Annotated in this window: 109 protein-coding genes and 1 pseudogene (2 of these 110 only partly in view); 55 read left to right on the plus strand and 55 right to left on the minus strand. The window is 68.8% G+C overall.

The window, feature by feature from the left end:
• The 4 genes from BLU81_RS03785 to BLU81_RS03800 form a co-directional block, all read left to right on the plus strand.
• On the plus strand, positions 1–33 hold the 3' end of the coding sequence (locus tag BLU81_RS03785; protein WP_092541626.1) for an ROK family transcriptional regulator. The gene continues 1,035 nt to the left of window position 1, outside the view; the window shows 33 of its 1,068 coding nt (coding positions 1,036–1,068); its start codon lies beyond the left edge, outside the window; its stop codon occupies positions 31–33.
• Positions 34–56: 23 nt separating this feature from the next.
• A complete protein-coding gene (locus BLU81_RS03790; protein WP_092556560.1) occupies positions 57–1,118 on the plus strand; it encodes an SIS domain-containing protein in 1,062 nt (353 codons plus the stop codon).
• Between the two features lie 25 nt (positions 1,119–1,143).
• Positions 1,144–1,554 (plus strand): NUDIX hydrolase, encoded by a 411-nt coding sequence (locus BLU81_RS03795; RefSeq protein WP_092541628.1) that lies wholly within the window; start codon positions 1,144–1,146, stop codon positions 1,552–1,554.
• A 248-nt stretch (positions 1,555–1,802) separates the two neighbouring features.
• The gene (locus tag BLU81_RS03800; protein WP_157751195.1) at positions 1,803–2,399 is read left to right on the plus strand and encodes a hypothetical protein; all 597 of its coding nucleotides are present in this window, start codon (positions 1,803–1,805) and stop codon (positions 2,397–2,399) included.
• A 68-nt stretch (positions 2,400–2,467) separates the two neighbouring features.
• On the opposite strand, the gene BLU81_RS03805 is transcribed toward BLU81_RS03800, so the two are convergent.
• Entirely contained in the window at positions 2,468–5,500 is a 3,033-nt protein-coding gene (locus tag BLU81_RS03805; RefSeq protein WP_157751197.1) for a S8 family peptidase, read from the minus strand.
• A 173-nt stretch (positions 5,501–5,673) separates the two neighbouring features.
• Here BLU81_RS03805 and BLU81_RS03810 point away from each other — a divergent pair, with 173 nt between their 5' ends.
• Positions 5,674–6,171, plus strand: a complete 498-nt coding sequence (locus tag BLU81_RS03810; protein WP_092541635.1) for a hypothetical protein — start codon at positions 5,674–5,676, stop codon at positions 6,169–6,171.
• Positions 6,172–6,327: 156 nt separating this feature from the next.
• The gene (locus BLU81_RS03815) at positions 6,328–7,302 is read left to right on the plus strand and encodes a pectinesterase family protein (protein WP_092556562.1); all 975 of its coding nucleotides are present in this window, start codon (positions 6,328–6,330) and stop codon (positions 7,300–7,302) included.
• 16 nt (positions 7,303–7,318) lie between these two features.
• Here the strand turns inward: BLU81_RS03815 and BLU81_RS03820 are convergent, their stop codons facing one another.
• The 3 genes from BLU81_RS03820 to BLU81_RS03830 are packed head-to-tail and all read right to left on the minus strand — an operon-like array spanning position 7,319 to position 9,185.
• Positions 7,319–7,750 (minus strand): hypothetical protein, encoded by a 432-nt coding sequence (locus BLU81_RS03820; protein ID WP_157751199.1) that lies wholly within the window; start codon positions 7,748–7,750, stop codon positions 7,319–7,321.
• A gap of 50 nt (positions 7,751–7,800) precedes the next feature.
• Complete coding sequence (locus BLU81_RS03825) at positions 7,801–8,187, minus strand: hypothetical protein (RefSeq protein ID WP_157751201.1); 387 nt, start codon at positions 8,185–8,187, stop codon at positions 7,801–7,803.
• 11 nt (positions 8,188–8,198) lie between these two features.
• Positions 8,199–9,185, minus strand: a complete 987-nt coding sequence (locus tag BLU81_RS03830) for an NAD(P)H-dependent flavin oxidoreductase (protein ID WP_092541641.1) — start codon at positions 9,183–9,185, stop codon at positions 8,199–8,201.
• Positions 9,186–9,282: 97 nt separating this feature from the next.
• Between BLU81_RS03830 and BLU81_RS03835 the strand changes: the two genes are divergently transcribed.
• Genes BLU81_RS03835 through BLU81_RS03850 form a run of 4 tightly spaced genes read left to right on the plus strand, consistent with a single transcriptional unit; the run spans position 9,283 to position 11,589 of the window.
• Positions 9,283–10,188 carry an AraC-like ligand-binding domain-containing protein gene (locus BLU81_RS03835; RefSeq protein WP_172890488.1) on the plus strand — a complete coding sequence of 302 codons (906 nt, stop codon included), beginning with the start codon at positions 9,283–9,285 and terminating at the stop codon, positions 10,186–10,188.
• 15 nt (positions 10,189–10,203) lie between these two features.
• Positions 10,204–10,677 carry a phage tail protein gene (locus BLU81_RS03840; RefSeq protein ID WP_092541645.1) on the plus strand — a complete coding sequence of 158 codons (474 nt, stop codon included), beginning with the start codon at positions 10,204–10,206 and terminating at the stop codon, positions 10,675–10,677.
• Positions 10,678–10,684: 7 nt separating this feature from the next.
• Entirely contained in the window at positions 10,685–11,248 is a 564-nt protein-coding gene (locus BLU81_RS03845; protein ID WP_157751203.1) for an SUKH-4 family immunity protein, read from the plus strand.
• Between the two features lie 17 nt (positions 11,249–11,265).
• Complete coding sequence (locus BLU81_RS03850; RefSeq protein ID WP_172890489.1) at positions 11,266–11,589, plus strand: L-rhamnose mutarotase; 324 nt, start codon at positions 11,266–11,268, stop codon at positions 11,587–11,589.
• Here BLU81_RS03850 and BLU81_RS03855 read toward each other — a convergent pair.
• The 3 genes from BLU81_RS03855 to BLU81_RS03870 all read right to left on the minus strand — a co-directional run bounded on the left by BLU81_RS03855 (position 11,579) and on the right by BLU81_RS03870 (position 16,144).
• Positions 11,579–12,775, minus strand: a complete 1,197-nt coding sequence (locus tag BLU81_RS03855; RefSeq protein WP_092541649.1) for an ISAs1 family transposase — start codon at positions 12,773–12,775, stop codon at positions 11,579–11,581. The two genes, BLU81_RS03850 and BLU81_RS03855, sit on opposite strands and share 11 nt — an antisense overlap.
• Before the next feature lie 168 nt (positions 12,776–12,943).
• Positions 12,944–14,746, minus strand: coding sequence for a carbohydrate-binding module family 20 domain-containing protein (locus BLU81_RS03860; RefSeq protein ID WP_092541651.1), 1,803 nt, complete (start codon positions 14,744–14,746; stop codon positions 12,944–12,946).
• 516 nt (positions 14,747–15,262) lie between these two features.
• A complete protein-coding gene (locus tag BLU81_RS03870) occupies positions 15,263–16,144 on the minus strand; it encodes a helix-turn-helix transcriptional regulator (RefSeq protein WP_331717478.1) in 882 nt (293 codons plus the stop codon).
• A 115-nt stretch (positions 16,145–16,259) separates the two neighbouring features.
• On the opposite strand from BLU81_RS03870, the gene BLU81_RS03875 reads away from it, so the two are divergent.
• The 4 genes from BLU81_RS03875 (at position 16,260) to BLU81_RS03890 (ending at position 19,440) form a co-directional block, all read left to right on the plus strand.
• Complete coding sequence (locus tag BLU81_RS03875; RefSeq protein ID WP_092541657.1) at positions 16,260–16,793, plus strand: YbhB/YbcL family Raf kinase inhibitor-like protein; 534 nt, start codon at positions 16,260–16,262, stop codon at positions 16,791–16,793.
• An 11-nt stretch (positions 16,794–16,804) separates the two neighbouring features.
• Positions 16,805–17,776 (plus strand): hypothetical protein, encoded by a 972-nt coding sequence (locus BLU81_RS03880; RefSeq protein WP_092541659.1) that lies wholly within the window; start codon positions 16,805–16,807, stop codon positions 17,774–17,776.
• Positions 17,777–18,043: 267 nt separating this feature from the next.
• On the plus strand, positions 18,044–18,502 hold the full coding sequence (locus BLU81_RS03885) for a hypothetical protein (protein ID WP_157751205.1): 459 nt from the start codon (positions 18,044–18,046) through the stop codon (positions 18,500–18,502).
• A complete protein-coding gene (locus BLU81_RS03890; RefSeq protein ID WP_092541663.1) occupies positions 18,499–19,440 on the plus strand; it encodes a glycoside hydrolase family 26 protein in 942 nt (313 codons plus the stop codon). Before BLU81_RS03885 ends, BLU81_RS03890 begins: the two co-directional genes overlap by 4 nt.
• On the opposite strand, the gene BLU81_RS03895 is transcribed toward BLU81_RS03890, so the two are convergent.
• Together BLU81_RS03895 and BLU81_RS03900 are read right to left on the minus strand one after the other, a co-directional pair.
• Entirely contained in the window at positions 19,401–20,114 is a 714-nt protein-coding gene (locus BLU81_RS03895) for an HAD family hydrolase (protein ID WP_092541665.1), read from the minus strand. The two genes, BLU81_RS03890 and BLU81_RS03895, sit on opposite strands and share 40 nt — an antisense overlap.
• Before the next feature lie 50 nt (positions 20,115–20,164).
• The gene (locus BLU81_RS03900) at positions 20,165–21,025 is read right to left on the minus strand and encodes an aldo/keto reductase family oxidoreductase (RefSeq protein ID WP_092541667.1); all 861 of its coding nucleotides are present in this window, start codon (positions 21,023–21,025) and stop codon (positions 20,165–20,167) included.
• Between the two features lie 82 nt (positions 21,026–21,107).
• Between BLU81_RS03900 and BLU81_RS03905 the strand changes: the two genes are divergently transcribed.
• The gene (locus tag BLU81_RS03905; RefSeq protein ID WP_092541669.1) at positions 21,108–21,530 is read left to right on the plus strand and encodes a winged helix-turn-helix transcriptional regulator; all 423 of its coding nucleotides are present in this window, start codon (positions 21,108–21,110) and stop codon (positions 21,528–21,530) included.
• Between the two features lie 7 nt (positions 21,531–21,537).
• Positions 21,538–22,086 carry a nucleotidyltransferase family protein gene (locus BLU81_RS03910; protein WP_231954117.1) on the plus strand — a complete coding sequence of 183 codons (549 nt, stop codon included), beginning with the start codon at positions 21,538–21,540 and terminating at the stop codon, positions 22,084–22,086.
• A gap of 64 nt (positions 22,087–22,150) precedes the next feature.
• Here BLU81_RS03910 and BLU81_RS03915 read toward each other — a convergent pair whose 3' ends face one another.
• Positions 22,151–22,594, minus strand: coding sequence for a GNAT family N-acetyltransferase (locus tag BLU81_RS03915; RefSeq protein WP_092541673.1), 444 nt, complete (start codon positions 22,592–22,594; stop codon positions 22,151–22,153).
• A 39-nt stretch (positions 22,595–22,633) separates the two neighbouring features.
• Positions 22,634–23,167 (minus strand): hypothetical protein, encoded by a 534-nt coding sequence (locus BLU81_RS03920; protein ID WP_092541675.1) that lies wholly within the window; start codon positions 23,165–23,167, stop codon positions 22,634–22,636.
• Between the two features lie 31 nt (positions 23,168–23,198).
• Between BLU81_RS03920 and BLU81_RS03925 the strand changes: the two genes are divergently transcribed.
• From BLU81_RS03925 to BLU81_RS03935, 3 genes are read left to right on the plus strand one after another with little or no spacing between them, the layout of a single operon-like run.
• Complete coding sequence (locus BLU81_RS03925; protein WP_157751207.1) at positions 23,199–23,624, plus strand: hypothetical protein; 426 nt, start codon at positions 23,199–23,201, stop codon at positions 23,622–23,624.
• Positions 23,621–24,124, plus strand: a complete 504-nt coding sequence (locus BLU81_RS03930) for a hypothetical protein (RefSeq protein ID WP_157751209.1) — start codon at positions 23,621–23,623, stop codon at positions 24,122–24,124. The genes BLU81_RS03925 and BLU81_RS03930 overlap by 4 nt, the downstream gene beginning before the upstream one ends.
• A gap of 40 nt (positions 24,125–24,164) precedes the next feature.
• A complete protein-coding gene (locus tag BLU81_RS03935) occupies positions 24,165–24,542 on the plus strand; it encodes a VOC family protein (RefSeq protein ID WP_092541681.1) in 378 nt (125 codons plus the stop codon).
• Between the two features lie 10 nt (positions 24,543–24,552).
• Here the strand turns inward: BLU81_RS03935 and BLU81_RS03940 are convergent, their stop codons facing one another.
• Positions 24,553–25,203: an SMI1/KNR4 family protein gene (locus BLU81_RS03940; RefSeq protein WP_092541683.1), complete on the minus strand. Its 651-nt coding sequence runs from the start codon at positions 25,201–25,203 to the stop codon at positions 24,553–24,555.
• 68 nt (positions 25,204–25,271) lie between these two features.
• Here BLU81_RS03940 and BLU81_RS03945 point away from each other — a divergent pair, with 68 nt between their 5' ends.
• Both BLU81_RS03945 and BLU81_RS03950 read left to right on the plus strand, forming a co-directional pair.
• Positions 25,272–26,429, plus strand: coding sequence for a serine hydrolase domain-containing protein (locus BLU81_RS03945; RefSeq protein WP_092541685.1), 1,158 nt, complete (start codon positions 25,272–25,274; stop codon positions 26,427–26,429).
• Complete coding sequence (locus BLU81_RS03950) at positions 26,429–27,523, plus strand: hypothetical protein (protein WP_092541687.1); 1,095 nt, start codon at positions 26,429–26,431, stop codon at positions 27,521–27,523. The genes BLU81_RS03945 and BLU81_RS03950 overlap by 1 nt, the downstream gene beginning before the upstream one ends.
• A gap of 27 nt (positions 27,524–27,550) precedes the next feature.
• Here BLU81_RS03950 and BLU81_RS03955 read toward each other — a convergent pair whose 3' ends face one another.
• The 4 genes from BLU81_RS03955 to BLU81_RS03970 all read right to left on the minus strand — a co-directional run bounded on the left by BLU81_RS03955 (position 27,551) and on the right by BLU81_RS03970 (position 31,591).
• Complete coding sequence (locus BLU81_RS03955; RefSeq protein WP_092541689.1) at positions 27,551–28,210, minus strand: response regulator; 660 nt, start codon at positions 28,208–28,210, stop codon at positions 27,551–27,553.
• Complete coding sequence (locus BLU81_RS03960) at positions 28,207–29,358, minus strand: sensor histidine kinase (RefSeq protein ID WP_092541691.1); 1,152 nt, start codon at positions 29,356–29,358, stop codon at positions 28,207–28,209. The genes BLU81_RS03955 and BLU81_RS03960 overlap by 4 nt, the downstream gene beginning before the upstream one ends.
• A gap of 22 nt (positions 29,359–29,380) precedes the next feature.
• Complete coding sequence (locus tag BLU81_RS03965) at positions 29,381–30,526, minus strand: alpha/beta hydrolase family protein (RefSeq protein ID WP_092541693.1); 1,146 nt, start codon at positions 30,524–30,526, stop codon at positions 29,381–29,383.
• Positions 30,527–30,610: 84 nt separating this feature from the next.
• A complete protein-coding gene (locus BLU81_RS03970; RefSeq protein ID WP_092541695.1) occupies positions 30,611–31,591 on the minus strand; it encodes a hypothetical protein in 981 nt (326 codons plus the stop codon).
• Between the two features lie 47 nt (positions 31,592–31,638).
• Between BLU81_RS03970 and BLU81_RS03975 the strand changes: the two genes are divergently transcribed.
• Entirely contained in the window at positions 31,639–32,733 is a 1,095-nt protein-coding gene (locus BLU81_RS03975) for an outer membrane protein assembly factor BamB family protein (RefSeq protein WP_157751211.1), read from the plus strand.
• Positions 32,734–32,841: 108 nt separating this feature from the next.
• Positions 32,842–34,425 carry a methyl-accepting chemotaxis protein gene (locus BLU81_RS03980; RefSeq protein ID WP_269460985.1) on the plus strand — a complete coding sequence of 528 codons (1,584 nt, stop codon included), beginning with the start codon at positions 32,842–32,844 and terminating at the stop codon, positions 34,423–34,425.
• A gap of 6 nt (positions 34,426–34,431) precedes the next feature.
• On the opposite strand, the gene BLU81_RS03985 is transcribed toward BLU81_RS03980, so the two are convergent.
• Positions 34,432–35,031, minus strand: a complete 600-nt coding sequence (locus tag BLU81_RS03985; RefSeq protein ID WP_092541701.1) for a mycothiol-dependent nitroreductase Rv2466c family protein — start codon at positions 35,029–35,031, stop codon at positions 34,432–34,434.
• Between the two features lie 69 nt (positions 35,032–35,100).
• On the opposite strand from BLU81_RS03985, the gene pdxR reads away from it, so the two are divergent.
• The 3 genes from pdxR to manD are packed head-to-tail and all read left to right on the plus strand — an operon-like array spanning position 35,101 to position 39,014.
• Positions 35,101–36,525 carry a MocR-like pyridoxine biosynthesis transcription factor PdxR gene (gene pdxR / locus BLU81_RS03990; RefSeq protein ID WP_092541703.1) on the plus strand — a complete coding sequence of 475 codons (1,425 nt, stop codon included), beginning with the start codon at positions 35,101–35,103 and terminating at the stop codon, positions 36,523–36,525.
• 58 nt (positions 36,526–36,583) lie between these two features.
• Positions 36,584–37,801, plus strand: coding sequence for an MFS transporter (locus BLU81_RS03995; RefSeq protein ID WP_231954120.1), 1,218 nt, complete (start codon positions 36,584–36,586; stop codon positions 37,799–37,801).
• A gap of 4 nt (positions 37,802–37,805) precedes the next feature.
• Positions 37,806–39,014: a D-mannonate dehydratase ManD gene (manD, locus tag BLU81_RS04000; protein ID WP_092541707.1), complete on the plus strand. Its 1,209-nt coding sequence runs from the start codon at positions 37,806–37,808 to the stop codon at positions 39,012–39,014.
• Positions 39,015–39,017: 3 nt separating this feature from the next.
• Here the strand turns inward: manD and BLU81_RS04005 are convergent, their stop codons facing one another.
• Positions 39,018–39,329, minus strand: a complete 312-nt coding sequence (locus tag BLU81_RS04005) for a hypothetical protein (protein WP_092541709.1) — start codon at positions 39,327–39,329, stop codon at positions 39,018–39,020.
• 314 nt (positions 39,330–39,643) lie between these two features.
• On the opposite strand from BLU81_RS04005, the gene BLU81_RS04010 reads away from it, so the two are divergent.
• Complete coding sequence (locus BLU81_RS04010; RefSeq protein WP_092541711.1) at positions 39,644–40,285, plus strand: DUF4360 domain-containing protein; 642 nt, start codon at positions 39,644–39,646, stop codon at positions 40,283–40,285.
• 17 nt (positions 40,286–40,302) lie between these two features.
• On the opposite strand, the gene BLU81_RS04015 is transcribed toward BLU81_RS04010, so the two are convergent.
• Positions 40,303–41,556 (minus strand): enoyl-CoA hydratase/isomerase family protein, encoded by a 1,254-nt coding sequence (locus tag BLU81_RS04015; RefSeq protein ID WP_092541713.1) that lies wholly within the window; start codon positions 41,554–41,556, stop codon positions 40,303–40,305.
• A 51-nt stretch (positions 41,557–41,607) separates the two neighbouring features.
• On the opposite strand from BLU81_RS04015, the gene BLU81_RS04020 reads away from it, so the two are divergent.
• The gene (locus BLU81_RS04020) at positions 41,608–41,943 is read left to right on the plus strand and encodes an ArsR/SmtB family transcription factor (protein ID WP_092541715.1); all 336 of its coding nucleotides are present in this window, start codon (positions 41,608–41,610) and stop codon (positions 41,941–41,943) included.
• Here BLU81_RS04020 and BLU81_RS04025 read toward each other — a convergent pair.
• On the minus strand, positions 41,892–42,470 hold the full coding sequence (locus BLU81_RS04025; protein ID WP_092541717.1) for a type 1 periplasmic-binding domain-containing protein: 579 nt from the start codon (positions 42,468–42,470) through the stop codon (positions 41,892–41,894). The two genes, BLU81_RS04020 and BLU81_RS04025, sit on opposite strands and share 52 nt — an antisense overlap.
• A 139-nt stretch (positions 42,471–42,609) precedes the next feature.
• Here BLU81_RS04025 and BLU81_RS04030 point away from each other — a divergent pair, with 139 nt between their 5' ends.
• From BLU81_RS04030 to BLU81_RS04050, 5 genes are all read left to right on the plus strand, one after another.
• Positions 42,610–54,147 (plus strand): LamG-like jellyroll fold domain-containing protein, encoded by an 11,538-nt coding sequence (locus BLU81_RS04030; RefSeq protein WP_172890491.1) that lies wholly within the window; start codon positions 42,610–42,612, stop codon positions 54,145–54,147.
• A 21-nt stretch (positions 54,148–54,168) separates the two neighbouring features.
• Positions 54,169–54,600 carry a DUF4259 domain-containing protein gene (locus tag BLU81_RS04035; protein WP_092541721.1) on the plus strand — a complete coding sequence of 144 codons (432 nt, stop codon included), beginning with the start codon at positions 54,169–54,171 and terminating at the stop codon, positions 54,598–54,600.
• Between the two features lie 260 nt (positions 54,601–54,860).
• On the plus strand, positions 54,861–55,583 hold the full coding sequence (locus BLU81_RS04040; RefSeq protein WP_092541723.1) for a lysophospholipid acyltransferase family protein: 723 nt from the start codon (positions 54,861–54,863) through the stop codon (positions 55,581–55,583).
• 230 nt (positions 55,584–55,813) lie between these two features.
• Positions 55,814–56,269, plus strand: a complete 456-nt coding sequence (locus BLU81_RS04045) for a hypothetical protein (protein WP_157751213.1) — start codon at positions 55,814–55,816, stop codon at positions 56,267–56,269.
• Between the two features lie 65 nt (positions 56,270–56,334).
• Positions 56,335–56,925, plus strand: coding sequence for a hypothetical protein (locus BLU81_RS04050; RefSeq protein WP_092541727.1), 591 nt, complete (start codon positions 56,335–56,337; stop codon positions 56,923–56,925).
• Positions 56,926–56,995: 70 nt separating this feature from the next.
• Here BLU81_RS04050 and BLU81_RS04055 read toward each other — a convergent pair whose 3' ends face one another.
• From BLU81_RS04055 to BLU81_RS04095, 9 genes are all read right to left on the minus strand, one after another.
• Positions 56,996–59,089, minus strand: a complete 2,094-nt coding sequence (locus BLU81_RS04055; RefSeq protein WP_092541729.1) for a diguanylate cyclase domain-containing protein — start codon at positions 59,087–59,089, stop codon at positions 56,996–56,998.
• Positions 59,090–59,130: 41 nt separating this feature from the next.
• Entirely contained in the window at positions 59,131–59,634 is a 504-nt protein-coding gene (locus BLU81_RS04060; protein ID WP_231954123.1) for a MarR family winged helix-turn-helix transcriptional regulator, read from the minus strand.
• Between the two features lie 25 nt (positions 59,635–59,659).
• On the minus strand, positions 59,660–60,127 hold the full coding sequence (locus tag BLU81_RS04065) for a deaminase (protein ID WP_092541731.1): 468 nt from the start codon (positions 60,125–60,127) through the stop codon (positions 59,660–59,662).
• Positions 60,128–60,228: 101 nt separating this feature from the next.
• Positions 60,229–60,798, minus strand: coding sequence for a nitroreductase family protein (locus BLU81_RS04070; protein WP_092541733.1), 570 nt, complete (start codon positions 60,796–60,798; stop codon positions 60,229–60,231).
• 27 nt (positions 60,799–60,825) lie between these two features.
• The gene (locus BLU81_RS04075) at positions 60,826–61,458 is read right to left on the minus strand and encodes a GTP cyclohydrolase II (protein WP_092541735.1); all 633 of its coding nucleotides are present in this window, start codon (positions 61,456–61,458) and stop codon (positions 60,826–60,828) included.
• A 124-nt stretch (positions 61,459–61,582) separates the two neighbouring features.
• Positions 61,583–63,148: a serine/threonine protein kinase gene (locus BLU81_RS04080; protein ID WP_092556568.1), complete on the minus strand. Its 1,566-nt coding sequence runs from the start codon at positions 63,146–63,148 to the stop codon at positions 61,583–61,585.
• 84 nt (positions 63,149–63,232) lie between these two features.
• Positions 63,233–63,820: a VHL beta domain-containing protein gene (locus BLU81_RS04085; RefSeq protein WP_092541737.1), complete on the minus strand. Its 588-nt coding sequence runs from the start codon at positions 63,818–63,820 to the stop codon at positions 63,233–63,235.
• 42 nt (positions 63,821–63,862) lie between these two features.
• A complete protein-coding gene (locus tag BLU81_RS04090; protein ID WP_092541738.1) occupies positions 63,863–64,108 on the minus strand; it encodes a hypothetical protein in 246 nt (81 codons plus the stop codon).
• A 71-nt stretch (positions 64,109–64,179) separates the two neighbouring features.
• Positions 64,180–65,085, minus strand: coding sequence for a saccharopine dehydrogenase family protein (locus BLU81_RS04095; RefSeq protein ID WP_092541739.1), 906 nt, complete (start codon positions 65,083–65,085; stop codon positions 64,180–64,182).
• 71 nt (positions 65,086–65,156) lie between these two features.
• Between BLU81_RS04095 and BLU81_RS04100 the strand changes: the two genes are divergently transcribed.
• The 4 genes from BLU81_RS04100 to BLU81_RS04115 all read left to right on the plus strand — a co-directional run bounded on the left by BLU81_RS04100 (position 65,157) and on the right by BLU81_RS04115 (position 69,323).
• Positions 65,157–66,095, plus strand: a complete 939-nt coding sequence (locus tag BLU81_RS04100) for a helix-turn-helix domain-containing protein (protein WP_092541740.1) — start codon at positions 65,157–65,159, stop codon at positions 66,093–66,095.
• Positions 66,096–66,107: 12 nt separating this feature from the next.
• Positions 66,108–67,250: a lycopene cyclase family protein gene (locus BLU81_RS04105; protein WP_092541741.1), complete on the plus strand. Its 1,143-nt coding sequence runs from the start codon at positions 66,108–66,110 to the stop codon at positions 67,248–67,250.
• 63 nt (positions 67,251–67,313) lie between these two features.
• A complete protein-coding gene (locus BLU81_RS04110) occupies positions 67,314–68,372 on the plus strand; it encodes a DUF2855 family protein (RefSeq protein WP_092541743.1) in 1,059 nt (352 codons plus the stop codon).
• A 9-nt stretch (positions 68,373–68,381) separates the two neighbouring features.
• Positions 68,382–69,323, plus strand: coding sequence for a hypothetical protein (locus BLU81_RS04115; RefSeq protein WP_092541745.1), 942 nt, complete (start codon positions 68,382–68,384; stop codon positions 69,321–69,323).
• Between the two features lie 3 nt (positions 69,324–69,326).
• Here the strand turns inward: BLU81_RS04115 and BLU81_RS04120 are convergent, their stop codons facing one another.
• The 7 genes from BLU81_RS04120 to BLU81_RS04150 form a co-directional block, all read right to left on the minus strand.
• Positions 69,327–70,160 carry a carbohydrate ABC transporter permease gene (locus tag BLU81_RS04120; protein WP_092541747.1) on the minus strand — a complete coding sequence of 278 codons (834 nt, stop codon included), beginning with the start codon at positions 70,158–70,160 and terminating at the stop codon, positions 69,327–69,329.
• A gap of 3 nt (positions 70,161–70,163) precedes the next feature.
• Complete coding sequence (locus BLU81_RS04125) at positions 70,164–71,078, minus strand: carbohydrate ABC transporter permease (RefSeq protein ID WP_231954127.1); 915 nt, start codon at positions 71,076–71,078, stop codon at positions 70,164–70,166.
• Between the two features lie 2 nt (positions 71,079–71,080).
• Positions 71,081–72,370, minus strand: coding sequence for an ABC transporter substrate-binding protein (locus BLU81_RS04130; protein ID WP_092541751.1), 1,290 nt, complete (start codon positions 72,368–72,370; stop codon positions 71,081–71,083).
• Between the two features lie 236 nt (positions 72,371–72,606).
• Complete coding sequence (locus BLU81_RS04135; protein ID WP_092541753.1) at positions 72,607–73,980, minus strand: endo-1,4-beta-xylanase; 1,374 nt, start codon at positions 73,978–73,980, stop codon at positions 72,607–72,609.
• Between the two features lie 28 nt (positions 73,981–74,008).
• Entirely contained in the window at positions 74,009–75,634 is a 1,626-nt protein-coding gene (locus BLU81_RS04140; protein ID WP_092556570.1) for a glycoside hydrolase family 43 protein, read from the minus strand.
• A gap of 68 nt (positions 75,635–75,702) precedes the next feature.
• The gene (locus tag BLU81_RS04145) at positions 75,703–76,710 is read right to left on the minus strand and encodes a glycoside hydrolase family 11 protein (RefSeq protein ID WP_092541755.1); all 1,008 of its coding nucleotides are present in this window, start codon (positions 76,708–76,710) and stop codon (positions 75,703–75,705) included.
• Positions 76,711–76,923: 213 nt separating this feature from the next.
• On the minus strand, positions 76,924–77,718 hold the full coding sequence (locus BLU81_RS04150) for an SDR family NAD(P)-dependent oxidoreductase (RefSeq protein WP_197686113.1): 795 nt from the start codon (positions 77,716–77,718) through the stop codon (positions 76,924–76,926).
• 48 nt (positions 77,719–77,766) lie between these two features.
• On the opposite strand from BLU81_RS04150, the gene BLU81_RS04155 reads away from it, so the two are divergent.
• Both BLU81_RS04155 and BLU81_RS04160 read left to right on the plus strand, forming a co-directional pair.
• Positions 77,767–78,159, plus strand: a complete 393-nt coding sequence (locus BLU81_RS04155) for a winged helix-turn-helix transcriptional regulator (RefSeq protein WP_092541759.1) — start codon at positions 77,767–77,769, stop codon at positions 78,157–78,159.
• Between the two features lie 86 nt (positions 78,160–78,245).
• Positions 78,246–80,339 carry a GDSL-type esterase/lipase family protein gene (locus tag BLU81_RS04160; protein ID WP_092541761.1) on the plus strand — a complete coding sequence of 698 codons (2,094 nt, stop codon included), beginning with the start codon at positions 78,246–78,248 and terminating at the stop codon, positions 80,337–80,339.
• On the opposite strand, the gene BLU81_RS04165 is transcribed toward BLU81_RS04160, so the two are convergent.
• From BLU81_RS04165 to BLU81_RS04180, 4 genes are all read right to left on the minus strand, one after another.
• Positions 80,331–81,341: a ketopantoate reductase family protein gene (locus BLU81_RS04165; RefSeq protein WP_092541763.1), complete on the minus strand. Its 1,011-nt coding sequence runs from the start codon at positions 81,339–81,341 to the stop codon at positions 80,331–80,333. The two genes, BLU81_RS04160 and BLU81_RS04165, sit on opposite strands and share 9 nt — an antisense overlap.
• Positions 81,335–81,907 (minus strand): TetR/AcrR family transcriptional regulator, encoded by a 573-nt coding sequence (locus BLU81_RS04170; protein ID WP_092541765.1) that lies wholly within the window; start codon positions 81,905–81,907, stop codon positions 81,335–81,337. Before BLU81_RS04170 ends, BLU81_RS04165 begins: the two co-directional genes overlap by 7 nt.
• 1,148 nt (positions 81,908–83,055) lie before the next feature.
• Positions 83,056–83,508 (minus strand): hypothetical protein, encoded by a 453-nt coding sequence (locus BLU81_RS49440; RefSeq protein ID WP_197686114.1) that lies wholly within the window; start codon positions 83,506–83,508, stop codon positions 83,056–83,058.
• A 279-nt stretch (positions 83,509–83,787) separates the two neighbouring features.
• Entirely contained in the window at positions 83,788–84,636 is an 849-nt protein-coding gene (locus tag BLU81_RS04180; protein ID WP_092541769.1) for a hypothetical protein, read from the minus strand.
• A gap of 288 nt (positions 84,637–84,924) precedes the next feature.
• Here BLU81_RS04180 and trxA point away from each other — a divergent pair, with 288 nt between their 5' ends.
• Positions 84,925–85,461, plus strand: a complete 537-nt coding sequence (gene trxA, locus BLU81_RS04185) for a thioredoxin (protein ID WP_231954129.1) — start codon at positions 84,925–84,927, stop codon at positions 85,459–85,461.
• Between the two features lie 38 nt (positions 85,462–85,499).
• Here trxA and BLU81_RS04190 read toward each other — a convergent pair whose 3' ends face one another.
• The 5 genes from BLU81_RS04190 to BLU81_RS04210 form a co-directional block, all read right to left on the minus strand.
• Complete coding sequence (locus BLU81_RS04190; RefSeq protein WP_092541771.1) at positions 85,500–86,012, minus strand: flavin reductase family protein; 513 nt, start codon at positions 86,010–86,012, stop codon at positions 85,500–85,502.
• The gene (locus tag BLU81_RS04195; RefSeq protein WP_092541773.1) at positions 86,009–87,154 is read right to left on the minus strand and encodes an LLM class flavin-dependent oxidoreductase; all 1,146 of its coding nucleotides are present in this window, start codon (positions 87,152–87,154) and stop codon (positions 86,009–86,011) included. Before BLU81_RS04195 ends, BLU81_RS04190 begins: the two co-directional genes overlap by 4 nt.
• Before the next feature lie 98 nt (positions 87,155–87,252).
• Positions 87,253–88,149 (minus strand): LysR family transcriptional regulator, encoded by an 897-nt coding sequence (locus BLU81_RS04200; protein ID WP_231954136.1) that lies wholly within the window; start codon positions 88,147–88,149, stop codon positions 87,253–87,255.
• A 28-nt stretch (positions 88,150–88,177) separates the two neighbouring features.
• Positions 88,178–89,695, minus strand: coding sequence for a PP2C family protein-serine/threonine phosphatase (locus tag BLU81_RS04205; protein ID WP_092541775.1), 1,518 nt, complete (start codon positions 89,693–89,695; stop codon positions 88,178–88,180).
• A 135-nt stretch (positions 89,696–89,830) separates the two neighbouring features.
• Positions 89,831–91,282 carry a cellulase family glycosylhydrolase gene (locus BLU81_RS04210; protein WP_092541776.1) on the minus strand — a complete coding sequence of 484 codons (1,452 nt, stop codon included), beginning with the start codon at positions 91,280–91,282 and terminating at the stop codon, positions 89,831–89,833.
• A 179-nt stretch (positions 91,283–91,461) separates the two neighbouring features.
• Here BLU81_RS04210 and BLU81_RS04215 point away from each other — a divergent pair, with 179 nt between their 5' ends.
• Both BLU81_RS04215 and BLU81_RS04220 read left to right on the plus strand, forming a co-directional pair.
• Positions 91,462–92,388 carry an NADP-dependent oxidoreductase gene (locus BLU81_RS04215; RefSeq protein WP_092541778.1) on the plus strand — a complete coding sequence of 309 codons (927 nt, stop codon included), beginning with the start codon at positions 91,462–91,464 and terminating at the stop codon, positions 92,386–92,388.
• 14 nt (positions 92,389–92,402) lie between these two features.
• Positions 92,403–92,909 carry a MarR family winged helix-turn-helix transcriptional regulator gene (locus BLU81_RS04220; RefSeq protein ID WP_231954138.1) on the plus strand — a complete coding sequence of 169 codons (507 nt, stop codon included), beginning with the start codon at positions 92,403–92,405 and terminating at the stop codon, positions 92,907–92,909.
• Between the two features lie 298 nt (positions 92,910–93,207).
• Here BLU81_RS04220 and BLU81_RS50240 read toward each other — a convergent pair whose 3' ends face one another.
• The gene (locus tag BLU81_RS50240; protein WP_092541780.1) at positions 93,208–93,408 is read right to left on the minus strand and encodes a hypothetical protein; all 201 of its coding nucleotides are present in this window, start codon (positions 93,406–93,408) and stop codon (positions 93,208–93,210) included.
• A gap of 116 nt (positions 93,409–93,524) precedes the next feature.
• Here BLU81_RS50240 and BLU81_RS04230 point away from each other — a divergent pair.
• A pseudogene (locus BLU81_RS04230) lies at positions 93,525–93,838 on the plus strand (SDR family NAD(P)-dependent oxidoreductase).
• Between the two features lie 13 nt (positions 93,839–93,851).
• Here the strand turns inward: BLU81_RS04230 and BLU81_RS04235 are convergent.
• Positions 93,852–95,426 (minus strand): serine/threonine protein kinase, encoded by a 1,575-nt coding sequence (locus BLU81_RS04235; RefSeq protein ID WP_092541782.1) that lies wholly within the window; start codon positions 95,424–95,426, stop codon positions 93,852–93,854.
• A gap of 162 nt (positions 95,427–95,588) precedes the next feature.
• Between BLU81_RS04235 and BLU81_RS04240 the strand changes: the two genes are divergently transcribed.
• Entirely contained in the window at positions 95,589–95,978 is a 390-nt protein-coding gene (locus BLU81_RS04240; RefSeq protein WP_092541784.1) for a hypothetical protein, read from the plus strand.
• A 2-nt stretch (positions 95,979–95,980) separates the two neighbouring features.
• On the opposite strand, the gene BLU81_RS04245 is transcribed toward BLU81_RS04240, so the two are convergent.
• Positions 95,981–96,232, minus strand: coding sequence for a type B 50S ribosomal protein L31 (locus BLU81_RS04245; RefSeq protein WP_092541786.1), 252 nt, complete (start codon positions 96,230–96,232; stop codon positions 95,981–95,983).
• A 51-nt stretch (positions 96,233–96,283) separates the two neighbouring features.
• A complete protein-coding gene (locus tag BLU81_RS04250) occupies positions 96,284–97,519 on the minus strand; it encodes a CobW family GTP-binding protein (RefSeq protein WP_092541788.1) in 1,236 nt (411 codons plus the stop codon).
• Positions 97,520–97,563: 44 nt separating this feature from the next.
• On the opposite strand from BLU81_RS04250, the gene rpmB reads away from it, so the two are divergent.
• From rpmB to BLU81_RS51405, 4 genes are all read left to right on the plus strand, one after another.
• Entirely contained in the window at positions 97,564–97,797 is a 234-nt protein-coding gene (gene rpmB / locus BLU81_RS04255) for a 50S ribosomal protein L28 (protein ID WP_092541790.1), read from the plus strand.
• Positions 97,797–97,964 carry a 50S ribosomal protein L33 gene (rpmG, locus tag BLU81_RS04260; protein ID WP_092541792.1) on the plus strand — a complete coding sequence of 56 codons (168 nt, stop codon included), beginning with the start codon at positions 97,797–97,799 and terminating at the stop codon, positions 97,962–97,964. The genes rpmB and rpmG overlap by 1 nt, the downstream gene beginning before the upstream one ends.
• Positions 97,964–98,269, plus strand: coding sequence for a 30S ribosomal protein S14 (gene rpsN, locus BLU81_RS04265; RefSeq protein WP_092541794.1), 306 nt, complete (start codon positions 97,964–97,966; stop codon positions 98,267–98,269). The genes rpmG and rpsN overlap by 1 nt, the downstream gene beginning before the upstream one ends.
• A gap of 251 nt (positions 98,270–98,520) precedes the next feature.
• A complete protein-coding gene (locus BLU81_RS51405) occupies positions 98,521–98,655 on the plus strand; it encodes a hypothetical protein (protein ID WP_269460986.1) in 135 nt (44 codons plus the stop codon).
• Between the two features lie 258 nt (positions 98,656–98,913).
• On the opposite strand, the gene BLU81_RS04270 is transcribed toward BLU81_RS51405, so the two are convergent.
• Positions 98,914–99,498, minus strand: a complete 585-nt coding sequence (locus BLU81_RS04270; protein WP_092541796.1) for an O-methyltransferase — start codon at positions 99,496–99,498, stop codon at positions 98,914–98,916.
• Positions 99,499–99,830: 332 nt separating this feature from the next.
• Here BLU81_RS04270 and BLU81_RS04275 point away from each other — a divergent pair, with 332 nt between their 5' ends.
• The gene (locus BLU81_RS04275; protein WP_157751215.1) at positions 99,831–100,193 is read left to right on the plus strand and encodes a hypothetical protein; all 363 of its coding nucleotides are present in this window, start codon (positions 99,831–99,833) and stop codon (positions 100,191–100,193) included.
• Between the two features lie 159 nt (positions 100,194–100,352).
• On the plus strand, positions 100,353–101,219 hold the full coding sequence (locus tag BLU81_RS04280; protein ID WP_092541800.1) for a PP2C family protein-serine/threonine phosphatase: 867 nt from the start codon (positions 100,353–100,355) through the stop codon (positions 101,217–101,219).
• Here the strand turns inward: BLU81_RS04280 and BLU81_RS04285 are convergent.
• Positions 101,203–101,463 carry a DUF3817 domain-containing protein gene (locus BLU81_RS04285; protein WP_092541802.1) on the minus strand — a complete coding sequence of 87 codons (261 nt, stop codon included), beginning with the start codon at positions 101,461–101,463 and terminating at the stop codon, positions 101,203–101,205. The two genes, BLU81_RS04280 and BLU81_RS04285, sit on opposite strands and share 17 nt — an antisense overlap.
• 2 nt (positions 101,464–101,465) lie before the next feature.
• Positions 101,466–101,891 (minus strand): hypothetical protein, encoded by a 426-nt coding sequence (locus BLU81_RS04290; RefSeq protein WP_092541804.1) that lies wholly within the window; start codon positions 101,889–101,891, stop codon positions 101,466–101,468.
• A gap of 95 nt (positions 101,892–101,986) precedes the next feature.
• Here BLU81_RS04290 and BLU81_RS04295 point away from each other — a divergent pair, with 95 nt between their 5' ends.
• The 5 genes from BLU81_RS04295 (at position 101,987) to BLU81_RS04315 (ending at position 107,949) form a co-directional block, all read left to right on the plus strand.
• Positions 101,987–102,937 (plus strand): GlxA family transcriptional regulator, encoded by a 951-nt coding sequence (locus BLU81_RS04295; RefSeq protein WP_092541806.1) that lies wholly within the window; start codon positions 101,987–101,989, stop codon positions 102,935–102,937.
• Positions 102,934–104,292 carry a glycoside hydrolase family 43 protein gene (locus tag BLU81_RS04300; RefSeq protein ID WP_092541808.1) on the plus strand — a complete coding sequence of 453 codons (1,359 nt, stop codon included), beginning with the start codon at positions 102,934–102,936 and terminating at the stop codon, positions 104,290–104,292. Before BLU81_RS04295 ends, BLU81_RS04300 begins: the two co-directional genes overlap by 4 nt.
• A 72-nt stretch (positions 104,293–104,364) precedes the next feature.
• On the plus strand, positions 104,365–106,398 hold the full coding sequence (locus BLU81_RS04305; RefSeq protein ID WP_092541810.1) for a serine/threonine protein kinase: 2,034 nt from the start codon (positions 104,365–104,367) through the stop codon (positions 106,396–106,398).
• 99 nt (positions 106,399–106,497) lie between these two features.
• The gene (locus BLU81_RS04310; RefSeq protein WP_231954141.1) at positions 106,498–106,791 is read left to right on the plus strand and encodes a hypothetical protein; all 294 of its coding nucleotides are present in this window, start codon (positions 106,498–106,500) and stop codon (positions 106,789–106,791) included.
• A gap of 12 nt (positions 106,792–106,803) precedes the next feature.
• Complete coding sequence (locus BLU81_RS04315; RefSeq protein WP_197686115.1) at positions 106,804–107,949, plus strand: DUF6745 domain-containing protein; 1,146 nt, start codon at positions 106,804–106,806, stop codon at positions 107,947–107,949.
• A gap of 137 nt (positions 107,950–108,086) precedes the next feature.
• On the opposite strand, the gene BLU81_RS50245 is transcribed toward BLU81_RS04315, so the two are convergent.
• From BLU81_RS50245 to BLU81_RS04335, 3 genes are all read right to left on the minus strand, one after another.
• Positions 108,087–109,304 carry a DUF3800 domain-containing protein gene (locus tag BLU81_RS50245; RefSeq protein WP_231954144.1) on the minus strand — a complete coding sequence of 406 codons (1,218 nt, stop codon included), beginning with the start codon at positions 109,302–109,304 and terminating at the stop codon, positions 108,087–108,089.
• Positions 109,305–110,631: 1,327 nt separating this feature from the next.
• Positions 110,632–111,705, minus strand: coding sequence for an STM4011 family radical SAM protein (locus tag BLU81_RS04330; RefSeq protein WP_231954146.1), 1,074 nt, complete (start codon positions 111,703–111,705; stop codon positions 110,632–110,634).
• A protein-coding gene (locus BLU81_RS04335) for an STM4012 family radical SAM protein (RefSeq protein WP_092541818.1) crosses the window boundary here: on the minus strand, positions 111,702–112,502 show its 3' portion. Its footprint extends 504 nt past the window's final position; the window shows 801 of its 1,305 coding nt (coding positions 505–1,305); the start codon falls outside the window, past its right edge — the gene reads right to left on this strand; its stop codon occupies positions 111,702–111,704. The genes BLU81_RS04330 and BLU81_RS04335 overlap by 4 nt, the downstream gene beginning before the upstream one ends.

Genomic DNA, 112,502 nt, shown 5'->3' on the forward strand with positions numbered 1-112,502 from the left:
GCCCGCTACGGAGTCCCCGGCCTGACCGCCTGACCAAGCCCGGTAGCGTGCTGATCATGAGTAGCTTCACCCGCGCGGAGATCGAACAGCAGCCGGCCATGTGGCGGGCCACCCGTGACGTGGTGGCCGACCGGCGGATCGAAATCGGTCCCGGCACGCGGGTGGTGCTGACCGGGGCCGGGACCTCGGCGTACGCCGGTGAACTGCTCGCCCCGGAACTGAGCCGCATCCTCGTACGCCCGATCGAGGCCATCGCGACCACCGACATCGTCGCGGACCCCGCGACGGTGACCATCGGTGACCGCCCGTTGTTGCTGGTGTCCTTCGCCCGCAGCGGCAACAGCCCCGAATCGCTCGCCGCCGTCGCGCTCGCCCCACACGCCCGCCACCTGATCATCACCTGCAACGCCGACGGCGAACTGGCCCGCCGCTACCGGGCTGCCGACAACGCCGACGTGATCGTGCTGCCGCCGGAGACCAACGACCGCGGTTTCGCCATGACCTCGTCGTTCACCAGCATGATCCTGGCCGCCTACCTGCTGCTCGCCGGCTCCTCTCCGACCGCCGTCGACGACCTCGCCGCCTCCGCGGAGTCGGTGCTCGCCGCGGCCGGCACCATCACCGAAGCGGTCACCGCGCTCCGCCCCGACCGTATCGTCTACCTCGGATCGGGCGGTCTGAAAGGGCTCGCGCACGAGGCCGCCCTGAAATGTCTCGAACTCACCGCCGGTGACATCCCGGCCCTGGGGGAGTCCACGCTCGCGTTCCGGCACGGCCCCAAATCGGTGCTGACCCCGCAGACGCTCGCGATCGTCTTCGCCTCCGGCGACGCCTACCGGCGTGCTTACGACCTCGATCTGGTACGGGAACTCACGGTCACGCTGGGTCCCGAACGAGTGATCGTGATCAGCTCCACCCCGCCGGAAGCCGCCGCCACCCACTGGCCGGTCCCGCGCCCCGACGGCCTCCCCGACGTCCTGTGGGCACTGGCCGCGGTGATCCCGGCCCAGCTCACCGCCTTGACATGCTCGCTGAACCTCGGCCACACCCCCGACAACCCGTTCCCCGGCGGCGAGGTCAACCGGGTGGTCCAGGGAGTCACCATCCACCCGTTCTGAGACACGCCGTGGCACCATCGTCGCCATGGCAACGTATGAGGTCGCGGTGATTCTCCTCGTCGATTCCTCGGGTGCGGTGCTGATGCAGCACCGCGACGACCGGACACCGGTCTCACCGAATCAGTGGGGCCTGCCGGGCGGCCACGTCGAGCCCGGCGAGACCCCGGAACAGGCGGCACACCGCGAGCTGCTGGAGGAGTCCGGCCTGACGGTGCCCGAGCTGCGCGAGTTCTGGAGCGGCCCGCGCCCGTACGAGCCCGGTTTCCCGCACACCGTCACCGTCCACGCCTTCCACGGCACCACCGACGCCCGGCAGCAGGATGTGGTCCTCGGCGAGGGCCGCGCGATGGTCTTCGTCCCCCGCGACGAGGTCCTCGATCGCGATCTCGGCGTGACAGCGGCCGCCATCCTGCCGCTCCACCTCGGCAACGCCTAGGAGGGCCGATGACCTACCCTCCGCCGCCCGGACAGCCGTTCTACCCGCCGCCTGTCGACCCGTATGACTCGCCGCCCGAGGCCATGCCGCCCCATGGTCAGCCCGTCCCGAGTTACCTTCCGCCGACTCAAATGCAGCCGACTCAAATGCAGCCGTTTCATATGCAGCCGGCCCAGATGCATCCGAGTCAGATGCAGCCGAATCATGGGCGGCCCGGCAGTCCTCAGCCGCGTAACGAGTCGCGGACCGTGGCGATCACCCTGGTCTCGGCGGCGATCGCGCTGACTCTCGTGATCGGTGGTGGCATCGTCTTCTACCTGGTGGGAGCGAAATTCGGGAGCACCGCACAAGGCGGGACGGTGAGTGCCGGCCCGAGCGGGACGGTGGAGGCCGAGATCAGCATCAGCGAGCCGGACACGCTCAACGGCAACGCCAAGATCGAAGCTGCGGAGCTGGCCTCGCTGACCACGGATCTGGAGAAGGAACTGGAAGGCTATCCGGGCGCGGCGAACGCGTTCGGGGCCGTCTACGGTTCTCTGGCCGACAAGAAGATGATCGCGGCTCTCGCGGCCGAGGTCGACATCGACGATCCGCAGCGGATGCTCGACACGGTGTTCCAATCGTTCAGCGGGAGTAACCAGCTCACCGGGGTCTCGCCGGCCAGCACCGGATCACTCGGTGGAGTGGCGCAGTGCGGCGGCACCGTCATCAGCGGATCGGACGTGGCGATCTGCGGGTGGGCCGATGAGGGCAGCGTCGGCATGTTCCTGTTCTTCTACGAGACCGTGGTGGACGTGAAGGGCGACTTCCCCGACATGCGAGCGGAGATCGAGACGAAGAGCTGACCGGCACGAAGCCGCCCCGAGGGACGGCTCCGCGCCGTGAAGTGCCGTGAAGTGCCGTGCCGCGCGGATCAGGCCGGGGACAGTGCCCGGATCAGGGTCTCGGTGACTGTGGTGGACGGGCCCTTCGCGGTCACCCGCAGCGAGACGTGACCGGTTCTGGTCACGGCCGCCTGGTACGTGCCGTCGGTGTTGCGGACGACCGTGGTCTGCTGCCAGGTCACGCCGTCGTCGGTGGAGACGTCGAGCCGCACCGACCGGGTGCCGGACGGTGCCGTCAGGAGCACTCCGGAGCCGGCCGGGACGATGCGGACGGTGCCGAGGGTGGGCACCGCGGCCGGGTCGGTGAAGGTCCAGTCGACAGTGGTCGCCGTGGACGTGGCGAACGCCTCCGGACGGGTCTGCTCCAGGCGCAGCCGGTAGGACGCGGGGGAGCGCGTCACCCGGAAGTCTGCCTCGCCGCCGATGCCGGACTGCGCCACCTGCTCGCCGTTGCGGAACAGGGTGGTGCTCGCGGGGACATTTCCGGTCGTACCGGCGTGCCCGTCGCTGTCGCAGTTCATCGCCACCCGGATCCGGAGCCGATCCTCGACCCAGGTGTTGCCCGCATCGGTCAGGCACGGCGCGATCACCGGATTGTTGTACGCGGCGGTGTAGCGCTTGCCGGGCTCGTACCGCCGCGGCTCTCCGACCGTCTGAACGTCCTCGTAGTTCCCCTCCTCACGCCACTCGTAAATGTTCGTGCTCCACCGGACGCCACCTGAGGTGCTGAAGTAGCGGGTCGTGGACGGATCGGTGCTCAGCGGGGCGAACGTCAGCGGAACTCCGGGAACGTGGACCCCGGCGGACAGGTAGTACGAACTGTCGGTGGCCTGCCGGCGCATCGCACCGGTCTCGACCGCGAGGTCCCGGGCACTGACGGTACCGGCGAAACCGGTCGGCACCCGGCCCTTGACCGGCCACGCCAGGTGGTAGACGCCGGATGCGGAGGTGTACGCCAGCCGGACCACCGAGAGCAGGGCGTCGCCGTCCGGACCGAGCTGGGCGCTGTTCAGCACACCGCCGTAACTGTTGACCCCGTACGAGGCCCAGCCGTTCGGGGTTCGTACGCCGAAAGCGAGGGAACCGGCCTCGAACCCGGCGGCCGCGTCGGGAACCGTGGCCGTCACCGGCTTCGCGTTGCGCGTGTCGACGGTGACATCGGTCGTCGTGGTGACCGCCAGCGACGGTTGTGCGATAGCGGTGCTGTGCCAGGTGCCGTCCTCGGCTTGCCGGAAATACTGGGTGATGATCGCGTACCGGCCGGTGGGCACCCGCAGTGACAGGTCCGCCGCCCACGGATAGTCGTAGACGGTGTCGTGCTGATACGGCGTGTCCAGACCGATGACCTGGGTGTAGTGGTCTGCGGTCGGCTGCCCGTCAAAACCCACGATGTGCAGGTCGAGGTCGGCTTTCGCGGTCTCCCGGACCACTCCGACCGGAGTCGTGACGACCTGTCCACCGGCGGTGGCGGTGAGCCGCCCGCTGTGGGCGCCACCGGTCAGCGTGGCCGCGACGGTGACCCGCGCGGTCGCGGAACCACCGGCCGGCACCGTCAGCGTGGAGGCGTTCACTGTGAACGGCGCGGTCGCCCGCAGAGATACGGTCAGCGGTTCGCTGCCGAAGTTACGGTAGGTGACGTCCTTGGCGAGTTGGTCGCCCAGGCTCAGGCTCGGCGGGTCGGCCAGCAGGGTGGTGTGCACCGCGCGGGCCACGTCGACACGGCCGGCGCCCTGAGCGAACACACCGAGGCCGTCGGCTGGCCGGGCCGCACCCATCAGAGCCGCCTTGAGCTGGTCGGGAGTCCACTCGGGATGCTTCTGGGCGAGGATGGCGGCGCTTCCGGCGACGTGCGGTGAGGCGTACGACGTGCCGTTGCCGGCGTCGTACGCCTCACTGCCGACGTCACTGCTCAGCGCGTGCACGATGTCGACACCCGGACCGGTGATCTCCGGTTTCACGGCGTCACCGTCCAGGCCCGGGCCACGGCTGGAGAACGGCGCGAGCCGGTCGTCACGGTCGACGGCACCGACGCTGAGCGCGGACGCGGCGTCAGCGGGCGAGGCGACGACGTAATCGTCACCGTTGTTCGGATCGTTGCCGTTGTTGCCCTCGTTGCCGGCGGCGACCACGAACAACGTGCCGTACCGGTCGGTCAGCTCCTCGACCGCGGTCTCCAGCGGATCGTTGCCCGGCGTGTTCGGGAAGCCGAGGCTCATGTTGACGACCTTGGCGTGCTGGGTGCCGGCGGTCCACTCCATCGCGGCGATCACCGCGGACTCGGTGACGTCCCAGTCGCCGACCTTCGCCGAGACCAGCCGCACACCCGGCGCGACACCACGGTAGCGGCCTTCGGAGGCGGCCCCGGTGCCGGCCAGGATCGAGGCGACCGCGGTGCCGTGCCCCATCAGGTCGTGCACGTCCGTGCTGGTCGGGACGCCGGTGGAGAAGTCGGTCTGCGCGGCGACGATGGGCGCCAGGTCCGGGTGGGTGGCGTCGACACCGGAGTCGATGACACCGACGGTCACCCCCGCGCCGGTCAGGCCCTCCTGCCAGGCGAGCGTGGCGCCGATCTGCTGGACGCCGTCGGCGGCGGTGAACCTCCCCTTGGCGTCGAGCCAGACCTTGCCCCGGTCGGCCCACGACTGCCAAACCCGGGCAAGATCTTTTTTGGGCGTACGTACGGCGACAGCACTGATGCTGGGCAGACTCCGCACCCGGGCACCGCTCGGCACCGCACCACCGCTGGTGATCAGCGGCAGGTCGGCGCGCCGGTCGTCATAACCGGCCGCGATCAACCCGGTCACGTCGAACAGCCGCTCGTCGAGCCGCCCGGCCCGCAACAGCGGCAGCGCGTCGGCCGGAACGACCCGGGTCCGGCCGCCGACGGTACTGGTCGCGGTGGGAATCCCGGCCCGCCCGGGCCCCGGAGTGACCCGGACGGCCCCGCCGTTGAGGGTGACCCGGTCACCGGTGATCAGCGTGACGGTCCGCGCCGTCTCCCCGCTGGTGACGGTGGCCGCGACGGCCGGGGCGCTGGCCCCCGACAGCACCAGCCCCAGCACGCCGACCGTCGCTAGTGATCTTCTTCGTAATGTGGACACACCCAGAGAGATGAATCCCGGTCGCCTTTTGTGCACACCGCCGGTGCTGAGATCCGGCTGTGCGTGATTCAGCTCGTCCACAGTGCATCCGTTGCAGGATCCCGGCAACGCACAGTCACCACCGGAGGAGCCTCATGGACGTCGGAATCCCGGAGTCACCGTCGCGCTGGGCACTCGGGGCCGCGTACGCCGTACCGCTCTGCGTCCTGCCGTCGGCGATCTGGCGCCTGTACGCCGCGACCGAAGAGGGTTCGGACACCTCCTGGTACCTGGTGTTCCTCTCCGTGCTGTCGATGGCGCTGGCCCTGTTGACGCTCGGACTGGTGCACGATTGGGGGCAGCGGGTTCCGCATTGGGTGCCCCGGTTCGGCGGGACTCCGATCCCGGCCCGCCCGGTCGTGTTCGCCGCGGTGATCGGTGGCTCGTTGCTGGTCGCCCTCTGCGTGTACGTCATCGTGAACCAGACGTTCCACCTCGTGGGCCGTGCCTGGGTCGGCATCGGCCATGAGGAACCCACCCGCGAGGCCCCCGGCTGGGACGTGATGCGGTACTACCTTCCGCTCGTCGCCTGGGGCCCTCTCGTCATCGCGGTGGCCGCCGACTACCGGCGCCGCGTCGTTTTGAGGTGCTGAGCCCGGTGCGAGATGTTCGTACCCGGGCGGGATCACCGTTTTTCCGGGAAGTTTCCGGAGTGTGAAAGACGGCTGCAGGCGAGGCTGGTGATCGATTAATGTCGATTAGCTTGGGTTGCTCGTCCTCGTTTCGGCAGCTAAGGAGTGGTGTTGCGGATGTTGCGAAGAATGATCCATGGGCTGGGTGCCCTGGTCGTGGTGCCGGCCATCCTGGTCGGGGTCGCCGGTACGGCCTCGGAAGCCGCCACCACGCTGACCGTCGCGTCCGACGGCACGGCCACCTACCGGACCGTGCAGGCGGCCGTGAACGCGGTTCCGGCGAACAACGCCAGCCGGGTCACGATCACCATCAAGGCCGGTACCTACCGGGAGAGCGTGATCATCCCGTCGAACAAGCCCTACATCACCCTGGAAGGGCTCGGCTCCAGCGCCGCCGCCACGGTGATCGTCAACAACAAGCCCGCCTCGACCGCCGGCACCACCGGGTCGGCCACGGTCTACGTGCAGGCCAAGGAGTTCTACGGCAAGAACCTGACGTTCAGCAACGACTACGACGAGGCCGCCAACGGCTCGTCGCAGGCTCTCGCGCTGGCGCTCTACGGCGACCGGGCCCGCCTGGGCAACGTGCGGGTCATCGCCGACCAGGACACCCTGCTGATCTACAACAGCGCCCGGGCGTACGTCTGGAGTTCGTACATCGAAGGCACCGTGGACTTCATCTACGGCAACGGCAGCGCGGTGTTCTACGCCTGCCAGATCTACGAGAAGCGCAGCACCGGCGGCTACCTGACCGCGGCCAACACCCCGGCCACCCAGACGTACGGCTTCCTGATCTACAAGTCGACGATCACCGGCGCGACCAGCAACGTCACCTACCTCGGCCGCCCGTGGGGTGCCGCCGGCCAGGTCACCGTCCGCGAGTCGAGCCTGAGTGCCACCATCAAGATCGCCCAGCCGTGGACCGACATGTCCGGCAACGCGTGGCAGAACGCCCGCTTCTACGAGTACAAGAACACCGGAGCCGGCGCGACGATCAACAGCAACCGCGCACAGCTGACGGACGCACAGGCGGCCAGTTACACCCCGCAGAAGTACCTGGCCGGCACCGACGGCTGGAACCCGGCCGGCTGACCGCCGGCGCTAGAGGTCAGTCGCTGGGCGCCGGGGCGACTGACCTCGCACTGCGCCGGTCGCGGAGCGTTCGGAGACCCCGGCCGGCCCCGGCGGCCAGCAGAAAGAGGAGCCCCATCAGTGCGGCGTAGTGGAATCCGAAGTAGACGATGCCGGGTTCCGCGCCGGTGCCGTGCCACTGGAGGAACACGGCGACCGGCAACGCCACCTGGGGTGACAGCGCCGCTTCGAGAATCCGGCCGACGTCACCCGGCTCGAGGTAGGCGGCTATCCCGACCGGAAGGAACACCAGGAAACCGGCCATCCACAGGTCGAAGTCCACCGACGCGGCGGATACCACCTCGCCGGTCGCGTCGTAGGTCTCGCCGCTCCCGGTCAGGACCGCCAGCGCAGCCAGTCCACCGGAACACACCAGAACACCCCACACCGGGGCTGACATGGATCTCATCCGGCCTCCCGCCAACCGTCGACCCCATGGTGGACAGTCGGCGCAAGGGTTCACGGCTCGTGAGCGGGATTGATCACCTGCAGTTCCGCCGCGTCGGCGGCTCGTAGCCAGGCTTCCACCAGGCGGGCCGCCTGTTCGATGGCCGGTGGGGACTCGACCAGGCTCACCACGAGTTCCTCCCGGGGCAGGTCGCTGAACTCCTCCGGGTACCGGGTGACCCATGAGGCCAGCACCACTCCCGGGTCTGAGGGGGCCGGGGCGTGCCGGATGACGCGCAGGGCGCGGTGGGAGTCCGGGGAGCGGGCGCTCAGGACGGGATTGCCCGGCTCGTCACCGTCGGTGCGGGGCGGCCAGGGAACCACGGTCCACGGAGTCCACCCCGGCACCGCACCCGACCGTGCCGTGAACCAGTCCCGCCAGCGTTGTTCCTCGGACACGAAGCGGGACGCTACCACCGGCCGCAGCGGGTCAGCATCGCCTCCGCCTCCGCGGTCATGTCGGCGATGACCGTGCCGGCCGCCTTGACCGCGTCGATCAGGCCGACGCCCTGGCCGGCCAGCAACGGCATCTCCTCCAGGTCGCCGGTGGTGGCGTCACGCATCGGGACCAGGTTCGTGTAGCGCAGCAGTTCGATCTCCTGACCGCCCAGTACGGTGTGGCCGATCACCGGGCGGTCGCCGCCACCGTTCGGGTGCTCCTCGATCACCCGGTTGCGCAGCACCCGCATCGGGTTGAAGTCCGGGGTCTCCGGGCCGAACAGTGCGGTGAGAACCGTGTCCGTGGCTTTGACCAGGCGATCCTTGTAACCGTCGTGAGCGCCTGACTCGTCGGTGGCGACCAGCCGCGTGCCGATCCAGACGCCGTCGGCCCCCAGCATCAGGGCGGCGGCCAGCCCGCGCCCGTCGGCGATCCCGCCGGAGGCCAGCACCAGAGCCGGGGCGACCGCGTCCACCACCAGTGGCACCAGCGCGAACGTCGGCAGCGTGCCGAAGTTGTGCCCGCCCGCTTCGAGACCCTGCGCCACGATCACGTCGATACCGTCACCGGCCGCCCGCCGAGCATCCGGCACCGAACCGACCTGCTCGAACACGCGCACCCCGGCGTCGTGCAACCGGTCGATCCATCGCCGGGACGGATGCCCCCAGTGGAACGAGGCCGCCGGTACGCCCGCCTCGCACACCACGTCGATCAGCTCGTCGGTGCTGAACGGGGTGAGCATGTTGACGTGGAACGGGCCGTCGGTGCCGGAGCGGATGGCGCCGATCGTGGCGGCCACCGCCGGTGGTGGCATCAGCCCCACGCCGAGTGATCCCATCGCCCCAGCGTTACTCACCGCCACGGCCAGTTCCGGGTTCATCCCCACGAACGCCATTCCGGCCTGCACGATCGGGGTCCGCAAGCCGTACTCGTCCGTCAATCTGGTCTTGATCTGCATGTCTCGACGGTGTCGGATCCTGGTCGCAGGGGTGTCGCCACGCGTGCGGGCGGAGTTGCATGGCGTGCGGAAGTCCGGCACCGGACAGGAGGCCGCCATGCCGCAGACCTGGTCCACCCGGGACGTCCCGGCAACAGCGCAGTTCAGCCACTGGCGCGAGTTGATCTGCCAGGCGTTCCTCGCGCTGACCCCGGAGTCGGACCTGCGCGACGGGTTCGCCGGCAGCGTCACCCAGTGGCCGCTCGGCGCACTCTCCATCGCCCGGATCGTCTCGCAGCGTCAACGGGTCGACCGCACCGAGCGCGACCTGGCGGCCGGATCCCCGCCGGGCTACTACGCCAACCTGCAGCTCGCCGGAGTGAGCACGATGCGCCAGTCCGGCCGGGTCACCACGCTGCGGCCGGGTGACGTCGCCGTCGTCGACACCACCGAACCGTTCACGTTCGAGTTCGGCGGCGACTTCCGTCAGTTGTCGTTCTTCATTCCCGGACCGCTGCTGCGCGCGCAGGTCACCGGCCGGATCGCCACCGCCACCCGGATTCCCACCACCGCCGGGGCCGGAGCGGCGTTGCGGCATCTGCTGACCGCGCTGCCCACCGGCACTCCGCGGCTGGCCCCGCACGCTGCCGGCCTGCTCGCGGTGGCCCTGTCCGAGTCGCCGGCGGTGTCGGCGCGGCGGGCGCCGCACAGTCACGCCCGCGCGGTCGCGGACATCGAAGAACATCTCACCGACGACGATCTCTCACCGTCGGCGACGGCCCGGCGACTGGAGATCTCGGTACGTTCGGTGCACGCCCTGTTCGCCGGGCGTGAGCTTACGTACAGCGCCACGGTGCGCCGTCTGCGACTGGAACGCGCCGCCCGTGACCTGTGTGATCCGGCTCGCGCGCACCTGCGGGTGGCCGATGTCGCGGCGGATGCCGGGTTCGCCGACACGGCCGGTTTCCATCGAGCGTTCCGGCGGCAGTTCGGCCGGACTCCCGCTCAACTTCGCCGTGGTTAGGCGTACCGTCGCAATATGCCCTATGTCGTTGACTTTGCGACGGTTTCGACGGTCGGTCTGGAGTCGTCACCCGTCGCGGACGCCCTGGCCGGCCTGCGGGCGAACGAGGCCCGCTATTTCAAGAACAAATACGGTCACGTCTTCACCACCGAGCCCGCCGCCGACGTCCGGTCGACAGTCGACCGGGTGCACGGCATTCTCGAATCGGAACGCGGCCTGGTCATCGCGTCCGAGCCGCTGGAGGCGACCGAATTCCAGGTCGAGAACATCAAAATGGCGTACGTGTTCTACCGGAGCGGCCTGTCCATCAACGTGATGTACCCGATCGACGACGGCGGAAAACGCGCGGTCGGCTTCAAACTCTCCGACGGCATGGAGGTCCCCGAGGAACTGGGCGCGTTCAAGTTCGCCCGCCAGAAATCCAAACTGGCCGGAACCATCCGCGGCTCCTATTTCGTCATCAAGAAGGAGCACGACGAGATGGCATGATGCCCAGGTGTCGATTCGTGCTCAGGTGGTGACCGGGTTCCCGCGGGACGGCGACCGGCCCTCGTTCGGAGAACTGGAAGCCTGGGCCGGAAAAGGCCGGGTGCGGCGGGCGGCCGCATCCGAGGTGGCGAACTGGCGGCTGTCGGAGGCGGACCGGGCGGCGCTCACCGAAAGCGGGGTGCCGCTGTTCGACGAGCTGGTCCACGGTGAATCGTTTCGGGCGATGCCGGGGATGTACCGGCTCGCCTACTACGAAGGCACTTATGTGAACTGGGACTACGGGGTGCTGCCGGGCAGTGGCGAGGTTCGGCGGTGGGAGCGGGACGGCACCTCGCAATTCGTGAACTCGTCCGTGGTTCTCTGGCTGTGTTCGCTGCAGATGGTCGGCGGCTGGTTCACGCGATCCACCGCCATTCACCACTGGGACGAGAACGGCGAGACCGAGGATCAGGCGCGGGCGGAGATCGACGACCTGCTCGGCCGGATCGGAGTCGCCGATCCGGCCGCCATCGGCGACGGCAGTCACGAGACGCATTTCTGGCCGGCCGTGCTCGACCGGTGGATGTACTGAGACGACGGGAGCGGATCGTGGAACGGCATGGGCAGGTCGTTGATGTGCGGGCGGAGAAGCGGGACGAATACGTGCGGTTGCACGCTGCGGTCTGGCCGGCCGTCGAGGAGACGTTGACGCGGTGCAACGTGCGGAACTATTCGATTTTTCTGGTGGAGAAAACGCTTTTCGCCTACTACGAGTACGTGGGGGACGACCACGACGCGGACATGGCGCGGATCGCCGCTGATCCGGTCACGCGGGAATGGTGGAAGCTGACCGATCCGTGCCAGGAGCCCTGGGGCGGCGAAACGCCGGCCGGCGAGGGCCCCTGGCACGGTCGTTTCAACATCATCTGGTGAGACCGAGGATGGTGAATGGCCTGGTCATGTCGCGGTTGGCCCAGCGGGTGGCTTCGGTGATGTCGGTGCGGCCTGCCAGGCGTAGGGCGTTGATGGCGAGGTTGCGTAGCGATGCGAGGACGCGGGGTCCGGAGCGGGTGCGGACGTGGGAGTGGTCCTCGCGGTAGCAGGTGTCCCTGATGAAGTGCAGGGTTTCGATGGCCCAGTGGCCGCGGTTGAACGCGGCCAGTTCGGCGGGTCCGGCTTGGTCGGCGGGGTGGCTGGTGACGCCGAGTTGTGCGGCTGCGGACTGTTTGCCGTTGCTGTGGGTGACGTAGCGTTCGATCAGCCAGACCTGTTTGACGTGCGGGAACGGCAGGCCGGGTGGAGTGGGTAGGACCCGGATGGTGCGGCGGGTGGTGCGGCCGTGCCCGGTGTCAGTGCTCTCGTGGCCGATCGGAGTGTCGGTCCAGGGCAGGGCGTCGAGGGCGTCGAACAGGGCGTGCCGGTTCTCTTTGACCGGTAGGACGAAGTGGCCACCCTGCTGGTGGATGAGTTCGGCGGTGGCTTTGACGGTGTGCAGGGCGTCGGCGGTGACCGTGACGTCGCGTAGGTCGAGAGACTCGAGCAGGGCACGGGCGGTGGCCGGTTCGCGGGTCTTGGCGCCGTCGGTCGGCGCTTGGGCGATGACGACGGCCGCTGATCCCTGGTGCGGTGGGCCGGCCAGAGCGGACAGCAGGTGCAGTTGTTCACCGTCGATGTCGACGGCGCCGCGGACGGTCTTGCCGTCCAGGCGCACCTGGATCGGGGTGTCGGTGCTGGTGGCGGTCTGCTGGGTGGTGGTCCACTCGGCGATCACCGCGTCCAGGACATCGGTGTCGGTGTCGGTGCAGACCCGCCAGAGTGTCGAGCGTGATGGCCGCCCTGCCGGGCGGGCTTCGGCCCGCGTGTACAGGCCGTCGAGGATGTGGCAGGGCACGTCGGCGACCCAGCCGCTCATCGCGCTGTAGCCCTTCAAACCGGCTACCGTGGCCGCCGCGACCAGCGCGAGCACGACCGCGACCGGATGATCACGGCCCTGGTCCGAACGGCCGTCAGAAACGGCGAGGAACAACTCCAGCAGACCGTGACACGAAGGCGTGAACGAGGCCTCGCCGACGGTCGCCGACGATGCTGGATCGGTGGTGGGGATGACAGACTGCGGCACGACGAAGCTCCGTTTGAACCAGTTCCGTGGAAAGACCTGGTCTCAACGGAGCTTCGTCCATATCCGACACGCTGAAGCCGCCACCATCACTCACCGCAACTATCGATCTTGAAACGGCCGTGGGGCCCCTGGCGGGAGGCTAACGAGGTGTGGCACCTCGACTGACGGCTATCGCCACGTGTCGGTGAGTGTCAGCGTGCACGCGCTGCCGGTGTTCACCGTGCGGTTCTCGCCGGATTCCCAACTGATCGTGGTGCCGTTCTTCTTCACGTACTTGTACTGCACCGTCGTGTTCGCCGGCAGGCTGACCGCGCCTTTCCACACCGGGTAGGAAGCCGACGACAACGCGACGCCACCGGACGTGGACCAGTTGCTCAGGGCGCTCTGGTCGCCGAGGACGAAGACGTTCTCGCCCCATGCGGTGGTGACTTCGGCGTCGAACTGGACCGCGACGGTCGTACAGGCGCCGCTGTCTTTTCTGCTGTTGACGTCGATGGCGACGGCACTGCCGGCCGGAATGGTGACCGGCGCCTTTCCGCCGGTGACGGTGACCGTGGTGGCGCAGTCGGTGACGCGGTCGCAGTAGACGCCGTCGGTCAGGCCGGTGGGGTAGGTGGCGGTGGACGCGCTGCCGGAGGCGTTGATGCCGGCCCAGCCGAGGGTGCCGCGGCGGAAACCGATCACGTTCTTCGCGGTGGCGGTGAAATCGGCGACGGTGGTCGCGGCTTTCACCGTGTTGCGCCAGGCGACCAGACCTTTGATACCGGTCGACTGGGTCAGGCACTGCCAGGCGCCGGTGCCGCAGACGGTGTCGCTCACCATTCCGGTGGCGTCGGCCGGTGGTGATTGGCCGGTGTTGTCGTCGGAGAAGGTGAAACCGTCGTAGAGGAACGGCTTTCCTTGCGGGTACGCCAGCAGAAAGTAATTGGCGAGGGTGTAGGTGACGCCGTCCTGATAGCGCAGGGTGCTCTTGTCGCGTTCGGTGTCGTGATTGGCGACCATGGCCGCGGTTTTCGCGCTCGGCAGGTCGAGGCTCCAGCCGGGAATGCCACCGAGTTCGTTCAGGGTGCCGTCGGTGAAATGGTTGTGCAGCGCGTCGGCGTAGGAGAAGCCGAGCACGTCGCCGTTGGCGGTGAACGCGGACGGCGCCAGGGTTCCGGTGCCGCCGGCCGTCACTTCCTGGGCGATGTACGGAGCCTTGCCCTCGGCGGTGGTGGTGTTCAGCCCGGCCACGATCGCGGCGAAGTCGGCCTGGGCGATGTGTTTGGCGGCGTCCACCCGGAACCCGTCGACACCCAGTCCGACCAGGTCGTTGAGGTACCCGGTGATCTTCCCGCGTACCGCGCCGCTTTCGGTCTTGAGGTCGGACAGACCGGACAGCTCGCAGTTCTGGACCTCGGCGCGGTCGTTCCAGCTGTCGATCTGGCCGTCCTCGTCGTTGCAGGTCCCGTCACCGGCGTGGTGGAAGTCGGCAGTGGTGTACGGGACGGCCGGGTAGCCGAAGCCCTTCGGGTCGAAGGTGCTGCCGGCGTACCCGCTGGTGTGGGTGTTGTTGCTGCCCGCGGTGTGGTTGACGACCGCGTCGACGTAGACGCGGACACCGGCGTCGTGGCAGCTCTGCACCATGCCGGCGAACTGCTCCCGGTTGCCGAGGCGGCTGTCGATCCGGTACGAGACCGGCTGGTACACCTCCCACCAGGGGTGCGCGCCGACCGGGCTGGTGGGCAGGCTGACCGACTCCTGGGGCGGGGCGACCTGCACGGCGCCGTACCCGGCCGGGCCGAGCTGCCCGGTGCACGCCGCGGCGACGGAACGCCAGTTCCAGGACCACAGGTTCGCGGTGACGTCGCTGTCGTTGAGGCGTACGGCGGCGTCGGCCTGCTGGGTGAGCACGATCGCGGTGGCGCCACCGGCGGCCATCAGTACGACGGTGCTGACCCGGGTCACGGCTACTCGCAGTCTTCGGTTCATCAGTCTCGCGGCTCCCGGTCGAGTGACGTGAATACCCGGGTGAGGCTGCCTGGCCAGCTCTTTCGCGTCAACGGTGGTGGTGCGGCCGGGCAGGGGACCGGACGGCCAATGCTGTACGCAGCGTCATCGCAAGATCGACTCACTGCCAGAATTTGTCGGATAAGCCGGATTCGTTCAGTGGTAAACATCTCTTACAGTCGGTCCCGGTCGGTGGACAGGCCCAGAGCTATTGCGTTCTCGCGGCGCGGGGTGTTTGAACAGGGATTTCGTGGGGTGGGTGGCCTCTGTGGAAGCGGGTGAAGCGGGTGAAGTCTCCAAGGTGATCATGGAGTTCTCGACGTTTCAAGATGGGGTGCAGGGTGGTGGCTCGGTCGAGCAGTTTATTGCCGATCGCGTTGTCGCTGACGCCGGCGGCGGGTGGCCCAGGACCTTGCCGGCCATGGCGGAGCCCAGGACGGGCGCTGGCCCTGTCGTTCGCGGCGGACAACGACGTGCGCACCTCAACGCCCAGTCGTTTTAGTTCACCGCTCGCAGCTTGGTCTGCTGGAAGATGAGCGAGCGCAGCGTCTCCTCGGCGTGCGCGTCCGCCGGGGTGATGACGGAAAGGCGTTGTTCGGAACCGTCCTGGACGGCCAGCACGTCGTAGCGCAAGGTCATGACGCCCACGGCCGGGTGCAGGACGCGTTTGGTGCCGTTCGTGCGTTCCTGCACGGTCTGATCGTCCCACCAGGCCGCGAAGTCACTGCTCGTGCGGCGCAGGTCGGCGACCAGACTCAGGAGGCGCGGGTCGTCCGGATGTCGGGCCAGGTTGGCGCGCAGGTTGCCGACGTGCTCGCGGGCGATCCGATCCCAGTCCAGCTGGAAGTCGCGGGCGCCGGGGTCGAGGAACAGTGGTTCCGCCGTGTTCGTCCCCACCGCGAAGCCGGGACCGAACAGGGCCACCGCCGCCGCGTTGTGCGCGAGCACATCGAACCGGAAGTCAAGGATCCAGGCCGGAGTCGCCGGCATGCTCCGCAGCAGCGTCCGCAACGACTGACTCGCCGGCGCCGGCACATGCCGGGCAGGCGGGGCCTCGCCCCGCGCGATCAGGTGCAGATGGTGACGTTCCGCTTCGGACAGCTTCAGCGCCTGAGCCAACGCGTCCAGCACAGCCGCGCCGGGTATGCCGACACGGCCCTGCTCGAGGCGGATGTACCAGTCGATGCTGACAGCGGCGAGCTGCGCGACCTCCTGGCGCCGCAGCCCCGGCGTGCGGCGTTGACCCAGCTTTGGCAAGCCCACCTCCTCCGGTCGTACGCGCTCTCGCATCGCTCGCAGGAAAGCTGATAGTTCGGGCCGGTTTGCAGCTCGGGGAGCGGGCATGATCCCAGCTTGCGGCACCGCGTCGCCACACGTCATCGGTTGAAGGTGGCACCCCGGGCACCAGGATGCTGAAGATCTCCCTGCCCGTTGTCGCAGATCGCAGTCTTTCAGGTGTCCGCAGCACACCACTCGCTCCGCTTGGAGAACCACCATGAACCCGTTTGCCCGTCTCCCCGAAGTGTCCAGCTTCGAGCTGAAGAGCTCCGCGGCCGCAGACAACGAGGCTCTGCCGCTGGCCCAGCACTCCGGCGCCTTCGGCATCCCCGGCGGCCAGGACATCTCCCCCGACCTGACCTGGTCCGGCGCACCCGAGGGCACCAAGAGCTTCGCGGTGACCGTCTTCGACGCCGACGCGCCGTCGATGTCCGGCTTCTGGCACTGGGCCGTCTTCAATCTCCCCGCCACCGTGACCACCCTGCCCGCCGGGGCCGGTGACGCCGTCGGTTCGGGGCTGCCGCAGGGCGCGATCCAGCTGCCCAACGATGCACGCCTGCCGCAGTACATCGGCGCGGCACCGCCCGCCGGACACGGCGAGCACCGCTACTTCATCACCGTGCACGCCCTCGACGTCGAGGACCTCGGAGTGCCCGCCGAGGGCACCCCGGCGTACCTGAACTTCACCATGGCCAGCCACATCCTCGGTCGCGCCACCATCGTGGCCACCGCCGAGACCCCCGCTTCCTGAACGAGGACACCATGACCTTCCGAACCCTCCGGGGCACCGCTGTCGCCATCGCTGCCGGTGTCCTGTTCGCCGGCCCTGCGCAGGCCGCGTCGATGCCGATCTCGAAGCCCACGGTCACGGCCCACTTCGACCTGACCGCCGGCCAGACGCCGGAGAACATCGCCCTGGACCGCAACGGCAGCGTCGACGTCACCTTCGCCCTCAGCCACCAGATCGCCCGCATCTCGGCCACCGGCCGGACCACGGTGCTGGCCACCCTCCCCGCGCCCGCCGACGCGAGCGCCGTGGCCCCCGTCATCGGTTTCTCACTGGTGACCGGGCTGGTGCGCGATGGCAACCGCTTCTACGTCGCCTACGCCACCGGCAGCAAGGCCGAAACCGGCATTTGGACCTTCACCGAGGACAACCGGATTCCCGTCAAATTGGCTGACCTGCCGGCCGACGGCGCCCCCAACGGCCTGACGATCAACCCCGCCACCGGCATCCTGTACGCCACCGACCCGGTCAAGGGCGCGGTCTACAGCGTGCCCACCCGGGGCCGCCAGCGCGGGTACGCAACCGTCCTGAGCAGCGCCGCCGTCCTGCGCCCGGTCACCTACCTCGGCGTCAACGGCGCCAAGGTCCGCGGCGAGCACCTGTACGTGACGAACCTTGACAAGGGCACCATCCTGCGTACCACCCTCACCGGCAGGAAGGCGGGCACGTTCGAGACCGTCGCGACCGGTCTGACCGGCATCGACGACTTCACCTTCACCGGCAACGGCACCCAGCTGCTGGCCGCGATCAACCCGGCGAACAAGGTCGTCCTGGTCACCCCGGCCAGGGGCCGAGCCGCGAAAGTCACGACCGTGCTGACCGCAACCGACGGTCTGTCCAACCCCACCTCGGTCGCCGTCCGCGGACACCAGGCGTACGTGACCAGCGCCGCCTACTCGACGCTGAACGACCCCAACCTGCTGACCTCCCGAATCGCCAACCACTGATCGCGAAGGCCGGCCCGGGAACCGGGCCGGCCTCAGCACCCCGAGGAGGTAATGCAATGAGAACCAACTGGAACGCGGCGGCCGGCTGGTGACCCTGGACGCTCCCGACGCCACGTCGGAGGCCTTGCTGACGGTGCTCGCCCGGTGGCGTTGAAGCCGTCGGTCGTGCGGATTCCGGCCGATCAGCCGTCCCGGTCGTGCGCCGACCGCACGTAGAGTGCCCGGGTGATATCGGAAATGTCTGGCCAGAAGGGTCGGCTCAACACGATGGCTGCGGTTTTCGGGTTGCAGCTTGCGGTTGCCGGGCTGCTTCTGGTCCTGGTTCTGGTGGACGTGATCGGCGGGCTGCGCTTCCGGCCGCTACTCGGTGACGAGTGGGCGGCCGTCCAGTTCGTGACCGGCGGGTCGAAGCTGGGCTTCGCCGTATTGCTGGCGGTGGCCGCGTTCGGTCTGCGGCGTGGCAGCCGGATCGCTTACGGGCTGAGTCTGGCCGGACTGGGAGTTGCTTTGCTCGGTGTATCGCTGTCCGTATTCGGGTTCGGCAGCACATATCAGTCGTTCTCCTTCTTCTCGTACGCGAACGACTCCGGCGGCTCGGCCGAACAGTTCGTTTCCTGGATGTCGCTGTCGGGCACGGTGAGTGGCGTTGCGGGTCTCCTCGCACTGATCCTCGCCACGGCGGCCTTCGGGTTGCTCGTGGCCGGGAGAGCGGCGGTCGCCCGATGAGCGGGCTGGATCGGCGGCAGGTGCTGGGGATGCTGTCGCTGGCCGTACCGGCGATCGGTCTTGCTCCGGAGGCCGCGCAAGCGGCTGTCAAATGGGGTGGGCCGGTGCCGTTCCGGCCGGGGAAAGCGATGCTCGGGTCCTATCTCTCACTGCGCGGGCGGACGTTCACCGAGAGTCTGGCGTTACGCCGTAAACAGCTCGGGCGGGAACAGCGGATCATCAACCGCTACTACCCGTGGTCGGGGTATGCGCCGGTCAGCGAGCCGGAAGTGCCGTCGGACGCGGTGCTGATGGTGTCCTGGCACGGCACCACCTACCAGCGGATAACCAGCGGGAAATCCGATAAGAACATCGCTCTGATGGCCACCCGGCTGGCCGGCATGAAACGGCCGATCATGCTGCGCTGGGGCTGGGAGATGAACGGGAACTGGTTCGACTGGGACGGCACCCACAACGGCAAGAAGCCCGCCGGGTACGTCAAGTCGTGGCGGCGCATGCACCGGATCTTCCGGGAGAACGGTGCCACCAATGTCGCCTGGGTGTGGGGACCGAATTGGAATTCCGGCCCGGACGTGGCGTGGAACAAGTTCCAGCGTTACTACCCGGGGGATTCCTACGTCGATTGGGTGGGCGTCTCCGGCTACAACTTCTCGAAGGAGTCACCGAAGACGCTGTTCACCCCGATCGTGTCGGCCTACGGCAAACGTAAACCGATCGTGCTGGCCGAGACCGCCGCCATCAGCCACGGCCGGAACAGCAAAGCGCCATGGATCAAAAAGCTCTCCGCGTACGTGGCGGCGACGCCGTCGATCGGTGCGGTGGTCTGGTTCGACACCGACAATCAGAAAGGCACGTCCCGCGACTTCCGCCCGGACAGTGACGCCGAAGCCCTGGCCGCTTACCGGTCGATGGTGCGCAGAACCCGGTTCTCCGGCTGAGCCGTGGCCAGCAGCGCCGGAAGCTCCGCCATGTCGGCGAACGTGTAGGTGGCCCCGGCGTCCAGCATCACCTGCGGCGCCTGGTGAGCCGGGCTGTCCGCCGGGCAGTACCCGAACACCGTGGCCCCGGCGGCCACCCCGGCCCGGACACCGGTCGGGGTGTCCTCGACGACCGCGGCCCGAGCCGGGTCGATGCCGAGAGCAGCCGCCGCGGCCAGGTAGACGTCCGGGGCGGGCTTGCTGCGCGGCGTCTCCATGCCGCTGAAGATCTTCCCGGCGAACACGTCGTCGAGCCCGACCTTGGTGAGCTGCAACTCGATCTTGGGACGGTCGGCGCCGCTCGCGCAGGCCAGCATCCCACCGGTGAGCCCGTCGATCGCCCGGACCGCGGCGACGGCACCCGGAATCGGCAGCAGATCGCGGGTGAGCGCCACGTTGCGGCGGGCACGGAACTCGGCGATCCACTCGTCGGTCACGGTGAACCCGGTGTGCGACGCGATCAGGGCGCTCTCGTCCTTCACCGCCCGCCCGACGAACAGCCGGAAACAGTCCTCCACCGACACCTGCCAGCCCAGTTCGAGCAGCATCTCCCGGAGCACAGTGTTGGTGATGCGCTCGGAGTCGACGAGGACCCCGTCACAATCGAAGAGCACGGCGTCGTACGTATCCAGCATGCCGGTGACCCTAACCAGAGGCCAGGTCACCGGCCATGACCGGGCGCACATCACCCCCTGATCTTGTCCAGTTCGGCGAGGTCGTCCGGGGCCAGTGCCAGGCCCGCACCGGCGATGTTCGCGTGCAGATGCGCCGATGACTTGGTGCCCGGGATCAGCAGGATGTTCGGCGACCGCCGCAACAGCCAGGCCAGCGCGACCGACATCGGCGTCGACTCCAGCCGTGCGGCCACCGCGTCCAGGGCCGACGACTGCAACGGGCTGAACCCGCCCAGCGGGAAGAACGGCACATAGGCGATGTCGTCGGCGGCGAGTTCGTCGATCAGGGTGTCGTCGGAGCGGTGCGCCAGGTTGTACATGTTCTGCACGCACACGATCGGTGCAATCGCCCGGGCCTCGGCCACCTGCTCGGCGGTCGCGTTACTCACCCCGAGATGCCGGATCAGCCCTTGCCGCTGCAGTTCCACGAGTGTCCCGAACGCCTCGGCAACCGGCTCCGCTCGCGGCCCTTCCGCGTTCCCGAGCCGCAGGTTGACCAGGTCGAGGACGTCCAGCCCGAGCCGGTCCAGGTTCTCCCGCACCTGCCGGCGCAGGCTCTCCGGATCCCGGGCGGTCGGCCAGCCACCCTGCGCGTCGCGGTTCGCGCCGACTTTGGTGACGATCCGGAGATTCTGCTGGTACGGGTACAGAGCCTCCCGAATGAGCTGGTTGGTGACGTACGGCCCGTACGCGTCCGAGGTGTCGATGTGTGTGATGCCCGACTCGACGACGTCGCGGAGCACAGCGAGCGCCCCGTCGTGGTCGGCGGGTGGCCCCATCACCCAGGGGCCGGCGAGCTGCATGGCCCCGTAACCGAACCGCGTGACGTCGAGATCGCCCAACGTCCAGGTGCCACCAGGAAGAGAAGTCATGGCTTTACTATCGGCAGGTAACTTCCTGCTGGGAAGTAGGCACCTCGGAGTGCGTAAGATACTCACCGGAAAGTGAGCGGACATGGCGACCATCTCGGCGGCACAGAAGAAAGCCCAGGCCAAGGCGGAGTACGACGCCTTCCTGGCCGTCTGCCCCAGCCGCAAACTGCTCGAACGGGTCTCCGGCAAGTGGGTGACCCTGATCCTGGCCGCTCTCGGCAGTGGCCCCGATTGCACCGGTTCGCCACGCCCGATGCGCTACTCCGAACTGTCCCGCCTGCTGGCCGGAGTGAGCCAGAAGATGCTGACCCAGACGCTGCGCGCCTTGGAACGAGACGGCCTGATCACCCGGACGGTGACCCCGACGGTTCCGTCCACGGTCCATTACGAACTCACCGACCTGGGCCTCTCCCTGCACCAGACGATGCGAACCCTGAAGCGCTGGGCCGAAATTCACATGGACGAGGTCCTCACCAGCCGAGCCACCCACGACAGCCGGCCCTGAGATGGTCATGAGCGCACGGTTCGTGGTGAACGTGATCTCGTCGGATCCGCAAGCGATGAGAACCCTGCGGGCAGCTGCCCGCCTCGGACTACCGGACTGGTGGATCGGCGCCGGTTTCGTCCGCAACCGCGTCTGGGATGCGATCAGCGGCCTACCGGGCCGGCCGGAGCGGGACGTCGATGTCGCCTACTTCGCCCCGGCGAACCCGGACCCGGCCGAGGACGTCCGCTTCGAAGCCCAGGCCGAGACGCTCCTGCCCGGGGTGCCGTGGGAGATCCGCAATCAGGCCCGCATGCACCTGCACAACGGCGTCGACCCCTACACCTCCACCCGGGACGCGATCTCCCGCTGGCCCGAAACGGCGACGTGCATCGCGGTGACGTTACGGAACGACTCCGTGCACCTGATGACCTGCCACGGCATCGCCGACCTGGTGGACATGGTGGTCCGCCCGTCCCCGGCCTTCGACAACCCGGCGGGCCGAGCCAAGGTGCAGAGCCGCGTCGACGCCAAGGGCTGGACCAGCCGTTGGCCCCGCCTGCGCCTCGAACTTTGACGCGTGCAGTTGGTTGCGGAATGTGCCAGAGCGGTCCCGGCATGCTCATTCTCGACGCGGGGGTCTACTCCGTGACGGTTTTGATGAAGCGGGCTGAGGACGCGCAGATGTCCTCGTACCCCAGCTGTTTGTAGAAATTGTGGGTTCGCTCCCGGTAGCGGGAGCTCGTGATCTCCAGCTTCACGCATCCCGCGGCGCGGGCCTGGTCCTCGAACGCCGCGACCAGCGACTGGCCCACTCCGCGGCTGCGGTAACGCTCGTCGACGACCAGCGCGGCCAGCCGTCCGGCCTTTCCGGTCACTTCCAGCATCGGCGAGAAGTGCAGCGCTGCGACGCCGACGAGTTCGCCGTCGTCGTCGGCCCCGATGAGCTGACTGGCCGGATCGTCCAGCCAGTAGTCCAGTCGCTCGTGCACTGTGGCCTCGTCGGTCGGGTACCCCAACTGCGCCAGCAGCCCGGCAAGCTGAGCCGCGTCCTCCCGCCGAACCGCCCTGAGTTTTAGCTCCATAACGGACATGCTGCCAGGCGCCTGCCACCTGGCGGGCCGTCAGACGTCGACTATCCGGTTGTCCTCGGTGAACGCGGTGACGGCGTATCGCAGCCGCGCCAGAAAATGTTCGATCGAGTCGGCGACCCGCACGAAATCCCCGTCCAAGGACGCGCCGATCGACCGGTGCACAGCGCCTCCCCAGTCCACGACGAACTGATCGCCACCACCCGTGGAACCGACCGGCAGACCGTGCGTGTCATCGGCGCCGGGTACGAATACGTAGCCGATCTCGTCACGGAGCGCCAGCGCGCTCGACGCACGATGAATGAACAGGCCGTTGCCGACATCCGGCAGGCTGACCGCCGCGACGATCCGATAGAAGTCGGCCATCGGCGGCACCGTCAGCGGGTCGAGGCCGTACCGCTCGGCGTCGGCACGGTCGTCCGCGGTGGCCCACCGCACCTCGTTGACTCCGGCCGGGTAGCCGAAATCGGACTCGAACGTCGCCACCATGCCACCGGCGGCAGCGTCGATGTCGGTCGCCCATTGCCGTACCCAGCCATCCCACTGCTCCCCAACACCGCCCGCCATGGGCGAAGAATAGGCGTTCTAGACTCCGCCGATGACTGTGGTCTGGTCCGCGACCGAACTGGGATCCCGCCGATTCTCACCCGCCCCGAAACGGTCGGATCTGGCGGACTTGGAGGACCGTTTTCGCCGGCTGCGCAACCGCCGGATCCGCGGCTACATCGAGGTGGCGATCCCGGATGTCGAGGACCTACGGCTGAACATCGGTTTTCGCGGCGAGTACGCGGTCATCCACATGATCGTCACGGCGCCGCTTCCGCAGTCCTGCGTTCTCATCGGAGACGGCAGCGTCCCCGCTGACGCCTACGTCGAGGTGCCGATCATCGATGAGCTGACCCGGTTCGACGGCGACGTCGTGCTGAACACCTATCGCGCCTGGAACCTGATCCGTACCTTCATCAGCACTGGTCGTCCCGACGATCTCGGGGACTGGCGATGCCGTGCGACGATCAGCCGTTGACCAGAGAAGCCATCGATGGGTTCGGTATCGCCGCCCGGGTGCTGGCCGGGGGTGGCAGTGTTGCTCTCGGCCTCTACCTGGGCGGCATGAACAACACCGCGTACGAGGCGGACTGGCGGGTCTCGGTGTTCTCCGCGGTGGTGATCGTCGGTGGTGTGCTCCTGATCGCGCTGGCTCGGCGAGGTCTTCGGACGAGCAGGGCAGGGCGGATCTCCGGTACGGCGGCTGGTGCCGTGGGAGTGCTGGCCGGCATGGTGACCCCGATCCAAGAGACCTGTTGCGACGCCGTCTGGGTCGTCAGTTTGGGACTTCCGCTGCCGTGGACCATCGGTCACGGTGACACCTGGACACAGGCCTTCCAGGACTCCTGGCACGGCACCTGGGACCCGGTGTCCGCGTTCTCGAACGTGCTCTTCTGGGCATACGCGGGGATGATCGTCGCGGTCGTGGTCGATCTCCTCCGCCGCCGAAGCGACATCGATCGAGTCGGCGCGAGTTAGCGGAACGGCGCGCGCTCGGGAGCGCCTAGGATCTGGGGTCATGGTCTCGTTCATTCGGAATGTCTCGTTCGACTGCGCTCACCCCTACTCGTTGGCGCAGTTCTGGGGTGAGGTGATCGGCCAGCCGCTCGATGCGGAGTTCGCTCCCGGTGACGCTGATGTCGTCCTCGAACCGGCGAGCGGGCCGCGGCTCTACTTCCAGGCTGTTCCCGAAGGCAAGACCGTGAAGAACCGGGTACACGTCTGCCTGCAGCCCGGTGACCGGGACCGCGACGCTGAGGTGGATCGCGTTCTGGCACTGGGCGCGACGATCTCCGAGGACCATCGCAAGTCGGACGGTGCGGGCTGGGTGGTTCTGCTCGACCCGGCCGGTAACGAATTCTGCCTGACGCTCTCAGCGGAGGAACGCCGATCCTGAGCGGAATCGTTCAGGATTCCGGCCACCAGCCTTGAGGAAACCACCAATCGCCCACCGTGGTCTTGACTCGTTCCGGCCGAGAACCGGGATTCGAGCTGAGGAGGACGTCGCTCGTCTCCGCCCACATGGCCGCCAGACTGGGCCACAGCGGTCCGCTCCACCCGCCGTAGGCGCCTTGACGCATCACGCACCCTTGCAACGGGCCCGGTCGGTAATCGACGAAGTAGACACGATTCTCGTACGCGAACGCGAACCAGGCGGGCAAGTGGACCAGTACTCCTTCTCCGCTCTGGTCCGGTGAACCCGCGGGTTCGTTCATCAGTTCCGCCACTGTCGCGTCGTACTCCCGGATCGGCACCGACGTCTGCGGACCGGTGGCGAGTTGTCGTGTCTCGTGCAGATGGGCGACCGCGAATTCGGTGTTCATCGCCCAAAGGCCGGGCGGCACGATCTGCGCGTACGACATCGACCCGGGCCGCATTCCGTTGGCTCCACGCCACCACGCGATCAGGTCGCCGGGCAGGTCGACGCCGTGGGCCTGTTCCACTCGCTGCAGGTCCGCGGCGGTTGCGGGTGGCGCCAGCGTGGCGTGGACGTGGGGAACGTGCTGGTGCAGCCAGTCGTCGATCAGCGTCCAGGAGTCCGCGACACTTCGGGTCACGTCCGGTGATGTTACGAGGCTGTGCAGTCCGGGCCGGCCGTTTCCCGGGCGGCTGATAGTTTCGGGCGATGACGGGGTTCTCGGCGAAGCGGCTGTCCAGGACGCGTGGGCTGATGGAGAAGCACGTCGCTGACGGGCTCGTGCCGGGGATGGTGGCGGTGCTCGCCCGGCACGGTCAGGTGCACGTCGAGACGGTGGGGGCGCTGGCCTTCGACGGGGCCGGGATCGCCGCTGACACGATCTTCCGGCTGGGGTCGACGTCGAAACCGATCGTCGCCGCCTGTGTGATGACCCTGGTCGAGGACTTCACGCTGCGGCTGGACGACCCGGTCGACGAACTGCTGCCGGAGCTGGCCGGGATGCGGGTGCTGCGGGACCCGGACGGGCCGCTCGGTGACACCGTTCCGGCGGTGCGGGCGATCACGGTGCGGGACCTGCTGACGTACACGATGGGCACCGGAATGGTCCCGGCGGAACCGGGCACGATCCCGATCGCGGATGCCCTGGACACGATCGACGGGTCGTCGGCGGACGGGTGGTTGCGCGGGCTCGGGGAGTTGCCGCTGGTGCATCAGCCGGGGGAGCGCTGGATGTATGACACCGCCGCCACCGTCACCGGCGTGCTCGTCGCGCGCGCGACCGGCATGTCTTTCGGCGAGGCTCTGCGTGAGCGGCTTCTCGGCCCGCTCGGCATGACCGACACCGGCTTCAGCGTCGACCCCAACAAGATCAACCGCCTTGCGGTGGCGTACGCCCACCGAACGCCGACCGTCGACGACGGCCCCACCGGCCCAGTCGACCGCCCGCCCGTGTTCGAGCGGGGTGGCGGTGGCATCGTGTCCACCCCGAACGACTTCCTCACGTTCACGTCGATGCTGCTCAACGGTGGTGTGCATCGGGGCGAGCGGGTGCTGTCCCGCCCGTCGGTGACGCTGATGACCACCGACCAGTTGACGCCGCGGCAGCGAGAGATCTCCGGGTTCTGGCCGGGCTACTTCGCGGACATCGGCTGGGGTTTCGGGCTGTCGGTCCGCACCCGCCGTACCCAGCTCGGCCCGTCGGTGGGCAGTTACGGCTGGCCCGGCTACTACGGCACCGGCTGGTGGAACGACCCGTCCGAGGACCTGACCGCGTTCGTCTTCATGCAGCGAGCCCACCTCGGTGATCAAGGGCTGCCGATGTGGGCCGATCTGTGGAACAGCGTCTACCAGGCCCTGGACGACTGATGGAGATCATCTCGCTGACCGGTCCGGACAGTCACCGGCTGAAGAGGGAGCCCGGCGTCGGGAGTTGTTCGCTGGGCGGCCCGGACACCGATCTCCAGGTCGCCCCCGGCGACACGATCAACTGGAGCGCCTTCGACCCGTACTCCACCCCGGCCGGGTCGCACTGGCCGCGCTGGATCACCTACGAGGGCGACGACACCGGCTGGGCCGCCTGGTCGCAGCACCGGCCGATCGAGGGTCTCACCTGGTCACCGCAGAGCGCGCAGGACCTGGACGCGAGTCGGGCCGACATCCACTCGCTGAGCGTCCGGGTGCGCCGGGCCCCACTGCGCCTGGTACTGCCGCCCGGCCACAACTTCTTCGCCGGCGGCGATCTCATCCTGTTCACGCCGGTGCTCGCGCCGGGTGCGCAGTGCCCGACAGTCGGTTTCAGCCCGACCACGACGTTGCCGATCATGCCCGCCCTGGCGAGAGCCGCTTCGGTGTCGGTGTCGGTCCAGCCGCTGCGGAAGCCGTTCGACTGCGCGAGCCTGCTCCAATTCACCGAGCTGCGCCACCTCCAGTTGTCCGGCAGTATGACCAACCTGGAAGCGCTGGCCGAGTTGCGCGGGCTGACCGGGCTGCATTTGAGATTCGTACCGGAAATGGCTGGTCTTCCGTCTTTGAACGCCTGGCCCGAACTGTTGCAACTGATCGCCTGGAACGTCGACGACCGAGAGGGAAAGCGGCTGCGTACGGAATTGCGCCGGGCCGTCCACGAAGGCTGGGAATATTCGTCGGTCTCCAAGTCGCGCAGCGCCGAATGGTTCGCCACCGAATACCGGCTGCCGTTCTCGGCGTGGCCGCCGAAGTCCGCCCGCGCGGCGGTGAAAGCGTTCCGCGCCGCGGAGAAGGCGGTCGGCACGGCCACCACCGAGTTCACGGTCGAGACCGCCGTGCGCGGTTTTGTCGCCGCGATCAACCGCCTGCCCCGCATCGAGACCACCGAACGCGAGGACGCGCAGGCCGCAGTCGCCCTGCTGGCCACGGACACCCCGCTGGGCGACCTCCGCAAGCCCGCCGACGATTGGTTCGAGACGACCCGGGATTTCTGAACTCAGGACGACAGGAGCGGGAGAAACTCAGGACGGCAGGAGCAGGAGACCGGAGCGGTAGGCCCAGATGACCGTCTGGACCCGGTCGCGGGCGCCGATCTTGGTCATCGCACGGCTCAGGTGGCTCTTCACCGTGCTCACCTCGACCACCAGTTCGGTGGCGATCTCCGCGTTGGACAGACCGTGGGCCAGTAACCGGACGATCTCCGCTTCGCGTGCGGTGAGCAGGTCCGGTCCGGGGCCCGCGGGTGGCGCGGTTCGGCGGCGGCGGGCGAACTCGACGATCACCCGCCGGGTGACGGTGTGATCGACCATGCCCTCACCGGCGGCCAGCCGGCGGATCGCGTCCAGCAGGGTGTCCACGTCAGCGTCCTTGAGCAGGAAGCCACTCGCACCGGCTTCGAGCGCGCCGAAGACGTATTCGTCCAGCTCGTAGGTGGTCAGGACCAGCACCGCGGGCGCCGGATCGAGGGTCTCGACGATGTCGCGGGTCGCGGTCAAACCGTCGCCGCCGGGCATCCGGACGTCCATGCAGACCACGTCGGGCCGCAGCAGACGGGCCATCCGGACGGCTTCCGGGCCGTCGGCGGCCTCGCCGACCACGGTGATGTCGCCGGCCAACTCGATCAGCGACCGGAACCCGGCACGCAGCATCGCCTGATCATCCGCGAGCAGCACGGTGATCATGAGCGGTGCGGGACGGTCAACCGGACCCGCCAGCCGCCTTCGGGGGTGGGTCCGGCGTTGAACGAGCCGCCCACCAGCGAGGCCCGCTCCCGCATGCCGAGCAGGCCGAAGCCTCGACGGCCACGGTCCCGGCGGGCGGGCACGCGGGGTGCCGGTCCGTTGTGGATCTCCATCTTGGTCTCCGGCTCCCGATAGGTGAGGGTGATCGTCACCGGGGCTCCGGGCGCGTGGTCGCGCGCGTTGCTCAGCGCCTCCTGTGCCACCCGGTAAAGGGCCAGTTCCACGGCCGGTTCCGGTACGCCAGGCGAGCCGTCGACCGTGAGCACGGCCTCGCTCCCGGACACCAGCCGGTCGATCATCGCAAGTCCGCTGCCGTCCGGCAGATCAGGGTCCGCGCCGGCACCGTCGCGCAGCGCGCCGACGATCAGCCGCAGGTTGTGCAGCGTGTTCCGGCCTTCCTCGCGGATCGCGGCCGCGTGTCGGCGGGCCGCTGCCGGGTCGCGGTCCAGCAGCCGTTCGACCAGGGTGGCCTGCACGATCAGTGAGGTGAGGTGGTGGGCCGCGACGTCGTGCAGTTCGCGGGCGGTGCGGGCGCGTTCCGCGGTCAGTACCGCCTCGGTCCGGGCCCGGTGCGCTTCGGCGTCGGCGTCGGCTCGTGCTTCGACGACCTCGGAGTACCGGCGTCGCATGGCGAGGTGCGAGCCGAGCAGTGCCGCGCCCACGTAGAACAGCAGTGACAGCAGCAGGTGCAGCACGACCTGGGTCAGCTCCAGCGCCGGGTTCCGCAGCGGGACCGTGCTGACCGCGTACCCGCCGATCTCCAGAATCGCGGTGAGCACCGCGAGCGTGACGGCGGTGCGCGCGGCCAGCAGGGTGCCGCAGGTGTAGACCACGATGCTGGGCCCGACACCGCGCAGTCCGGTGCCGGGCGGGACGGTGGCGGCGATCGCGATCTGGAGCACCAGCATCAGTGCCAGGCACCACACCGGACTGACCCGGCGCAGACAGATCAGCGCCGTCTGCGCCGTGAGCAGCGCCAGCACCACCGGGCCCAGGGCGCTGTTCTGGCCGGCGAGCGCGAGCACCGCCAGGGTGAACGGCACGGCGGCCACGGCCAGCGCGCCGTCCTGGATCAGCTTGGTCCGCATCTGGTGCCCCCCAGAAGAGTGATCAGCGGTGTGCGGCCAGCCAGGTGGTGATGTCGCGCAGTACCGCGGGGTCGGGGCTGCCTGGTGCCGGCAGGTACTTCGGCGTGACGTTCATCAGGTGACCGACGCCGGGGTAGGTGATCAGCGTATGGTCCCGGTTCCCGGCGGTGGCGAGGGCGGCATCGGTGACGATCGCGCCGCGTACGACGGTCTGGGTGTCGGTCCGGCCGTTCAGCAGCAGCACCGGGCCGTTGTATCTCGGCAGGTCCTGAGCCGGTGTCGGGAAGCGGACGAGGTCGGTGAGGTAGTCGGCGAAGCCCTCGGGCATGCCCGGCAGGTTCGGGTAGCTGTCGAACCCGACGGCCGTGCGGAGGAACGACTCGATCTCGGTGTCGATGGCCAGCACCCCGTCGCTGTTCGCGTCGATGGCGGGATCGGTCAGGACGGCCCGGAACTGCTCCGCCACCGCTTCCGGCTGTCCGATCAGGCCGTCGGAGGACTCGGCCGGGGTGAGGCGGCCGTCGCCGTCGAAGTCGAACTCCTCGTGCAGTTGTCCCAGCGTACGGCCGACGACCTGGTAGTAGAGGATCGAACGGGGAGTGCCGCCGACCACGCCCATCGCGACGACCCCGGCCGGCTTGGTGATGCCGTGGCCGCGCGGGTCGGCGACCAGGTTTCCGGCGACCTGGGTGCCCTCACTGTGGCCGAGCAGGAACACCTTCGCCGGGTCGATCCGCTTCGCGGCGCCGGCGAACCGGATCACAGCGGCCGCGTCCCGCACCGTCTGCTCGTAGCGTTTGCCGAAGTTCAGGAACGCGGGATTGTCGCTCAGTACCGGGCCGATACCGATCACGCCGCGTTTGTTGAACCGCAGCACCGCGAAGCCGCTCTTGTTCACCGCCTGGGCGACCGTTTTGAAGGTGGCCGCGCCCGGGGCGATCGTCTGGTCCATGTCGTTGCGGCCGCTGCCGTGCAACAGCACCACCACCGGCAAACGGCCCTTCGCGCTCTTCGGATAACTCAGTTCACCGGTGGCGGACCAGCCGCCGTCCATCGGGATCGTCACGGACTCGCGGACGATTCTCTCCGCTGCCTGAGCACCGGCCAGTGGCGTCAGTCCGATGGTGAGGGTGGCGGCGGTCAGTGCGGCTGCTGTCTTGCGTCTCATGTCTGAAGAGCCTGCCGCCGGAGCGGGGGTGGGCACATCCGGCGGAGGCGGGAAGTCCGTCCTCCTACTTGCGACGGAGGCGGGTCACCGCGCGACGGACATGGCGGCGTGACGCGGGCGGGACCGCTGGGCCTTCCACAGTGTGTTGAACATGGTCAGCGGCTTCGGCGGGTCCAGTTTGGCCGCCGTGTGCCGGTCGACGGTGCGTTCGTCGAGGGGGAAGTCGCGGCGGGAGCCGATCCGGTCGACGTCGCCGGTGTTCTTGCCCTGCTGGTTCCACCAGATCCAGCCGAGCAGACTCCACTGACGGGACCAGCCGGGGACGCCGGTGTGCCAGCCGGACATCTCGGTGTGCACCCCCTTGATCCAGGCCGCCCGGGCCGAGCCGTCGCGGTCGTCGGGCATGCCGATCAGGCCCAGTTCGGGGAGGATGCGGGGGCGGGCGTCGGACGGGCTGTGCTCGTAGGCTTTCACCCAGCGCAGGAAGTCGGCGGGTTTCGGCAGGCGTGACGGGGCCATCACCTCGTGGCTGGTGCCGGCGGGGACGTAACAGTCGACGCCGAAGAAGTCACCCGTACCCGGATCGTATGTCCGGTATTGGAAGTCGCCCTTATCCTTGTTCTCGGTCCAGGTCTTGGTCAGGACGGGGCCGCAGCGGACTCGGGTGCGGATCCGGCGGGGCAGAGTGTCGATCATGTCGAGGAACCGGCCGAAGTTGACTTTGAACTCGGCGGGGCCGCCGGGCAGGTCGCCTTCGGGTTCGTGCCGGTCGGTGAGGTAGAGCCGTTCGATCCAGGCGGGCATGTCCGCCAGTTGCCGCCGGACGTGTTCGAGGCCGCCGGGCCGGCCGTCGACCTTGGTGCTGAGAAACGGGACGGCCGAGTGGCGCCGGCAGTACTCCAGGCGGCTGTCGGACCAGTCCGGCAACACCCGCAGCGGGTCGCCGTCGACGGTGACGCGGACCGGGAAGATCCGCATGATGTCGTTCCCGGCGAACAGCGGCTCGTAGAACTCCAGGTCCTCCGCCGCGATGGACGCGCCGATCAGCACGTGTACCGCCTCCACCCTGTCATCATCACCTTGTGTACAAAACTATGCTAATCGCCACGATAATGGGCATTGCGCCACCGCCTGCCTCGTGGGGTCACGACGGCTACGGTCCGGGAAACACCCGCTACAACCCGGCCGAGACCGTGATCAACGCGGGCTCCGTCAACCGGCTGAAACTCCGCTGGACCGTGACACCCGCGCCGGGCCGGCCCGGCTGCCAGCCCGCCCCGGACGCGCCCCGAGCCGTCGGCGACCGCGTCTACCTGCTGGAAGCGGGCGGGGTCGCGGCGTACCAGGCGGCCACCGGCAAGCGGCTGTGGCGCAACACCGGCTTCAGCCAGATCACCGCCGGGCCGATCGTCGCCGGTGGCCTCGTCCTCGTCGCCACCACCAGCTGCGAATCCGCCAGCGACTACGACGGTTCCCTGGTCGCCCTCGACGCCGCCACCGGAGCCCAGCGCTGGCGCCGGACCGCCGCCTGGACGATCGACACCGCGGTCACCGACGCCGGGACCGTCGCCACCTCCGGCGCATGCGGCACCTGCGACGACGCCCGGCACGGGGCCACCGCCTACCGCCTCGAGGACGGCATCCCGCTCTGGACCCACAGCAACGAGGTACTAGCAGGTCCGGTCTCGGCCGGCGGCACGATCCTGCTGCGCCGCACCGCCGGGCGCCCCGGCACGTGGGCCGGGCGGATCACCACCGGCAAGCCGGTCTGGGGCACCGATCTCACGCCTACCGCGGTCGCCGCGAACCCGGACGGCACCCAGTTCTACCTGCGGAGCGACACCGGTCTCGCCGCCCACGCGGCCACCGACGGCCGCCGGCTCTGGCTCGTGCCCAAGGAAGCCGGTGACCTGGCCGCCGACGGCCGCCGCGTCTACGTGGCCTCGGCCGGGCGGGTCAACACCTACCACGCGGCGACCGGCCGGTTGCTCTGGACCCGGGCCCTCGCCGCCCCGCGCGCGCCGGTCCGGGCCGGCGGACTGCTCTACGTCCTGACCGGCGGCGGAAACCTGACGATCCTTTCACCCGGCGACGGTACGGTGATCAGCTCCCGGACGGCGTACAGCGCTCTCGAAGCCCATGTCGTCCCGGCCGGTGGCCGCCTTCTCACCACACAGCAGAAGACGATCCGGTCGTACGCCCCCTGAACGGTCGCGCCGGAAATGGCAGTGTTTTCTTGCCGGAACGGCTGTATTCGCCGCCAGATCTTCCGAAGTAGCTCTGGGGAGCAGAACGCTACGTCAGGAGTCGGTGTGATGGGATGGCTGCGCGATCAACGGGTCGGCACGAAGATACTTTCGGCAGTGCTGGTCGTCGCCTTCCTCGGCGCGGGTGTGTCGTCGTTCTCGGTGGTCAAGATGGCGGACCTGAACGCGAGCACCGACACGATATATGCCGGTTCGCTGGAGATGGAGATGATCGCTGAGGTTCGCAACGCTTTCAACCGGATTCGCATTGATTCGCTCAATCACTTCATTACCAACGACGCCAAACTCCAGGCGGAGGCGGAGGAAGCGATCACCGCTGATACGAAGGTGATCTCCGATGCCGAGAGCCGTTACAAAACTTATGATCTCGGGTCTAGGGCTGCCGCCCTCGCCGAGTTCGACGCTGCGCTCGCGGAGTACCTCACACTTCTCAACGACACGCTGCTGCCGCTGAGCCGGGAGGAGAAGGACGCTCAGGTCGCCAAGATCCGGGTCGAGCAGGTCGAACCGCTGGTGGCCACGGCCCGCGCAGCCTTGGAAGAGCTGTCCCTACAGACGATCGCCGAGTCCAAGAAGGAGAACGACGCGGCGACCACCGTCTACGAGGACGCCCGCACGCTGGTCATCTCGCTGATCGTCGCCGGCATGGTGCTCGGGGTGCTCGCCGCGATGGGCATCGCCCGTCTCATCACCAGGCCCCTGGCCCGTTGCGTGGAGGTGCTGACCTCGATCCGGGACGGCGATCTGACCGTCCGGACCGAACTGCACGGCAAGGACGAGGTCGGCGTGCTGGCCGAGGCCCTGGACCAGTCGACCGCGGCGATGGCCGGCATGGTGCGCCAGGTCGCCGACAACGCCCACCATGTCGCCGCCGCCTCCGAGGAGCTGTCGTCGGTGTCGGTGCAGATGTCGTCGGCTGCCGAGGAGACGTCGGCGCAGGCCGGCACGGTGTCGGACGCGGCCGGCATCGTGTCGCAGAACGTGCAGACGGTGGCCGCCGGTGCCGACGAGATGGGTGTGGCGATCCGGGAGATCGCGAACAGTGCCACCCAGGCGGCGGCCGTGTCGACCCAGGCCGCGCAGACCGCCGAACGCACCACCGGCATCGTGGCGAAGCTCGGCCAGTCGTCCGCTGAGATCACCAGCGTGGTCCAGACGATCACCAGCATCGCCGAGCAGACCAACCTGCTCGCCCTGAACGCGACCATCGAAGCGGCCCGCGCCGGGGAGATGGGCAAGGGGTTCGCCGTGGTGGCCTCCGAGGTCAAGGACCTGGCCCAGGAGACCGCCCGCGCCACCGACGACATCACCAAGCGGATCAGCTCGATCCAGGCGGAGACCGAGGAGGCGGTGCTCGCGATCGGTGACATCACCGAGGTCATCGCCCGGATCAACGACTACGCCGCCACCATCGCGGCCGCGGTAGAGGAGCAGACGGCCACCACCAACGAGATGGCCCGCAACGTCTCCGAGGCGTCGTCCAGCGCCGGGGACATCGCCGGCAACATCTCCGGGGTGGCGGAGGCCGCGAACGCCACGGCGACCGGCGCGACCGAGACCCAGGCGACCGCGCAGGAGCTGGCCCGGATGGCCGAGGAACTCCACCAGACGATCTCGGTCTACCGGGTGTGACGCCTGTCAATCGAACGACAACTTGTCGGTACGGGTTCGCTTGAGCTCGAAGAAGCCCGGAAAACCGGCCAGCTCGCGGGCGGCGTCGAAGAGTCGTACCGCCCGTTCGGCCCGGGGGATGCTGGACAGCACCGGGCCGAAGAAGGCAACCCCGTCGATGTGGATGGTGGGGGTGCCGACGTCCTCGCCGACCGGGTCCATGCCCTCGTGGTGGCTGGCGCGCAGTGCCGCGTCGTGGTCGGTGCTGCCGGCCGCCGCCGCCAGCGAGGCGGGCAGCCCGGTTTCGGCGAGGGCTTCGGCGATCACCGCGTCGAAGTCCTTGTTCCCCTGGTTGTGGATGCGGGTGCCGAGGGCGGTGTAGAGGCCGCCGAGCACGGAGTCGCCGTGCTCGCGGGCGGCGGCGGTGACCACCCGGGCCGGGCCGAGGGACCGGTCGACCAGGTCCCGGTACCACTCGGGCAGCTCACGGCCCTCGTTGAGGACGAACAGGCTCATCGGCCGGAACCGCAGGTCCAGGTCCCGCAGCCGGTCGACCTCGAGGATCCAGCGGGAGGTGATCCAGGCGAAGGGGCATGCGGCGTCGAAATAGAGGTCCACCCGTGTCATGGTTCGAGCCTAGGGCTAGATTGGCACCGTCCCAGTGCCAATCAGACGTGAAATGAACGGGCCAATCCGGTGAGTTTCCACGTGCATCTGGAGGGGTCCGCCGATCTCTCCGCTCAGGTCTACCGGCAGTTGCGGACCGCGATCCTGGACGGCCGGCTCCGGCCCGGTGAGCGCCTGCCACCCACCCGTGAGCTGGCCCGCAGTGCGGCGGTGTCCCGCAACACCGTGGCCACGGCGTACGACCGGCTGCTCGCCGAAGGCTTCGTCACCGCCCGGGTGGGCTCCGGCACCTTCGTCGCCGACCTCACCGGCGGCACCCGGCCACCGAACCGGGCCCCCGGCGGCACTCTGCGGCCCCGCCGGATCTGGCAGGAACTGCCGCCACCCGGCCCGTCCGGTCCCGCCCCCGAGTTCGACCTGCGAGCCGGCACTCCCGATCCGGCGCTGTTCCCGCTGCCGGTCTGGCGCCGCCTGGTCACCCGGGAACTGCGGACCGGCACGATCGCGGCGGCCAGTCGCGCCGGCCCGGCCGGTGACCCGCGGCTGCGCGCGGCGGTGGCCCGCTGGCTCGGGGTGTCCCGCTCGGTCGCGGCCGGCACCGACGACGTGCTCATCACCAACGGCGCCCAGCAGGCCCTCGACCTGATCGCCCGGGTGCTGCTGGAACCCGGCGACGTGGTCGCCGTCGAAGAACCCGGTTACCCGATGGCCCACCGGCTGTTCCGCTCGCACGGCGCCCGCCCGGCCGGTGTCCCGGTGGACGCGCAGGGTCTGATCGTCGACGCGCTGCCGCCGGCCGCCCGGCTGGTCTACACCACACCGTCGCACCAGTTCCCGACCGGCGTGACGATGTCACCGGCGCGCCGCCGGGAGTTGCTGGCCTGGGCCGGCCGCCACGGCGCGGCGATCGTCGAGGACGACTACGACAGCGAGTTCCGCTTCGGCAACCGGCCCCTGGAACCGTTGCAGAGCCTCGATGCCGACGGCCGGGTCCTCTACGTCGGCTCGTTCTGCAAGACCATGCTGCCGTCGTTGCGCCTGGGCTTCCTGGTCGCGCCGGCCGCCCTGCTCCCGGCCCTCACCCTGGCCCGCCAGGTCGGTGTCCAGCACGGCGACGCCTGCACCGAGGCCGCGGTCGCCGCGTTCCTCGACGAGGGCCTGTTCGCCCGGCATCTACGGACCACCACCCGGGTGTACGCCGAACGCCGCGCCCTGCTCCTGGACGCCCTGCACGGGCCGCTGAGTCGATGGCTGGTCCCGGTCGAATCGGTGGCCGGGTTGCACCTGAGCGCCCACCTGCGCCCGGAGGCCGGAGCCGACGCCGCCGCTGTGGTCGAGCGGGCCGCCCGGGCCGGGGTGGCGGTGCAGACCCTGGCCCACTTCTGCCTGGCCCCGCCGGAGCGCGACGGCCTGGTCATCGGGTACAGCTCGATACCGGCCGGGCGGCTCCCCGAGGCGCTGCGCCGACTGGCCGGCTGTTTCGCAGAGGCCTGATCGGAAAGCCGTGGATTGGCCCTGGCGAACAGGTGTTGTCCGGGCCACGGTGGACCGGGTGAACATCACCACCACGCTGACCCGCGCGCACCTGGTCAGCTCGATCGGCGAAGGCGCCTTCCTGGTCACCTTCGCGTTGTACTTCACCCAGGTCGTGGGCCTGCCGGCGACCCGCTTCGGACTGGGTGTGTCGCTGGCGTGGGCCGCCGGTTTCCTGGCCGGGGTGCCACTGGGCCACCTCGCCGACCGGATCGGCCCGCGCCGGGCGGCGGTACTGCTGGCGACCGGGACGGCCGTGTCGGTGGCGGCCCTGCCGTACGCCCGCGGTTATCCGTTCTTCCTGCTGGCCGTGGCTGCGTACGCGATCTGCCAGACCGGTCTGACCGCCGCCCGGCAGGCGCTGCTGGCCCGTCTGGTCGTACCCGCGGCCCGGACCCGGGTGCGGGCCCGGCTCCAGTCGCGGATCAACGGCGGCCTGGCGATGGGCTCGGCCGTCGGGGCGCTGGCGCTCGCCGTGGACAGCCGGGCGGCGTACCTGACGGTGCTGGCGCTGGACGCTGTCGCGTTCGGTGTCGCCGCGCTGCTGCTCAGCCGCCTCCCGGCCGGGACGGCCCCGGAACCCGGCCCCGGCGGCGGGTCGGTGAGAACGGTGCTGCGGGATCGTCCCTACCTGGTGCTGACCCTGCTGAACGCGGTGGCGCTGCTCAACATGCCGCTGCTCAGCCTGGTCCTGCCACTCTGGATCGCGCGGTCCACCGACGCGCCCGCCTGGATGACGTCGGTGGTGCTGGCGGTCAACACTCTCAGCGTGATGCTGTGGCAGGTCCGGGTCGCCCACCGAGTGACCGATGTGGCTTCGGCGGCCCGCTCCGTTCGTACCGCCGGGGTGGTCATGCTCGTCGCCTGTCTGGTCTTCGCGGTGACCGGCGTGCACGGTGACCCGTGGATGATCGGGACGGTCCTGGTGGTCGCCGCTCTGTTGCAGGCGTTCGCCGAGATGCTGCAGTCGGCCGGCAGCTGGGAGATCAGTTTCGGTCTGGCGCCGGATGGACGGCACGGGCTCTACCAGGGCGTCTACCAGAGTGGAATCCCGCTCGCCCGGATCCTGGGGCCGGTCGCCCTGACCGGGTTGATCCTCGGGTACGGCGCGGCCGGGTGGCTGGTGCTCGGCCTGCTGATCGCGGCGGCGGCGATCGCCACCGGTCCGGTCACCCGATGGGCGGCACGGATAGACGAGAATCGAGGTGTCAGAAACCAGCTCGTCATGAGGGAGTGACCCGGTGGCAACGATCGAACGTGTCGAAGTGCTGGTGACGTCGCCCGGCCGCAACTTCGTGACCCTGCGGATCACCACGTCCGACGGGGTCACCGGTCTCGGCGACGCCACCCTCAACGGCCGTGAACTGGCCGTCGCCTCCTACCTGCAGGACCACCTCGCGCCGCTGCTGATCGGCCGGGACCCGGACCGGATCGAGGACACCTGGCAGTACCTGTACCGGGGCGCCTACTGGCGGCGCGGCCCGGTCACGATGACCGCGATCGCCGCCGTCGACGTCGCCCTCTGGGACATCAAGGGCAAAGTCGCCGGGATGCCGGTCTACCAGCTGCTCGGCGGCCGGTCCCGGGACGGGGTGCTGGTCTACTGTCACGCCAGCGGCACCGATGTGGAGTCGCTGCTCGACGATGTGGCCGCCTACCAGGAGCGGGGCTTCACCGCGATCCGGGCGCAAGCCGCGATCCCCGGCCTGAGCGGTAGTTACGGTGTGCGCAAGGGCAGCCTCTACGAACCGGCCGCCACCGAACTGCCCGACGAACAGGCCTGGAACACCGAGGCCTACCTGGATTTCGCGCCCGGATACCTGGCCAAGGTCCGGGACCGGTTCGGCTTCGGCTTCCACCTGCTGCACGACATCCACCACCGGCTCACCCCGATCGAGGCGGCCCGGTTCGGCAAGAGCGTCGAAGAGCTGCGGCTGTTCTGGATGGAGGACCCGACACCGGCCGAGAACCAGGAGGCGTTCCGGCTGATCCGGCAGCACACCACCACCCCGATCGCGACCGGTGAGGTCCTCAACTCGATCTGGGACGTCAAGGAACTCATCACCGAACAGCTCATCGACTACGTGCGCACCACCGTCGTGCACGCCGGCGGCATCACCCACCTGCGCCGGATCTTCGACCTCGCCGCCCTCTACCAGGTGCGGACCGGATCACACGGCGCCACCGATCTGTCGCCGGTCACCACCGCCGCGGCCGTGCACGTCGACATCACGGTCCCGAACTTCGGCATTCAGGAACACATGGGGCACACCCCGGAGACGTACGAGGTGTTCCGTGGCAGTCCCCGCCTGGCGAACGGCATGCTCTACCCGTCCGACCAGCCCGGCCTCGGTGTCGAATACGACGACGAGGTGGCCGCCAAGTTTCCGTACCAGGCGAAGTATCTGCCGGTCGCGCGACGGTTGGACGGTTCCGTGCACGACTGGTGAGGTTCAGAACAGCGTTATCCGTTCCCGGGCGCCGGTCTCCATGTTCTCCACGAAGATGTGCTCACCCATCCGGGACTTCTTGATCAGGTACGCGTAGAACTGGACGGCTCGGTTCAGCACGTCGGTGGGGGAGTCGCCGGTGGCCTTGCTGACCAGTTCCAGGGCGGCGACCGCGCGGCGCTGGAACTGGGTGTTGATGTTGGTCAGGTCCGGCGACCGGTGCCGGGACACGTAGGTGCCGGCACCTACATTGGCCTTCTTGACCTCGTTGGACAGCGGTGCGGAGAGCTCGGTGGTGCGGGGTGTGGGCGGCATGGTGACTCCTCGCCGGAAAGGGCCGATTTCCGAAACGGTGGGCGCCGTTCGTACTGAAAGAACCGTATGGGAAGTCGGCTCTTTCGGTAATCGCCTGCTCGGTGGTCACTCGAAAGCCCGTCGGATGTCCGTCGCTATTGGGGTCAACGGCTGGCCCCCGCTGACCGGACGGACATCCGCGACCTGCCGATCGGCCACGATAAGCCCTGAAAGACACCTAAACGGACTAATCGCACTATGTCCGCTATTGAAAATATTTGAGGCTTGAAACTACGTTCTGATCCGGTCGTCACCGATACGGATCAGGGAGCGTCATGCGCACAACATTTGTCACCGGAGCCGTTCTCCTCGCCACCTTCGGCACCGCCGCGGTGCCCGCCAGCGGGATGCCGGCCCGCCCACCGGTACCGGCGAAGGACATGGTGATCGACGTGGTCGCGGCCAACGGTTCCGGCTGCCCGCGCGGCACCGCGGCGGTCACCGTGTCCCCCGACAACAAGGCCTTCACCGTCAGCTACAGCGAATTCACCGCTCAGGCCGGAGCCGGCACCAAACCGACCGACTTCCGCAAGAACTGCCAGCTGGCGCTGAACGTGCACGTCCCGCAGGGCTACACGTACGCGATCGCCAACACCGACTACCGCGGTTACGCCCACCTGGAACGGGGCGCGTCCGCTTTGCAGACGTCGTTCTACTACTTCCAGGGCGAGTCGAAGACCACCCGCTACCGGCACGCCCTGTCCGGTCCGCTCGACAGCGACTACCAGCGCACCGACACCCTCGGCGTGGCGTCGCTGTCCTTCCTGCCGTGCGGCGAACAGCGTTACCTGAACGTCAACACCGAACTCCGGGTCTCGGCGGGCTCCTCCGACCGCAAGAAGACCAGCTTCCTCACGATGGACTCCACCGACGGCAACCTGGACACGATCTACCACGTCACCTGGCAGAAGTGCTGACGGTTGCTCGTCGATCGCTAGCCGATGACGCTGTCCGCCCAGGCGGGGTAGCCGGCGGCGAGGACCGCGGCCACCCCGGCGGTGGGCTGGTCGATGCGCAGGCCGCCGGTCACGGCCCGGTGGGCGGCCTCGGCCATGGCGGAGGGTGAGGAGCCGGCGTCCAGCAAGGTCTGGATGAACGACGGCTGTCCGCTGTTGATCAGGACCGGGATGTCGCCCGACGCTCGGATCGCGGGGATCAGGGTCTCGTCCGTGATCTCCACGATCCGAGCGTCGGGGGTGAAGAACACCGCCGCCAATGGGTTCGCGACGATCTGCGGGAAAGTGCGGGTGCCGGGCGATGAACGTACCGGCGCAAGGCTTTTAGGGATTGTGGCTGTCGACCGCAACGCGTAGAAGAAGCGGGCCAGCGCCGGGAACTCGGGGGCGGCCAGCAGTGCCAGGCAGGCCTCCGTCTCGATCGTGAACGCCTCGTGCAGCGGGGCCGCCGCGCTTCGTGCCGCCACGTCCAGCACTGTCGCCAAAACGCGCACCGGGGAACCCTGGGAACGGCGGTTCACCTCGTCGGCGAGGCCGGATGGCACGGTTGTGCCGCCGGGGATCCGGTAGCCGGGGCGGTCCCAGCGCTGGGTGAAGTGGCCGGGCGGCTTGGCCAGCACCCACGTTCTGGCGGTGGTGACCACGTCGTCGGCCAGCTCGTCGACCAAGCCGGCGGCCAGGGCCTGTTCCGGGTGGTAGACGGTGCCGGGGCCGACGATGTCGAGGACCGTCGCGGCGATGCCGAACATCCGGGTCACGCGGACCGTGCCGCCGCCCGCGGGGAGGATGCCCATTCCGGTTTCGGCGAGCGCCCACACGACCGCCGGATCGGTCGGGCCGACGCGGTAGTGGCAGGCCAGGGCCAGTTCGAAGCCGCCGCCGAGGGCGGAGCCGTTGAGGGCGGCGGCGACCGGGCGGCCCAGGGTCTCCAGGCGGCGGGCCTGGTCACGCAGTGGGACCAGCAGCTCGTACGTGCCGGCTGCCTCGTCGGGGGTGATCTCGCTGGGTTCGAAGTCGGGGCCGGCGATGAAGGAACGTTTCGCTGAGGTGAGGACGACGCCGCGCAGCCGGTCGAGGTGCTCGGTGAGGTCGTCGAGGCAGGCATCAAGGCCGTCGAAGTGGCGCTGGTTGAGCATGTTGGCGGTGCGGCCGGGGTCGTCGAGGGTCACGGTGACGACGCCGTCGCTGTCCCAGGACCAGCGCGCCGACCCTGATTGTTGGATGGTTGTCATACCGTCAACGTAGGCGACGGTATGACGGATGCCCAACGGTATGGTGGTGGCATGGAGATCGCCGACGTGACGATGGTGGACGTGCTGCGGGCGGTCGCCGACCCGATCCGGCTGCGCATCGTTCAGGTGCTCGCCGACGGGAAGCCGCACGGCAAATGCGGCGAGCACTGGGACTTCGGCGTGCACAAGTCGACCATGACGCATCATTTCCGCACGCTGCGCGAAGCCGGCCTGACCCGAACCGTGGTGACCGGCCGCACCCACACCATCGAACTACGCCGCGCCGAACTCGACGCCCGTTTCCCCGGCCTGATCGACGCCCTGATCGCCGGTAGTCAGGAGACCGCGTCCGCGAGCATGTCGAGCTTCTCCCGTACGGCGGACTGAATCTCCTCGGTGGCCGAAGCGTCGATGACCTGGACGTTGGGCGCGGGTGTGCCGTCACCGACAGTGATGAAGGGGATGTCCGGGAACGTCGCCGCGTGCAGGGCGACCGCGCCGGCCGGAGCCTCGCCGACGGCGATGATCGTGCCGCAGCGGGAACCGGCCAGGGAGGCCAGATAGCCGGCGGCGTTCTCCGGCGTCTGCGGGTCGCTGACCCGCAGACGTTGAACGCGGACCAGAGTGTCCACTGAAGCCGCCTGCATCGTTGCCCAGACCGATGCGGCCGGCTCGGCGGTGACGCCCCGGTTGTCGGTGAGCAGACAGGCGGTGGCGTCGAGGTAAACGCGCTGACGGGGTGACTCTGGCCACAATGCCCAGACGCCGACGGTCACCGCGACCGCTGCGGCGACACCGGCCGCGGTCCACCCGAGAGCCTTGCGGGTGAAGACCTTTTCGCTGATCAGTGGCCAGGTCGACAGTGGTCGCGAGATTTCCGGCGCACGGCTCGCCGACCTTGTGTTGCGGGACATCGACGGAGAGTATGCAGGTCTTCACCAGCAAATCAAGATCTTGCAGTGATCGATAAGTTTCGCGCATGCTTCGCCGACCTTTGAGGAAACTGTGAGAGCGGGGCTCACTATGAGGCGGCGGATTGCTGTCTTCACTGCATTGACCGTCGGCCTGTCGTTGGGCGTGCCGCCGGAGGTGATTCCGGACAACGGTGGCTGGCCGGTGTCTGGTCTGCTGGCCGTCCTGCGGCAGGCGCCGGCGCTCGCCGACGTGGTCGGCGCACCGGTGCAGAAGGTCTTCGGTGATCCGGCCGACACCGATCACTACGTGTCATCGGCGGAGACCGGCGCGAATGTCGGCGCGGGCCAGAAGGCCGGCCGCAAAGCCGGCATCGTGGACCCGGAGCCGCCGGTCCGGCCGGAGTCCAAGCCGTTCACCACCGCGCCGCGGCCCGGTGACGAGAACAGCTTCGACGAGAAGCTCAGCGAGCGGCTGCCGGAGAAGTCCACGGCGACCTACACCGAGTACGAGAACGCGGACGGCTCGTTCACCCGGCGCGTCTACGAGTCCCGGGTCAACTTCAAGGCCGCGGACGGCTCGTACCAGCCGATCGACCCGAACCTCACCAAGCGCGGCGACCGCCTCGAAGCCGGCCCGAACTCCATCGACGTGAGCCTCGGCGCGACGGGAGCCGGCGCCCCCGCCGTGGCTGCCCGCAGTGCCGCTCTCGCCTCCGCCGACGAGTCGCTCGCCTCGGTGACCACGGCGTCCGGCCACACCCTGTCCTGGAACCTGGCCGGCGCTGCCCCGGTGCAGGCGGTGGTGGACGGCCAGACCGCGACGTACCCGGAGATCCTGCCCGGCACCGACCTGGAGCTGCGGTCGCTGAACGACGGTCTGAAAGAGACCATCATCCTCAAGTCGCCGGCCGCCGGGAACGAGTGGCTGTTCCCGCTGAAGATGGACGGCCTCACCGCGAAGAAGCAGGCCGACGGCTCCCTCGACCTGGTCACCGCCGACGGCACGGTGGCGATGCGGGTGCCGCTCGGTTACATGGAGGACTCGAAGGTCGACCCGCAGTCGGGTGCCTCGGCCGAGTCGTCCGAGGTGCACTACGAGCTGGTGACCGCCGACGGCGGCCCGGCGCTCAAGGTGACCGCCGACGCGAACTGGCTCAACGACCCGGCACGTCAGTACCCGGTCCGGGTCGACCCCACCTTGGAGACCAGGGACTCCGGTGACGTGTTCACCGACAACAGCACCACCACCACGAACCACAACGGCGACGACCTGGTGGTCGGCACATGGAACGGTGGTGACACCCGGTCTCGCTCGTTCATCCACTTCGACGAGTTCGACAACGACGGGTTGATGGGCACCCAGATCAAGTCCGCGAAGCTCGGCCTGTGGCACTCCTGGTCGTACAACTGCACCAATGAGATGCCGGTCTACGTCCGCCGGATCACCAAGACCTGGACGGTCGGGGCGATCGTGGAGGCGGGCGGCACGCTCGCCTCCGGGCCCACCTACTCGGCGCCGATCGCCGCGTGGGTGATCGGGAACAACAAGCCGGCCTGTGAGAACACCGGCAGTGACCCGTCCAAGGGCGCGCGGCGCGCGGTGTCGCTGCCGGTGGACGTCTTTCAAGGGTGGTCCAGCAAGGACTTCCCGAACTTCGGCCTGGCGCTGACCGCGTCGGAGACCAACTCCGCCGGGTTCAAGCGGTTCACCTCGGCCAACTACGGCGGCGCGGATTACGACCCCTACCTCGAACTGACCTACGACGACAACGCCGAGCCGCAGGTCAACGAGCAGTACCCGGCGTACGGGGCGACGACGGCGACGCTGACGCCGGAGCTGATCGCGGACGCCGTCGATCCCGACAACTGGCCGAAGACCCTGACGTACAAGTTCGTGGTCTACGACAAGGACGGCAAGACCGTCCTCGCCGACTCGGGCGATCCCACCGCCAAGCCGTCCTGGACCGTACCGGCAGGCAAGCTGAAGTGGAACGAGACCTACTACTGGACCGTCAAGATCACTGACGGTCTGCTGAACAACGAGAAGTACCTGATCAAGAACGCGCTGTCCACGCCGGTGCCGCAGCCACCGATCACCTCTGGGCTGTCGCAGAACTCCGAGCAGGGCTTCGACCCGGTGATCGGCAACTACACCACCACCGTCCGGGACGCGATGGTCACCACCGTCGGCCCGCCGCTGGAGATCGTCCGGTCGTACAACAGCACCGACCACCGTACCGATCAGGCCTTCGGCGCCGGGTGGTCCAGCCTGCTCGACGCGCGGATCACCGAGAAGCCGGTCGCGGTCAGCGGCTCGACCATTCTCAACACCGTCGTGGTCACCTACCCGACCGGGCGTGAGCTGGCCTTCGGCAACGACAACGGGACCTGGTCCTCGCCGGCCGGCAAGGCCACCACCCTGATCCCGATCACCTCCGGGACCATCCGTGGCTACCGGTTGACCGAGAAGGACGGCACCGCCTACGAGTTCCTCGGCGCGGCCACCGACACCACGCTGCGGCTGGTCAGCGTCACCGACGGCGGCGGGCGGATCCAGAAGATCCACTACGCCGGTGGCCTGCCGACGGCGATCGAGGCCGCGTCCGGCCGGACCCTCACGATGGAGTGGACCACCACCACGCCCGCACGGGTGAAACAGGTGAGAACCGACCAGGCCGTCGTCGGCGACCCGGGTTCCGCGAACGTCTGGACCTACCAGTACACCGGCGGCAGCCTGACCAAGGTCTGTCCGCCGACCGGCTCGGCGAAGTGCCACGAATACTCATACGACGCCACCGGATCGCTCTACCAGAACGCGGTCGTCGACGCCCGGCCGCACTCGTACTGGCGGCTCAACGAGACCACCGGAACCCGGGCCGAGAGCAGCACGGTCAGCAACGGCGGCGCCGACGTCGGCACGTACAGCACCGGGGTGTCCCTCGGTGTGCCGGGCCCGCTGGCCGGAACGACCTCCACCGCGGCCGGTTTCAACGGCACCAACTCCCAGGTGCTGCTGCCCGCCAAGATGTCCGGTGACTGGTCGAACCAGGCGATCAGCATGTGGGTCAAGGCCGACGGAACCGACACCGGTGTCCTCTACGGGCAGTCCCAGGAGAAGCAGGACTCGACCGCGGGCAACACCAACACCGCCTACAACCCGACGTTGTACGTGGGATCCGACGGTCACCTGATGGGCGGCTTCCCGAAGGCCCTCAAACGGAACACGCCGACCACCCTGACCGTGACGTCCGACGGGAAGTGCCTCACCTTCGACGGTGACACCGGTTTCATCACCGAGACCTGCACCGGCGTGGCTGCTCAGCTGTTCACCTGGATGAGCAACGGCCAGATCCGGGTGACCACGAGTGGTGTCACCCGCTGCATGCAGGCCACCGTCTCGGAGACCCGGATCATCACCTCCAAGGTGCTGGCCAGCACCACCTGCTCCACCAACAACGAGGCGCAGAACTGGGACGTACGGGCGAACGGGCAGATCGTCAGCAACCTCATGTACCAGTGCATGCAGGCCGGCTACCCGACACTGACACCTCCCGTGCCCGCCGTCGCCGGTGTGGCGGCCGCCGCCGCAGCCGATCCCGACCTCGCCGATGAGGTCGAGGAGTACATGCCGTTCATGCACACGGAGGCCTGCGCCACCAGTACACCCAGGGCGCAGCAGACCTTCGTGCCGCGGGTGCACAGCGCACTGGACTCCGGTGTCAGCGTGCGCGACGGCAAGTGGCACCACGTCCTGCTGTCCGCCTCGGGCAACAAGCAGGAGCTGTACCTGGACGGCGCCGAGGTCGCCCGTGAGGACGGCATCGTCGTCCAGGACATGAGCGCTCAGTCGTCGTACCTCGGCAAGGGTTTCGTCGGTGGTGGCTGGCCGAACCAGCCGCATCCGAACACGACCAGCAACAGGGGCACCCGCGACTACTTCACCGGAGTCGTCGCCGAGGCGGCCCTCTTCGACAACTCGATCAACGCGGCGACGGCGAAGTACCTCGCGGAGGCCGGCAAGCACCCGGCGGTCCCGCTGCTGACCGCGGTGACCAAGCCGTCCGGGAAGTCCGGCGCGAAGATCAGCTACGACGCCCGGACCAGCCGGGTCACCCAGGTCACCGACGGCAACGGCTCGGTCTGGACGCCGAAGGCCCCGGAGATCTCCAAGACCACCAAGGTGTACGAGAGCGCCGTGCTCGGTGGCGCGCCGACGAACTACTGGCGGATGGCCGAGAGCAGCGGCAGCACGGCGGTGAACCAGGTCAACGGGCAGGACGCCGCCTACAACGTGGTCGGGCTCGGTGCCGTGAACGGTCCGTTCGGGGACGCGGGTAAGGCGGGCACCTTCAACGGCACCACCTCGTACCTCGCGCTTCCACCGGGGCTGGCGCCGCCGTCCGCCACCGACGCGGCCAAGGCCGGCACCAGCTCGATCTCACTCTGGTTCAGCACGACCGGCGCCCGGCAGCCGCTGCTCGGCCCGAAGGCCAGCAGCCTGACGTCCACGCTCCGCCACCACTTCCCGACCCTGTGGATCACCACGGACGGCAAGCTCCGCGGTTTGGCGCCGAACGCGGTGCCGACCGGGCCGATCAACTCCATCGGTGTCAAGGGCAAGTGCATCGACCTCGCCGGCGACAGTTCCGCCAACGGCACGAAGGTCGAGATCCGGACCTGTGACGGATCCGCCGCGCAGAACTGGAGCATCGTCCCGACGGGCGCGCTCGCCACGACGTTCACCGTCCAGGCGTTCGGCAAATGCATCACCCCGTACGGCGGCGGCACCGCCAACAGCACCGAACTGACCCTGTGGACCTGCAACAACAGCACATCCCAGCACTGGCAGGCCGATTCCGGCGGGCTCCGCAACTTCAACGCCTTCGACAAGTGCATCGACAACCCCGGGACGTCCACGACGGACGGGAAGGTCCTCACGCTGTTCGACTGCAACGCCAGCTCCGCGCAGACCTGGCTGCCGTCGCTGACCAGCAAGGGGAAGGTCAACGACGGCAAGTGGCACCACGCCGTGCTGACCACCGACGGGACCACCCAGTCGCTGTACGTCGACGGTGAACTGGCGCAGTCGTCGACCAGCCACCAGCCGATGGGCGTCGCCGACCAGACGCTGCAGTACACCCTCGGGGCCGGCTACGCGGAAGACGCCTCCGGCAACTTCTACTACCTCGACCAGGATGTCACCAGCTACTTCAAGGGGACCGTCGGCGAGGTGGCCACCTACCGCTCGCCGATCGACGCGAGCCAGGCGTCCTACCAGTTCCGGGCCCGGGACGCGGCGTCCGGGAAGTCGGCCGGCGAGGTCGGCTACGCCATCGAGGGCCCGGACGGCGCCACCACCCGGGTCGTCAACGACCTGATCCACGGTCGCAAGGTCGCCGACGTGGACGCCCTGCAGAACGTGACCCGGTACGGCTACGGCGGTAAGGGCAACCTGCGCACGGTCACCGACGCCAACGGCAACATGACCGTCAACGAGCACGACGAGCGCGGCAACGTGGTCTCGGTGACGACCTGCCAGGACCGGTCGGCGGGCAACTGTTCCACCTCGTACTCCAGCTACTGGCTGGACAAGGACGCCCCGGCCGACGTCCGTAACGACAAGGTGATCGCCCAGCGTGGTCCCGGGTCGACGTCGATCACCGACAACCGGTACCTGACGACGTACGCGTACGACACGAACGGCAACCGGATCAGCGAAGTCGACCCGCTCGGCCGGAGCACCACGGTCAGCTACACCAAGACCGGCTCGAAGGACGGCGCCGCCGACGGCATCGCCACCAAACCGGGGCTGCCGTGGCGGGTCGTCAAGCCCGACGGTGGTGTGCAGACGATCCTGTACCACCCCAACGGTGACATCGCGAAGACGATCGATCCGGCGGGCGCCGCCACCGAGTACACGTACGACGGGCTCGGGCGCACGATCACCGAGACCGAGGCCGGTGACTCCCTGAACGATGTCGCCCCGGCGGTGACCACCTACACCCATGACCGGATGGACCGGGTCGTGACGGTGCGCACCCCGGAGTTCGAGAACAAGGTCACCGGGACGAAGCACAGCCCGCTCACCACCCTGACGTACGACGACGACGGCCAGTTGCTGTCCGAGACGGTCACCGACTCCATTGCCGGTGGCGACGATCCGCGCACCGTCAGCTACGGCTACGACGACAACGGGATGCGGACCTCCGAGACCGACCAGAACAACAACACCACCAAGCTGAAGTACGACGGGTACGGCCGGGTGATCCGGCAGGAGCACCCGGACGGCACCGCCGTCGTGACCAGGTTCGACGCGGCCGGCAACGAGCTGGCGACGATCGTCGACGACGGTGAACGGGAGATCACCGTCCGGGCGCTGGCCTACGACCCGGCCGGCCGGCTGGCCTCGGAGACCGACGCCAGCGGGGCACGCAACGAGTTCACGTACACCGACAACAACCTGCTCCTCACCGTCACGCGTAAGGCCGGCACGAGCGCGCACGTGCTGGAGCGCAACACGTACGACGCCACCGGCAAGGTGACCAGCCAGGTCACCAACAACGGTGAGACCAAGACCGGCTACACCTACGACGTGGCCGGCCGGAACACCACCGCCGCCGTCGAGGTGAGCGAGTCCGGCAAGGCCACCGCCACCCGGACCACCAGCTTCGCCTACTCCACCGGCGACGACGTGGTCACCACCAGGCTCAACTCGGGCGGCACGCTGCTCGCCGAGTCCGACAGCATGTACGACCGGCTCGGCCGGATTCAGCAGCAGACCACCTATCTGTCGAGCGCTCTGACCCCGACCCTGCGGTGGAAGCTGGACGAGACGTCCGGAACCACGGCCGCCGACGCCACCGGCAACAACACCGGCACCGTGACCGGGGCGGTCACCCTGACGGCGGGGTCGGCGACGTTCGACGGCTCGGCGGGCTCGATCGCCGGGCAGCCGGCGGTCGACACCGAGCGGCCCTACACCGTCAGCGCCCTAGCCAAGATCACCTCCGCCACGGCCGACCGGCCGGTGATCACGATGGGTGGTGACATCGGCAAACCGGCGCTGTCGGTCTTCTTCCACAAGGACACCCAGTCCTGGCAGATGAAGATGGCGGTCCGGGACGTCGCCGACGGCTCGACTCCCGAACTGCCGACGGCGTTCGCGTCCACCGGAACGGTCGGCACCGGCTGGGAGCACCTGGCCGTAGTCGTCAACCCGGCGACCCGAACCGCTCAGCTGTACGTCAACGGCACGGTCAAGGCGACGATCTCGACCACCAACCCGTTCAACAACCGGGCCACCGATCTGACCGTCGGCGGTGCCTTCGCCGGGCAGATCGACGACGTCCGTACCTACCAGAAGGCCCTCACCGCGGCCCAGATCACCGAGATCGGCACCGGTGCGCAGCCGGCCGCCGACGCCCGGGTGAGCCGGACCACCTACCGCCTGTTGACGGACGGTTCGGTCGCCGGTGTCACCAACCCGAAGGGCAACACCACCACCATCGAGTACGACGAGGTCGGCCGCCCGGTCACGACCTTGTTGCCGCTGGTCAAGCCCGACGGGGAGACGATTGCCCGGCGGCCGTACACCAAGGTCGGTTACAACACCTTCGGCGAGGTGACCGACCAGCTGGACCGCAACGGCAACGTGACCGTCAACGACTACGACGGTGTCGGCCGGATGGTGCAGTCGAAGTCCCCGACCTACCTGCTTCCGGGTACCGAGAACGAGACCCTGACCGCCACGAAGACGATCGAGTACAACGCGGTCGGTCAGATCCTGCGGACCACTGACCCGTACGGGGCCGAGACGGCGTACGAGTACGACAGCCTCGGCCGTACCACCAAGGTGGTAGCGCCGGACGACGGCGTGAGTACCTACACCTACGCCGACAACGGTGACCTGCTGTCGTACACCGACCCGAAGGGCGCGAAGGTCTCCACGACCTACGACTTCCTGGGCCGGACCCTGAACAGCACCGCCGAGGTGCGCCAGGACGGCAAGTCCTACATCACCTCGTACGGGTACGGCGACAAACCGTGGCCGATCTCCATCACATCGCCCTCCGCCCTGGTCACCACGGCCACCTACAACAGCGTCGGCGAGCAGCTCTCGGTGGTCGACGCCGCGGGCAACACCACGAAGACGGAGTACGACGGCGCCGGCCGGCCGGTGAAGACGATCGCCGCCGACAACACCTTCGCCACCGTCGCCTACGACTTCGCCGGGCGTACCGTCAGCTCCTCCGAGTACGCCGCCGGTGGTACCACCCCGTTGCGCACCCGGACGCAGACCTACGACGTCGCCGGCAACCCGATCCGGGCCAGCAACGCCTACAGCAACGTCGCGGACAAGCACGAGACCGAGTTCGTGTACGACGTGCTCGGACAGCTGACCGAGCAGTATGAGCCGGTCAAGAACGGTCACACGATCAAGACGTCGTTCGGGTACGACGCCGCCGGCAACCGGACCAGTTTCAAAGACGGCCGCGGCAACGTCTTCGCCACCACGTACAACGCGTGGGGTCTGCCGGAGAGTCAGATCGAACCGGCCACCGCCTCGAACGGGACCGACCGGACCTTCACGTCGACCTACGACGTGGGCGGCCGGATGGTGCGCCTGGACTCGCCCGGTGGGGTCTCCCTCACGTCCGAGTACGACGTGATGGGCCGGGTCACCACCAGCTCCGGCACCGGCGCCCAGGTGGCCACGGCGGATCGGAAGTACGCGTACGACCAGGCCGGGCGGATGACGTCGTTCACCGGTGCGGCGGGCGCGAACGAGATCACGTACGACGACCGTGGTCTGGTCCGCTCCATCACCGGGGTCTCCGGTAACTCGTCCTACACGTACAACGCGGACGGCGCCGTGGCGTCGCGCAGCGATGCGGCCGGGACGACGGCCTACGGCTACGACAAGGGCCGTCTGTCGACGTTGACGAACGGCACGACGTCCCTGGCGTACACCTACACCAACCTCAACCAGGTGCAGAGCATCAAGTACGGGGGATCGAGCACTCGTACCTTCGGCTACAACACCCTGCACCAGCTGACCAGCGACGAGGTCAAGACGTCGGCGGGCGCCGCGGTCGGCAAGATCGCCTACGCCTGGAACGTCGACGACACCCTCGCGCAGAAGACCACCACCGGCTTCAACGGGGCGTCGACCAACAAGTACTCGTACGACTGGGCCGGGCGCCTGACCCAGTGGGACAACGGCACCAACCCGGTGCTGTACGCCTACGACGACTCCGGTAACCGGATCCAGGCCGGTGGTACGACCTTCGTCTACGACCAGCGCAACCAGCTGGTGTCCGACACGGCCGGCAGCACGTACGAGTACACCGCCCGGGGCACCCTGTCCAAGACGGTGACCGGTGGGCAGCAGGTCGACACGGTCACCGACGCGTTCAACCAGGTCGTCTCGCAGGGCACCAAGACCGGCGGGACCAGCCGATACTCGTACGACGGCCTGGGCCGGGTGATCCAGCCGAACTTCGCGTACACCGGCCTCGGCAACGATCTGGCCTCCGACGGTGTCGACAAGTACGTCCGGGACACCTCCGATCAGCTCGTCGGTGTCACCTCCGGCACCAACCAGCGGTACTCCTGGACCGACATCCACACCGACGTGGTCGGCGAGTTCACCAGCACCGGCAGCACGCTGACCGGCTCGGTGTCGTACGACCCGTGGGGCAAGGTCCTGGCCAGCGGGGGCATGGTCGGCAAACTCGGCTACCAGCAGGAGTGGACCGACCAGGGCACCGGCAAGGTCAACATGTGGTCGCGCTGGTACGACCCGGAGACCGGCGCCTTCGACACCCGCGACACCGCGAACAACAACCCCACCCCCAACTCGGGGGCGAGCAACCGGTTCGCGTACGCCGAAGGCAACCCGGTCACCAACACCGACACCACCGGCAACGCCGTCGACGGCAAGTGCGGTACCTACGACTACGCGTGTGAGCTGCGCAAATACCAGGCCGCCCTGGATCTCTACAACCAGGCGATGGAGACGCGCGACCGGGAGATGAAGGCGACCGGCGCCGAGATCGGCCGGCAGGAAGCCGAATACCAGCGCGCCGAACGGGAGAGCCAGACACCGCTGCTGGACATCCTGCTCCAGGTCGGCATCGGCATGCTCCTCGACATGATCGGCTACTACTCCGTGATGGGTTGCCTGCAAGGCAGCCTGATGGACTGTGTTGATCTGGCGATGAACTTCGCTGGCCCGATCAAGGGCATCAAGATGTTCGGTACGTTCGTCAAGTCGATCAACCGAGCCATGGACGGCTACCGGACGTGGCGCCGCATCGTCGACGCCGCCACCACCGCGATGCGCCAGTCCCAGACGCTGCTCAGCCAGGCCCGCAAACATCTGGCCGACGTGATGTCGAAGGTCCCGAAGCGCCCCAAGCCGCCGAAGAAGAAGACCAAACCGCCGACCAAGAAGGTCGAGGAGAAGAAGAAACAGCAGGCCCAACGCCAGAAGGCCAGGGAAGAGCGCAAACCGGCCCCGTCCCAGCAGGCGAAGAAGCCGGCCCCGCGCACAAAGGCGAAGTCCCAGGACAAGCCGACAAACGCCAAGCCCCAAGAGACAAAGGCGCAGAACAACCAGCAGCCGCGCCGCGCCGCCCAGGAACGGCGAAGCAACCTGATCGACCTGGGCAGCGACGCTGTGGCTGAGGTCGGTTGCCCGGTGCCGTCGCGGAAGCACAGCTTCGACCCGGACACCCTGGTCCTGATGGCCGACGGAACCACCCGCCGGATCGCCGACATCTCGATCGGCGACGAGGTGGCCGCCAAGGACCCGGTGACGGGGGAGGAAGGCGCGCGGGCGGTGACGCTGCTGCACGCCAACCGCGACTACGAGCTGACCGACGTCACGGTGTCGACTGCTCCGGCCACGGACGACGACGCGAAGACGGTGAGCGAGGGCAGAGGCGGCCGCAGTACCCGAGGCCCCACCGAGGAACCGGCTTCCACAGAGGTCCTTTCGACGGTCCTGGAGACCACCGCACACCACCCGTTCTGGGATGTCACCACCGGCGAGTGGGTCGACGCGGCCGAGCTGGTCGCCGGCGAATCCACGCTGGTGGGCCCGAACGGCGAAATCCAGTACGTAACAGCGGTCCGCAACTTCACCGACGCCAAGGTGATGCGCGACCTCACCGTCGACGACATCCACACGTACTACGTTGTCGCAGGCAATGGCCCGGTCCTCGTACACAACAACGACTGTGATGCGGAGACTGATCACCTTGGCAACGACTACGGAGTGCCGGACGGGCCGGGTGTGTATACGATTCACCTCAAGGACGGCAAGAAATACGTTGGTTCTTCTCATACCAGCATGCGTGATCGAGTAAACGATTCGCTTCTGAACCCGAATCATGCGGTTTCCAGGGCTGAATATGGCCGTAAAGACATCGAAAATGTGACTTGGGTGGACTACCCGCTTGTTTTTGCCAGGAGGGGAAGCCGTGACGACACCCGGGCTGGTGAACAGGACCGAATGGATGAACTTCTAGAGGCCGGTATAATCTTGGTCAACCAGAAGTATCCTGAGAAGGCCAATGGGCGGCACACCCCGGATTATGTTGGTGGATTCAAGAGTGCTGGCCAGCTACCGAAAGCTAAAATCGGGAAGAAGTACTTGCCGCCTAATCTTTAGAACTAGGTTCATTCGGGAGTCGTGTTGGGAACCTGGAATCCAGGGCCGTTCGGTAATGATTCGGCCGCTGACCTTCTTGATCTTGCTGCTTCTGAAGAGCCCGGTGCTCGTGCTGAGTTCATCCGTGAAATGTTGGATGAAGGTCTGCGCTTAGCGGCGGGGGAAAGCGTGGATCTATTTCCCGAGGACGTCGTTGCGGCGGCTAATCTGGTAGCGATTAGTGTTCCTGGTGGTCTTGAGCGATTGGTGGAGGAGCAGGAGACGGGTCGATTTATCAAATCGATGATCCCCGGTGTCGACCAGACGCTCGTTGCGTTGGCGCTGAAATCTTTGTTTGCTATGGCCGTGCCGGGTAATGATTGGTACGACACGTGGTTCGACAGCGATGATCCGGAGCCGGAGGCTGTTGATGCATTTCGTGCAGCAGTCGAGGTGTTGCAGGGGTTTCATTGATGCCATCGTTGGTGGCTAACCAGACCATGGGGATGCCGGATGCCGACATCGATGATGGGTCGGCCGGGTGGGTCATGTCAGGCTGACGTGGTGCACCAGGATGGGCTGCCTCGTCGGCTCCGGTGAGTAGCGGTGGGCGACAAGGCCGTAGCCCGTGGTGTGGCCCTGGAGAATGGGATGCGCTGGCGCTGCTGGACGTGCCGGGCACGACCCGGGAGCCGATCGCGGTCAAGGACGCCGTGAGCGGCTAGATTCGCGGCATGCTCCGGTTGTTGTCGTTCCTGTACTGGACGGTCATCGTCGTCACCTGCCCGTTCTTCTTTGCCGGTGCTCTGCTGATCTGGGTGGTCACCGCGCCCTTCGACCGGCGCAAGGTGGTTCTGCACCTCTACTCGTCGGCGTGGGCGGTCTGCTACGTCCGGATGAACCCGCTCTGGCGGCTGCGCACCACCGGACGGCAACTCCTGCCGTGGCGGGGTGCGGCGGTCCTGGTGGCCAACCACGCCTCGCTGATCGACATTCTCGTGCTGTTCGACCTTTTCCGGCCGTACAAATGGGTCTCGAAGTCGGAGATCTTCAAGGTGCCGGTGATCGGCTGGAACATGCGGCTCAACGGCTATGTGCCGCTGGTGCGCGGCCGCGGCGAATTGGTGCGCCGGATGATGGCGCGCTGCGGTGAACTGCTCGAACAGGGCTCGCCGGTGCTGTTGTTCCCGGAGGGCAGCCGCTCCGCTGACGGTACCTTGCAGGCGTTCAAGAACGGAGCCTTCGACCTGGCCGTACGCCATGGCGTCCCGGTTTTCCCGATCGCCGTCCACGGCACCGGGCGTGCCCTGCCCAAGCACGGCCTGGTGCTCCGCGAGCAGGTCACGGCCCGGGTCGAGGTCCTCGCCCCGCTGAGCCCGTCGGACTACCCGGACGTCAACGCCCTGCGGGACGCGGCCCGGCAGCGCATCGAGACCGCCCTGGAAAAGGGTTCCTGACGATTCCGGAAGCCCTGAAAAGGTGAAAAGAAAACAGTTTCGCGAGCCGAGAATCCTTCTCGCAGGTGCTCCGGCCTGCATGTAATCCGGCGATCTAAAGATTTGCACCTCCGCTTGGACTACCGCTTCTGTGTGACTGCGCGAAATGACTGTCCCGGGTTAAGTTCTTTCCGGCCAGCGGATCCCGCCGGTTCGAGGGAAACAATTCCGCCAGTCTTCGAGGAACAGGTATGCCTGCTGTCACGCGTCGCCGGAACCGAAAGCTGCGGGCCTTCATGGTCGTCGGCCTCTGCGGTTTCGTCCCTGCCGGGCTGGCGAGTGCCGGCGGCATCGCGTTCGCGGAGATGACGGCACCGTCGTGGGTCTCCACGACGAATGTCACGGTCCGTGTCGAAACCGGCGTCGTCACGGAGGCCGGAACCGGTGTCGCCACGGAGGTCAGCCCGGCGGCGAGCGCCGCGCCGGTCCGGAACGAGGCCGGCCCTGGAGCGTCATCCCGGGTCACCGCCTCGCCGTCGCGGGCCGTCCCCGAGCCGAAGGTTCCCGATGTCGAGCCAGAGCCGGGGTCGGAGACGACCTCGGCGGCCGAACCCGGGAAACCCGGCGAGGTCCCGAAGACCACCGAACCCGCCGAGCCGGTCGAGGCGCCCGTCAGCGCATCCCCGACCAGCACACCGGACGAATAACCCGATTTCGCGCGCGCCGCATCCACCGGGACGCCACGCGCACACCCACATTCAGGAGAACGAACATGTCACGCTCCAAGAAGCGCCTTGCCGTCATCGGTGCCGGAGTCGGTACCGCCGCCCTGGTCGTCGGCGGGGTGGCCTTCGCGGCTTTCAACCAGATCGCCGTCGCGAGCCCGACCGGCACCACCTCGGCGGAGTCGTTCGCACCGCTGACCGTCTCCGGCGAATGGCTCGGCCGCCCGGCCCCGAACGGCACCTACCCGACCGACGGCAGCAACCTGCGCCTGCTGCCGGGGGAGGCCGGCGACGTCAAGATCAGCCTGACGAACCCGAGCAGCAACACCGTCCAGGGCAAGGTTCTCTACATCAAACCCGTCGCGCCGACCGCCGCGGACGACGTCTGCAACAGTGCCTTCGAGGTCGCGACCTACACCCCGGGCGCCAGCAACCCGGTCGTGGTCAAGAACGGCCTGTCGATCGTGGTCACCCTGCGTAAGGCTGTCACGCTCAAGTCGAGCGCCACCGAGACCTGCCAGGGCAAGACGTACCCGACCAAGTTCGAGGTCAAGTTCGAGGCGACGCGCGACGCGGTGACCGGATCGACGGCCTCGTTCAACCCCGACACCACGCCCACCACGACCACCACGCCCTGATTCACGCACTGAGATAAGGGCCCTGGCCGGCTGGAATGTGGCCGGGGCCCTTATCCGATCGAACCACCCGTCAGACCGACTGGACCGCCGGACGTGTGGCGGCCGGAACCTCCAGGTCGCCGAGCAGGACGGTCAGGCCGAGACTGCGGGTGAGTTGGAGCAGCGCCGAGGTGACGGCATCGTCGGTATCCGGCGGCGGGTCGAGGCGCAGGAAGTCGACGGGCAGCCGGGGGAGGGCGGTCAGGGCCGCGAACGACGTGCCGAAGTCCCGGACCGCGATCCGTGCTCCGATCGTACGCAAGCCGGTCAGTTGATCTTGTTGGGTGGCGACCGCGCCCTCCGGGACCTCCAGCACCACGTCGTGCCCAGTCAGTTCGGTGCCGAAGCCGGGGCGGCGCAGCTGCTCGTCGATAACCCGGACCACGACGTATCCGCCACCCGGCGGGCCACCGGCGAGGACCAGCGACAGCAGCCGGTCCGCGAGCCGCCCGGCCGCGCCGATCCGGCCCGCGAGCGCCCGCAGCTCGTCCGCGGCGATCAACCCGCGGACCGGATGATCCCACTCCAGGTTTGCGTCCGCGCCGACGTTCTCCCCGGTCGAAGAGCGGATCGGCTGGTACGTCACGGCAAGGCGGCCGTCGTCCGGCGCGGACAGCAGCGCCCCGAGTTCACCCGCCAGATCGTCTTCGCCGGTGACCGCCGCTCCCAGTCCGGGATGCCACACCTGCCAGCCGGAACCGCGGCGCTTGACGTCGTACATCGCCACGTCCGCCCGGTGCAGCAGGGTGCCGGCGTTCGTCTCGCCCGGTTCGCTGACCGCGACCCCGATGCTGGCCGCCGCGTTCATCGGCAGGTCGCCGACGACGAACGGCCCGGCGATGGCGGCGAGGATCCGGCGGGCCACCGCGGTCGCGTCCGGCTCACCGGACGCCGTCTGCACCACCACCGCGAACTCGTCACCACCGAGCCGGCCCACCAGGTCGTCACCGCGCACCGACCGGGACATCGCACCGGCCACCGCGACCAGCAGACCGTCACCGACCTGATGCCCGAGCCGGTCGTTGACGGCTTTGAACCCGTTCAGGTCGATGAGCAGCACCGCGATCGGCCGGCCGGTCCGCGCGGCCCGGCGCAGCGCGTCGTGCAGTTCGTCGTGCAGGCGGGCCCGGTTCGCCAGGCCGGTGAGCGGATCCGTCTCGGCGGCCTCGGTGCTCTCCCACTGGGCCAGCAGTTGCCGGGCAACCACCAGGCCGGTCAGCCCCATGCCACCGAGGACCAGGCCGTACCAGGGGAAGGGGTTTCGCTCGTGCAGTGTCGCGGCGGCCATCAGCGCATAGCCGACACCGATCCCGAGATAGGGCAACTTCCCCGCGACGGTACGCCGCCGCAGAGCCTCGGTGGCCACCGGCTGGTCCGCCTGCCGCCACAGTTCGATCATCGCGCCCGCGAACAGGAAGTGCGTGGTCAGCCAGCAGGCGAAGTCGAACGACGACCGGGGTACCACCGACATGTGCGCCTGTGCCCAGCCGAGATAGGCGTCTCCGGCCAGCAGCGCGGCGATCGCCCCGCCGATCATGGTCAGGGCGCGCCGGCTGACCCGGCCGGTGCCGCGCAGCAGTACCCGGGCGAGGGCGAACAGCACGAGCAGGTCCGCCACCGGATAGCAGGCCGCGGCGAGGATCAGCCCGGTGGACGCGGTGGCGCTGGTCAGGGCCGGGCCGATCGCCACGTACCAGAGGACCATCGCCGCGCCGAGAACCACCGTGCCCGCGTCCAGCAGAGTCTTCCAGCGCTCCCGTTTACCGGCCCGGTGCAACGGAACCAGCAGCAGCCCCGCGAAGATGACCCCCATGGTGGCGAGGTGCATGACGTCGCCGGGCTGTGGAAACGCCGTCGTTCCGGTGGCGGTGAAGGTCAGCGAGATGGTCAGGGTGAGCACCGCCGCGGCGGTGAGCGTGACCACGGCCGGCCGCACCGACCGGGCCAGCCCCGGATGCCGGCAGGCCCGTACCCCGAAGAAGATCGCCACCAGGTCGTGGAAGAGCATGGCCGGCCCGGCTACCATCTCGGCCGTGGCGACACCGGTGACCGCCACCGCCACGAGCCCGGCCATCGCCGCGGCGTAGACGGCGTACTGCACCGCGAGCCATTTGCCACCCGACAAGGATCTCCCCTTCCCTCCTTGTCCTTCGGCCGGTGGCGCCGTCAGCTTGAGGGGTTCGGGCTCCCGTTCAGGATGGGCAGGAGTTTGCCGGTGATGGCGCCCAGGCGGCGGACGTCGTCCTCGGTGAGGTGGTCGAAGACCAGGCGGCGGACCTCGGCGACATGGCCGGGTGCGGCCTCCTCGAGGACGGCGAGTCCGGCGTCGGTGAGGTACGCGATCTGGCCCCGTTTGTCGGTGCGGCAGGCGCGGCGGCCGACCCAGCCGCGTTGTTCCAGGGCGGAGACCGCGTGCGAGAGCCGGGTGGTGGTGGTGCCGGCGCGGCGGGCCAGTTCGGTCATCCGGATGGCCCGGTCCGGCTGGCCGCTCAGAGCCGACAGGATGTGGTAGTGGGTGTGCGGGAGGCCGGCCTCCTCCCGCAACTGCCGGTCCAGCGCGGTGGGCGTCAGCATCAGGACCTGGGCGAGGTTCATCCAGGTGTCCATCTCCGCGGCGCTGAGCCACTGCGGTTCGGTCTGCGGGGTGCTGGCGTGCGGTGCTGCGGTCACGACGTCATCCTCGCTTGCCGATGTGTCAGACGCTGGTCGGGATCAGGACGTGCGCGTTGATGGACCGGACCTGGGCGGCCAGTTCGGGGATCTCGACGACCTCGACGCCGTTGCGGCGCAGCGTTCCCACGCCGTCGCAGTCGGCGAACAGCAGTGGCTCGCGCCAGGCCAGGACGACCCGGCGGATGCCGGCGTCCAGGACGAGTTGGGTGCACGTGGCCGGCCGGGACCGGCGTGTGGTGCACGGTTCCAGCGAGGTGTAGAGGGTGGCGCGGGACAGGTCGAGCCCGGGTGCATCGGCGAGTTTGGCCAGGGCGGCCTCCTCGGCGTGGTGGTGCGGATGCCCTTCGCCGGTGTAGCCGGTAGCCAGCACGACGCCGTCGTGATCGACGATCACGGCTCCGACGGCGTACCGGTCCGGCACCGGCGGGGCTTCCAGGGACTCCTGGATCGCCTCGGCGAGCCAGTCGTGGTCGTCATACGGGTTGCTCATGCTGTGCCCTATCGGTTGAAGCCCGCAGCACCGGAGGTTCAGGCCTGGGCCACGGTGGTTTCGGCCTGGGCCAGGGAATCCTCGGCCCGGGCCGCGACGGCTCAGGCCGCGACGGTGACGAGCAGGTCCGTGACCGGGAGCCGGTCACGCGGGGCCGTCTCACGGGCGGCGAACGGCTCGGCCAGTACGCCGAACTCGTCACGCCGCCCGACGGCGAGGACCACCAGCGGCGTCAGGCCGGGCTGGTCCAGCAGTGCGGTGATCCGTGCGGCGTCGAAACCGCCGAGCTGGTGCACGGCGATGCCGTCGTGCTGGGCCTGCACCGACAGGTGCGCGACCGCCTGGCCGGTGTCGTAGATCGCCCACGGGCGTCCGGTGCCGTCCGGTGCCGTCGTCTGCGCCGCCGCGATGATCAGGGCGGACGCGGCGTGCGCCCAGGTCTGGTTACCGGGGGCGAGGGCTTCGAGGACCCGGGCGTGGGCCTCGGTGCCACGCTCGGTGACGGCGAACCGCCACGGCTGGGTGTTGGAGGCGCTCGGCGCCCACCGGGCGGCTTCCAGCAGCGTGGTCAGTTGCTCCGGGGTGAGCTGGTGGCCGTTGTCGAACGCGCGGGGGCTCCAGCGTTCGGTGAGCAGCGGGTGCAGGGGTGCGGTGGTGGTGGCGGTCTTCATGGTGGTGCTCCAGTCTGGCTGAGGGGATCAGGCCGCGGACGGCAGGTCGATGGTGTGCGCGGTGTGGTCGCGCTTGGTGGTGAGGTAACGGGCGTTGGCGGCGGACAGGTGCACGCCGGTCGGGACCTGGTCGATCACCCGGATGCCGAGCGCGTCGAGCTGCGCGGCCTTGTCGGGGTTGTTGCTGAGCAGCCGGATCCGGTCGGCGCCCAGCGTGGTGAGCATCTGCGCGGCGGCGGTGTAGTCGCGTTCGTCCTCGCCCCGGCCCAGCGCCAGGTTGGCCTGGTAGGTGTCGAGCCCGCTGTCCTGCAGCGCGTAGGCGTCGAGTTTGGCGTAGAGGCCGATCCCGCGACCCTCCTGGCGCAGGTAGAGCAGGAACCCACCGGCCTCGGTGATCCGCTCGGCGGCCTCTCGCAGCTGCGGGCCGCAGTCGCAGCGCTCGCTGCCGAAGACGTCCCCGGTCAGGCATTCGCTGTGCGGCCGGACCAGTGGCGACGTGGTGTTCTGCCAGTCACCGAGCCCGAGGGCGAGGTGTTCGCGGCCGTCGGCCAGGCCGGTGAAGGTGAACACGTCGGCCGTCGTCGAGTACCCGTCGGGGAACCGTAACGGCACTGTCACCCGCGTGCGCACCTGTGCTGTCACGCCGAGCATGGCAGTCATCCCGTACCCCCCAAGCTTTGTTGAACCTTCACCAACAAGAGTCGACCTCAAATGTTGAAGAATCAACTAAACGGGGTGAGTCGAAGATCATGCCCCGCGCCCTTGCGCTCCGGGGCGAGGGGTTCTATCCGACCAGGGTGAACGAGGTGACCGCCTGGGCGCCGGTCGCCCTGGTCGTGGAGAAGCGGTTCTGATCGGCGTTCCAGTAGACGTAGCCGAAGCGGGCGCTGCTGAGCCAGTACGTCGGCAGGACACCGCTCTTCGCGCCGGTCGGGGTCAGGAAGAACAGGATCTGGTCGTTGTCGATCTCGATGTCGAACGCCTTGTGCCCGCTCCGGTCGATGACATCTTTCTCGTCGATGTCGCACACCCCCCAGTACAGGGTGGTGCCGCCCTGTTCCCGGACGCCGAGACAGTCCTTTCGGCTGCCCGGTGCGGTGAAGATCAGGAAGAGCTGACCGTAGGAGTACGAGAACTGCAGTGCGTGATCGATGACGAGCGGGGATCCGCCGGGGCCCAGAGTCACGGCTCTGTCGGAGGTGCTCTCCAGGTTCTTGCCCTGTTCGACGGCGTGCAGCCGGAAAGGCTGTTCGCCGTTCAGCACGGCGTTCTCGTACAGCCCCTTGTTCGGCAGCGGGTCGGGGGAGAAGAGCGGCACCGAGACCGATGACCTGGTCCCGGCGGTCCCGGTGTTCCGATCCGTCCGGGAGATCAGCTGGTAAGCGGTCGTCCCGAGCCCGGCGAGCGCCACCGCCACCGCCACCCCGATCGCCAGCGCCGGAGTGCGCCGCCGGACCGGTGATCGCGGCCGGGCCCGCCCGACCACCGGCGCGGAGACCGGGCGCGCCGGGACCGTTGCGCGCTGGGTGACCGGCGCCGGGACCTTGGTCAGGGCGTTCAGGATCTGCTGGGCGGTCGGGCGCCGCTCCGGATCCTTCTCCAGGGCGCGTTCGACGAGCGGCCGTAACGGCCCGTCCAGCCCGGCCAGGTCCGGTGCCTGCGTCAGGATCCGCATGGCCGTGGCCGTCGGCGACTCACTCTCGAACGGGGTGTGGCCGGTGGCCGCGTAGGCGACCAGCACACCCCAGGCGAAGATGTCGGCCGCCGCCGTCACGTCGGTGCCCCGCACCGACTCGAAGCGTTCCGGCGCCATGTAGGACACCGTGCCGACCATCTGATTGGTGCGGGTGTGCGCGCTGGTCAGATCGGTGTTCCGGGCGATCCCGAAGTCGATCACCTTGATGCCGCCGCTGGTCAGCAGCACGTTGCCGGGTTTGAGATCCCGGTGGATCACCCCGGCGCCGTGGATCGCCACCAGCGCCGTCGCCGCGCCCACCCCGAGATTGAGCAGTGCGGACCCGCGCAACGGCCCGCGTTCCCGGACCACCTGACTCAGCGACGGGCCTTCGATGTACTCGAAGACCAGGTACGGCGTGTGGTGTTCGGGGTCGGCGTCCAGCACCGCCGCCGTGCAGAACGACGGGACCTCGCGGGCGCGCCGGGCCTCGCTGCGGAACCGGGCCCGGTACTCCGGGTCGTTCGCGAACTCCGGCCGGATCACCTTGACCGCGACCTGCTGCCGGCTGCCGGGTTCCATGCCCAGGTAGACGGCACCCATACCGCCCTGACTCAGTCGCGACAGGACGCGGTACCGGCCCAGGGCGACCGGGTCACCGGGCAGCAGCGGCATCGACACGAGGTTGGAAGATACAGGGTGATGATTTCTTCTGTCTGACATCCAGTACGCCGATCACCGTGGTCCGCCGGATCCAGGTCAGCGCAGCAGGGCCCGGCCGGGTTGATCGGTCGCTTGGAACACCGCGATCACGGTCTCGTCCGGCCCGGACGCCACCCAGAAATGACCGGCGAAAGTCTTCTGCACATAGGTCTGTCCGGGTTCGACACTCGCGTAGGGCGACTGTTCGCCCTCGTCGTCGATCCAGGACAGGGTGACGGTCTCGTCGCCGTCGTTGACGAAACCGATCCGGGTGTCCGCGCCGTCCTCGACGCTGCGCAGCGACGAGCCCAGGTCGGCGGGCAGGGCCCGCAGGTCCGGCCAGGTGCCGACGTCGTCCGGATCCACCGAGGCGGACGGCGCGGGTGACGCCTCGGGCGCCGGTGACGCCGCCGCCGGGATCGCCGCGGCCGACGGGGTCGCCGCGCCGGACGGCCAGAGCTGGACGAGCAGCACCACCCCACCGATGCCGAGCACGGCCGCGAGCGCGATGACCACCAGGGCCAGCCGCCGGTTGCCGCCCTCCGGCGAGGGTTCCAGGTGCTCACCGGCCGGCAGGTGGCTGGTGTCCACTTCGACCAGAGGAGGGTCGTACGGGTCCACCGGCGGCGTCAGGTCTTCTTCCACCCGGCCAGGATATTGATCATGACGGGTGTCCCCGAGGGCGGGTCACCGGTTGACCCGGTCGATCACCTTCTCGACGAACAGCCACCCGCAGACGGCGGCGAGGGTCAGCGGGAGCATCACGTACCACTCGCCCAGCACGCCGAAGTCGTCCGTGCGGCCCATCGTGTGCAGCAGGCTGACCACGGCCAGCGGCAGACCGGCGATCACCACGAGCACGTAGCGCATCCACATGCGGGCGGTGCTGACCGGAGCCGTCTCGGCGGGGGTTTCGGCGTTCTCGATGTCCATGGCGGAGACTCTGCCAGCCGGCAACCCGTCCGCGAATCGGACGCCGGCCGGATCCTGACCTATACCCGAGGTTATAGAGCGAGCCGCAGATGCCCGGCGAGCGAGTCCAGGAAGTCCCGCGCGTCGAACATCGCTCCCGCCGAAAGCACCCCTGAACTGCGGTTTCGTCCGTCGAGGAGCCGTTCGGCCGCTTCGACGGCCAGCGGCGCGCTGACCGCGTAGATGTCCCGGCCGCTCACCGAGATCCGCCGCCGGGTCCCGCCGGCCCGCACGACGACGTCCACAGTGAATGTCTCCGGCTCCCCGCGCGCGGCGTCCGAGGCCAGCTCGCGGGCCGCAGCAACGGACATGTAGGTGCGGATCTCGCCGACTTCGTGATGACTGGGCACGGTGACGACCTCGGCCATCGTGAACCCCGCCAGCACCGGACGCGGACCCGGCGGGAAGTCCCACTCCACCACCGGCAGATCCCGGTCGTCGCGGTAGTAGTCGAGACGCCCGCCGGTGAACCGGACCCGCCGGCCGCCCCGGCGCTCCCGGGACACCGCACCGGCCGTGCGGGTGCCGGGTGTGGGGGACCAGCCGCTCAGCCCGTACGCCACGTCGATCTCGTCCACCGGGGCTCCGCCGGTCACCGCCGAGACCAGCAGATCGGCCAGCCCACCGAAGAACGCCATGGCCGGTACCACCGGAATCGGGGCTCCGGCGAACCTGGTGAACGTGTCGGTGATCGCCTCGATCTCGGCGGCCACGTCCACGTACGGGATCCCGGCCTCGATCGCTGCCGAGATCACCGGCCCGGCCGTCACCGCGAACGGCCCCGCACAGTTGATCACCGCCGCCGCGTCCCGCAGGTCCAGCGGATCCGCCCGGCCGATCGGCTGCACCGCGAAACCCCGCCGGAGCAGCTCGTCCACGACGAAACGACCGGTGTGTCCCTGAGCGCCGACCACGGCGACGCGATTACCCGTACCCATGGTGATGATCCTGACGGGGTTGACCGGCTCGGACGAGTGTCCGGAACGACAGCTCCCGTACAGTTTCGGACATGGCCACCATCGCGCTCGCCGCCCTCGACGGCATGCTGCACTTCGAGTTCGCGATGGCTTGCGAGGTCTTCGCCCACGACCCGTCCGGCCGGGCCGATCCCTGGTACGACCTGGTCGTCTGCGCTGCCGGGCCGGTCGGCGCCGGGCGGTTCCGGATCGACCCCGACGACGGTCTGGACCGGCTCGCCCGCGCTGACATCGTGATCGTCCCGGCGGTCGCCGACATCGACGCGCCGTTGCCCGCCGGGCTGCTCGACGCCGTCCGCGGCGCCCATCACGCGGGCGCGCGTCTGGTGTCGCTGTGCACCGGCGCGTTCGTGCTCGCCGCTGCCGGGGTCCTGGACGGGCTACGCGCCACCACCCACTGGGCGCACACCGCCGAACTCGCCGTCCGGTTCCCGCGGGTGCGGGTCGATCCGGACGTCCTCTACGTCGACAACGGCACCGTGCTCGCCTCCGCCGGTAAGGCCGCCGCCATCGACCTCTGCCTGCACCTGATCCGCCGGGACCATGGCTCCACCGTCGCCAACGCGGTGGCCCGCCGCCTCGTCGTGCCGCCGCACCGGTCCGGCGGCCAGGCCCAGTTCGTCAACACCCCGGTCCCGGCCCGCGACGATCACCGGTTCGGCGAGCTCTTCCCCTGGGTGATGCGGCGCCTGGACCAGCCGTTGACCGTCGAGGACCTGGCGAAACAGGCGAACATGAGTTCCCGCAACCTGGCCCGCCACTTCCACGCCGTCACCGGCACCACGCCGCTGCAGTGGCTGACCGGGCAGCGCCTGCGCCGCGCCCAGGAACTGCTGGAGAACACCGAGGACAGCGTCGAACTGATCGCCCGGGCGTCCGGTCTGGGTACCGCCACCACGTTGCGCCGGCACTTTCACCGGGCCGTCGGCGTGCCGCCGGACACCTATCGCCGCACGTTCCGCGGGGCCTGACATGCTGGGCCGATGACCGTTCCCGTCGACGCCGACATCGCCCTCGTCGGAGGTGGCGGTGCGGCCAGCCTGGTGCTGGCGGCGCTGGGGCCAGGACCGCGGGTGGCGGTCGTCGACCCGGTTCACAAACGTGGTCAGGATCGGACATGGGCGTTCTGGGGCACTCCCGGTACCTTCCTCGACCCGCTGCTCAGCGCCAGCTGGGACGCCGTCGACGTGGTCACCGCGGCTGACCGCCGGACCTTGGATCTTCAGCCGCTGCGCTACGCCATGCTCCGTTCCGCACCCCTTTACGAGCTGGCGGACCAGAACCTTTCGGCGGTACGGGTGACAGCGCCCGCCGGAACGCTGGCCGACGACGGCTCCGGTGTCCTGGTCAGTGCCCTCGACGGCACCCCGCTCGTGCGCGCGTCCTGGGTGCTCGACTCGCGGCCCCGCAAACCGGATCGTCCCGGCCGCACCAACTGGCTGCAGCACTTCCGTGGCTGGTGGCTGGAATCGGACAAGCCGGTGTTCGAACCGGGGCGGGCGGTGCTGATGGACTTCCGCACTCCGCAGCCCGCGCGCGGCGTCTCGTTCGGTTACGTCCTGCCGGTCAGTGACCGTTTCGCCCTGGTCGAGTACACCGAGTTCTCCCCGTCGGTGCTGACCGGCGACGAGTACGACACCGCCCTGCGCGGTTACGCCGGCACCCTCGGCCTCGACCTCACCGCACTGCGCGTGCGGGAGGTGGAGAACGGGGTCATCCCGATGACCGACGGAGTCTTCGACGCGCGCCCGTCACCCCGGGTGGTGCGGATCGGCACCGCCGGTGGCGCGACCCGGCCCTCGACCGGTTTCACGTTCACCGCGATGGTCCGGCAGGCCGAGCAGATCGCCCGCGAGGTCGCCGCCGGCCGCCCGCCGCTGCCCGAGGCCCCTTATCCGGCCCGGCACCGGTGGATGGACGCGGTGCAGCTACGGGCCCTGGACCGGGGACTGGTCGACGGGGTGGCGTTCTTCGAGCGGCTCTTCGACCGCAATCCGGCCTCGCGGGTGCTGCGGTTCCTGGACGGGACCACCTCGTGGGCCGAGGACCTGGCGCTGATGTCGTCGAGCCCGTTGCTGCCGATGACCCGCGCGGCCGCCGGGGACGCGTACGCCCGCCTCTTGTGATGTGGGATTTTGCACTGTCCGTGCAATTGTCGGCTCCGAGCTGGGTGTTTAGCGTCACTGGGCATGACAGCAACGTGGACGTTCGCCGTCGGCCGTGACGACCTCGCCCGGACCAGCGTGACCGGGGGTTCCACCCCGGCGCTGACCGACGGTGAGGTGCTGCTGCGGGTCGACCGGGTCGGGATCACCGCCAACAACGTCACCTACGCGGTCCTCGGCGAGTCGATGCGTTACTGGGAGTTCTTCCCGAGCGGCCTCGGTGCCGGGTGGGGGCTGCCACCGCTCTGGGGGTTCGCCGAGGTCGCCGAGTCCACGATTGCGGAGATCAAGACCGGACAGCGGTTGTACGGGTATCTGCCGCCCGCCGGGCACCTGGTGGTCCGCCCCGACCGCATCGACGACAGCGGCTTCCGGGACGTGTCCGCACACCGGGCCGACCTGCCGTCGCCGTACAACGCCTACCGCGCCACCATCGGTGACGCCGCGTACCGGGCCGATCAGGAAGACCTGCTGGTGCTGTTCCGGCCGCTGTTCTTCACCTCGTTCATGCTCGCCGACCAGGTCGCCGACAACAGTTTCTACGGAGCCGAAGCCATCGTCGTGTCGTCGGCGTCCAGCAAGACCGCGTATGCGGCGGCCTTCGAACTGCACGGGCGGGGACCCCGGCTGATCGGGCTCACCTCACCCGGAAACGTGGCGTTCACCGAGGCTCTCGGCTGCTACGACCAGGTCCTGGCGTACGACCAGGTATCTGATCTGGCGGCGGTCCCGACCGTCTATCTGGACCTCTCCGGAGCGCCCGAAACCCGTACCGGCCTGCGGTTTCATCTCGGCTCACAGCTCATCCGGGACATCGCCGTCGGCCTCACCAACCGCATCCCGAACGCCGACGCCGCCGGCGAGGTCTTCTTCGCCCCGGTCCAGATGCGCAAACGGCGCCAGGACTGGGGGCGCGACGGCCTGGACGAGCGTTTCGCCGAGGCCTGGCACCGGTTCGCGGCCGTCGCGCAGGGCTGGGTCGACGTGCGGCTCGGCCAGGGGCCGGACGGGCTGCGCGAGGCCTGGCTGGACGTACTGGCGGGCCGGACCCCGCCGCGAACCGGGAGAATCGTGCAGCTCTAGGGTGTCCCGATGATCAACAGGGGCACACGGCGGCTGGTCGCGATGGGTGTGGTCGTCGCGGCCTGCGCGGTCGCCCTGCCGGGGAGTGCGCCCGCGATTCCCGCGCCGCCGGGGTTCAGCTACTACACGTTGTGCTTCGACGAGCCGAACGTCTCGTGTTCCGTCAGTGGCGTGACGCCCGAAGCGGTCCCGGTCTCCACCCGGCGCCCACAGCCCACCCGGTTGTCCACGAACGGGGTGGCCGGCTGTTTCCAGGGCGAGTCCCGGCCGGTCGTCGACACCGTCGTCCCGGTGCTCTCGGTGGTCTTCACCGACCCCTCCGCCGACGAGATCCGGGTGACCTTCGAGGAAGAGCGCCTCGACGGGACCGGGGAGACCGAAGAGATCAGCACCAGCGGGCTGCCGGGCGAGAAAGTGGAACTGGAGCCCGGGGAGAACGGGCTGGAACCCGGGGCCTCCTACCGCTGGCGGGTCCGGGGGACCGACTTCACTGCCGTCGATCCCGGGTGGTCGCCGTGGTGCGAGTACACCGTCGCCGCCGGGCTGGTGGACCTGCGCGAGGCCACCGATCCGGCTGTCGTCACCGAACTGGGTGTGACACCGGGCCGCCGCTATCCGGTCACGTTGACGGCGAGAGAGTGGAAGCTGGTCGCGGAAGCGGTCGAGGAGTTCGAGGACGACGGGACCGTTGAGGAATTCGAGACCGCGCCTCGTACCCGGCTGGACCTTCTGCTCGCCGCCGCCGGTAGCGGCCCGACCCGGACCCTGACCGGTGACCAGTGGGCGGCCGTGGCCGCTCAGACGGCGGCCACGGCCAGTGCGCAGGACATGTACTTCGAGGAGGACCCGGAGGTCGCCGGCCGGGACGGCACCGGTTTCTGGACGGCCCTCGACCGGATCTCGGTGCAGCTCGGCGGCCCGGCCCGGCCCTCGCTGGGCTACTACCGCTGAGGCTCAGCCCTTGACCGCCCCGGTCAGGCCGCCGACGATGCGGCGTTCGAACAGGCTGAAGAACAGCAGTGCCGGAAGCATCGACAGGGACGTGAACGCGAGCACCTTCGCGGTGTCCACCGAGTACTGCGACGCGAACGCCTGCACCCCCAGCGGCAGGGTGAAGCTGTCCTGGTCGTTGAGGATGAACAGCGGCAACAGGTAACTGTTCCAGCTGTTGACGAACGCGAGGATCCCGGTGGTGATCAGGCCCGGCACCGACAGCGGGAGCACGATCCGCCAGAAGAAGCCGAGGCGGCTGCACCGGTCCAGGGCGGCGGCCTCCTCGATCTCCTTCGGGATGGCCCGCAGGAACGGGACCAGGATGATGATCGTGGTGGGCAGCCCGAACGCGATCTGCGGCAGGATCACGCCGGGCAGGGTGTTCACCAGGCCCAGGTTCTTGATCAGGATGTAGAGCGGCGTGATGGCGACGGTCACCGGGAACATCAGGCCGGCGGCGAACAGCGCGTACATCGCCGCCCGGCCCCGGAACCGGTAACGGGCCAGGACGTAACTGGCCATCACGCCCAACACCACCACACCGATGGTGGTGGCGCCGGCCGCGATTGTCGAGTTGCCGACCTGACGCCAGAAGACGTCGCTGGTCAGCACCCCGGTGTAGTTGCCGGGCTGCCACGGGTCGGGCAGTCCGGCCGGGTCGGTGGTGATCTGCGAGTTGGTCCGGAAGCCGCCGATGATGATGTAGAGGACCGGCCCGAGCATGAGACCGATCAGGGTCAGCGCGGCGACGTAGACGATTCCGTTGCCCCGTGGGGCGTGAGTGGCCGTGGCCATGTCCTACCGTCCTCCGGTGAGCGCGCCCTCGGTGTCGCGGCGCAGAACGAAACGCTGGTAGACGAGCGCGATGACCATCGAGATGCCGAACAGCACCACGGCGACGGCGTTGCCGTACCCGTAGTTGCCGGCGTTACGGCCCTCGGTGACCATGTACGTCGCCATGGTCGAGGTGCCGGCGGTCGACGCCACGTACTGGCCCCAGATGATGTAGACCAGATCGAACAACTGCAGTGCGCCGATGATCGACAGGAACGCCCAGATCCGGATCGTCGGCCCCAGCAGCGGCAGGGTGATCCGCCGCTGGATCTGCCAGTACGACGCGCCGTCGACCGCGGCCGCCTCGGACAGTTCCTCCGGGATGTTCTGCATGCCGGCCAGGAACAGGATCACCGCGAACCCGACGTACTTCCAGGTCAGGATCAGCATCAGGGTCCAGATGGCGAGGGCCGGGTTCGCCAGCCAGTCCTGCGTCAGCGATTCCAGCCCGATCGACCGCAGGACACCGTTGACGGCGCCGCCGGTCTGCAGCAGCAGGCTCCAGGCCGTACCGACGATGACTTCGGAGATCACGTACGGGACGAAGATCAGCACCCGGATGATCGACTGGCCGCGCATCCGCTGGTTCAGCAGCAGGGCCAGGACCAGCGCGATCGGACCCTGCAGAGCCAGCGACAGCACGACGATCTGGGCGTTGTGCCACAGCGCCTCGTGGAACAGAGTGTCCTGGATGATGGTGACGTAGTTGTCGAAGCCCACGAAGTCGGTGGCCGGCCCGAAACCCTTCCACCGGTAGAAGCCGTAGTAGGCGGCCATCAGGACCGGGAAGATCACGAAGCCGAGGAACATCAGGATGGCGGGGCCGGACAGCGCCGCGATCTCCAGACGCTGGGCCCAGCCGATTCCGCGCCGGCGCACCCTCAGCCCTTCTTGGCCGCGTCGGTCACGGCCTGGATGATTCCGGCGACGTCGCCCTTACCGGCGAGCAGGTTCACCACCCCGACGTTCAGGGCGTTGCCCACGTTCTGGCCGTAGACGGTGTCGAGCCACTGCGACACATAAGGCGCCTTGTTGTACGCGTCGAGCACTGCCTTGAGGTAGTCCTCGGTGACCGCGCCCTGTGCTTCCTTGCTGACCGGCAGGGCGTTGAAGGCTTTGTAGTAGCCCTCCTGCACGTCCTTGGTCAGGATGTAGTTCAGGAAGTCGCCGCACTGTTTCGGGGCCTGCGCCGAGCAGGAGAAACCGTCCGTGCCGCCCATGATCGCGGCCGGGTCACCCTGGCCGCCGGGAACCGCCGGGAACGGGAAGTAACCCAGGTCGGGAAGCGGCTTGGTGTCCTTGGTCAGCGAGGCGATCACTCCCGGATCCCAGGCGCCCATCAGCTCCATGCTCGCCTTGTAGTTGGCCACCAGGCCCGCCGAACTGCCCGCGCCCTGCTGGGCCGAGGTGGTCAGGAAGCCGTCGTTGAACGGTTTCGTGCCGGCGAACGCCTTCAGGTCCTCGCCGGCCTTGGTCCAGCAGGGATCGCCGAAGTTCTTGTCCTTGGCGGCGGCGTCCAGAGTGGCCTTGGTGCAGGCGCGCAGGACGAAGAAGTAGTACCAGTGGGCGGCCGGCCAGGCGTCCTTGCCGCCGAGGGCGATCGGGGTGCCCTTCGCCTTCAATTTGGTGACCGCGGAGTTGAACTCGTCCAGGGTGGCCGGTGGGGTGGTGACGCCGGCCTTCGTGAAGAGGTCTTTGCTGTACCAGAGACCGCCGGGCAGGATCGAGACGGGCACGGCGTACGCCTTGCCGTCGACCTGTCCGGTCTGCAGGGCGGCGTCGCCGACCGCCTGCTTGGTCGCCGCGGAGATGTCGCCGGTGATGTCCTTGAGCTGGCCGGCCTCCACCATCGCGGCCATCTTCCCGCCACCACGCTGCAGGAAGATGTCCGGTGCGGAGCCGGAGTTCAGCGCGGTCTGCAGCTTGCCGTCCAGGTCCTCGTTCTGCACCTGCTGGATCTTGATCTTCACCGTCGGGTTGGCGGTCTGGAAGTCGGCGACGGTCTTGTCCCAGAACGCCTTGCCGGGACCGGTCGTGGCGTTGTGCCAGAAATCCATCGTGACGTTGCCGTCCGTGCCGGAGTCACCGTCGTCGCCGCCGGTGCAGGCCGTCACGCCCAGAGCGCTCAAGGCCAGCACAGCGGCCACTGCAAGGGTCCTGCTATTTCTCATGAGGCCCACCCTTCGGTAGCGGAAGTTTCGGAAAACCTCCGGAAGATTGCGCTCAAGGTAGGAAGGGGTAGACCTCGCTGTCAAGACGCTGTTTCAGGTTCTGATGTAACGCCTGCGTAACAGTAGGGGATCCCCGAACTTCGATAACTTACGAAGGAATTCGCTGAAAGTTTCGAACGCGGAGATCCCCGGTGCCGGGTTCGTGAACCGGCACCGGGGTCCGGTGAGGCAGTCGATCAGGCGGTGCGGCAGGTCAGTGCCGGCCAGGTCCAGTTGCCGCCGTGCTGGACGGTGAATCCGAACGTGTCGCCACTGCCGTTCGGGCGGCCGGTCATGACGTTGCCGCTGGAGTCCCAGGTGGCGCTGACGTTCCAGGTGGCGGTGATGCGCTGCGGTGAGGACACCGTCACCGTCACGATCCAGTTACCGGAGCCGGTCACGGTCACCTGGCCGTTGAAGCGGTCGTTCCACTTCTGGCCCTCGCTGTAGGTGGCCGTGCAGGTCCCCGACGGCGGCGGTGTGGTGGGGCTGCCGGACGGACCGGGGGTGGGGCTGCCGGACGGGGTGCCGGACGGATCGTTGCCACCCGGGGTGTTGAGCTGGGCGAGCACCGCGTCGTAGGCGGCCTTCTTCTGACCGCTGCCGTTGAACAGCAGCGGGGTGCCGGAGGCGCGCCACGAGTCGGTGTCCCGGACACCCCAGACGGTGATCCCGTTACACCGCGTCACTGCCAGGCAGGCCTGGACGATACCGCGGTACTGCTCCGCCTGACTCGACCCGGAACCCTCGATGTCCAGCTCGGTGATCTGCACGTCGACGCCGAGGTCGGCGAAGTTCTGCAGGGTGGTGTGGTAGTTGCTCGGCACCGGGTTGCCGGAGTTGAAGTGCGCCTGGAATCCCACGCAGTCGATCGGCACGCCCCGCGACTTGAAGTCCTGGACCATCCGGTAGACACCCTGCGTCTTCGCGTGCGACCAGTTGTCGGTGTTGTAGTCGTTGTAACACAGCTTGGCACCGGGGTCGGCGGCCCGGGCGGCCCGGAACGCCGCCTCGATCCAGTCGTTTCCGGTCCGCTGCAGGTTGGAGTCGCGGCGGGCGCCCGAGGAGCCGTCGGCGAACGCCTCGTTCACCACATCCCACGAGTGGATCTTCCCCTGGTAGTACGAGGCCACCCGGGTCACATGGTTGAGCATCGCGGACCGCAGGCCGGAGCCCTCCATCCGCTGTATCCAGCCCGGCTGCTGCGAGTGCCAGGCCAGGGTGTGGCCGCGTACCTGCTTGCCGTTGCTCCGGGCCCAGTTCGCGATCTGATCACCGGCGCCGAAGCTGAACTGGTTCTGGTTGGGCTCGGTCGCGTCGGGCTTCATCTCGTTCTCGGCCGAGACCATGTTGAACTCGCGGTTCGCGATCGTCGCGTACTGCGAGTCACCGAGTCTGCTGCCGGCGATCGCGACACCGAAGTATCGGCCGCGTTCGGCGGCCGAGGCGCCCAGTGTCGACGCGGCGCTGGACGTGCCCTGCCAGACGACCGCGGTCGCGGCCGTCATGACGACGGCCATGCCGGTGACGGCGACGGCTTTCCACCGGCCGCTCCTCCGCTGTTCCTTCATCAGGTACGAACCTCCTCAGAAGTGGGAATCAGGGTCGATCCGTGCGGTAGACGGCTCGGTCGAAGTCGGCCCAGCAGTCCTCGGCGCCGAGGTCCTGCACCCACAGCCCGACAAACGCACCGGTGAAACCCCAGGCCTCCGGCTCACCAGGGGCCTTCGTCGCGGCGTATTCGTCGGACAGGGTGGTGGCGTCGAAGGTCCGGTCCAGGGTGTGCCAAGGCCCGGGACCGGGCTTGTACGCGAAGGTCAGCGCCGGGCCGTCCAGGCGTACCCGCATCTCCACCGGCCGTGCCGGGTCTTCGAGAGGCGTGCGCAGGCCTGGTGCCGCGGTGACGTGCCCGCTGTCGCAGCACAGCACGTCGAGCACCGCTGTGCCGTCGTCGTCGGCGGTCACGTGCAGGTAGTACCAGTTGCGGGAGTTGTAGTAGGCGGTGACACCCGCCAGCTGCCGGTAGCTCTGCGGCGTGAACTCACAGGTCGCCTCGAACACGCAGCGCGGAGCCGTCACCCGGCGGGCCACCAGACTCGGCCGGTGCCGGGCCATCGGCGACTGCCCGCCCCGGATCCGCAGGTGCGAGGGGCGGGCGGACAGGTCGATCCAGTCCGGGGTGGCCGGGCGGCGCAGGGTCGACCAGTCGGGCCCGAGCGCCGGGCCGTCGAAGTCGTCGTCCCCAGCCGGTCCGGGCGGCGTCACCGTGCCCGAGGGCGCCGGGACCTGCTCGGCCGGCACCCCACCGTGGACGGTGGGCCATCCACCGGGCGGCCACTCCACCTTCTGCAGTGCGGTCTCCCGGCCGAGGACACAACGACCGGACGGGGCGTACGGCCGGGCAGCCAGATGAGCCAGGTACCACTCGCCGTCCGGGGTCTGCACGAGGCTGCCGTGACCGGCCTTCTGCAACCCCAGCTCCGGGCGCCCGGCCGAGGTGAGCAGCGGACCGGCCGGATCCACCTGGTAGCCGCCGAGCAGGTGCCGGGACCTCGCGACGGTGACCTGATGCGCCCAGCTGGTGCCGCCCTCCGCGGTGATCAGGTAGTACCAGCCGTCCTTGCGGTAGATGTGCGGCGCCTCGGTGAGCCCGGCCGCGGTGCCCTCGAAGATCAGGTGCCCGCCCGGCCCGACGAGACGGCGTTCGCGGGGGTCGTACTGCTGGATCTCGATGCCCGCGAAGCGGTCGCGGCCGGGTCGCCAGTCGGCCCGCATCGAGAGCATCCAGGTGGTGCCGTCCTCGTCGTGGAACAGCGACGCGTCGAAGCCACGACCGTGCAGGACCACCGGGTCCGACCACGGGCCGGCCATGCTCGGTGCGGTGATCAGGTAGTTGCGCGGGTCCCAGTAGCCGGCCGCGAACGTCGCCACGTCGGTGTACAGCAGATGGAACAGCCCGTCGGCATAGGTGAGGTCGGGTGCCCAGACACCGCACGAGTCGGCGGTTCCGGTCAGGTCCAGGAGCCGCCGCTCGGTCAGGACTCCGCCGAGCGGCCGCCAGTCGACCAGGTCGGTGGAGTGGTGCACCCGCACGCCCGGGTACCACTCGAACGTCGACGTGGCGATGTAGTAGTCGGCACCGACCCGCAGGATCGACGGGTCCGGGTGGAAACCCGGCAGCACCGGGTTACGGATCGTACCGACAGCGGTCCTGGTGATCGTCATGGAGAACCTTCCGCTGGTGGTGGCGCGGCGGCCCATCCGCCGCGCCACGGGGAGCGATGTCGCCGGGGTCAGCCGGCCAGGCAGGTGATCGTCGGCCAGGTCCAGTTGCCGTTGGCCATGACGGTCACGCCGAAGTTGTTGCCGTTACCGTTCGGCCGGGCGGTGACCGAGCCGGTCGTGCCGCTGACCGCTGCGTTCCAGCTGTTCTGCAGGCTCTGGCCGCCGTTGAGGTTGAGCGTGACGGTCCAGGAACTGGTGCCGCTGACCGCGACGTTCAGGTTGAAGCGGTCGCCGAACTGTTCGCCGGCCGAGATCGCCGCGGTGCAGTTGCTCCCGTTCGGCGGCGGGGTGGTCGGATCGGTGCCGCCGCCACCCTCACGGACGGTGATGTCGGAACTGCCGCTGCTCTGGTAGCCCTCGGTCGCCATCACCTGGTAGCTGTGGTTGGTGCCGAGGTTCAGCCCGGCGCGGGCCCACGCGTCGAAGTGGTTGGCCGTGGTGATGGTGCCCGAGCTGCGCTTCTGCTGACGGACGCTCCAGTACTGGTAGAACGTCTGGATGCCGTCGATCGAGGGCTGGTTGACCCGCTGGCTGCGCAGGATGTCGTAGGTGCCGCCGTCGGTGGTGACGGTGCCCAGCCGGGTGGCGCCGCTGCTCGGGTTGTAACTCCCGAAGTTCTCCACGACGTAGTACTCGATCAGCGGGTTGCGGGTCCACCCGTACAGGGCGAGGTAGGTGTTGTTGTTGCCCGGGTTGTAGGTGCCCGAATAGCTGACCGTGCGGCGGGTGCCGGTGGCCCAGCCCTTGCCGCCGACCCAGTTGTTGGTGCTGTTGTTCCAGCTGCTGGAGTAACGGCCGTCGGCGCGCAGCGTCATGCTGGCGTTGCCGCTGTCCTTCCAGAACGAGAAGTAGTAGCCGTTGTGCGTGCCGGTGAGGTTCGAGGTGAGGGTCCGGTCGGCTTCGGCGTGGGCGACGCCGGCTCCGGCGACGACCATGGTGACGGCGGCGGCCGCCCCGGCGAGCAGGCGGAACAGGATGCGCCGGTAGTGCCTCGGGCGTGCGGGATCAGTGCTCATGAGGACGATTCCTCCTGGGGAAAGGCTGTCGGGGAACAGCCCGGCGGGATAGACGGCCATCGGAGCTCGTCATTGCGAAAGCGTGGCTTGCACTTCTCCCCGTTGTCAACAACTTCCGGAAATACTTCGGAAATACCGGGCTTACTTAGCGCACTTAAGATGCTCATTGAGCGGGCTTTCGGTGATGTCTTCTTCCGGAAGTGCCACCGAAACTTACGGAAGCTCCTCGGAGAGATCCATCAGCCGGTCGGCGTCCCGCGGATCCAATGTGGGCAGGTTCAACGGCAGCCGCTTGCCCCGATCGATCGCGGTCAACGGCTCGGCCGGCGGCTGGTCCAGAAAGGCGTGCATCGGCGCCACCGCCCGGGCGATCGGCTGAGCCGCCACCGCCGCGACCACGGTCAGCAGCCCGCGCAGCGCCGGTGGGAGCGGGCCGCGGTCCCCGCTCCTGGTGAACCCCGGGTGGTAGAGCACGTAGCGGGCGCGGCTGCCGGACCGCCGGGCGAACCCGGCACCGAGCAGGTCGTTGGCCCGCCCGGCCTGCAATTGTGCGGTTACGGCCGAGTAGTTCGCCGTCAACGCCGGGTCCTCCCAGTGCACCCGGCCCGTGCGGGTGCCGACTCCGGCCACGTTGACGATGACCGGCGACCCGGCCCGGTCCAACGCCGGGCGCAGCCCGAAACTGAGCAGGTAGCGGCTCAGGTAATAGAGCGCGAACGTGCGTTCCAGGCCGTCCTCGGTCAGAATCCGGCAGGGTTCCACCCGATTCGCGAACAACGCCAAGGCGTCGATCACCGGATATTCGGTCAGGATCTCGCTGATGACCCGATCATTCTCGGCCACGCTCGACAGATCGACCCGATGAAAACTGATCCTCTCGTTCGCCAGGGCCGCGCCCCGTTCGCGATTCCGCCCCAGAATCAGCACCCGGTCGCCGCGTTCCGCCCGCGCCAGCGCGAAGGCCCGGCCCATTCCGTTCGTACCACCGCTTACCACCACGACACCCATGACTGTCATCCTGGATTTCGGCCGTCGACAGCGGAAGAAGGCACTCTCATGTCCACAACGCACACCGATGTGCCCGCCTCGCTGCCGCATCCGGTGCCCGCCGCGGAATACCAGGCGTGCCCGGTCACCGACGTGATGCGGCTGCTGGGCGACAAGTGGACGCTGTTACTGATCACCCTGTTGGGGCGGCGCCCGTACCGGTTCAACGAACTGCACCGGGCCGTCGACGGCATCAGCCAGCGCATGCTCACCCGTACCCTGCGAAGCCTGGAGGTCGATGGCCTCGTCGAGCGGGAGGTCTTCCCGACGGTTCCGCCGTCCGTGGAGTACCGGCTGTCCCCGCTCGGGGTGAGCCTGCTGGAACCGGTCTCCGCGCTGGCTGCCTGGGCGGTCGGTCACCACGCCGAGATCACCCGCGCCCGAGGGTCTACGGAAAACTAAACACCCCTAAAGACTGATTTAACTGCTATATCCCACCAGTTCGGTGGCCCCGATGGGACGGTCTAGTCCTCGATTGGGGGCTGATCGTGACGCCGGTAGCCGACACCCACGGACCTGTTCGACGGACGCTGACCTTCGTCGCGGTCCTGTTCACCCTTCTCTGCCTGGCGCGTTCCGGGCTGGAGGAGCCGATGCTCTGGTTGCTGTTCGCGATCTTCATCGGCGTCGCCACGGTGTGGATCCGCGGACAGTACGCCGACAGCCTCGACGGACGGCAATGGGTGATCCCGTACTGGGTGGGGATTCCCGTCTCGGTTCTCGCCGCCGGACTCGTCTCGCTGCTGTTCGTGCAGGGCCGCGGCACCGCCGACAAAGGGCTGCTCGGCATCAGCGGGCTGGTCCTGCTGTTCCTGGCCGCCGGATCATGGCTCACCCACGTGCGACAGCGCCCGTCGGTGCGGCTGCCCGGCCGGCACGTGCGGACCGGCCACTACGGCGCGTACCTGACGGTCATCGGTCTTGCTCTGGTGGTCGCCGGCGCGGCTCTGCTCGGCCCGGCCCGGCAGGTCCTGATCGGCGCACTGATCCTCGGAGCCGGACTGTTCCTGCTGGTGCCGGTCGGTCTGGCGCTCTGGTCCGAGGGCATTCTGCGCTGGCTGTGCGAACACGACGTCGCCCCGGCCCGTCTCTGGTCCCTCGGTGCGGCGGGCCTGCTGGTCTTCGCCGGGGGCACCACCGCCGCCGTGTACGCCAGCAACTCCCGCTGGCTGACCGTGGTCCTGGTGATCCTGGGCCTGCTGGTGGCCGCTCTCGTCTCCACCACCCAGGCCGACATCGTCACCGTGACCGCGGTGATCGCCCTGATGGGGGTGACTCCCGCGCCCGCCACCGAGACCGGGCCACCCGACCTGACCCACCGGGAACGGAAAGTGCTGGTGGCGCTCGGGGACTCGTTCATGTCCGGCGAGGGCGCCCAGGTCTACTACCGCGGCACCGACGAGGGCGGCGGCAACGAATGCCGCCGGTCACCGACGGCCTGGGTGGTGACCGCGGCCCAGGACCGCGCCCACTTCGACGGCCTCAAGTTCGTGGCCTGTTCCGCGGCCCGCACCCAGAACCTGCTGCCCGAACACGGCTCCTCGTTCTACGTGGCGATGAAACCCGGCCGCATCGACATGCCGAAACCGGAACGCCAGCGCGGCGAGGCCCACACCCAGCTCGACGCCGCCCACGGCCCGTTCACCCCGGCGATGGTGGTGCTGAGCATCGGCGGCAACGACGCCGGATTCTCCACGATCGGGCTGATGTGCCTGGCCCCCGGCGACTGCCGGCAGGAACGGCGCCTCTGGCTGGATTCGGTGCCCCAGCTGCGCGAACAGCTCCGCGTCACCTATCGGGAGGTGAACCGGGCCTTCCCGAACGTGCCGGTCGTGGTCGTCCCCTACCCCGACCCGATCAAGGTGCGCCGCCAACAGTGCGACCAGGTGGCCCTGAGCGAGAACGAACAGCGCTTCATCCACGAATACCTGACCGGGAGTCTCAACGCGACCATCCGGGACACCGCCCGCGAGTTCCGCTTCCACTACCTGGCGGAGATGCAGGAAGCCCTGGTCGCACCACACCTCCAGCTCTGCGACGAACGCAACGGCGACCGTCCCGGCATCAACTTCATCGGCCTGCGGTCGGTACGCGGCCTGGCCGACCAGCGGTTCAACCCGGCGAACTGGCTGCACAGCAGCCTGCACCCGAACGAACGTGGCCACGCCGCGATGCTGCGGGTCTTCGAGACCTGGATGGCGGAGCACCCCCAGCCGATCCCACCGCGGGTCCGGCCCCAGCCCGGCGAACCGGTGGGTCTGCCCCTGGGCAACCGGGAACCGAAACAGAAAGCCCCCTGCGACCTGTTCGACACCACCCGCGCCGACGGATGCCGCCCGCAGGGCCAGGAATGGGCGTTCCAGCAGGTCGGCAGGGTTCTCCTGGACGACCTGCTCTGGCTGTGGCTGGCAGTGGCGTGCGCCGGTGCCTGGGCTGCCGCGATAGCCTTCTTCGCCTCGCGCCGCCGGGTCTGGGCCGCCCGCACCGACGCGGCCGGCACCCCCGCGGCCGGGAGCCCGCCGCTACCCCGGCACCCGGACCGGCGGTCATCCGGCGCACTGCCCGCGCCACCTCTAAGATGACACCCGGCGGCTCTCCGCCCGGTCCACCAACGTCCGGAGCGCGGTCATCGGCCGTCCGGCCCGCTGCCCTTCGGCCACGAAATCACGCAGCACCGCCAGATCCTGCTGCCGGACCTTGCCGCCGTGATGGAAGCCGTTGAACGCCGCCACGTCCAGCGGCTGCATCTTCGTCTCCTGTCCGAGATGGATCGCCGCGGTCACCCGGGAACCCATCAGCCGGGCGGCGACCTTCCCGAACCAGCCGTTCCGGGGCAGCGTCAGGATCTCCCGCTGGGCCCGCAGAGTGAGCCGCCACAGTTCGGAGTCGGCGACGACCTGGGCGAACGGCGGCCATCCGGCGATGTCCCAGGCAGCGTAGACGGTGAACACCGCCGGGCCCATCACGTCGGAGACCTTGGGTGACATGAAACCCACCCGGGAGACGCCGCTGCGGTCGTACAACTCGGCGAACTTCTTCGCCGCCGCGGCGTTGCTGCGGGCCACGGTGAAACCGGTCCGGTTCGCCGGATGCACGAAACAGATGTCGGCGGACGAGAGAAGAACCGGATCAACCCCTTGCGGTACGGGAAGAGCAGCCGAACCCTGATGCGCCAGCATGCCCAGGAACCCGAGCAGCAGACGGTCCCCCGGGATCCGGAGCGTGTCCAGGTAGAAGGCGCGCAGGTCGACACCGATGCCGTCCATCAGCACGATCGCGGCACTGTCCCGGACCAGGTCACCGACCGCCCGCAGAGTGGCCTCGCCCTGCTCGGTGCGGCTGACGTGCCCGTCCAGCGTGACGATCACGAACGCGAACGCCTCACCCCGCAGGGGTGCGGTGTCGTCGACGACACGGTAGCCGTCGAAGGTCTTGACGGTGGCGTCGTTGTAGTCGTACAGCCGCCGGGGTGGGGTGAACGCCTCCGTGCGGCCCGGCCGGACCAGGAACGGCACCTCGGCCCCGGCCAGTCGCAGGTGATAACCGAGAGAGAGGCCGACGGCACCCGCGCCGACGATCAGCACAGCTGGCTTGTTCGAGGTTGTTCCTTTCGGATACGAAGAGCGAGAGCCCGACGACCGGTTTCGATCAGCACGGCACGCAGCTCGGCGGGATCGATGTGGTTACTGCGGGGCCCAGCGGCGCACGCCGTCCCCGACAGCACGGCGTCGGCCCGGACGTGCCCGGTCGGCCCCGGTTCCACATCGGCGAGCAGCTGGGTGAGGCGTCCGGTCAGGTCGTGCAGGTCCGGATGCGATCCGAGGAGTTCCGCCGCACCCGGGTCGCCTTGCAGCACCGGCAGGAGTTCCCGGTTGGCCAGCACCAGATCGACGAACCCGGTCAGCGCCCGATCGGCCCGCACATGCCGTCCCCGCAGTGCCTCAGCGGCCGCCACGGTGCTCCGGAGCCCAACCCGAACCGGTTCCACCACCGCGGTCAGCAGCTCCTCCCGCGACCGGAAGTGATGATGCACGGCAGCCTTGGTGACCCCCAGCTCGTCCCCGATCATCTGCAACGACGTCCCCGCGACACTGTGCCGAGCGAAGAGCCGAACCGCCGCTTCCAGAAACCGTTGCCGCCCGTCCGCCACTGGGCTCCCTGAGCTTTACGATCGTCAAGCCGACGACTTTACGAGCGTAAAGCATGATCAGGCGAGCTGGCGAGTGAGGCGCCCGACATTCGGCACCTCGAGGCGAAGGGGCGCCAGCGTTCAGGGCGGCTCGGATGCCGAGTTTTCCCTGGTTGTCGAGGTCGGTCGGCACCAAGAAAGACCTGACCCGACCTCACCTCGCCTCACCTGACACGATCCGATCCGACCCGAATCGTGTCGCTGTCGCTATGTCGGCGTGGGCGTGGGCGGCGGCGGTCGCTCTTGCGGTCGCTTTCGAGGTTGCGGTTGGCGAGCCGGGTGTCGAGGCTGCTCGCCGACTTCCGATCGGACGGTCAGTGAGGCGTGATCGATGGCCACGAGGCCGGTTGAGTCGCACAAATCAGCCCTGCCCACGGACCGGCGGCCAGGCACTTTTCGAAGCCGCCACGAACTCGCCCGGACCAGCGACGTGATCTCAGCGAGTTCTGGGGGAGGCGCCGAAGTCGAACGCGCCCGGTAGCGACGATGGCATCGCTTCTCGCCGTCCGAACGACGATATAGAGGATCTTCCGCATCCGTCCGATATGGAGAAGATTCGCTTGTCTCGCCGACGCGGAAGGGCGGATTCCGGCCCCGGCAAAGAACTGCGGAGCAGCCGCTTACCTGGACGTGCCCTACATCCCGCCAACCATCATAATTTCCATGTCCTTTCGACCAAACAATCCTCAGAATCCCCCGCGCAGAACAAAAAGAATCCGTGCATGTTTGTTCCCCGGCCATCGCACGGTGACCCTCCCGGACGCGGCCACTCGGAAACACGCCGAGTGCCACCGTGGCCACCACCCGGCCGGCGCCATGATCATTCAACAAAAGCCCGCCGTGACCCGCTCGAAGAAACGGCACCCTCGGCTGAGGTCCGATCGCCGCGAGAACGGGCCGAACCGCCCGCCGACCCACGCCCTCGGATCGAGGAGCCAAGGCGTCGGACTGGGGAGCGAAGTCTTCGGATCGAGGGGACAAGACCTTATTTCGAGGAGTGGAGACTTCGGATCGAGGAGCGGAGAGCTTGCACCTGGTCTCCGAGGCCGGCGGCGGAGCCGTTATCGGCGATTGTCCAGCCGCCGTGTCGGAGGGCGAAGGCGCTGGCTTCAGAGGCGTTTCGTGGTCAGGGTCGCGTGGTGAGCTGTGGTGCGAATCGAACCCGAACTCCCCACGCAGATCGGCTCCCGCTTGATCGCGAAAGCCGCTCTCAAGGGCGGCGCAATGGTGGGCGCAGGTGAAGGCGTTGGCGCGGGCGCGGGCGCGGGCGATGGCGTGGGTGCGGGCCCGGGCATGGGTGCAGGCGTTGGCGTGAGCGTGACTGCTGCTGGTGGTGGCGAAGGCTGCGGCGTGAGAGAAGCCAGCCACTCCCGATCGTCGTGGGAGAGGGGCATGGAATCGCGCTCACGAATGCGGCGGAGCTTCTCGGCATGACGGCGCTGAAGTCCCCAAGCTCGACGCTTTTCATGCTCATGGCGAAACTCATCACGACTGGGCGAATAGTTCCTCGCCTTGGTTTGGTCGCGCATTCCGGCAGCGCTGAACAACGCCATCTGGCTCATGCGACAATTCTCCCGCGCCCAACGGGAAACTGTAAGAAGTGAATCATGCCAAACTGTTTAACCTCATCAGGGCGGCGACGGTTCCATACCGACGTGCTCTCAGTGAATGGCAGATTAAGGCGGACATGTGCCTAGATACCGGATGGCGCTGGAATGGGTGTGGAGCCATCGATAGGCCATTGCTCGTGAAGGAGACGGGTTCGTGCGATGGCTCCATCTGATCGCGCATCCCGCCGTGCCCGGGAAACTCGTGCGGTTGCTGGCGCGGGTTGGGCCGGTTTAGATCAGCTGGATGTCGGCGGCGTCTCGGACTCGGAGCGTTACCTGGGCTGCGGTGCCTGCGAAGTCGCCGACGCCGGTGTGGAAGCCGGCCACGAAAGCGGGGCTGCGCCGGGGAGTGCCCGCCTGCTCGTCGGTGACGATCGTGCCGTCGAACTTTATCGTCCGCTTCAGCAGCAGGAAGTCGCTGTCGTCGGTGACCTCGACGACAAAGCCGGGCACGTCCAGGCGGGCTGCGGGGGCGCGCCGGTCCGCCTTCAGTTCCTCAGGGGAACCCAGTTCGATGATGCCGTCGACGTTCAGTCGCAGTTCCTCGTTGAGTCCGTGTCCGGTTATCTCGGCGCTCGCCATCGCGTGCACTCGCATCGACGGCCGGGTGCTCTCGTCGATCACTGTGACGGGCAGCAGGGTGTGCGGGTCCTCGGGCAGGCCGAACGACTGGTGCGGGCGATCGAGGTCGTACCCGGTGATCCGCACCGTCAGGTCGGCGGCCGCGATCGGGTCGGTGACGATCCACATGTCACTGGTCTCGGTGAACCGGGTCGGGCGTTTCGCGGCGCCTTCGGCGTTCTCTTCGATCAGGACGCTCAGCCGGGACAGGCCTTTCCGGGCGTGGCATCCGAGAGCGACCAGCACGTGCGGGGCGCGGCCGGTGCCCTTGAACCGGTCTGTCCAGTCCTCGGCGATGAACTGCGCGGTGCCGGCGACGGAGACACTCTGCGCCAGGTTGCTGCCGAGAATGCGCTTGGTCACCAGGCGCGCCCGAACGTCGGGAATCGCCCAGCCCAGCGGCGCCAGCATGTCCTCGTCGACGGAGACCTCCACCGACTCGACGGTCTTGTCCCCCATGATCGACCCCGTTTCCCGGCCCGGCTGCCCACCGGGGACTGGAACCATAGCAGCGGCTCGCGGCACCGCCCGGCGGGCGAACCCGGACACACACCGCGCCTGACTGAAGGCTGTCACAAGGCAGAATCCCGGAGTCACGCCGCCTGCCGCCGGTCATCAGCAAGCGCGAGGCGTGACCCCGAAGAGGTGGTGGCCGTCATGAGGCGGGAGCCCGGTGAGCGCCGGCCGGAGTTGAGCGAGATAGGCTCAATTCTGGGAGTCGATGGGTGGAGTCGAGGAAGTGGCGGAGTGAACAACATCGTGGCCTGCGTTCGGTGCGGGCAGCGCAACCGCACCCGGTCGGCCTCGTCCGGCAAGCCGGTCTGCGGCAAATGCAAGTCGGTGCTGCCGTGGATCGCGGCGGCCGACGACCGGACCTTCGCCGAGGTGGTAGAGAAGTCGCCGATGCCGGTGCTCGTGGACTTCTGGGCGCCCTGGTGCGGGCCGTGCCGCCAGGTCGGGCCGGCGCTGGAGCAGGTGGCCCGGCAACTCACCGGCCGGGTGAAACTGGTGAAGGTCAACATCGATACGGCGCCGGGTCTGTCGCGCCGGTTCCGGGTGCAGGCCGTACCGACCCTGATGATCGTCGTGGGCGGCCGGGTCACGGTCCGCCGTTCCGGCGCGGCCTCAGCGAGCGCGTTGCGGCAGTGGGCCGAACAAAGCCTCACCCCGGTCCCTGCAAAGGCGAGCGGAAACCTAGCCGCCGACCGACCGAGCGGAAACCGAGCACCGAAACAGCCCAGCGAGAACAGGCCGTCGGCCCGGTCTGGGGCGAGCGGGACCTGAGCGTTCCGCCCAGGAGGCTTCGCCGGGAGGAAGGCAGGTCAAAGGCCTTTCGGCGGTACGGGGGACAGGTGCCCGAATCCGGAACGGTGGAAGACCAGGGGCCCGGCGGTGGCATCGGTGCCGTGGTCCACGGCGTGCAGCCGGAGCAGGACGATCGTGTGGTCGCCGGCTTCGACCTCGCGGTAGATCGTGCAGTCGAACCGGGCCAGCCCGTCGTCGATGGTGACCGCTCCGTCGTCCGAGGTCAGGATGTGGACGCCGGTGAAACGGTGCTCGACCGGACCGGCCAGTCGACGGCAGACCGGGCCGTGGTGCGCGGCCAGCACCGTCACCCCGAGGTGGCCGGCCCGCCGCAGCACCGGCCAGGTCTGCGAGGTGTTGGCGATCGAGACGGAGACCAGCGGCGGTTCGAGGCTGACCGAGGTGAACGAGCTGGCGGCCAGCCCGACCGGGATGCCGTCGACGACCGCGGCCACGGCTACGACCCCGCTGGGGAAGTCACCGAACGCCTGACGGAGACGTACCGGATCGAGGTCTTGATTGGTCTTCATCGTCCGGCCGCGGCGAACGGGACCAGGGTGTGCCGGCGGCGGCGTGGTCGCTCGTCGGTCCACAGGCCGCGGTCGGCGAGGATCGGCAGGACACCTTCGCCGAACCAGTACGCGCCTTCCAGATGCGGGTACGCCGACAGCACGAACTCCTCGATGCCGAGGGCGGCGTATTCGGTGATCCGGTCGGCGACCTGTTCGTGGCTGCCGACCAGCGCGGTGCCGGCACCGCCACGGACCAGGCCGACGCCGGCCCACAGGTTCGGGTAGATCTCCAGTTTGTCGCGGGAGCCGTTGTGCAGGGCGATCATCCGTTTCTGGCCCTCGGACTCGCTGCGCCGCAGGCCTTCCTGCACGGTTTCCACGGTGTCCGCGGGGATCCCGGCGAGCAACCTGTCCGCTTCCGCCCAGGCCTCGTCGGCGGTGTCGCGGGTGATGGTGTGCATCCGGATGCCGAATCGGATCGTCCGGCCCTGTTCGGCGGCGAGCCCGCGTATCCAGGCGATCTTCGCGGCCACCGCGTCCGGCGGTTCGCCCCAGGTCAGGTAGACGTCGGCGTGTCTGGCGGCGACGATCCCGGCGGCGGGGGAGGAGCCGCCGAAGTAGATGTCCGGGATCGGGTCGGGAATCTGGCCGAGCGTGGCGGCGTCGACGGAGAGGTGTTCGCCGTGGAAGTCGACGGTCTCCCCGGCCCACAGCCGGCGCACGATCTCCAGGAACTCGTCGCAGCGCCGGTAACGGGCGTCCTTGTCCAGGTAGTCGCCGTACATCCGCTGTTCGTGGCTCTCGCCGCCGGTGACGACGTTGAGCAGCAGGCGGCCCTCGGACATGTTCTGGAACGTGCCGGCCATCTGCGCGGCCAGGAACGGCGAGACCACGCCGGGCCGGAACGCGACCAGGAACTTGAGGCGGTCGGTGGTCTGGCTGAGCATCGCGGTGCTGAGCCAGGCGTCCTCGCACCAGGCGCCGGTGGGGGTGAGCGCCGCGGTGAAGCCGTTGTCCTCGGCGGCACGGGCGACCTGAGTGAGGTAGGCGACGTCGGCGGGGCGCCCGGAACCGCCGGGGGCGAGGCCGTGACCGCCGCCGACGACATGCCGTCCGTCGCCGCCGTTGGTGGGCAGGAACCAGTGGAACCGCAACGACATGACAAGCCTTCCATGAAACCTTGATTACCTATAGGTTCGCTAGATTTGTAGGACAAGGCAAGGCCCGGGGTGTACGGGTATCCCGAACGCCCCTTCGGCTAACCCGGCCGGGCCAGGCGCTCGATGGTGCGCTCGAAGTCCAGGATCGCCGCCGGCACCCGGTCGTAACGGCGGCGCAGCATCAACATCAGCACCGGCGGCACCTCTTCCACCAGCGGTCGCGCCGTGATCACCCCGGCCGTCTCCAGGGGATCACCGAGGATGCTGTAGTCCGGCAGGATCGTCGGCCCGGTCCCGCTCGCGACCAGACTCTTGCCCATCTCGGCCCCGTCGGTGGCGAACGTCTCCGGCGGCGGCGAGTCCCCGAACAGCCGCTGCACCAGCCGGTGCATCAGATAACCCGGCCGCATCGCCACGAACGGACGCCCGCGCAGGTCGTCGACGCTGATCCGCTCCTGACCGGCGAGCGGATCGTCAGCCCGCACACAGACACGGGGTCGGCCGTGCAGCAACACCACCTGATGCAGTGCGGCCGGGATGTCGTCACCGGGGAACGTGTTGATCAGCCCGACGTCCAGGCGACCCTCCAGAAGCCGTTCCTCGATCTCGGTCTGGAGCATGGTCGCCACATCCACGGTGGTGAACGGATGCCCGGCGCTGAACTCCCGTACCGCGGGGACCAGCAGTTTCGACGTGCCGGCGTTGACCGTGCCGACCCGGATCACCCGGCTCGCCGCGCCGTGATCACCGGCTGCCGCCCTCAACTGCGCCACTCCGGCCAGGATCTCCGCGACCAGCGGCACCAGATCCCGGCCCTCGCGGCTGACCCGTGCCCCGGACCGGTGCCGTTCCAGCAGCGGCACACCCAGCTCCCGTTCCAGCGCGCTGATGCCCTCACTGAGCGCCGACTGCGACACGTGCAACTGGTCGCCGGCGCGGCGCAGCGATCCGTGCCGGATCACCGCCATCAGGTATTCCAGCTGCTCGAACCGCACCCGGCGAGCCTACGTCGCCCTTTGGAGTTCACCGATCGGTCAGGCGCACCACGAGTAGCACGATGTCGTCGTCGGCGTCCGCGCTGAACGTGGCGAGCAGATGGTCACAGACCTGTTCGGCGTCCAGGTGCTGCCGTCCGGCCAAGGACTCGGTCAGGCGCTGAAGACTGTCGTCGAGACCGGTCGCGCGCCGTTCGATCAGGCCATCGGTGTAGAAGACGACAGTCGAGCCGGGTTCCAGGTCGGCCGTGTGATCGTCGCGTTCCGGTGGCTGCCGGACGCCGAGCAGCCGCGCCGGTGGGCCGGCCAGCAGTTCGGCCGAACCGTCCGGGCGCAACAGGGCCGGTGGCGGGTGGCCGGCGTTCGACCAGCGCAGCGTCCGCCCGTCCTCGATCTGGGCGATCACCGCGGTGGCCATCGCGTCGACTCCGAGGGACCCCATCGCGTGATCCAGACCGGTCAGGATGCGCGACGGCGGGCTCCGCACGGTGACGGCGATCCCGCGCAGCACGTTCCGGAGCTGGGCCATCGCCGCGGCGGCGTGCCGGTCGTGGCCGGTCACGTCCCCGACGACCAGGGTCAGCGGACCATCAGACAGTACGAACGAGTCGTACCAGTCGCCGCCGATCTGGGACTGCTCGACGGCCGAGTGGTACCGCACCGCCACCGACAGGTGCTCGGTCCGGGCGGGCGGGGTGAGCAGGCTGCGCTGCAGGGTCTCCGACATCTCCCGTTCCATCCGGACCAGGCGCTGTTCGGCCTGCCAGATCCGGACCCGGTCGAACGCCTGGGTCAGGGTGCCGGCGACCAGCCGGACGAACCTCAGGTACGCGTCGTCGACCGGCAGATGCGGACTGGGCCGGACCACGAGGACCCTGCCGGTCCCGGGCAGCGGCTCCCGCACGACGCCGGCTCCGGTGTCGGCCTCGGTGTCCGGGACCTCGGTGACGTGCAGGTCCACGGCGGTGAAGTCGTCGGACGCGGCCCGCAGCACCGGCAGCGCACGTTCGGCCAGCTCATCGGGCTCGGCGGCGGTGGACAGCACCTCGGTCAGCTGGTGCAGCAGGCGCAGCCGCCGGTTGCCGAGCACCTGCTCGGTGGTCTCCGACGCGATGTCGATGACACCCTCGATGCCGCCGGAGTCGTTGGTGACCGCCGAGTAGGAGAAGGTGAAGTAGCACTCCTCCAGAAACCCCCACCTGTCCATCAGCAGGCGAAGGTCACTGAACCAGACCGCGCCCGACCCGGCGGACACCGAGTCGAGCATCGGGCCGATGGTGTCCCAGATCTCCGGGAACACCTCCCGAGCCGGCCGGCCGAGTGCGGCGGGATGTTTGTCGCCGATGAGCGGCACGTACGCCTCGTTGTAGACCAGGACGTGCTCCGGCCCCCACAACAGCGTCACCGGGAACCGGGTCTGCAACGCCGTGGACACCGCCATCAGGAGGGTGGAACTCCAGCCGTCCACCGGCCCGAGGGTTGTCGCGTCCCAGTCGACGGCCTTGTAACTCTCACTCAGCGACCCGGCCGCCAGATCTTCACGCACTCCGGGAATGTAGCCGCTCGTTCAGCGGAGGGCATCCGCCGCCGAACAGGAAGAGGTGATGATCATGCGCCTCCGAACCGTTGCGGTGCTCGCCGCCGTGCTGACCGTCAAAGGTGGGAAGGCGTACCTCGACGGTCAGGTGATCGACACGTCGTCGTAATAGACGGTTCCGGTGTTGTCGCCGGACTTCAGGTGCAGCTGGACGCTGGTGGCGGTGGCCGGGGCCGTCGCGTCGACGAACAGTTTCGTCCAGGCGGTGGTTCCGGTGGGCAGCCGGTTGGAGGTGTGCTGGCTGATCCACGTGCCGTTGATGTCGAACCAGCTCAGCGCCACCTCGGTGATCCCGGTCGCGGCCACCCCGCGGGCGTACGCCTCGGCATGCCACTGCTGGCCGCCCTGCACCGGGGTGATCGGCGAGGTGAGCAGGGACGGCAGGTTGCTGCCGGTGCGGGTGGTGCCGGTGAACCGGGCCGACTGGACGCCGGTGCGCGCCGCCTCGGTGGTGATCACGGCGGTGCCGGCGGCGGGCAGGTAGTTGCGCCACGGCGAGTCGATCGTGGCGGCCTCGAAGCCCAGGTTGAGGATGCTGTTCGGGGTGGTTCCGGTGATCCAGGCGGTGCCGACCACCGAGGCGGTGATCTTCGCGGTGGTGTCGGTGCGGTAGAGCCCGTACTTGTACTGGGCGGGCATCGTGGACACCGCCGAGTTCGGTGGGATGGCGCCGGCGGCGAAGTCGTTGAGGATCCACGGCGCGACCGAGCCGACCCCCGCCACTGAGGCGGCGCGGAACACCCGGGCCAGGTAGGCGGCCTGTTCACCGTCGCTGCCGGACAGTGTGCTGACCCCGGTCTCACCGATGACGACCGGGTCGGGGGTGACCGCGTTCTGGGCGCGGCGGATCTCGGCCAGGGACCGTTCCGAGGCGCCGTAGAAGTGATAGTCGTAGTAGTCCAGCGGCGTGGTGGTGAGCTGCGACTTGATGCTCGCCATGCCGGTGGCGCCGCTGCCGCCGTCGACGGACAGGGTGAGCGGCATGTCCGGGGCGGTGCTGCGGATCGCCGGGATGACCTGTTTGACCCAGGTCACGGCGGCGGCGTCGCCGGGCTGGAACTCGTTCTTCACTTCGACGGCGATGACCCGAGGATCATTGGCGTACGGCGTGAGCAGGGTCTGTGCCCAGGTGATGCTGTTCGCCACGTCGGAGTACCCGGACCACCAGTCGAACAGTGTCAGTTTGACGGTCAGCCCGTGGGTGTCGGCGATGGTGACGAACTGGCTGAGCTTCTGGACGTACGCCGCGGTGGGTACCGGGTATCCGAAGGCCTGTGGGAAGACGATGGCCCGGACGTTCGTCGCGCCGAGCGTGGCGGCCCTGGTCAGGTCGGTGTCGATGCGGACCGGGTCGAAGTTCGTCCACATGAACGTCCACCCGGCGTTCGACGGGTAGTAGTTGATCGTCTTCGCGGTCTGGACCGCGGCCAGCCTGCTCGCCAGGGTCGGTGGCGTGGCGGCGTGCGCGGGGGAGACCGGCGACATCGTGCCGAGCAGCAGGAAACCGGCGATGGCGAGGGCGCGGAAACGGCTCATGGGGGGGCCTTCCACAGAGGGGTGTCTATCTCCGACGGTAGGTTCCGCCCGCATCACCGGCAACGGCTGCCGTGTGCCAGCTGTCACACCGAACCCGCATTGCTTCGAATTCGAAGCGTGCTACGGTTCTCGCATGCTTCGAATTCGAAGCAGAAGCGACGAGTGATAGAAGGCCAGCGATGAAGGCAGTGCGTTTCCACGAGTACGGCGCCCCGACCGTCCTGCGCTACGAGGACGTGGACCTCCCCGTTCCCGGCGCCGGTCAGGTCCGGATCCGGGTCGCCGCGACCACCTTCAACCCGGTCGACGGCAACATCCGGGCCGGTTTCATGCAGGGCCCGATCCCGGTGCGGCTCCCGCACACGCCGGGCCTCGACGTCTCCGGCACCGTCGACGCGCTGGGTGAGGGCGTGACCGGTTTCGACATCGGCGCCGAGGTGATCGGGTTCCTGCCGATGACCGGTCCGGGCGCGTCCGCGGAGTTCGCGATCGTCCCCGCCGAGATCCTGGCACCGGCGCCCAAGAGCCTGCCGCTGGCCGACGCCGCCGCACTGCCGGTGGTGGGGCTCACCGCGTGGCAGGCGCTCTTCGACCACGCCGGGCTGACCGCTGGACAGCGGGTGCTGATCAACGGCGCGGGCGGTGCGGTCGGCCGGCTCGCGGTGCAGCTCGCCACGAACGCCGGTGCCCACGTGATCGCCACGGCCGGCCCGCGCAGCACTGCGGCCGTCACGGCGGCGGGCGCCCACGAGGTCCTCGGCCACGGGGTTCCCGCCCTGGCCGAGCCGGTCGACGTCGTGCTCAACCTCGCGCCGGTCGACCCGGAGCAGTTGGCCGCGCTGACCACGGTGATCCGCGACGGCGGTGTCCTGGTCAACACGACGGTGTGGATGCCCGCACCCAGCGACGAGCAGCGTGGCGTACGAGGAATCGATCTCTTCGTCCGCAGCGACACCGGCCAGCTGGCGCGTCTGGTGGAGCTGATCGACTCCGGCGCTCTCCACCTCGACGTCGCCGAGCGGGTGCCGCTGGCCGACCTTCCGGCGGTGCACGCCCGCGCCGCCGCGAACGCGCTGACCGGAAAGGTCGTCGTGCAGGCCCGCTGAGTAGCATCGGCGTGGTGAGCGACCCGGCACCCGGCCTGAGCGGTGAAGAACTCGGCGCGTATTTCGTATTGATGGAGGTCAGCAGCTTCCTTCAGTACGCCGTCGAGGATCAGCTGAGGGCTGACGGCGACCTCAGTTACGTGCAGTTCCAGATCCTCGCCCGGCTGGTCGACGCGCCGGAGGGCAGATTGCGGATGACCGATCTGGCCGACGGTGTCGTCTACAGCCGCAGTGGCCTCACCTACCAGGCGGGCCTGCTCGACAAGCGAGGCCTGATCACCCGGTCACCGTCTCCGGACGACGAGCGCAGCGTCATCGTGACCGTCACCGAGGCGGGCCGGGGCCGGGTGGCCCGGGTGCTGCCGGGGCACGTGGCTGGTGTGCGGCGCCTACTGTTCGACGCGATGGCCGACGGCGACCTCACCGCGCTCGGCGGCGTCCTCGGCCGCGTCCGCGACCACATGCGCGCCATCCCACCGCGTTCCGCGAAACCCCGCTCCGGACGTACCCGGCCCGCCTGACGCCTTTTTGTCGCAATTTGCTGGGATTGGCTCGCGAGTGCCTGCCTGGCATCACGCTCAGTCGATGGCTGTCCCGGCACTATCCGCTGTCCCGGCCCTGGCCGGACCCGGGTTCACCCGGCCGGGCCTGCCCGGGGCCGACGCCGACCGTTACGCCGTGGCCGCGATCCGGTTGTGGCTGCTGGTGCCGCTCGCCCCGATGGCCGAGTGCGCACCCGAGGCCCGTGCCGGGCACGTCACCTACGCCGCGCGGCGATTCGGGTTGCCGGCCGCCGAGCGCCTCAGCACGGAGCTGTCGCTACCCGAGGCCCGGACGGCGACGATCAAACCCGGCGATCTGGTACGGGCGATCCTGGCCAGCGCAACTCCCGACCGCGACGACCGGCTGTTCCCGGGTGACCCGGAGCAGTTCACCGACGATGGTGCCGGGCTCGGCTACGGAGCCGCCGGGGTCCTGTACGCCCTGGCCGAAGCCGGTGCCGTCCCCGATTCGGAGCATGTGGACTGGCTCCGGCGGCATGCCACCACGACCCGGCCCGGGCTGTGGTCGGGCGCGGACGACGCCGAAAAACCGGCGAGTGTCCTGGAGAGCGCCCTCCCGCCGGTAACGGCAGTGTGGCCTTCGGCGCGTACGCGGCGTCCAAAGCAGCGGTCCGCTCGTTCGCCCGCACCTGGGCCAACGGACTCAAGGGACGCGGCATCCGGGTCAACGCGATCTCACCGGCCCGACCGACACCTCCCGCATCACCGAACTGGTCGGTGAGCAGGGCGCGGCAGCGTTCAAGGATCAGCAGGGCGCGGCCATCGCGATCGGCCGGATCGGGCAGCCCGCGGAGGTGGCCGCCGCGGTCGCGTTCCTGGCCTCCGGCGACAGCAGCTTCATGCTCGGCGCCAACCTCTACGTCGACGGTGGTGAGAACCAGATCTGACCATCCGGCCCCCTCAGTCCTGCCAGACCTCGATGCCGTAGAGCACCACCTGGGAACCCGGCGTCCGGCCGTAGACGCCGGAGGCCAGTTCCACCGTGCCGCCCGTCAGGCCCGGCTCCACGAGAGGCGCGGTGAGGATCTCGGCGGAGCCCATCGAGACGGTGGCGAAGTCGTCCTCGACCGTGATGCCGAATCGGCGGGTCTCCGCACCGAGATCGGGGATCTCGACGCGACTGAGGATCTTCCAGCGCTCGGCGTCCGTGGTGCTCACCAGGTCGGCGCGGGTCGCGCAGATCTCCAGCACGTACGAGCCCTCGCCGGTGTGGTGGTAGCGGAAGTAGACACGTCCACACACATCACCGACCACCGATTCGACGTTGATGAAGACTCGCTGGTCGCCGGTGAACTCGGTGCGCGGGCCCCGGCACATCACCCCGTTGGTTCCGGCGATGACCAGGAAATCGCCGGTGAACGTACAGGAGGCCGGCCCGTTTTTCGTCTCGGCCCACAACGACGGTGCGATCAGCATGTCGGTGATGACCATCGTGGGCGTCGGGGCGGCGGAACTCGACAGCGCTGGGGTGGCACCGGTCGTGGCCTTCGACCAGGGCATCACGATCGCGGCCGTGGCCAGGATCAGGGTGAGAACAGCCCCGGCGACGGCGGCCGTCCGGACTCGGTGGTCCGGACGGCTGGCCCGATGGGAGCCGACAGCTCGCGGGCCGGTCGGGGCCGGCGCGGCCTGCACGAGCCTGGTGCGTTCCGCGCTGTCCGACGACAGCAGGATGTCCAGCAACTCGCCGGCGGTCGGCCGGTCCGCGGGATTCTTGGTCAGGGACCGTTCGACCGCCGTACGCAGCGTGCCGGTGAGTCCCCGCAGATCCGGTTCGCCGGTCAGGATCCGGATCGCCATCCCGGTCGGTGAGTCGCCGGGGAACGGGACATGCCCGGTACCCGCATAGGTGATGACCGCGCCCCAGGCGAAGACGTCCACCGCCGGGTCGGCCTGCTCGGTGGCCGGGCCGTCGAGCCGTTCCGGAGCCATGTAGGCGACGGTGCCGACCATCTGCCCGGTGCGGGTGTGCTTACTGGTGGCCTCCAGGGCACGGGCGATCCCGAAGTCGATGACCTTGGGGGAGCCGAGAGCGAACAAGACGTTCGCCGGTTTCAGATCGCGGTGCACGACACCGGCCCCGTGGATGGCGGCCAGGGCGGTGGCGACGCCGACCGCCACACTGTGCAGCGCCCCGTCGGTGAGCGGCCCGTGCGCGTCGACGACCTGGGTGAGGTCCGGGCCGTCGACGTACTCCACGACCAGGTACGGCGTGTGGTGTTCGGGGTCGGCGTCCAGGACTGCCGCGGTACTGAACGGCGGCACCTGACTGGCCCGCTGGACCTCGCTGCGGAACCGGGCCCGGAACTCGGGTGACTCCGCGTACTCCGGTCGGATGACCTTGATCGCCACGATCCGGCCACCGGGATCCCTCGCCTGGTAGACCGCGCCCATGCCGCCCTCGCCGATGACTCCGAGCAGCGTGTAGACGCCGAGAACGCGCGGGTCGTAGGGGCGGAGCGGACGCAGCGACATCGGGCGTTCTCTCCTGAAAGGACGATCGAACCGGAACCCGGGGCAATGTAGCAGCACATGCCCGTGGATCCGGTCCCTTCCGGACGGCCCGCCGTGCCACCACGGCGATGGTGGCACGGACTGGGGAGCCGGTGAGCGCCGCTGATTCGTACGGTATGAGCCATGGAACCGTCTCAATCCCCGGCCGTCACCTCAGCGCCGCGCCGCACCGGCCGCACCGTGGCCGTCGTCGCCCTGCTCCTGCTGTTCGGAGTGCTCTTCGGCCGCTGGATGTCGCCGAGCCTCGTCATCGCCACCGACACGAACCGCCACTGCGACGACGCCAGCGGCTACTGCGTCGACCACGTGACCCGCGGCGAACTGCTGTTCCTCGCCCCCTACGACGAGTTCCACGTCAACACCAAGGACAACCCGGGCCGCTTCTACGGCGCGAAGAACCCGTTCACCGATGACGCCGACCTCACTTACGGAACGGGCGGCGCCGTCAGCGTCACCGATGGCCGGATCACCCTCATCTGGGACAAGGACGTTCTCGCGCGCCTCGCGGACTGAGCCTATTTCTGGTGGCGGGCGTATTTGGCGCGGAACTTCTCCACCCGGCCGGCGGTGTCCATCAGACGGTTCCGGCCGGTCCAGAACGGATGGCTGGCCGCCGAGATCTCCACGTCGATCACCGGATAGGTGTTGCCGTCCTCCCAATCGATCGTCTTCTGGCTGGTGGCGGTGGATCTGGTCAGGAAGGCGAAACCGGCGCTGCGGTCGCGGTAGACGACGGGGCCGTAAGCGGGGTGGATTCCGGGTTTCATCAGTTCTCCTCGAGGTCTTCGATCGTCTGGTTTTCGTTCAGGGCTTTTCGCTCAGTGGTTTTCGCTCAGTGGGAAGCAGCCTTCGAACGGGTCGTTCATCTGCTGCCAGGCGTCGAAGCCGTCGGCGAGTTCGGCGTCGGTCAGCAGGCAGGAACGCAGCAGCGTGACGATCGCGGTGTGGTCCAGATGCAGGCCGATCAGGGCCAGGGTGGTGCGGCGGTCGCCGTAGTACGGGTCCCAGTCCATGTCGGCGGCCAGGCGCCGCTGGTCGCTGGTCTCGGTCCAGCGTTCCGGCGGCAGCGCGGCCAGCCAGTAGCCGAGACTGCCCAGGCTCACACCGCCGCCTGCGAACTCGAAAGCGATCACCGCGTCCGGCTGAGCGGCGATCCAGAGCTGACCGCGACCGCGCAGCGCGTGCTCGGTCAGCTCTTCGAGGGCGTCATGCAGACGCTCCGGGTGAAAGGGCCGCCGGGAGCGGAAAACCAGAGAGGTTCCTTTTTCCGGTACGCCGATCGAACGGCCCTCGAGAGCCATGCCGAGCACCCCCGGCCGTTCCGGATCATGCCGGCCGGACCGCAGCACCGCAGCAGCGAGCGCCGTGCAGTCGAGGACGTCCGATCCACCGACCTGAACCGGCACCGACCACGGCGCGAGCAGACGCGCCACCACATTGGTCCGGTGCACGTCCACACTGCCCGGCCGGCTCCACACCACGACGGTGTCACTGAACTCGACCTGATGCGCCACCACCTCGGCGACCGCCCGATGATCGTCACCGGCCGCGTGCAGATCCCGGTCGCGCAGGTCATCGGTGCTGGTCAGGTCATCAAGGAAACGGTCGGCGTCGACCACCGTGACGAACGAGTCGAACCGCACCGCAGCGGTCACCGGCAGCCCGTCGACCAGGCAGTGCGCACAGGCGGCGGCCACCGCCTCGGGTTCGACCGCCGGTGGCAGCACCAGGAGCTGATCGCTGCGCGGGCGTTCGCGGGCCAGCCGGACCAGGGTGGGCAGCACGTCCTCACGCAACGTGCAGGAGATGCAGCCGTGCACCATCTCGACATCGGCGCGCTCCAGGACGCGAGCGCCGGACTCGACGGTGCGGCGCACCCGGCCGTCGCGAATGACGGTGAGGTCGTGACTGATCGCGATCAGGCTGTCGTCGGCGATCAGCAGAGCGCGGGCGGCGGCCTGAACGGCACCGGGGGAGAAGCCGGACAACACGGTGACGGCCGGGCGGTGATCCACGGACGGGGACACGGCGGAGGTGATCGGTGTGATGCTCACACCCTCATCTTGTTGGAAATGATTTTCATTGTAAAGTCGCCACCATGTCCAACGTCTGTGACGTGACCGGCGCCAAGCCCAGCTTCGGCAACGCCGTGTCCCACTCCCACCGCCGAACCCGGCGCCGCTGGAACCCCAACATCCAGCGCCGGCGCTTCCACCTGGCCGACGGCACCACGATCCGGCTCAACGTCAGTACCACCGTGATCAAGACCATCGACCGAGTAGGCATCGACGCCGTGTTGGCCCGGCAGCGCGCCAGGAAGGAACGTTCCTGATGGCCAGATCCACCGAAATCCGCCCCGTGATCAAACTGCGGAGCACTGCCGGAACCGGCTACACCTACGTGACCCGCAAAAACCGCCGCACCCACCCGGACCGCCTGGTGCTGCGCAGATACGACCCGATGATCCGCCGCCACGTCGACTTCCGGGAGGACCGCTGATGGCCCGCCGCAGCCTGATCGAACGAGAGAAAAAGCGACTTCAACTGGCCGCCGGGTACGCCGGCCGCCGCACCGACCTGAAGAAGCTCATCGCCACCCCCGGTACCGATCCGTCGGCCCGTACTTCAGCAGTCCGTGCGTTGTCATCGCTGCCCCGAGACTCCAGCCCCAGCCGCCAACGAAGCCGGGACCAGATCGACGGCCGCCCCCGAGGCGTACTGACCCACTTCGGCCTGTCCCGAATCCGCTTCCGCGACCTGGCCCTACGCGGCGAACTACCCGGAGTACGCAAAGCCTCCTGGTAAAGAGCCCGGCCCCGCCGTCACGGGCCCACCATCCGACGGCGGGGCCCTCGGTTCCCGCCCCAGTCCCGGTGCCAACGCGGCTTCTCGTCCAGGCCCGGGCCCCGGGTCCGGCCCTGAAATCGGCGCTGTCCCGGCTTCTGGCCCTGGACTCAGCGCCAGCCCACGTTGCGCTGCTCAGCGTGGTTCGGTGAAGCCAAAACCGAGGTTTATGCGGCTTATGTGCGGGCACTCCGTTCGCGGAGGGGGTCGACATGAACACTCAAGAGCCGGTGCGACAGCCCGACATCGAACGGCCCATCGACCTGAACGACAACCCGGCACGGGAACGTCCCAAGCCGGACGAACGGCAGCCGCAGACACCCACGCCCCCGAAGCCCACCGACTGATCATCGGCAGCCGGGTTCTGACAGCGTTCCCGGGCACTGATCAGGACCCTGGGCCGAAGCCGGCAGGTGACGCCGGCTGGCCGGTATTCCTCAGCCGCACGGTTGCAGCGGACCCGAGAGCATTGCGTCGTGGGTTTCAGTTCCCCGCCCGGCCCGATAGTACTGCGGTAAGTGGAGTCGCAGGTGAAAGGCGCCCAGAGTCGTCGGCTGAACGGGTGCGGTCGGAGTGGCTTCCCCGACCCACACTCTGGCCACGGCTCAGCGGCTATGACGTCGTGCCAGAAGCAGTCCCTTACCGACCGGGACGGTCATGCCGTCCAGCTCCGGGTCGGCCTCGATCAGGGCCAGGAACCCGGCGACCTCGTCCGGGTGGGAGAGCACGTTGTCGACAGCCAGCAACCCGCCCGCGCGCAGCACCCGCCGAGGCTCCGGCCACCAGTCCGGACAGAGCGCCCGCTCCGCGTCGAGGAACAGCAGATCCACACTCCCGTCCGGCAGCCGCTCCAGATACTCGCCACCGTCGGCGACCTCGAAGGTCACCAGGTTCCCCAGTTCCGCCCGCGCGAGATTGACCACAGTCGCCGTCGGATCCACGACGTCCACACTGATCAGATGGCCTCCGGTGTCCCGGACCGCATCCGCAAGCCACAGTGTCGACAGCCCGTTCCCGGTGCCGATCTCGACGACGTGGATCCCTCCCGAGACCCGCAGGACAAACGACAGCAGTTCAGCCGTCTCCGGTTCGACATTGCGCCGCAGCCTGCCCCAGTCCGGTTCAGTGGCGTCGAAAGCCACGCCGTCCGCATGCAACCCGTCCAGAAGACCCCGAAGAACAACATCCATGTCTATGTTGTACGACCATGGCTCGCTGGAAGCCAGCCCGTACCCCGATCGGGATCATGAATCGCCGGTCGGATTCCGGTCGACATGCTCCACCCGGCTCCTGGCAGGTCCTGAGGATCCTGAGAGCCGCACCGAATAGATGAAGACCTTTTGTTGCCACTGTGGATTCGGCGGGCCGTGAGGGTGCTCGCGGACCGGTGCCCGATGCCGCCATTCGATGACGGGTGGGCGGAAAAGGTGCTGGTGGTGGCGATCTGCCCCTGCTGGTAGGTGCTCGCATACCGCTGCTACGGTGCCAACTCGCATATTCATCAAGATCACGGGGAGAGACTGTGCGTTCACTCAAGGCTGTTCTGGGGGCCGGTGTGCTGACTGCGATGATGGCTACGGCTGGCTGTTCGGGCAGTGGCGACGCGGCCGCTTGCGAATCCATCAAGACCGAGCTGTCCAGCGTTGCCAGCAAGGGCATGCAGCAGGTCTCCGACCCGCAGGCTCTCGCCAAGACGTACACCGACGGCGCGGCGAAGGTCCGCGAGGCAGGCGCGGACGCCGGCGGCGACGTCAAGAGCGCCGCCGATTCCCTGGCCACGGTGATGGAGGACTTCGGTAAGACCCTCACCGCGGGCAACGGCCAGATTCCCGATGCGGGCGCCTTCAGCAGCGCGAGCGTCAAAGTCACCGAGGCGTGCAGCTGACCGGTCCGGAACGCCCGGCCAGCCCCGGCCGGGCGCGCCGAATCGGGGTGGTTGGGCGCGCTCAGCCACCCCGGCCGGAACGGCTCAGTGTGTTCCGGCCTCATAGCTGAGCTCGTATTTGATTGAGTGGGCGCCAGGCTTTCGAGGGGGAGGTTTGGCATGGTGATCACGGCGGCGGAGTGGATGGTGGCCGGGCGGCGGCTGGTGGCGGCTGCCGGGAGTGTCGTGGGGAACCGTTACCGGGACAACTTCGATGTTCTGCATCTCGGGAATGAGCGACCCCTGGTGGTGGTGGCGGACGGGATGGGGGATGGGCCCGGCAGTTCGGCTGCTGGGCGGACCTCTGTGGAGGTCTTCGTTCGGGAGGCGGTTCGCGGCAACGGGGCGGCGGCTCTGCGGCACGCCGTCGCCGAAGTGCAGCGGGCGGTCCGGGAAGCGGGCAGTTCCCTGCCCGACCTGACCGGTTGCACGCTGACGGCGTTCGTCGCGGACGGAAGCGGACTGGCCGGAAGCGACGCCGCCGGGAATGGTGCGGCTCGGGACGGTACCGCTGGGAACGGGTGGACCGGGGTCGGGCCCGCCGGGAACGGTGTGGGCGGGGCCGGTGTGGGTGGTGTGGGGGAAGCCGCGGCCTGGATTGTGCAGCTCGGGGACTCGCGGGTTTATCGGGTGCGGGATCGGTGTTTTGAGTTGCTGACCACTGACCACACTGCGGCCTGGCTGGGGATGCTCAACGGGTGGTATGCGCCGGGATCTCGGGAGGCCCAGCGAGATCGGTATCGGCTGACCCGGTATGCCGGTCATCCGGGGATGCCGGAGCCGGATCTGCTCAACGTCAGTCTGCGGGCTGGGGATCTGCTCCTTCTGTGCACGGACGGGGTCTCCGATCAGATCGACGACCGGACCTTGGCGCAGGTGCTGGACGGTTCGGTGGACCCGGCGGTGCTGGTGGAGCGGCTGCTCATGCGGACGCTCGACAACGGGGGCGACGACAACGCGACGGCCGTGATCATTGCGGTGCGGTGAGGCGGCGGAGGGCGAGCACACCGCCGATTCCGGGGATCAGGGCCAGTAGACGGGTGAAGGGGGAGGCTCGAGGATGGCGCAACGTGAAGATCACCACGATCAGGTAGGCGCAACCGTGCACCGGGCCGCCCAGTGAGGTGATCACCTGGAGGTGGACGGTGGCCAGGTTGAGCAGCAGGGTCGCGAGCGACAGCAACTCGGTCCAGGACGCGATGCGCAGGATCGGGTAGCGGGGGTCGGGCATGGTCAGGCGCCCGTCGTCGAGCCGGGGCGGATGATCATCAACACCGTCACGGTGGCCCAGAGCAGGTTGAAGACTCCGGTCGTCATGCCGAGGCGGGACGCCGGGAACGGCTCTCCGGCCAGTACTCGTTGCTGGCCGGGCAGGATCACCAGTGCCAGGATCAGGGCGGCCGCGCCGGTCAGTCCGATGGAGATGATCAGCCAGGTGTCGCCGAGTACGCCGAGGCTGTTGGCGGTGGCCAGACCGAAGACCGGGACGGCTACACCGAACAGGCTGTACACGCGGCAGATCCGGTGCAGTAGCCGCAGCGTCGTCTCGCGGGCCTCGGCGCGGCGGGCGGCGGCCGGGAACATGCTGGCCGCGACGGTCACCGGTCCGATGGCGATGATGGCGGCCAACACATGGAGGGAGAGCAGGAGCTTTGTCACGCCGAGAGACGCTATCGACGGGTTCCCGGACCCGGAACTGGCTGGATTGCCCACCTCCAACGGATTCTGGCCAACCGGTCGGTAGGGTGTCGGCCATGCATGTGGTCGCCGTTCTGGCGCTGGATCAGGTCATCCCCTTCGATCTGGCCACTCCGATCGAGGTGTTCACCCGGGTTCGGCTCGCCGACGGCAGCACACCGTACGAGGTGCGGGTCTGCGCGGCCACCGACTCCGTCGACGCCGGGGCGTTCACCCTGCGGGCGCCGTGGGGACTGGACACTCTGCTCGAAGCGGACACGATCATCGTGCCGGGGTGTGCGGATGTCGGCGTACCCGTACCGGAAGAGGTCTTGAATCATCTGGTGAAAGCCGCCGTAGGTGGCGCCCGGATCGCCTCCATCTGTGCCGGCGCCTTCGTCCTCGCCGCGACCGGCCTGCTCGACGGGTTGCGGGCCACCACCCATTGGCTCGCCGCCGCCGCGCTGGCGGAACGGTATCCCCGGACCGAGGTCGACCCGAATGTCCTCTACGTCGACAACGGTCAATTTCTCACTTCGGCCGGAGCTGCCGCCGGACTCGATCTGTGTCTGCATCTGATCAGGCGTGACCACGGTTCGGCCGTCGCCGCCGACGCGGCCCGGCTGTCGGTGATGCCACTGGAACGTGAGGGTGGCCAGGCTCAGTTCATCGTGCCCGACCAGCCGCCGACACCACGGGGCGCCGGGCTCGAACCCCTGCTGCGCTGGATGCAGGAGAACACCACCGTCGACCTCACCCTCGCCGATCTGGCCGCGCAGGGCGGCATGAGCATCCGGACGCTGAACCGGCGTTTCCGCGAACAGACCGGGACCACCCCACTGCAGTGGCTGCTGCGGGCCCGCGTCCGACGGGCACAGCATCTACTGGAAGCCACCGACCAGCCGATCGAGGTGATCGCCGGGCAGGTCGGATTCGGATCACCGACGGCCTTCCGGGACCGCTTTCGGCGGGTGGCAGGCACCAGCCCGCACGCCTACCGTTCCACCTTTCAGGGAGCCCGCAGATGAGTGTCCCGGTGATCGCCGGTTTTCACCCCGACCCGACGGTGTGCCGGGTCGGGGACGACTACTACCTGGCCTGTTCCAGTTTCGAGTACTCGCCCGGAGTGCCGATCTTCCACAGCCGTGACCTGTACCGGTGGGAACTGATCGGCAACGTGCTCGGCCACATCGCCGGGGCCGGGCCGTCCCAGGGCGTCTACGCGCCGACGCTCCGGCATCACGACGGCCGGTTCTGGATGATCACCACCGATGTGAGCCGGCTCCGCGACGGCCACCTGATCACGCACGCCGAACAGCCGCACGGCCCGTGGAGCGAACCGGTCTACGTGGCCGGCACTCTCGGCATCGACCCGGACCTGGCCTGGGACGACGACGGGAACTGCTATCTGACCTACGCGAGTTTCCAGGAGGGCGGCGGCATCGTGCAGGTGCGCGTCGACCCGGTCAGCGGCCGGACGCTCGGCGACGTCCACCTGGTGTGGCGCGGCACCGGACTCGCCAACACGGAGGCACCACATCTGTATCAGGTCGACGGCACCTGGTACCTGATGGTCGCCGAGGGCGGCACCGAACGCGGCCACGCCGTCACGATCGCCCGCGGGCCGACGCCCGAGGGACCGTTCGAGGCGTGCCCCGGCAACCCGATCCTGTCGCATCGCAGCACCGGCCATCCGGTGCAGAACACCGGCCACGCCGATCTGGTCCAGGCCGCCGACGGGTCCTGGTGGGCGGTCTACCTGGGCGTCCGGCCACGCGGCTTCACGCCCGGCTTCCATGTGAACGGCCGGGAGACGTTCCTGGCCGCGATCTCCTGGGCGGACGGCTGGCCGGCCTTCCACGAACCGTCACCGCCGGTGACCGCGATCGATCACTCGTTCACCGACGATTTCACCGGCCCGTCCCTTCACCCGCGGTGGGTGACACCCGGCGGAGGACTTCTCTGCGTACGGGTACCCGACCTGTCCTGGAGCGCGGAGGCCGATGTCGACCTCGATTCCGGGCCGTCCCGTCTCGTGCTGCGCCTGGACGACCGGCACTGGTACGGCCTCGTCGCCGAGCCCGGCCGGGTCAGCGCCGTGGCCCGCATCGGTGACCTGGAACAGCAGGTCGGCTCGGTTCCCGTCACCGGCGGCGTGGTCAAGCTGCGGATCGCGGCCGTCGAGCCGGCGAACGCCGGTGCGATGAGTGTCAGGGTCGGCCCCGACGAGATCGTCCTGTCGGCGGCGGGCACCGAACTGGCCCGGCTGGACGGCCGGTACCTCTCCACCGAGGTGGCCGGCGGATTCACCGGCCGTGTCCTCGGAGTCAGCGGTACCCGACGACCGGAAATGTTCACCTACAGCTCCGCGCCGGTGCCGTAATGGGATGACGCGCGTGTTACCCGTACCGCAGAAGATTTGATCGTGGGGTTGCGTCGGGTAAGTTGCGAACCCGTGGCAGATCCACTGCGATCAACCGATCCGCGGACCATCGGGCGATATCGGACGCTCAAGCGCCTGGGGCAGGGCGGGATGGGTTCGGTCTTCCTCGCGGAGGACCCGGCCGGTCGGCTCGTCGCGGTCAAGGTCATCCGCCCGGAGTTCGCGCACGAGCCGGAGTTCCGGGCCCGGTTCCGCAGCGAGGTCAACCGGGCGCGTGAGGTGCCGCCGTTCTGCACGGCCGAGGTGCTCGACGCCGACCCTGATCACGTGACGCCCTACCTGGTGGTCGAATACGTCGACGGGCCCAGCCTCGCCGAGGTGGTCGCCGAGCAGGGGGCACTGACCGGCGGAAGCCTGCACGGTGTGGCCGTGGGGGTGGGCGCCGCGCTGGCCGCGATCCACGGCGCGGGCGTCATCCACCGCGACCTCAAACCCCGCAACGTGCTGTTCGCCCTGGGCACGCCGAAAGTGATCGATTTCGGTATCGCCCGCCCGCTGGAGCCCACGAGTTTCCACACCCGGGCCGAGGAGGTCGTCGGCACCCTCGCCTACATGGCGCCCGAGCGGCTCGACCCGGAGACCGACCGGCTGCTCACCCCGGCCGTGGACGTGTTCGCCTGGGGCGCGGTCGTCACCTATGCGGGGACGGGCCGCTCGCCGTTCGCCGGGGACAGTCCCGCGGTGACCGCGGCGCGCATCCTGACGCAGCCGCCCCGCCTCCACGATCTGCCGCCCTACCTGGCCGAACTAGTCATCGCGGCGCTGGAGAAGGAACCGGAGAACCGGCCGACCGCGACGGAACTACTCGACCGGTTGCTCGTCACCGGCGGCCCGAGCGCGCCGCCGCTGCCACCTGACCTGCAACGATCGGCGGAAGCCGCCCAGCAGTCCGGGCGCTACCACACCGGGCCCCGCAAACGTCCCGGCCGCGGCCGGATGCTCGGAGTGATCGCCGCGGTGACCGCCACCGCCGTCGGAGTGGCGGTCGGCGCCGGCACCCTGCTGCGGCAGGCGCCCAGCCCGGACAACCCGACCGTGGCCGTTTCGTCGCCGGCGCGGCCATCGACGCCGGCTGTCCCGGTGATCAGCGGCCCGGCGATCTTCGATTCTCTGGCCAAGGACAGTGTCTACAACGCCGGCCCCGGCTGCGCCTACAAGAGTGGCCTGCGGGCCGTCGCCAAAGGGCCGGCCGGTGAGACCCGGTGTTCCGATTTCCTCGGCACCGTTTACCCGCCGAGCCAGAACGTCACCGTTCGCGCGACCCTGAACGACACCGATTCCTGTGCGGCCGTCTGGTTCCGGGCCGCCAGCGAAACGGAGGACGCCGGGCCGCCCGACGCTTACCGCGTCGCCGTCTGCGCCGACCGGGTCACCCTGACCAGTTACACCGGCCAGGCCGGCGAAACCACGATCATCACCGAGAAACGGGCCACCACGACCGGTACGGCACATCCGATCCAGTTGGTCGTCGACGAGGACGAGGCTACCGTCAGCATCGACGGCGAGCCGGCCCTAAGTGGTCCACTCACGGAGAACAGCCTGGTCAGCGGCCGTGTGATGTTCGGCTCGGTGGCGCCGTCCGGAAGTCGCTCGGTGGTGACCTTCAGCGATGCCGAACTCCGGTCCGGTGTGGACCCCGCCGCTCCCGCCGCTCCCGGGTTCCGGACCGGTGACGCCGCCTTCACCGCGCGGACCTACATGGTCTACAACGACGGCCGGGTGGCCATCCTCGAGCAGATGGACGTGCTCACCGGCACGGAGTACTGCGACCGGCTCGGGCTGGTCAGCACCTCACCGAAGTGCGCCGACGACTTCGTGACGGTGCCCAGCCGGATCAAGGTCAGCCTGCCGATCGCGGCGAAACCGAAGTACTTCGACTACGACGCGAACCCGAAGAAATGCACCGATCCGCAGACCCGGGTCGCCACCTGCCGGGTCTCCTTCAGCGAGTTCGCGACCGTCTCCGACAGCACGAAGGACCAGCAGGTCTTCGTGACGGTCAAAGGTGGCGAGGTGGTCTCGGTGGCCGGCCTGAACCTGGACTGACCTGCGGCGACCCGAAAATGTCGTACCCGGGCGATAGGTTCCTCCCGACCCAGAGAGCTGCACGGGAGGCCGCAGATGTACCGTCAGGGTGATGTGCTGATGATCCCGGTTGCGGAGGGCGATGTGCCCGCCACCGCACCGGTTCCCCGCGACCGGCGGGGCCGGATGGTTCTGGCTCGTGGCGAGGCCACCGGGCACGCTCACGTCGTCGGTGGTCCCGGGCTGCGGCTGCTCGCCGACGTCGACGACCCGGAGCGCATGTTCATCGACGTTCCCGAGCACGGCCGGGTCAGCCATGAGGAGCACGGGCCCATCCCGCTGCCCGCCGGGCACTACCGGGTGGTGCGCCAGCGTGAGTACATTCCGGGTGCCTTCCGCCCGGTCGCGGACTGAGGGGACCAACCGATGAGACTCACCCACGACCAGGAGGCGATGGCCGCGGCCATCGAAGACCAGTGGCTGGCCACCGGGGTCGCGACCGGGCCCGCGGAGCGAGAGACCGCCGAGGCCGGGGTACGTTTTTCGTACGCTCAAGCCGGCCTGGCGCCACCGGACCGTGTCTACTGGTTCGGCTCGCCACGCGCCGGTGCGGCCGCAGCGGCTCTGATGTCCGGGGCCCTCACGCCCGGCCCCGGCGTGCCCGCCTGGTTCATCGAGGTCCACGACGAGCTGCGCCGTCAGGGCTGGACACCGCAGGATGACGTGGGCCGCTCGGTGCGCCGTCAAGTGCGCACCGAGCCGTGGGCCGCTGCCCGCCGGGCGGCCCTGGAAACACTCGGCCCCGACGGCTGGGCGCAACTCAGTGCTGCCGCCGGCCGTCGTTCCTGGGGCCTGGTGATGGACCTGATCGCTGGTCGCGTGCGCGTGCGCCTCGGCGAGGACCTGGCCGCTGACCTGGGTCCTGCCGCCCGGACCACGCTGCTCGACGCCATCTACGGCCAGCACGACGGCACCTGGCTCAGCACCTTCGAGGCCGCCGGGGAAGTGGATCCCGCGGCCGGTCTGACGACCCGGCTGGGCGGTCTCGCCGCAGTGGCCCGGCAAGCCGGCTGGTGGTGGGCCCACGAGCGGGCCGCCGTCCTGACCGAGCGTCCCACCCTGCTGGCCCGGGACAACGTCGGCCGTATGCACCGGGGCGAGGGTGCGGCCATGGAGTTCCCCGACGGCTACGGCTTGTGGGCCTGGCGTGGCATGCCGATCCCCAGCGACCTGGCCGCCGAGTTGCCGGCGTTGACCGTGGAGCGGATCCGGCGCGAGGAGAACGCCGAGGTGCGTCGGGTGATGTTGGAGCATTTCGGATACGAGCGCTATCTGCGGGAAGCCGGGGCCCGTAAACAGGGCACCGACGAGACGGGCACGCTGTGGTGGCTCGATCTGCCCGGCGACGAACCACTCGTGATGGTCGAGGTGGTCAACTCGACTCCCGAGCCCGACGGCACCTCCCGCGTCTACTGGCTGCGGGTCCCACCCCGCACACGCTCGGCCCGCGCCGGCGTGGCATGGACGTTCGGCCTGACCGAGGAGGAGTACCAGCCGCTGCTCCAGACCTGACATCCGCCGGGCCGTGCCTTGCGCTCGGTCTTGCCTGCCGTTGGCTCTTTGCCTTGCGCTCGGCCTTGTCTTCGCTCGGCCTTGTCTTTCAGGCTGCTTGCCGCCTGGGCCTCCTTGCCGTTTGTGCCTGTTGGTCGTCAGTTCTCGGGGGCGCGGAGCGACGTGGGGGACAGCAGGTCGGTGGTGAGGAGGTCGGTGCGGCGGCGGGCTATTCCGGCGAGCAGGTCGGCCACCTGGATGCGGGGATCGTCGCGGGAGTCAGCCATCACCAAGCCGGCCAGTGGCGACACCCCGGTCGTGTGGTCGGCCAGCGCGCGGCCGAGGCGGATCAGGCGGTCGGCGGTGAGAGCACTCTGTTCGTCGTGGATCACCAGGACCTGGCGCTGGCCGTAGCCGGCCCGGTGGTCTCCGCGGTCGGCTCGGTGATCCTCGTGGTCGGCTCGGTGATCCTCGTGGTCGGTGAGGTGGTCACTGAATTTGGTGGGGTCGGTCAGGTGGCCTCTGCTGGCAGCGAGGTGGTCTCCGCGGTCGGTGACTGGTGGGCGGGTGCCGCTCCAGAAGAGGATGGTCTCGGCCAGGGCGGGGAGCATCGGTTCCAAGGGCGGTGGGATGTCCCGGTCGTCCTTGTCGAGGCGGGCCAGGATCTCCCGCACCCGAGAGCGATCCAACCGGGTGAGAACCGCCGACATTGCTGACATTGCGGTGGTGGTGCGGGCGGTGGGGTTGCCGGTGGTGGGCTCTGGCGTGCCTGTGAGGGTGGGCTGCTGGCGGGGGTCGGTGGCGAGTAGGTTGTCTCTGGCGTGGAAGAAGGCTTCGAGCACCTGTTCGGCTGGACGGCGTCGTTTGGTGCGGGCCAGGTCCTCGAAAGCGGACAGGAACGACTGCCATGGGGCGCCGGTTTGATGTGCTGCTTTGTGGAGGGCCTGGGCCTGCTGTCGGGACGCCGGCGCCAGGTGGGTGCCTGCCAAGTAGGACGGTTCGGTCAGCAGCAGGTCGAAGATTCTGGTGACCAGGAAGAACCGCTTGTCGATCAGTTCGACCCGGGCGCGGTTGTGGAGTGCGGCCAGGAACCAGCGGGTGGCCTCATCGGCGTTCGGGCGGCGGAGGAAATGGCCCGACTTGAGTTCGTGTGGTGACAGCCGGAACTCGGTGCGTAACGCCGTGATCAGGACGGCTGCCTCGTCCCGGCGTAGGTCGGTGCTGGCGTGCGTGATCATCGGCTCGGTCGAGTGGAGCAGGTTGGTGCCGGAGAAACCGGACTCGTCACAGGCGATCTCCACGATGTCGCCGGTGACCGCGGCGTCGGGTGGTAGTCCGCCCTGAAGTGGTGATCTTCCGGTTCTCTCGCCCGTCATGCCGGTCATGGTCGGCGGGAAGCCGCTCGGGGACAACCGAATTGTGCCTGGCGGCAGGTTCGGACGGAATGGACGCGGGCTCGGGTGAGATGGACACCGGCCCGTGTGGATAGGGACACAGGCCACAGTCTCGGCGGCTGGTTGGGCGACGGCTCGCGACTACGATCTTCGGATGCCACGCGCTATCCGAAAGTCCGTCCCGGGTGGCTCCGGCGCGGAGTCCGTTCCTGCAAAGGCCATTCCGGAAGCCTCTGGGCGACGTATCCGTCGGATGTTCCCCGGCTCGGCCAGGCCCGCCGCGGCGTCTGATCCGCCCGGCAACACCCCGGCCGGTCAAGGGTCCGATCGGTCTCCGGCAGCGGAGCAACCGGATGACGAACTGGTGGCGTTGGCCAGGGCGGCATCAGAGGAGACATCAGAGGCGTCCGCCAGGGCGGCAGCAGAGGTCCCCGCCAAGGCGGCAGGAGAGGCGTCCACCAGGGCGGCAGCAGAGGCGTCCGCCAAGGTGGCAGCAGAGGCGTCCGCCAAGGTGGCAGCAGAGGCGTCCGCCAAGGTGGCAGCAGAGGCGTCCGCCAAGAGGACGGCAGCGAGGGTATCGACACCTGTCAATAGAACAGCGGTGTTGGCCGCCAAGAGGCAGGCCGCAGCGGCCGCCCGGCGGCAGGCGAAAGCGAAAGCGGCCGCACAGGAACAGGCGGATTCGGACGCCGCGGGAAAGGCGTTCCTCGGGCACGGCGCGGCAGCCGTCATCACCCTCGCCGCGGGGATCACCGCGGGGGTGTATGCCAGCCGGCTCACCGGTGTCGGGGCGCCGTTGGCCTCCTGGCGGCAGGTGCTGCCGCCCGACGGCCTGGTGATCATGGCGATCAGTGCGACCTGGATGCTGCTGGGTGCCCTGTTGCACACCCCGATCGCCGGGTGGCGAGGTGCCCGGGTAGCGGCCGGGTTCCGGGTCATCGCCTGGCTACTGGCGTACCACCTGGTGGTCGGGTTGCTGGCGATTCCGTTCGCCGACTTCGCCGGAGGTGACGACAGGGGCCTCTCCGACTACGGGTGGATGCTCCTCAGCCTGCTCTGGCTGCCGGCGCTGGCCACGGCGGCCGGCGTGTGGTTCATCGGTCCGGACGAGAAGGATCCGGAGGCACCGGACCTGGTCGGTAATTTCCGGGTTTTCACGTTCAACGTGCTGATGCTGTTGAGCTGGGCGCTCGGCTGGGTGTTCTTCTCCGGGATCCTGCTGGAGAACGCCGACCGTTACGCGTTGCCGCCCCTGATCCCGCCATGGAGCATGTCGATCGTGGCGGTCGGCTTCGTGGTCGGCCTGCCGTCAGTTCTGATCTATCTTCTCCGGCGTCGTTTCGTTGCGGTCCTGCTGTGGGATCAGATCAATCCGCGTCATCTGTTCCGGGCCGGCTTGGCGGTGCTGGTCGGCTCGCTGGTGGCTGCCCAGGTGACCAGGTTCGTGGATCCGGACGTGGTCCAGACCGTGGTGTTCGTGTTCCTGGTGTTCTTCTACACGGTGATTCTGCGTTATCTGCACCGGCGTTTCCCGCCGCCGGAGGACTGGGATCCGCTCCAGTAGCCCGTCGGCGTACACGTCCCGCAGTTGTAGGGGTTTCAGGTGGACGTAACCGATGTGGCAGTCGCACAGGTTGTTGACGCACGGCCGTGGTCGTAGCCCGGCGCGCCAGCTTCCGTCATACAGATTGCCGATCGGGGTCTTGATGAAGTGGCAGCGTCGGACCGTGCCGTCGCCGAGGACCGAGATGGCCGTCTCGCCGGCGTGGCAGGGGCGGCCGAGGGACGGGTGCGGCCGGACGCTGTCGCCGAAGAGTGGATCGATCGCGGTCCAGCGGGTTTCTTCCTCGGACGAGTAGACGTGCCCGTCGGCGGCGTTGATCCACAGGTAGACGCCGGGGGACAAGGCTTCCCGTAACGCCACCGCTTCCGTGTGATGTTCGGGCAGGCCGACGACGCCGACGGAGTAGCGGATGCCGAGGGCGTCGAGTTCTCGGCAGCGGGCCAGGAAGCGCTCCCGGGTGACCTGGCCCGGATGGTAGGTGGTCCACAGCGCCGCCACCCGCGGGTTCGCGTCGGCGAGCCAGCCGGTGCGGGCGGCCAGGTTGGTCTGGATCGCGACCCGGTCCACGTGCGGCAGGTGCGAGAGCCGGACGATGGTGTCCCGGTACCAGGACCGGGTCAGGCCCTCGCCCCACGGCGTGAACAGGATCGACAGCCGCCGGTCGGTGGTCTCGGTGACCCAGTCGGCGAATCGCGCGAGGTCGGCCCGGTCGGCCCGCAGCAGGTCCGGTGGGTCGACCCGTTTGGCGAACGGGCAGTAGGGACAGTCGTAGTTGCAGCTGGCGAGCGGCCCCCGATAGAGAACGTAGAGATCGGTCATCGGGCCACCCACGCCGTCATCGCCTCGCGCACCGAACCGGACACCAGCCACGGCCCGATGGCGTCGGACTGTGCCAGCCCGGCCGGGGTCAACACGGTCTGCGAAGCGTCCAGCCAGCCGCGCGACTCCAACTCGGCGAGCTGCGGAAAGTCCTCGTCGTGAGTGGTGCCGAAGCGCTGCCGGTAGGCGACCGCGTCCACGCCTTCGGCCCGCAGCAGCGACTTCAGCAGCCACCGCCGGCGCTGCTCGACCGCGTCCAGGTGGAAGCCGATCTCGGCGAACCGGAAGTCGTCGGCCGGCCGGGACAGATAGTCGTCGATCACCGCGCGGACCTCGGACACGGCGACCGCGTAGTCGAACGAGTAGTGCAGCGACGTCGTGTAGGAGCGGGCCCCGCATCCGAGCCCGATCATCCCGTCGTCCTGGCAGCAGTAGTCGGGGCCGTCCGGCTCGGGCGCGCCGGCCCGCCGGAACTGCCGCATCGAATGCCGCACGTAACCGGCGCCGGTGAGCACGTCGACGGCCTGCTGGTACAGCTCCTGGCGCTGCCGGTCCCAGTCGGCGCGGGCGTGGGCCCGCCGCCCCAGACCGGTCAGCGGTCGCACGTACAGCGGGTAGAGGTACAGCTCCTCGGGTTGCCAGCGCAGCGCCTCGTCCAGCGAGTGCTGCCAGCTGGCCGGGGTCTGCCCGTCGATGCCGTAGATCAGGTCGATGTTGAGCACCGGGATCCGCGCGTCCCGGATCGCCTGCAGCGCGTCGAGCACCTCGGGCAGCCGTTGTGGCCGCCCGGCGGCGTG

The sequence above is a fragment of the Actinoplanes derwentensis genome (genome assembly GCF_900104725.1).
Taxonomy (GTDB): Bacteria; Actinomycetota; Actinomycetes; order Mycobacteriales; family Micromonosporaceae; genus Actinoplanes; species Actinoplanes derwentensis.

What these genes read in the sequence shown, in the direction of transcription:
- BLU81_RS03790 (WP_092556560.1), top strand. Translation starts at nt 57, where the DNA reads ATGAGTAGCTTCACCCGCGCGGAGATCGAACAGCAGCCGGCCATGTGG.
- BLU81_RS03795 (WP_092541628.1), top strand. Translation starts at nt 1,144, where the DNA reads ATGGCAACGTATGAGGTCGCGGTGATTCTCCTCGTCGATTCCTCGGGT.
- BLU81_RS03810 (WP_092541635.1), top strand. Translation starts at nt 5,674, where the DNA reads ATGGACGTCGGAATCCCGGAGTCACCGTCGCGCTGGGCACTCGGGGCC.
- BLU81_RS03815 (WP_092556562.1), top strand. Translation starts at nt 6,328, where the DNA reads ATGTTGCGAAGAATGATCCATGGGCTGGGTGCCCTGGTCGTGGTGCCG.
- BLU81_RS03820 (WP_157751199.1), bottom strand. Translation starts at nt 7,750, where the DNA reads ATGAGATCCATGTCAGCCCCGGTGTGGGGTGTTCTGGTGTGTTCCGGT.
- BLU81_RS03830 (WP_092541641.1), bottom strand. Translation starts at nt 9,185, where the DNA reads ATGCAGATCAAGACCAGATTGACGGACGAGTACGGCTTGCGGACCCCG.
- BLU81_RS03835 (WP_172890488.1), top strand. Translation starts at nt 9,283, where the DNA reads ATGCCGCAGACCTGGTCCACCCGGGACGTCCCGGCAACAGCGCAGTTC.
- BLU81_RS03840 (WP_092541645.1), top strand. Translation starts at nt 10,204, where the DNA reads ATGCCCTATGTCGTTGACTTTGCGACGGTTTCGACGGTCGGTCTGGAG.
- BLU81_RS03860 (WP_092541651.1), bottom strand. Translation starts at nt 14,746, where the DNA reads ATGAACCGAAGACTGCGAGTAGCCGTGACCCGGGTCAGCACCGTCGTA.
- BLU81_RS03870 (WP_331717478.1), bottom strand. Translation starts at nt 16,144, where the DNA reads ATGACGTGTGGCGACGCGGTGCCGCAAGCTGGGATCATGCCCGCTCCC.
- BLU81_RS03875 (WP_092541657.1), top strand. Translation starts at nt 16,260, where the DNA reads ATGAACCCGTTTGCCCGTCTCCCCGAAGTGTCCAGCTTCGAGCTGAAG.
- BLU81_RS03880 (WP_092541659.1), top strand. Translation starts at nt 16,805, where the DNA reads ATGACCTTCCGAACCCTCCGGGGCACCGCTGTCGCCATCGCTGCCGGT.
- BLU81_RS03885 (WP_157751205.1), top strand. Translation starts at nt 18,044, where the DNA reads ATGGCTGCGGTTTTCGGGTTGCAGCTTGCGGTTGCCGGGCTGCTTCTG.
- BLU81_RS03890 (WP_092541663.1), top strand. Translation starts at nt 18,499, where the DNA reads ATGAGCGGGCTGGATCGGCGGCAGGTGCTGGGGATGCTGTCGCTGGCC.
- BLU81_RS03895 (WP_092541665.1), bottom strand. Translation starts at nt 20,114, where the DNA reads ATGCTGGATACGTACGACGCCGTGCTCTTCGATTGTGACGGGGTCCTC.
- BLU81_RS03900 (WP_092541667.1), bottom strand. Translation starts at nt 21,025, where the DNA reads ATGACTTCTCTTCCTGGTGGCACCTGGACGTTGGGCGATCTCGACGTC.
- BLU81_RS03905 (WP_092541669.1), top strand. Translation starts at nt 21,108, where the DNA reads ATGGCGACCATCTCGGCGGCACAGAAGAAAGCCCAGGCCAAGGCGGAG.
- BLU81_RS03910 (WP_231954117.1), top strand. Translation starts at nt 21,538, where the DNA reads ATGAGCGCACGGTTCGTGGTGAACGTGATCTCGTCGGATCCGCAAGCG.
- BLU81_RS03915 (WP_092541673.1), bottom strand. Translation starts at nt 22,594, where the DNA reads ATGGAGCTAAAACTCAGGGCGGTTCGGCGGGAGGACGCGGCTCAGCTT.
- BLU81_RS03920 (WP_092541675.1), bottom strand. Translation starts at nt 23,167, where the DNA reads ATGGCGGGCGGTGTTGGGGAGCAGTGGGATGGCTGGGTACGGCAATGG.
- BLU81_RS03925 (WP_157751207.1), top strand. Translation starts at nt 23,199, where the DNA reads ATGACTGTGGTCTGGTCCGCGACCGAACTGGGATCCCGCCGATTCTCA.
- BLU81_RS03935 (WP_092541681.1), top strand. Translation starts at nt 24,165, where the DNA reads ATGGTCTCGTTCATTCGGAATGTCTCGTTCGACTGCGCTCACCCCTAC.
- BLU81_RS03945 (WP_092541685.1), top strand. Translation starts at nt 25,272, where the DNA reads ATGACGGGGTTCTCGGCGAAGCGGCTGTCCAGGACGCGTGGGCTGATG.
- BLU81_RS03950 (WP_092541687.1), top strand. Translation starts at nt 26,429, where the DNA reads ATGGAGATCATCTCGCTGACCGGTCCGGACAGTCACCGGCTGAAGAGG.
- BLU81_RS03955 (WP_092541689.1), bottom strand. Translation starts at nt 28,210, where the DNA reads ATGATCACCGTGCTGCTCGCGGATGATCAGGCGATGCTGCGTGCCGGG.
- BLU81_RS03960 (WP_092541691.1), bottom strand. Translation starts at nt 29,358, where the DNA reads ATGCGGACCAAGCTGATCCAGGACGGCGCGCTGGCCGTGGCCGCCGTG.
- BLU81_RS03965 (WP_092541693.1), bottom strand. Translation starts at nt 30,526, where the DNA reads ATGAGACGCAAGACAGCAGCCGCACTGACCGCCGCCACCCTCACCATC.
- BLU81_RS03975 (WP_157751211.1), top strand. Translation starts at nt 31,639, where the DNA reads ATGGGCATTGCGCCACCGCCTGCCTCGTGGGGTCACGACGGCTACGGT.
- BLU81_RS03980 (WP_269460985.1), top strand. Translation starts at nt 32,842, where the DNA reads ATGGGATGGCTGCGCGATCAACGGGTCGGCACGAAGATACTTTCGGCA.
- BLU81_RS03985 (WP_092541701.1), bottom strand. Translation starts at nt 35,031, where the DNA reads ATGACACGGGTGGACCTCTATTTCGACGCCGCATGCCCCTTCGCCTGG.
- BLU81_RS04005 (WP_092541709.1), bottom strand. Translation starts at nt 39,329, where the DNA reads ATGCCGCCCACACCCCGCACCACCGAGCTCTCCGCACCGCTGTCCAAC.
- BLU81_RS04010 (WP_092541711.1), top strand. Translation starts at nt 39,644, where the DNA reads ATGCGCACAACATTTGTCACCGGAGCCGTTCTCCTCGCCACCTTCGGC.
- BLU81_RS04015 (WP_092541713.1), bottom strand. Translation starts at nt 41,556, where the DNA reads ATGACAACCATCCAACAATCAGGGTCGGCGCGCTGGTCCTGGGACAGC.
- BLU81_RS04020 (WP_092541715.1), top strand. Translation starts at nt 41,608, where the DNA reads ATGGAGATCGCCGACGTGACGATGGTGGACGTGCTGCGGGCGGTCGCC.
- BLU81_RS04025 (WP_092541717.1), bottom strand. Translation starts at nt 42,470, where the DNA reads ATGTCCCGCAACACAAGGTCGGCGAGCCGTGCGCCGGAAATCTCGCGA.
- BLU81_RS04040 (WP_092541723.1), top strand. Translation starts at nt 54,861, where the DNA reads ATGCTCCGGTTGTTGTCGTTCCTGTACTGGACGGTCATCGTCGTCACC.
- BLU81_RS04045 (WP_157751213.1), top strand. Translation starts at nt 55,814, where the DNA reads ATGCCTGCTGTCACGCGTCGCCGGAACCGAAAGCTGCGGGCCTTCATG.
- BLU81_RS04050 (WP_092541727.1), top strand. Translation starts at nt 56,335, where the DNA reads ATGTCACGCTCCAAGAAGCGCCTTGCCGTCATCGGTGCCGGAGTCGGT.
- BLU81_RS04065 (WP_092541731.1), bottom strand. Translation starts at nt 60,127, where the DNA reads ATGAGCAACCCGTATGACGACCACGACTGGCTCGCCGAGGCGATCCAG.
- BLU81_RS04070 (WP_092541733.1), bottom strand. Translation starts at nt 60,798, where the DNA reads ATGAAGACCGCCACCACCACCGCACCCCTGCACCCGCTGCTCACCGAA.
- BLU81_RS04075 (WP_092541735.1), bottom strand. Translation starts at nt 61,458, where the DNA reads ATGACTGCCATGCTCGGCGTGACAGCACAGGTGCGCACGCGGGTGACA.
- BLU81_RS04080 (WP_092556568.1), bottom strand. Translation starts at nt 63,148, where the DNA reads ATGCCGCTGCTGCCCGGTGACCCGGTCGCCCTGGGCCGGTACCGCGTC.
- BLU81_RS04090 (WP_092541738.1), bottom strand. Translation starts at nt 64,108, where the DNA reads ATGGACATCGAGAACGCCGAAACCCCCGCCGAGACGGCTCCGGTCAGC.
- BLU81_RS04095 (WP_092541739.1), bottom strand. Translation starts at nt 65,085, where the DNA reads ATGGGTACGGGTAATCGCGTCGCCGTGGTCGGCGCTCAGGGACACACC.
- BLU81_RS04100 (WP_092541740.1), top strand. Translation starts at nt 65,157, where the DNA reads ATGGCCACCATCGCGCTCGCCGCCCTCGACGGCATGCTGCACTTCGAG.
- BLU81_RS04105 (WP_092541741.1), top strand. Translation starts at nt 66,108, where the DNA reads ATGACCGTTCCCGTCGACGCCGACATCGCCCTCGTCGGAGGTGGCGGT.
- BLU81_RS04110 (WP_092541743.1), top strand. Translation starts at nt 67,314, where the DNA reads ATGACAGCAACGTGGACGTTCGCCGTCGGCCGTGACGACCTCGCCCGG.
- BLU81_RS04115 (WP_092541745.1), top strand. Translation starts at nt 68,382, where the DNA reads ATGATCAACAGGGGCACACGGCGGCTGGTCGCGATGGGTGTGGTCGTC.
- BLU81_RS04120 (WP_092541747.1), bottom strand. Translation starts at nt 70,160, where the DNA reads ATGGCCACGGCCACTCACGCCCCACGGGGCAACGGAATCGTCTACGTC.
- BLU81_RS04130 (WP_092541751.1), bottom strand. Translation starts at nt 72,370, where the DNA reads ATGAGAAATAGCAGGACCCTTGCAGTGGCCGCTGTGCTGGCCTTGAGC.
- BLU81_RS04135 (WP_092541753.1), bottom strand. Translation starts at nt 73,980, where the DNA reads ATGAAGGAACAGCGGAGGAGCGGCCGGTGGAAAGCCGTCGCCGTCACC.
- BLU81_RS04140 (WP_092556570.1), bottom strand. Translation starts at nt 75,634, where the DNA reads ATGACGATCACCAGGACCGCTGTCGGTACGATCCGTAACCCGGTGCTG.
- BLU81_RS04145 (WP_092541755.1), bottom strand. Translation starts at nt 76,710, where the DNA reads ATGAGCACTGATCCCGCACGCCCGAGGCACTACCGGCGCATCCTGTTC.
- BLU81_RS04150 (WP_197686113.1), bottom strand. Translation starts at nt 77,718, where the DNA reads ATGGGTGTCGTGGTGGTAAGCGGTGGTACGAACGGAATGGGCCGGGCC.
- BLU81_RS04155 (WP_092541759.1), top strand. Translation starts at nt 77,767, where the DNA reads ATGTCCACAACGCACACCGATGTGCCCGCCTCGCTGCCGCATCCGGTG.
- BLU81_RS49440 (WP_197686114.1), bottom strand. Translation starts at nt 83,508, where the DNA reads ATGAGCCAGATGGCGTTGTTCAGCGCTGCCGGAATGCGCGACCAAACC.
- BLU81_RS04180 (WP_092541769.1), bottom strand. Translation starts at nt 84,636, where the DNA reads ATGGGGGACAAGACCGTCGAGTCGGTGGAGGTCTCCGTCGACGAGGAC.
- BLU81_RS04190 (WP_092541771.1), bottom strand. Translation starts at nt 86,012, where the DNA reads ATGAAGACCAATCAAGACCTCGATCCGGTACGTCTCCGTCAGGCGTTC.
- BLU81_RS04195 (WP_092541773.1), bottom strand. Translation starts at nt 87,154, where the DNA reads ATGTCGTTGCGGTTCCACTGGTTCCTGCCCACCAACGGCGGCGACGGA.
- BLU81_RS04210 (WP_092541776.1), bottom strand. Translation starts at nt 91,282, where the DNA reads ATGAGCCGTTTCCGCGCCCTCGCCATCGCCGGTTTCCTGCTGCTCGGC.
- BLU81_RS04215 (WP_092541778.1), top strand. Translation starts at nt 91,462, where the DNA reads ATGAAGGCAGTGCGTTTCCACGAGTACGGCGCCCCGACCGTCCTGCGC.
- BLU81_RS50240 (WP_092541780.1), bottom strand. Translation starts at nt 93,408, where the DNA reads ATGCTCCGAATCGGGGACGGCACCGGCTTCGGCCAGGGCGTACAGGAC.
- BLU81_RS04235 (WP_092541782.1), bottom strand. Translation starts at nt 95,426, where the DNA reads ATGTCGCTGCGTCCGCTCCGCCCCTACGACCCGCGCGTTCTCGGCGTC.
- BLU81_RS04240 (WP_092541784.1), top strand. Translation starts at nt 95,589, where the DNA reads ATGGAACCGTCTCAATCCCCGGCCGTCACCTCAGCGCCGCGCCGCACC.
- BLU81_RS04245 (WP_092541786.1), bottom strand. Translation starts at nt 96,232, where the DNA reads ATGAAACCCGGAATCCACCCCGCTTACGGCCCCGTCGTCTACCGCGAC.
- rpmB (WP_092541790.1), top strand. Translation starts at nt 97,564, where the DNA reads ATGTCCAACGTCTGTGACGTGACCGGCGCCAAGCCCAGCTTCGGCAAC.
- rpmG (WP_092541792.1), top strand. Translation starts at nt 97,797, where the DNA reads ATGGCCAGATCCACCGAAATCCGCCCCGTGATCAAACTGCGGAGCACT.
- rpsN (WP_092541794.1), top strand. Translation starts at nt 97,964, where the DNA reads ATGGCCCGCCGCAGCCTGATCGAACGAGAGAAAAAGCGACTTCAACTG.
- BLU81_RS51405 (WP_269460986.1), top strand. Translation starts at nt 98,521, where the DNA reads ATGAACACTCAAGAGCCGGTGCGACAGCCCGACATCGAACGGCCCATC.
- BLU81_RS04270 (WP_092541796.1), bottom strand. Translation starts at nt 99,498, where the DNA reads ATGGATGTTGTTCTTCGGGGTCTTCTGGACGGGTTGCATGCGGACGGC.
- BLU81_RS04280 (WP_092541800.1), top strand. Translation starts at nt 100,353, where the DNA reads ATGGTGATCACGGCGGCGGAGTGGATGGTGGCCGGGCGGCGGCTGGTG.
- BLU81_RS04285 (WP_092541802.1), bottom strand. Translation starts at nt 101,463, where the DNA reads ATGCCCGACCCCCGCTACCCGATCCTGCGCATCGCGTCCTGGACCGAG.
- BLU81_RS04295 (WP_092541806.1), top strand. Translation starts at nt 101,987, where the DNA reads ATGCATGTGGTCGCCGTTCTGGCGCTGGATCAGGTCATCCCCTTCGAT.
- BLU81_RS04300 (WP_092541808.1), top strand. Translation starts at nt 102,934, where the DNA reads ATGAGTGTCCCGGTGATCGCCGGTTTTCACCCCGACCCGACGGTGTGC.
- BLU81_RS04310 (WP_231954141.1), top strand. Translation starts at nt 106,498, where the DNA reads ATGATCCCGGTTGCGGAGGGCGATGTGCCCGCCACCGCACCGGTTCCC.
- BLU81_RS04315 (WP_197686115.1), top strand. Translation starts at nt 106,804, where the DNA reads ATGAGACTCACCCACGACCAGGAGGCGATGGCCGCGGCCATCGAAGAC.
- BLU81_RS50245 (WP_231954144.1), bottom strand. Translation starts at nt 109,304, where the DNA reads ATGACGGGCGAGAGAACCGGAAGATCACCACTTCAGGGCGGACTACCA.
- BLU81_RS04330 (WP_231954146.1), bottom strand. Translation starts at nt 111,705, where the DNA reads ATGACCGATCTCTACGTTCTCTATCGGGGGCCGCTCGCCAGCTGCAAC.